Below are 114,508 nucleotides of genomic sequence, written 5' to 3'. Positions count from 1 at the left end.
GACCCCCTGGGTGCAGTCGCCGACCACGGCCCATGCTGCGCCTTGATCGCCCGCCAGGTTGAAGCGCTCCGACACCGTGCCCTCGCCGAGGCGGATGACGGACTTGACGCCGACGGCGAGGTTCTTCGCCGGTTCCTTCGCCCGGATGCCCGCGTACCGGGAGAGGAAGGAGTTCACCCCGTCCGCGGCCACCGTGACCCGAGCGCGGAGCTCGTCCTCGCCCGCGCGGATCCCGACGAAACGCCCGTTCTGCTGGAGGAGCTCATCGACCTTGACTGCGGACATGACGGTGACGCCGGCCTCCTCGCACCGCTCGGAGAGCCACGGGTCCAGCTTGGCGCGGAGCACTGTGACGGCGTTGACGGGATCCGCCAGCCGCGCGTCCCAGTAGTCGACGTTCACGAAGGAGCTCGGCGACAGGAAGGACAGGGCGTTGCGGGTGATGCGGCGCTCGACGGGGGCGTTCTGCGCGAATCCCGGGAAGATCTCCTCCATGACCCGGCAGTAGAAGACGCCGCCGGAGAGGTTCTTCGACCCGGGCTCGACGCCCCGCTCGACCAGCAGGACCTCCCGGCCCTGCTGGGCGAGCAGGTACGCGCATACGGACCCCGCGACACCGCAGCCCACGACGATGACGTCGAAGTCGTACTCGATCTCGTCCATCACCGGCTCACTTCGCCGCCGCGACGATCGCCGGCAGCACCTGATAGAGGTCGCCGACGATCCCGTAGTCGGCATCCCGGAAGATCGGGGCGTTGCCGTCGGAGTTGACGGCGACGACCACCGTCGACCCGTTCATGCCCATCGTGTGCTGAACCTGGCCGGAGATCCCGACGGCGACGTACAGGTCGGGGGACACCTTCTGTCCTGAGACCCCGACGTACCGGTCACGGGGCAGCCAGTTGACGCCCTCGGCCAGCGGACGCGAGCAGGCGAGCTCGGCTCCCAGCGCGCCGCACAGGTCGCGGGCCAGGGCGAGGTCCTCCTCGGATTTGAATCCGCGTCCCGCCGCCACGATCCGCTTGGCAGCGACGAGGTCGACCTCGCCGACGTCCTGGCGCTCCGTCGACGTCACCGCCGCGTCGTGGGCCTGCGCATCGGCCGTCTCGGCAGACGGCGCCTCTCCCCCGGCCGCGGGACCGCCGTCGACGACGGCCACCACCGGACCCGCGAACGAGACGGACTCGCGCGAGACGCCCCCGAAGACGGACACCTCCGCCGCGCCCTGTGACAGGGACACGACATCGGTGAGCACCGGAGCACCGAGTCTCGCCGCGAGGGCGCCCGCGAGGACGCGCTCCGCCGGGCGGTTCGCCGCCAGGACCACGTCGCCGGGGCCGGCCGTCACGACGGCCGCGACACCGGGCGCAGCCGCCTCCACGGGCACGCCGTCGGCGACGGGCACGTTGACGACGCGATCGACGCCGCCGACCGTGACATCACCGACCGTCACGGCGATGACCTGGCCGCCCAGGCTCCGCGCCAGCTCCACCACAGATGCGACCCGCTTGTCGGCCGCCACAATCCATGCAGTCATTGTCGTCTTCCTCTCCACTCACAGAACGCCATCGCCGCGCAGCGCCGACACCAGGTCGGCCGCAGCGCTCTCACCGGAGAACACCGTGTTCTTCCGGGCGCGGGCCGCCGGCTTGGACCGGCCCGTCACCTCGATGTCGGCCTCGGCCAGGTCGAGCGTGGAGGCGTCCACGACCTCGAACGGCTTCTTGCCGGCGGCGAGGATCTCCTTCATCGACGGGACCTTCGCCGCCACCGCGTCCGAGGACGCCGCGACGACGACCGGGCCCGCCACCTGGATCGTGCGAGTGCCCCCGGCGATCACCTGGGTGACGGCCCACCCGTCGCCCGACCGCGCGACGAAGGACGCCTCCTGGAAGCACGGCCACCCGAGGAAGCCGGCGACCAAGGCGGACATCATCCGGGCGCCCCCGTCGATCGAGGAATCGCCGGTGACGACCAGGTCCGCGCCCTCCACGGACCGCACGAGGCCAGCGAGCGCGGACGCGACCCTGGTGGAGGGCCATTCCCGCGTCGCGTCGTCGGCCACCGCGAGCCCACGGTCCAGGCCCTTCGACAACGCGGTCTTCTTCGCCATCGACGAGCCGACCTCGGCCGCGCCGACGGACGCCCCGACGAGCTCGACGCCCGCGGCGTCCGTGACCTGGCGTCCGAGTGCGATCGCGACCGAGTCGTAATCGCTCACCGATGACTTGGCGCGCGACCAGTCGACCGCGCCATCTGGGGCGACGGTGGCATCCTGCGGGTTCGCCGCATACTTGTACAAGACGACAACAGACATTGACTGCACTCTTTCACTGAGTCGATGGGCAGGGTCTGCCCGGGGGATGGTGGGTGAGGGACGTGCCCGCGCGCTGTTCGCGAGCGCGCTCGTCCTCCGTTTGGACGGCAGGACCGCCGCGCCGAGGCGAAGCGTGATCTCTTGGCGCCGATCCCGCGCAAGGGGGATCGCGCGACGCCGCGGGTGTTAGCATGATGTGGAGTGAGCTTCCTGTCGGACAACGTAGTTTCGGGGAAACGGTATCTACGGGTCTCTGGCGTGGAAGCGAGCGGAGCCGATCGCCTCTCGTCGCCATCCGCAAAGGAGCCCGAAGAATGCTGACAACCGTGTCCCCGATTGACAGTCCCCCGGTGGGGCGTCCGCGCAGCGAGGACGCTGATGCGAGAATCCTGCTCGCCGCCATCGAGCTGTATGGAGAAGCCGGATGGTCGGGGTACAACCTCACAAAGGTCACCCAGCTCGCCGGCGTCGGGAAGTCCTCGATGTACGCCCGCTGGAGCGACAAGAGCCGACTCCTCCAGGACGCGTTCCGCGTCCACGTGCCGGTGCCGGCACCCACCGGGACGAATGTCTGGGACATCCTCTCCGAGTGGGCGGCGGCCCGCGTCAAGATGTATCTGGGACCCCACTCGCAGGCGATCCGTCGCGTCTTCGTCGAGATGTCGACGGGCGAGCCCACGATCACCGCGCTCCAGGACTACCTCTACACGATGCCGATCGCCGTGCTCCGCTCCCGGATCTGGGAGTTCAAGACGAACGGCTACCTGCCGGTGACGACCTCCGTCACCCGGCTGATCGACGGGATCGAGGGTTCTGTGCTCATGCGCAGCTTCTCGATCCCCCCGGAGAATGTGCCATGCTTCCTCTCGGAGATCCCCGAGTACGTCGAGACGCTCGTCGCCGATCAGCTCCGCGCACCGCTGCGAGCGGGCGAGATCCGTCTGGCCCGCATCGCCTCCTGAGCCGGCCGTCCCGCAAGAGGACGGCCGGGGGCCGGAGAGGCGTCCCGGTCGGGCGAGATCGGCTGAGGTCATCGCTCACCGCCCCGTGAAATCCGGACGGCCGGTCTCGGACAGCGGCAGCCCCTTGGTCTCCGGCGCCCATGCGACGGACACGACCAGGCCGAGGGCCGAGATGGCGGCGCCGACGAGCATCGTGGAGCCGATCCCGTGGCTCGCCAGGTAGTCCGGCAGCACGTAGGTGGTGATGACCGTCCCGATGCGGGACACGGCCATCGCCAGGCCCATCGCCGTGGCGCGGACATCGGTGGGGAACAGCTCGTTCGGGTAGAGCCACTGCAAGTTCCCCGGCCCGCCCGAGGCAAGGGCGTAGATCGCGAAGCAGGCGATGACGACCCACAGGGTGGCGTCGGGGACGACCCCCAGGACGGCCAGCGCGGCCGTCATGATGACGAACGTCCAGATCACCAGCGGGCGCCGGCCCCACGACTCGGCGAGGAACATGGCGGGGATCGTGCCGAGCATGAAGAACGTTCCGATGACGAGTTCGCCGATCAGCGCCGCCTTGCCCTCGCCCAGACCGAAGGCGCCGATGATCCGCGGGCCGTAGGTGTAGATCGCGAACATCGGGATCGCCTGGCAGAGCCAGATGACGCCCACGAAGAGGATCCGGCGGAAGTACACCCACTGGAAGATCTTGGCGATCTTCGTCTTCTCGACCGTCTCATCGTCGAGGACCACGTCGGCGCCGTAGACGTGGCGGACGATCCGGTTGGCCTCCTCCGTGCGCCCCTTGGAGTACAGCCAGCGCGGGGACTCGGGAATCGACATCCGTCCGAGGAGGATGATCACGCAGGGGACGACGGAGCTCGCGAGCATCCACCGCCAGCCGTTCGGCGCGTCGAGCAGGAAGTACCCCACCAGATAGGCGACGTTGGCGCCGACGTACCAGACGGCGGCGATGAAGCCCATTGAGATCGCGCGGTACCGGCGCGGCGTGAACTCCGCGATCATCGAGGTCGCGATCGGATAGTCGGCGCCGATCGTCGCCCCGATGATGAGTCGGAGGACGAACAACTGCCAGGGCTCCTGGACGATCGAGCAGGCGATCGACAAGACGATGATCGTGATGAGATCGAGCACGAACATCTTCCGCCGCCCGATGTGGTCGGTGAGGAGACCGCCGAACGAGGCCCCGACGAACAGCCCGATGATCGACGCCACGCCGATGAGGCCGGTCCAGTGCTCGTCGATGCCGAGCTCCGGGGTCATCTTGACCAGCGCGACGCCGATGATGCCCAGCACGTACCCCTCGAGGAACGGGCCTCCCGAGGAGAAGATCGTGATTCTCCTGAGGAACGGCGACATCCTGACGTCGTCGAGTCTGACAGGTCCGCTCATGGCGGCCCTCCTTCCGTTGCAAGCGCGCGGAGTGCGCATCCCCGCCTCCGGACGACCGGGGGTGGGGTCGGCGCCGCCGGGATGGGGCGCCGACCGGTCCGGCCGTCGGCGGTCGAGACCTCCTGCGGGATCACCGGTACTCGATGACGCCCCAGTTGAGGTGCGGCTTGGCGCCGGTCTCCTCGTAGTCCCCATCGACGAGACGGAAGCGGAGCTCGCCCTCGTCGACCTTCCACATCTGGGTCTTCAACGTCTCTCCGGGATGGACCGGCGAGGTGATCCTCGTCTTGAACCGCGTGATCCGCTCCGGCTCGCCGGGAACGTATTGGCTGATCGCGTGGCGCATCACCATGCCGGCGTAGGAGATCGCGTGGAGGATCGGGCGCGGTTCGCCGTTCTGAGCGGCGTACTCCCAGTCGATGTGCTGCGGATGGAAGTCCCCGGACAGCCGGTAGATGAGCGCCTGGTTCTCCGGGATGCGCTCGATCACCTCGGCGTCGGGAACGCGGTCGGGCATGTCGACGATGTCCTTCGGGGGCTTCGGACCGCCCCAGCCGCCGTTGTAGATCAGGCAGTCCCACGACTCGTTGGTGAACAGCAGATTGCCGTCGGAGTCGAAGGTGTCGCCGATGTGCTGGGCGAGCAGGCCCTTGCCCTCGCCGCGGTCGTAGAGGCCCTCCAGCTTCACCTTCGTCTCGAGGTGGTCCGCCATCTTCGTGATCGGCTGGTGGAACCGGATGTCGAAGCCCCAGTGCAGAGAGCCGGCGTAGTTGTAGCCGTAGTCGATGGTCCGGGTCACCTCGGAGTCGACGATGAGCATCGCGCCGAACATCGGCAGCACCTTGAGCCGGGGATCGCGCTCGTCATGCTCGTTGAGGTACTCCAGTCCTTCCCTGCCGTCGATGCCCGCGCCGCAGCCCAGAGCGAAGAGCTCGAGGTCGCGGAACGTGTAGTCGCGGGTGAACGGCCCGAAGGTCTGTCCCACCATCTCGGTCTTGATCGTCATGATCGTTCCTTTCAGATCTCCGTCAATCCTTCAAGAGGTTCTTGATTACTTTTCCGTAGGTTCCCCGGGGCAAGTCGTCCCGCACCTCGATGACGCTGGGCACCTTGAAGTAGGCGAGGCGGGCCGCCGCGAACGCCCGTACCTGCGCCTGCGTCGCCGGCGCATCCCGGTCGAGGACCACGACGGCTTTGACCGCCTGGTCCCGGACGGGATCCGGGATGCCGACGACAGCCGCCTCGGCGACGCCGGGACACTCCATGAGGACGTTCTCCACCTGTGTGGCGGAGACGTTCTCGCCGGCGCGCTTGATGAGGTCCTGGTGTCGGTCGACGAAGTGGATCCAGCCCTCCGCGTCGGCGTATCCCAGATCCCCGCTGTGGTACCAGCCGTCGGGGTCCACAGCGGCGGCCGTCGCCTCGGGGTCCTTCCAGTAGCCGAGCATGAGCGACCGGCCCGGGACACCGTGGATGAGGATCTCACCGCACCCTCCGACCGGGGCGTCCCCCGACTCGTCGACGATCCGGACCTCGTAGCCGAGACCAGCCTTGCCGACCGACGGCCAGTGCCGGGGCTGCAGCGGGAGGTCCGTCAGGCACCCCACCAGGGTCTCCGTCGCCCCGTAGTTGTTAAGAAGAGTTACGGAGAATCGCTCCTCGAACGCTTCCTTCTCCCCGTCCGAGAGCGGCAAGAAGTAGTGGAGGTCGCGGACGCGGTGCCGACGCTCGTCCGGATCGACCGGCTGGCTCATCATCGTCCGCACCATCATCGCCATCGACTGGACGAGGGTGGCGCCGTGAGCGCGGATCTCGCGCCAGAACCGCGTGGCGGAGTACCGCCCCAGCATGACCAGCGTGGCCCCGGCCGTGAGGACCGGCATGAGGGCCGAGAGCTGGAAGTTCACGTGGGAGGTCACCATCGCCGTGGCCAGGCGGTCCTCCACCGTCATCCCCATCTCCCAGTTGCAGTACAGCCCGGAGAACACGAAGTTCGCGTGGGTGAGCATGACGCCCTTCGGGCGCGACTCCGTCCCCGAGGTGAACATGATCTCCACCAGGTCGTCCTCGTCGACGGGGTCGCACGGTCCGAGCACGGGGGACGCCACGGCCACCAACGAGGCCCAGTCGTCGCGCCGGCAGCCGCCGGACGACCGGACCGGCCGCCCGCCCCCGTCCGCGACGACGATGACGTCGCAGCTGATGGCCTCCATCCCCTCCTGCGCGAACAGCTCACTGTCGGACACGAGCAGGCGGACCCCGCATTGCTCCGTCATCTCCAGGCACTCACGGGCCGTGTACGAGGAGTTCAGCGGGACCGTGACCGCGCCGATCTTCGCGAGGGCGAAGAGACACTGGACGAACTCGCAGGAGGAATGCGTCTGGACGGCCACACGGTCGCCGTGGCCGATCCCGCGGGCGAGGAACACGTTCGCCGCCCGATTGATCGACTCGTCGAACTCACGGTAGGTGAAGCGCCGGACCGGCCCTTGGTCGGGGTCCTCGAAGACGAGGAACTCAGCGTCCGACCGCTCGCGCGCCTGCTGATCCCACAGGCTGCGCAGGGTGACTCCACTCGCGATGTCCATCATGCCGGCCCCGATCCCGGCGGCCAGGCCGCCTGAGTCGATGAGTCCGTCTCACTCCTCTCCAGCGAACTTCACGGACCCGGACGCGCGGAACCGGGCGATGTCCTCGGATGTGAACCCGACGCGCTCGAGGACGTCCTCGGAGTCCTCGCCGAGCGCGGGCATCGGACGCCAGAAGCCACCGGGGTTGTGGGCGAACTTCGGGAAGGAGTTGAGCCCCCTGATGGTCTTGCCCTCGGCGTTCTCCCACTCGATGTAGGTCTCGCGCTGTTTGAGGTGATCCTCCTCGGGGAGATCCGACAGCTCGTTGACCACCTGAGCGGCGATCCGATGGGCGACGAAGTCCGCCTCGACGTCTCTCTTGTTGCGCGTGGAGAGGTACTCGACGAGCTTCTCCTCGATCAGGTCGGCCTTCGGGCCGTCCATCCACAGGGCGGACGTCCCCTCCGGGTAGTCCTCGGTGCCCCAGAGGTCGCCGAGGCCGATGACGTCGAGCAGGTAGTGGTTCTGGTTGACGCCGTAGACGCACAGCCCGAGGAACCCGTCCCGGCACTTGTACTCGCCGATCGCGCACAGGTTCATCGCGCGGGCGCCGGGCCTCGGGTAGAGGATCCCCGCGTTGAGATAGTCCATCATGTAGTAGGTCCCCACCCTCAAGAGGGTCTCGTGCATCGCGAGGTCGATGCTCTCCCCTTGGCCCGTGAGCTGCACCCGGTGGAGCGCTGCGAGCGAGGCGGAGATGATCATCATCGAGTTGAGGTAGTCGCCCAGGTAAGGGTTGATGTTCATCGGCTGGTCGGGGGTGCCGTTCTGCGCGATGATGCCGGCGTAGGCCGCCACGCTGAGGTCATAGGCCGCGGCGTTGACCATCTTCGGGTCGCCCCACTGGCCGAACCCGGAGACGTGGACGATGACGAGTCCCGGGTTGTGCTTCCACAGCTCCTCGTCGGTGACGCCCTTGCGGGCGAACGTGCCGCCCTTGGAGGCCTCGATGAAGATGTCCGCGCTCTCGACGAGGCGGTAGAGGATCTCCTTGCCCTCCTCGGAGAACGTCGCCATGGACAGGGAGCGCATGTTGCGGCGCTCCATCTCCTTCGTCCACGCAGTGTCGCGCATCGAGTCGCCAGTGCCGTTGTTCTCCAGCCAGGTGACGTCGGCGCCCCACTCGGCCATGATCGCGCAGGCCGAGGGCGCGGCGATCTCGACGGCCGAGTAGACGATGCGCACGTCATCCAGCACCCCGAAGTGGGGCTTGTTCTTCTCGATCGACATCGATCTTCCTTCTTCCTCTCAGCGGTAGTCCCGCAGCGCGCCGCGACCGGCCGCCAGGATCATCATTTCGTCGGTCCCCCCGGACACGCGGTCCACTCGCAGGTCGCGATAGAAGCGCTGGACACGGTGCTCGCCGGTGATTCCCACCCCGGCGAGGACCTGGAGGGCGTTGTCGACGACCAGGTGCGCGGCGTGCGAGCAGTAGTACTTCGCCATCGAGCAGTCTCCGCGGCCGGTCGTGCCGTGGTCCATCTTCCAGGCGATCTCGTAGAGCATGTTGCGCATGTTGGTGAGCGCCACCTTCATGTCGGCGAACTTCAGCTGGATCAGCTGGTGACGTGCGATCGCCTGACCGCCCTGGACGCGTTGGTTCGCGTACCTGGCGGCGTCCTCGAAGGCGCAGTAGGCCGTGCCGTAGTTCGTGAGCGCGACGAGGAACCGCTCGTCGTCGAAGTCCTTGACCCCGCGCTTGAAGGCGTTGCCCTCGGTGCCCCAGAGGTCCTTCTCCTGCAGCTCGACGTCGTCGAAGTAGACCTCCGCGCAGGAGTCCATGCGCAGGCCCAGTTTGTGGAGGGGCTCCTTGGCGATGCCCGGAAGACTAGTGTCTACAAACCATTCGGAGTATACGCTCATATCATCCGCGTTCCGGGCCATGACCACCAGGTAGGGGACCTTCATGGCGGATGTCTGGAACGTCTTGTGCCCATTGAGGTAGACCTTGCCGTCCCGGCGGGTGTACGTCGTGCGCATGTCGTCCCAGGAGGATCCGGCCGAGGGCTCGGTCATCGAGTAGTTGAGGATCTGGTCGCCGGTGCCGACGTGGGCCAGGATCTTGTCTCGCTGCTCGTCCGTTCCCTCGCGGATGACGCTGTTGTACCCGGGCAGCTGGTAGAGGACGTACGTCGGGCCGCCGGCCCGTCCGAGCGCCTCGTAGGCGGCGGTCAGCGTGACCCAGTCGAGCCCGAGCCCGTCGTACTCCTCCGGCAGGAGGATCCGATCGAATCCGAGTTCGCAGATCGCAGCCACCCACTCCTGCGGGTACTCCGACTTCTCATCGCACTCGTGGAAGTACGACTCCCAGTCGCGCGACTCCATGAGCTCGGTGAATCCGTTGGCGATCAGCTGCTGGTCCTCGGAAAGCGAGAAATCCATGTGTACTCCTTCAGGTCAGTGATGAGAGGTGTGTCAGGGAAGCGGCACCTGGCCGGCCGTCGCCCGGGTCCCCGACGACGGCCGAGCCAGGGCGCGGTGGAATACCGAGGCGTGGTCGAGGACCTGCACCGTCGCGTCGAGCATCCGGGAGTGGTGGAGGAACCCGTGGATGACGCCCGGGACCTCCTCGTAGTGCGTGGGCGTCCCGTGGGCGCTCAGCATCGCGGCGAGCGTCCTCGAGTCGTCGCGGAGCGGATCCAGCGCCGCCGCGACGATGAAACACGGCGGGACGTCGCGCGTGAGGTCGGCGCCCAGGATGTTGAAGTAGGGGCTCTCGGTGTCGGAGTCCGAGCCCTTGTACATGTCCATGTAGTACGCGTAGTCGGCCTCGTCCAGGCCGTCCCACTCGCCGCCGAACAAGCGCATCGACTCCGAGTCGACCATCCCGTAGGCCCCGTAGAACAGCAGCATCGCACGGACGCCCGCGGCCTCCCCCAGCTCGTCGCGCAGCCAGAGGTAGGTGGCGAAGCCGAGGTTCGCGCCACCGGAGTCCCCTGCGAAGGAGATGTCGCCCGCGTCGACGCCCCACTGGGCGGCGTGGGCGCGCAACTCCTGCACGACGGCCACGCATTCGCGCACCGCCTGCGGGAACCGGGCCTCCGGCGAGAGGGTGTAGTCCACCGCGAGCACCGCGGCGCCCGTCTTCTCCGCCAGCGTCCGGCTGATCCGGTCGTGGGTGTCCAGGTTGCCCAGGACGTACCCGCCGCCGTGGATGAACACGATGACGGGCAGGACCGGATCGGCCGTGGGCCGGTGCATCCGCACCCGGACCGGTCCATAATCCGTCGTCACGTTGTCCTCGCGAGTGGAGTACGGGCGGGGGCCGCCCTCGTTCCAGAATGCGCGCTCCGTGTTGTAAGCCGCCCGCATCTCCTCGAATGTCTGGTCCGTGGAGTACGCATTGGCCGCAAGCGCGTTCTGCTGGGCGATGACGGCACCCATCTGGGCGCTCCACATCTGCGGGACGTTCAGCTTGTTCGGCACTGTCGTCACTCGGCCTTCGCGTCCGCCGCGGCGAGTTCCGCGGCCGCAGCCGCCTCGACCGCCTTCAGCTTCGCGGCGTTCCTGCGCACGTAGGCAAGCAGGATGATCGCGAAGACGGCGGAGATGACGGCGGCCCCGGCCAGGATCAGGAAGATCGGGCGATACGCGTCGTTGCCCTGGCTGTCGATCATCGATCCGAACCACGTGGAGGAGAAGGTGTCGGGCAGGAAGCCGATGACGGAGAGGATGCCGGTCGCCGTCCCGAAGATCGTGATCGGCACCCGTCCCTCCGTCAGCTGGGAGGAGACGATGCCGAAGACGCCGTTGGCGATGAAGCCCAGCGCGATGATGATGACGGCCGCGAGGATCGCCACCGAGGACTTGCTCGGGAGCAGCGTCATCCCGACCAGGGCGAGCGCCGCGACGACCGAGCCGATCCAGATGACCTGGGACGGCGAGCCCGTCTTGCGCGCGAGGAAGCCGAAGGCCGGTCCGGACAGCAGCGTGATGCCGTAGGTGCGGATGACGGACACGAGGGAGACGATGCCCAGCGAGGCGCCCAGGACGCCCGACAGGTACGGCGTCGTGTAGGTGACGCCCGTGTAGTAGAAGTAGACGAAGAACATGCAGGCGGCGGACAGCCAGACCACGGGGTTCTTCACGACCTGCCCGAGTTCCTTGAGGTTGAACCCGGCCTCGCCGGTGTCGATCTCGCCCTCGAAGCGCGGGATGAAGAGGAAGGAGAGGATGCCCAGGAGCAGGATCAGGCTGCCGAGGAAGATCAGGAGGGTGCGCACGCCGCCCTCCATGTTGTCGACGAAGGCGTTGACGATCCACATGTTGATGAGGCCGACGACCAGGCCGGCGGCGCCGTAGATGCCGTAGGAGACGCCGATGTTCTTCGAGTACTCGTCCTCGGTGGAGATCAGACGGACCAGCTTGAAGCGGATGCCCCACCAGATGAGAATCGTCGTGATGCCCATGCCGATGAACACGAACATCAGCGTGGTGATCGAGGGGAGCAGCGCGTAGACGTAGGTGAGGACGGCCGTGGTGGTGAAGCCCACCCAGCCGAGCGTCCGGACGCGCACCTTGTCTGCCACGATGCCCGACGGCAGGTAGCAGATCGTCGCCGTGATGGCGTAGGCCGACAGCAGCATGCCGAGGTCGGCGTTGGTGCAGTGGAGCGCCCCCATGAGCGGGTCGTAGAAGACGCCTTTGAGATACGCGGGCGCGTAGATGGTCGAACTTCCCATCGAGACGAGGATGAGGAGGAAGATTCGGCGGCCGCCGGTGAGATCGGTGGCCCGAACCTCCTTCCGGAGCTTCTCAAGCATGCGGAGTGCCTTTCGTGAAGGTGGTGCTGATGGTGAGCCTGCGAGAGGAAGGGGCAGAGAGACGACAAGAACTCTGCGGCCACGTCGGGACACGGCGTGCGGGCTGTTCGGGCGCAGTTCTCCCCCGGGAGACCTGGTGGTGGAGAGGCGGGCCGAGCGCCTGAAGGGGTGAAACCGATGGGGCCGATGCCCGACGGACCGGCGTCTGCCGAGACCCGGGCTTTTGGACGGAGGCCGTCCAAAAGGAAGTTCCTTGATTGCGCCGACCCGCCCAGATGGCGGTGAACGCTCCCCGTTGCGACATCCGACTGTGGATGGAGGCATCGAGGCGCGCCAGACGCGCGGCCACGGCGTCACGTTATCAGCGAGAGTCCCCCCGCAGAAGCGGATTTCGGGGGCCCGTCCTCGCGATCACGTCGTTCTGCGTGTCCATTGGGACACTCTCTGGGACGTCAGTCCCAGGCTGCTCCCGCGCCGCGTCCTGACACCTGACAGATCGGAAGACGGAGGCCGGCGGGCACGAAGCCCTCAGGACGCCGTGCCGGCCTCGGCCGGCGCCGAGTCGGCGATCACCCGGGCGAGCGTGGCCCGTGTGCGCTCGATCAGCTCAGGCATCGTCCCGGAGCTGTCGCGCGTGGCGAAGCCTGCGAAACGGACGACGCCCGCCAGGAGGTGGGTCACCATCATCGCCTCATCCTCGCGGCCCTCCGGGGGGACCTCCGGATGCTCGTGCTCGAGCCGGAGTCCGATGACCTCCCGGAGTTCGCTCTCGATCGCGCCCATCCGCTCCATCTGCTTCGCCATCAGCGAGGGCGAGAGCGCCGCGATGCGGATCCGGTCGTCGACCGTGGGCGCCCCGGCGCTAGCGTGCGGGAGCGAGACCAGGGACAGGGCGTCGAGCAGCAGGGGCCCGTCGGACAGGATGAACCGACGGGCGGCGCGTTCGTCCACGCGCGGCATCTCCCGGCCGAGGAGCGCATCGTCCTTCGTCGGGAAGTAGTTGAAGAACGTGCGCTGGCTGATGCCCGCCGCCTGGGCGATCATGTCCACGGTGACCTGGTCGTATCCGTGCTCCACCACGAGGTCCATCGCCGCTCTCTCGACCGCGGCCGCCGTGGCCCCACGCCCCTTCGCCTGCGTCATTGCCCGTTCCCTTCCTCGGCTTCTGCTGCGACTTCTCGAGATCGTAGGCGTCGCGACCATGTTGAATGCAGTCTCTGCATTCTCTTATGCACTAGCTATAGTGTATCGTGCAGTCACTGCAACTCGACGTCCTGCACGGGAGCCACATGTCCACCAGTTCCGCCCAGACGCCCCTTCTCCTGACGAAGCGGCGCATCTGGATCATCTTCTCCGCCCTCATCGCCGGCATGCTCCTCTCCAGCCTCGACCAGACCATTGTCTCAACCGCCATGCCGACGATCGTCGGGCAGCTGGGCGGTGTCGATCACCAGGTTTGGGTCACCACCGCCTATCTGCTGGCCACCACGATCGTCATGCCCATCTATGGGAAGCTCGGCGACGTCATCGGGCGCCGGCGGCTCTTCCTCGTCGCCATCGGGCTGTTCACCGCCGCCTCCGCCGGCTGCGCCATCGCCTGGGACTTCCAGAGCTTCGTCGTCTTCCGCGCCATCCAGGGCCTGGGCGGCGGCGGACTGATGATCCTGTCCCAGGCCATCATCGCCGATGTCGTCCCCGCCAACGAACGCGGGAAGTACATGGGCCCCATGGGCGCGGTCTTCGGCATCTCGGCCGTCGCGGGACCGCTCCTGGGCGGTTACTTCGTCGATCACCTGACCTGGCACTGGGCGTTCTACATCAACATCCCCGTGGGGATCGCTGCGCTCCTCATCGGCGTGTTCGCCCTGACCCTCCCCACGAAGAAGGCCGAGCGCAGGATCGATGTGCCGGGGATCCTCCTGCTGTCGGCCGCGACCACCTGCCTGATCCTCTTCACCGACCTCGGGGGCGACGGCGACCACGGATGGGCCTCGCCGGCCACCTGGGCGTGGGGAAGCGGCCTGGTCGCGGCCGTCGCCCTTTTCATTCTGGTGGAAGCGCGCGCCGAGGATCCCGTCATCCCGCTCTCCCTGTTCCGCAACCGGATCTTCGTCAACACGGCCGCCATCGGCCTCGCTCTGGGGATCGCGATGTTCGCCGCCATCGGCTTCATGCCGACCTTCCTGCAGATGGCCTCCGGCACGTCGGCCGCCGCATCCGGCCTGCTGATGATCCCCCTCATGGTCGGCATGATGGGCACGTCGATCGTCTCGGGCCTCCTCGTGTCCCGGACCGGGAGGTACCGGGTGTATCCGATCGCGGGCCTCGTCATCGCCATCGCCGCCATGCTGGCCATGACCACGTTGAGCGCCGACACACCGATCTGGCTGATCTGCTCCTACATGTTCGTCTTCGGAGTGGGCCTGGGCCTGGTCATGCAGATCATCGTGCTGGTCGCCCAGAATTCCGTGGGCGCCGATCAGGTCGGCACCGCGACAGCCACGAACAACTACTTCCGCGAGGTCGGCTCCTCCCTGGGCACCGCCGTCTTCGGCACGCTGTTCACGACCCGCCTCACCCAGCGCCTCACCGAGGTGTTCTCGCAGTCCGGGCTCAGCCCCGAGGAGGCGGCGGGCGCCACCTCGACGATCGACCCGCAGACCATGGACTCGCTGCCCCAGCTGGTGCGCGACGGGGTGGTGTCCGCCTACGCGGATGCGCTGGCCCCGGTCTTCTGGTACATCATCCCCTTCCTCTGCGCGGCGCTGGTGCTGGCCTTCTTCATCAAGCAGATCCCCCTCGACACCGAGTCGGGTCTCGTCGCCCGGGGGGAGGCCATCGGCGGAGAGGAGGCCGAACGGCTCGCCGCCGACGGCGCCCCGGCACGCTGGACGAACCGGTGACAGGCGCCCGGGGCGCCCTCGTCGCTTCCACCCGGCCCCTCGCGCGCCCAGAGATCGGCCCGTCCCGGACCGGCCGTCGCGGTCCTCGCGCCGCCTCAGGGCGCCGGCTCCGACAGGGCCCGTGAGATCCGCTCGATCCCGAACTCGAACGCCTTGTCGAGATCCCCTCCCAGATGGAAGGCGCCAGCCAGTTCCATGCTGACGAAACCCGTGGCCCAGGCCGTCACGAGCCGCGCGGCCTCCAGGGCATGCTCCTGACCGCTCAGGGCGTCCGCGAGGCCGAGGACCGGCAAGCTGGCGCGTTCGATCCCCTCCTGGGACGCCGCTCCCGAGAAGAAGAGCAGCCGGAAGCCCTCGGGGCGCTCATGGGCGAAGTTCCGGAATGCGAGGATCTGCGCGGGGAACCCGGAGACGTCCTCGAAGCGGGCGGCCAGATCGTCGGCGGTGGCGTCCGCGACGAGGCGCCGGAGCGCGGCCTTGTCCCGCACCCTTTTGTAGAGGGACGGCGCTCTGACGCCCACGCGATCGGCGACGGCCCGCATCGTGAGGCCGTCAGGCCCTCCGGCTTCCAGGAGGTCGCGGCCTGCGGCGACGATGGCGTCGAGCGATGTGTGGTCGGGCGTGGACATACCGCCTCCTATAGCTATTGACATTAGCCATCATGGCTACGTAGTGTAGCCATGTCTATCATGGCACATCGCTTCCACCGACAAGGAGCCCCTCATGGAACTCGGGCCGCACCTGCGTCGCATCGGCAACGACATCGTCGCCGCCTACATGATCGAGACCGCGGACGGCATCACGGTGGTGGACGCGGGTCTGCCGGGCCACTGGCGCGACCTCCGTCGCGAGCTCGACGCCATGGGACGATCGCCCGACGACATTCGCGGCCTCGTCCTGACCCATGGGGACAGCGATCACATCGGGTTCGCGGAGCGTCTCCGACGGGAGTACGGCACACCGGTCTTCGTCCATGCCGCAGACGCCGCGCGCGCGATGGGGGCGCCGACGCCGAAGTCTGAGGCCGGCGCCTGGCGACTCGGGGCCACGACCGGTTTCCTGACCTATGCCGCACGCAAAGGAGGACTGCGCACGACCCCCCTCACCGCCGTCCATGAGGTGGAGGACGGGGATGCCTTGCCCCTCCCGGGATCGCCGACCATCATCTCGTTGCCGGGCCACTCCCCCGGCAGCATCGCCGTCCTCGTTCCCGAGGCCGACGCCGTCTTCGTCGGCGACGCTCTCACCACGCGCAACGTCCTGACAGGCAGGACGGGTCCAGCCCCCGCGCCCTTCACGGACGACCCTGCCCAGGCCCTGGACTCCCTCCAGAGGATCGAGCACCTCCCGGTCGCATGGGTCCTGCCTGGTCACGGCGTCCTGTGGAAGGCGACACCCGCCTCCATCGTCGCCGACGTCCGGGCCGGCCTGTAGCCCGGACCGTTCCGCGCAGATCGTCGGCCCGCGCGGTCAGGCTCCCAGCATGATGCCGCCGTCGACGGCCAGCTGCTGTCCGGTGACGAAGCTGTCCGTCATGAGGAAGAGGTAGGCGGCGGCAAGCTCGTCCACCGTCGCCGTCCGCCCCAGCGGGATCACCTCGCCGAACCGCGCCTTGGTGGCCTCGCGTTCGGCGGCCGGCATATCAGCCCACAGCGGGGTGTCGGTCCACGTCGGGGCGACCGCATTGACGCGAACGCGAGGCGCGAGTTCGACGGCCAGACCTTCGACGAGCGCGTGGATGGCCAGGTTCCCCACGTAGCTGCCCGCCGCGTCCTGTGCGCGCCCTCCGGTCCCGGAGGTAAAGGTGAGCGAACCGCCGGTGCGGACACGCGGCGCCGCCAGCCTCGCGATCATGAGGTTGGCGAAGAACTTCGACTCGACCGTGCGACGGATCTCCGACAGCGGAGCGGAGAGGAACCCGCCTCCCATCGGCGAGCCGATCATGGAGACGAGATGGTCGAAGGCCGGGGTCTCGTCGAAGAACGCGTCCAGCGACGTGCCGTCGTGAGCGTCGACGCGGATCGTGGACACCGAGCCGCCCTCGCCCGACAGCCGGTTCTCCGCGGCCTCGAGCCGCCCCTCGTCTCGGCCCCCGATCACGATGGAGGCGCCGGCCTGCGCGGCCAGCTCGGCCACCCGCAACCCGATGCCCGAACTGCCGCCGATCACCACGACGACCTCGCCTCGCAACTCGCCCATCTGGATCCCTGTGCCTTTTCCGACGCCCAAGCCGACGTGCCGACGCGCCACAGGCCTCGACCATACCTGCCCCCGCATGCCCCGGCCAGCGATGTCCCGCACAGGGAGGGACCGTGGCGGACGCCGAAAGACAGCCGACAGCACAGAATGCGGCAACCGAGAAATCAAGCAGTCGCTCGCGCAGCCCCGCGACCTGCGTGAACCTCCCGACGCGTGGCACCCGCCCTCTCTGTCCGCGCGGCATTCTGTGCTGTCTCGGACCGGAGCCTCCTGAGGACAGTGAACCGCCGACGCCAAGACGCAACGAGGAATGACCGGCGCGGCTCAAACCGGACCATGGGAGCTCCTCGTGTCGAGGGTCTGGACCTCGCCTGCTTGGGAGCCAGCGTCGTGCGCTCGACAGCCTCTCCCCGAGGGCGAACACGCTGATCCAGCGCCTGAATCGTGGGGTCGACAGGGGCTGCCAGCGGCCCCTGGACCCTGGTTCGATGGACTATCAGGGCCCGTTGCGACGGCTGTCTAGACGATTCGAGTCCTCATTCCCACGCTCTCCGAGATCGACTCCCCGATGGCCGACTACGAGGCCGTCCGTCTGGCACGAGAAGGCATGTCGATGCGGGTGGTCGGACAGCAGATGGGAGTGGGGCGCAAGGCCGTGCGCGTTGCGCTGGTCCAGGCTGGAGCGATCGAACCCGCCCGCAGCATCTGATCCACAGAGGAAGAAGTCCCCCGAGCCAACCTCAAAGCACTGTCAAGTTTGACCGTAGTTTGTTATGACGGACCAAAGAGCGGAGATATTTGACAATGTCACGCATGATCACACGACCGGTTGCCGACATCATCGAGCAGCTAGAGCTCGATGGCGACACGATCGTGACGGTTGACCGACTCGCCTCGGTGATGGACGAGGTCGGTGCAACGGGCTCTCCCCGGATGCTCGCGTATGAGCTTCAGCGCGACGGTTGGCTGGGCACACTCCGTTCACGGGGTGCGTGGGAGTTCCTCCCCGGTTCTCGCGCTGGCTCCTATTCCTCCGGTGACCGTTTCCTGGAGTTCCGGGCACAACACGCGCTCCGAATGGGGTGGCCCGGCGTTCTCGCGATGGAATCGTCGGCCAGTCTGCTCGGGCTGGCACAGCGCATCCCCGACCGAGAGGTCATCGCCCTGCCCGATGACGCGGCGTTCCCGAAGGCGATGAATGGACAGTGGCGCTGCGTCCGCATTGAGATTCCCAACGAAGGCGTCACAGTGATCAACGACTTGCCAACCTGGGATCGAGAGGGTCTACTCGTCGGCATCGGCATCCGCCCGTCCGGATACAAGGACACCCCCGGACTGGGACAGTGGCTGTCGGATCCGCCCTTCGATGTCGACACCGACAAGGTCCTTCGCCTTCTGGCATCGGCAAGTGCCGCTGCCAGACAACGCACGGCCTATCTGCTCCAGGCCTCTGGCAACCGTGAGGCCGCCCACAAGATTATCGACGCAAATCCGCCTACCGAAACAGCTTGGATCGGGCCGCGCAGTCAGGGCGGACGATACGACTCCGTCACAAGGGTCAGCGACACCCGCCTCCACCCCTACCTCAGCGTCGGAGGCGGGTCATGAGCCGCATCACCGAGGGGCACTTGGTCCGGCACTACCAGGGCGCAAAGGGCGGGCGAGACGCCGCTCTGCTCGACATCGCCCAGGATCACGCACTGTTCCTCCTGCACCAGGCTGGCCTGTTCAACCAGGGCTTGGTCTTCACGGCACCGCACTTCGCAAGTTCCGTGCAGGAAACTCTGGCCGATTTTCCACCGACCTCGACTTCACCGCTCCCGGCAACGATCTACCGCTTGCCGCACTGGAAGCACTGGACGGCGCGGGGTTGGACGGATTCTCCTTCGCCGTCGAGAACCTCGGGGATGACGGGCGGCGTGGAGGCCTGAGGATCGAGACGCCCTTCGGAAGACCCGACCTCGGCGCGAAGATCGAGCTCGCCCGCCACCGACTCAGCCTCGCACCGGACGTCCTGGATCCCATCCGGCTTCCCATCCACAGCCGCTACGACTTCACCGTACCGCCCACTCCCGTGATCAGAACCGAGGAAGCGATCGCGGAGAAACTGGCCAGGTTCCGCAGGGTTTCGCTGGCTCGCGATCTCTATGATCTCCAGTGGTACGCGACCAATGGCATCATGAATGAGCCGCTCGTCAGACGCCTGTAGATGCTCAAGGTCTATCGCGACGTCGTCGCCGATGGTCGGGGCGCTCCTCCGGATGAACCCGACGACATCCTTGCAGCAAGGACCTCCAGCGATTTCCGACCTGAAGACATCGGCTACCTCACCAAGCCCGTCCGAATTGGCGAATGGATCGCGACCGTCCGCACACGCTACGCATTCCTTGCCGACCTCGACGCCGACGAATGCCGCTGGACACAGTGCAACGGCGGCGACCGCGACGAAGTCGAGACCACCCTGGCCACGATCGAACCGACGAAGAGGCATCCAGGATCAAGCGGCATCTGCCACACCGAATCTCAGATTGAGTACGAATTTCTAGGCGCGATAGGGATACACAGCCTACTTGGCTGCTTGTCCGTTCCATTCTTCTACTTAGGAGTCCTCACTATGACCTGAGTTTGGTCACTTCGTCGCGCTTCGGGATCGCGTAGGTCGCTGACCTGTGCCGATGGGTTCGCTGGATGCCGATTTGAGGCACTAATTGGTGCTCTACGGTGGGGGTGTGGCGTGGATTCGGCGGGTGCGGACGGCTTCGGGGGCGACGGCCGTGCAGATTGCCGAGTCCGTCAATGGTCGTCGGCGGATCGTGGCGCATGTCGGGTCGGCGCATACCGAGGCCGAGCTCGGGTTGCTCGTCTGGCGGGCGCGGCAGCTGCTGGAGGACCCCGGTCAGGGCGAGTTCGACCTGGGCCTGGAGCCTGTGGAGCCCAGGACGAGGCTGCTCGGCGCGCCGCGGGTGGCGGCGCTGTTCGATGAGCCGGGCTCTCCGGCACGTGAACGTGGGCCGGCCGCCCCGCCGCGGGTGGTGGGGACCTCCTCGCGGGTCCTGTATGACGCGCTGAGCGCGGTGTTCACGGACCTGGGGTTCGACGCCCTGGGTGATGCGGTGTTCCGGGATCTGGTGATCGCGCGGATCGTGGAGGCGACCTCGATCCTGGACACCGGCCGTGTGCTGAGCGATCTGGGCGCCCGGCCGGCGAGTGAGAAGACGATGCGCCGTACCCTGGCCCGGGCGGCAGCCGGTGAAGGTCCCGGCGCCTACCGGGACAAGGTCGCCGAGCTGTCCTTCGCCCACGCCGCGACCAGTGGTGAGGTCTCGCTGTGCCTCTACGACGTGACGACCTTGTACTTTGAGGCCGAGAAGGAGGACGACCTGCGCAAGGTCGGCTACTCCAAGGAACGCCGCGTGGACCCCCAGATCGTCGTCGGTCTGCTCGTCGACCGCCACGGGTTCCCCCTCGAGATCGGCTGCTACGAGGGCAACCAGGCCGAGACGGCCACGATCATCCCGATGATCAGACAGTTCCAGAGCCGCCACGACATTGAGGACATGGTCGTCGTGGCTGACGCCGGCATGCTCTCGGCGTCCAACCTGGCCGCGTTGGATGAGGCCAACCTGCACTTCATCGTCGGCTCCAGAGTGACCAAGGCGCCGCTGGACCTGGCCTCGCACTTTCGCTGGCACGGGGACGCATTCACCGACGGGCAGGTCATCGACACCATCACACCCCGCACCGGCCGGCGCAGCGAGAACGACGAAGCACTCCGTGCCGAGCCAGTCTGGGACCCCGGGCAGCATCCCGGGTCGTGGCGCGCGGTCTGGGCCTACTCCACCAAACGCGCGGCGCGCGACGGCAAGACGCTGACGTTGCAGGAAAACCGCGCCCGAGCGGTCATCGCCGGTCAGAAAGCCGCACGGACCCCGAGATTCGTCAAGACCACCGGTGAGGCGCGCAGCCTGGACGAGGCCGCCCTGGCCCGCGCCAGGCGCCTGGTCGGGCTCAAGGGCTACGTCACCAACATCCCCGCCCAACTGATGGCGGCCAGTGAGGTCATCGGGTCCTACCACGAGCTGTGGCACGTCGAGCAATCCTTCCGGATGTCCAAGACCGACCTAGCCGCCAGGCCCATGTTCGTGCGCACCCGCGACGCGATCGAGGCCCACCTAACCATCGTGTTCACAGCCCTGGCCGTCTCGCGCGAGGTCCAGCGACGCTGCGGCCTCGCAATCCGCAACGTCATCCGCCAGCTGCGGCCCCTGCGCTCAGCGACTATCACCGCCAACGGCGCCACCCAGATCATCCCACCCCACATCGACCCCGACCGACAAGCGATCATCGATGCCCTCACAACGGGGAAACCTCAGGCACTAAGCGAATGACCGAACTCAGGCCTGTAGATGCTCAAGGTCTATCGCGACGTCGTCGCCGATGGTCGGGGCGCTCCTCCGGATGAACCCGACGACATCCTTGCAGCAAGGACCTCCAGCGATTTCCGACCTGAAGACATCGGCTACCTCACCAAGCCCGTCCGAATTGGCGAATGGATCGCGACCGTCCGCACACGCTACGCATTCCTTGCCGACCTCGACGCCGACGAATGCCGCTGGACACAGTGCAACGGCGGCGACCGCGACGAAGTCGAGACCACCCTGGCCACGATCGAACCGACGAAGAGGCATCCAGGATCAAGCGGCATCTGCCACACCGAATCTCAGATTGAGTACGAATTTCTAGGCGCGATAGGGATACACAGCCTACTTGGCTGCTTGTCCGTTCCATTCTTCTACTTAGGAGTCCTCACTATGAGATACAGCAGCCTTGCCAGCAAATTCGATGATGTGCGAAATCAGTACAACATCATGGCAATAGTAGGAAATGGATTCGATATCCAAGTTTTGTCTGACCTCGGTTCCACCGTGGATACCCGCTATGAGTCGTTCTATTACCACCTCAAGTACCGGAAGTTCCGGTCGGACAACCGAATTCTTCAGAAGATGGAGCAGCTGCACCATTCGGGTGCCACCAACTGGAGTGACATCGAGGGCGCCATTGGCGTAATTCTCGATCACGACAATGTACCTGCAGTCGATGTGGCCAAAGACTTGAAGGAGGTCCAGCGTGAGTTCTCCAGCTTCCTCGACCAAGTGGCGACCCCAGATCTTCTTGCCAATCTAGGCGATCAATCCGTAGCAAATGACTGGACGATAACTAGCTTTACCAATTTCCTCGGAGATGTCATGGACCCCGGCGAGTACGGGAAGATGATGCTTCCAACTCGACTCGATATCGGGGATCTATTCAACTTCCAGTTTGTAAATTTCAATTACACAACGCTTCTCGATGATTACCTATATCTCGATCAGATTCAGTTCGACCCTCATCCATACCAGCAATCGGATCGCAATATCAACTTCCACCCCAACCCCCGCGGTCATTCCACAGGAAAAGAACGCCAAGGATTCCATATGGTCTCTTACCTCGTCTCTGACGTGGTGCACCCGCATGGGGTGCAGTACACTTCGAGGTCGTTGCTTTTCGGTATCGACTCGGCAGAGGGGCCAGCGCTCAAGCTCACCAAACCATACTGGGCGCAGAACGAGGTAAAGTATGGTGACCTTTTCGCCGACACTGATCTCTTCATCATTTTCGGGTGCTCACTAGGCGAAACTGATGGCTGGTGGTGGAGGGCGATCGCAAAGACCCTCGTCGAGCAGGACGACTCTGAGCTCATGATCTATTGGCGTCGATCGCAGGGCGAGAATGAACTGACCGACAAGGACGTCAGGCGCCGATTCGCCACCGTAGCTCGATCGCAGGCAGGACTCGAAGCCGTCTTGATCGACAAAGTGCGGGTTGTCATCTACGACGACACCGCCGAACGAGCTTGGCTCAACACAAGTCAGTCAACCGCACCGCGCTGGCTTAAGAGCTGATGCGCTTTTTTGAGAGAAGTCCGGCTCCGACGTTGAGACGTCGGAGCCGGAGGCCGGGTCCTGCTTGGTCCTATTCTTGAACCTTGCCCCGCGCTTGAAATCCCTTGTCGCACGGCGGAAGCGCGGTGTATATGGCGCCGATGTGCCCCCGATTCGGGACAATCGGGGGCAGGTTGTTCGCAAAGTTGGCACTCCTCAAACCTTTCTCACGCCCTCGGAGGTGACGAAGCTGGTCGAGGATTACCAAGGCGGGGCCGGCGTCGCGCGTCTTGCCGAGACGTATGGGATTCATCGTTCGACTGTCTCGGCTCATCTGACTCGACGCGGTGTGGTCAGGCGAGCGCCGGGACTGGGCACCGAGGAAACGGCTGAGGCTGTTCGGCTCCACGAGCAGGGGTTGTCGCTCCGTGCCATTGCGCGAGCACTTGGAGTCGACAGGAGGCATGTTACGCAGGCGGTGCACAACGGTTTTGCGGCCGGATCGTAACAGACTAAGAAGGTTTCAAGATGGAAAACTCGCCCCTTTAGAACGCGGATATTAGAAGGAACTGAAGGCTGTCTATCCTAGGCCGTCGAATAGCTCACAGCTATTCAGCTGCGTAGTTCAAGAATTCTTTCATCGGATGGCGTTGTTCTTCCCACCTCCATGGAGCGTTTGTTGGACGAGGCCGTCGTTGCGCACAAGTCAAGATCAACTCGTTCTTCGCTCTGGAAATAGCGACAAAAAACTCAGCGCGACAATCATCGATCTCAGCCCAGAAGAACTCACTCTCGACGCCAACGACAACGACTTTCTCGAACTCAAGCCCCTTGCTTTTATGAATTGTTAGAATCCGTACAGCCTCATCCTCTGATAGCCGCACCAATGCCGCAATTGGATCACCGTCCTTGTCGAGCTCTCGACAAAAGACATCAAAGGTCTGCTTGATCAATTGGTTCAAATGCTTACCATGTTGATACTCAGGCGACAACGCGCACATGACTGGCTTGGTAACCAGACGGAGGAACCCAACGATGACTTTCTTCCACTCGTTTGAATCCGACCGCGAAGCAGTGCCTTCGCGGAACGTCTCGCGCTCCGCTTCAAGGAAGCGACTGACTGCCCTCGCGTTCCTAAGTGCCATCTCCTCTGTCCGACTCATCCGAGTAACCAGGCGCATTAACCGCGCGTAGGCAGCCGGTCGGCGATCATCTGCTACGACACGGATCAGGTCGAGAATCACAATCACGGCTGGCTCGGCTGTCAAATCCTGACGTAACTGCTCATTACGTGACGCGATGCCTCGGGCATTCAGCTCGTCAATCAGTAGCTCGCAGACCAAGTGAGGTTGCTGACGAACCAAGATCGCGATTTCGCTCGCCGGAACACCTGTGTTGAGCCATGCTTCGATTTGATCCGTTATCCCTACCGCCTCATCCGCTGAGGTGGTGAAGGGCATCACAGTGACAGAGCCTTCTGTTCCAACGAGTTCGGCGACTGGTATCGCCGCTGTTGGATCCATTACTTGCACTATACGGTTCTGCATCCGGCGTAGCACCGGCTCGGAGCGGTAGTTCTGGTACAGCGGCAGCGGTTGGGCGGCGAAGTCAACAGAAAAGGTCTGCATGATGCCGTCCAACGCCCCGGCCCAGCTCATGATCCGCTGTTTAACGTCGCCGACGGCGGTGAGAACAACATTGCTATCGATGAAAACTTCCTTCAGTAGTGAATACTGATTGCTCGTGGTGTCTTGGAACTCGTCCAGGAAGACATGACTGTATGTCTGCCGGATCGCATTCCTCACAAAGGGACTCTTTTGCAGGATGTCGATCGCCAACGGCACCAAGTCGTCGAACGTGATTTGCCTGTGTGGAACCCGGTCTGACCGGTCGACCGTGTAATCCGGGTCGAGGGCATCGTTGCCGGTAAACAGGACCCGGTAATTGTCTATGATCTGCTTGGCGAATGCATGGAAGGTGAAGCTGTCGAATCGCGCAGCAAGTTGCTCGCCACAACGCTTGCGGACACGCTCACGAATGTTCCGCTCTGCGTCCACCTTGAACGAGATCGCAAGGATGCGCCGAGGGTAGCGGCAAGCACCCGTCGTGAGGAGGAAGTCCGCCCGTTCTGCCAGCAGTTCGGTCTTGCCGGCACCTGGACCAGCCGTCACCACGACATTCGCCATGGGCTCGCGGACCGCGCGCAAAGCGTTCGGCTCGAGAGTGATGTCTTCTGGCGGCCGCCAGTCCTCCGGCAGGATCATTCGGGAATCGATCCCAGCCGCTCTCGAATTGCGTCGACCATCCGTTCGAGCGGTTCCGGCAGACCCTCTAGTAGCTCCTCGTTCGTGAGTTCGGCCATGGCAGCGATGTGGCTAGCCGGTTTGCTACGCTGCTTGAACTGTTTCTGGTACTCGTCAAAGAGCTCCAGGTGAGCATCACCGAGCCGGTCGACGTTGGCACGCGCCTTGCCGAGGACAGCTTCCATGGTGGCGACACTCGGAGTGGCCGTTGTAACGTGATATGCGTCTGGGTAGGCTTTCAGCAACATGAGGTCCAGGTCAAGCGGGTACGAAAAGAAGACGCCATGCTTTTCCATTGTGTGCAGAGCCCCTGAGCCAGCCTTATAAAGGGGAAAGTCGGTGGCGGCATCCCAAGCCTTGATCTTGGCTACAGAATCTGGGGTGAAGGTGCCCGGTCGGAATTTATTCAGCTGCTTGGCGGCGTAACTAATTCTTCCCCAGCCACCTTGGTAGCGCCCGCAGTCAAGGTCAAGCAGCGTGACATGCGGTATCTCAAGGTGTTCGAGCAGCCGCCAGAAATGGTTGACATGACGGCCACCGAGCGGGACGACACAGATCGAAACGTCATCCTCAGCGATACCTGCCGCGGCAAGTACCCGGGGCAGGACGATCTGTTCGCTGTCGCCTTCGCCTAGAACTACCAGGCGCGAGAAGTAGAGTTCTGGGTGGGCAAGAACGGCCTCACGCACGTACTTGGCGGCCTCGTCAGTGTTGGCTGGCATCACGATCGTGTGGACGGTTGTCGTGCGATCGGGGGCGAGTCGCAGGAACCGGATGTTCTCGGGTTCGACCCGGTGAAGCAGCGCTGGAGCGTGTGTCGTGACCACGCCCTGTACGTCCTTCTTGTCACATGCCTCCCGAAGCTGACGGACGATCCGACCAAGGTACTGTGGAGCGAGACTGTTCTCAGGTTCCTCCAGCGCGATGACGATGTAAACCGGAGGCCGTAGTTTGTCGGGATCAAAGGAGGTCTCCGCGCCGCTGAGCACTTTACGAGAGATTCCTTGCCATGCCAGGACGAGCGATATATAGAGCAACGACTTCTGTCCGTCGCTGAGTCGCTCAAAGCTAACGACGTCGCCTGCCGGGCCCGGGGCGAATGTTACCGTCAGCTGACGCAGCACACCCTCGATCTCGCCCCGTCCGAAAGCGATGGCAGGATCTTTAAAGAAAACGCCCTTGTGCATGCCAGCCCACGCCTTCTGAATCTCGATGCCAATATGCTCTACAGCATCGTTGCTGGTCATCGAGGCCGAGATGTCGTCAGTCAAGCGCGCCAGTTCAGTTCGCTCACTGGTCCAGTCAGCCGCGCGAAGCATACGCCCCAGCAAAGAGGCCGTCGTGTACGCGATGTGATCAACAGGGTCACGGCGGGCCGGCAGATAGTGCACCTCGATGGCTGCTCGGTCGTGACGCGACATGTCCGATCGCTGTGCCGGTTCACCGTTAGCATTAACCTGAGTAATGTACTCGATTCTTTCGTCAACGAAGCCGTCAATGTCAAGAGTCGCTGTCAAACGAATCCGAACCAGTGGCGGATCGTCTGGAGTTTGCAAGGCCATATGTGCAAAGAACGGCGGAATCGAAGGATGCGGCTCATCTCCGTCTGCCACCTCATCAAACTCGATATCCACTTCGATCCAAAGCTCTTTATCAGTCAGGTCAGGGCTGATACCCGTGGGCACGTGGAAGTCATCGGGCTGTACTCGGCGGAGTGATGGCAAGGGACTGAACAGCCGAGCAAGTGCGACCAGAACGGCGGTCTTACCTGCACCGTTGGGTCCGAGGATAAACGTGAGTTGGCTGAGCTCAATCTCGGTTGGGACTGGTCCAAACGATTGGAAATTCTTGAGGCGAAGCGCCTTCATCTTCATAGCTAGTAGCACTCTCCTCGGTAGGGTAACCAGCGCATAGCTAATTCGGCCCCACTGGCATGTTCTGACAATAGTCGTGTCGATCGGCACGAACGAGGTGGGCACGCCGCTGACCGAGGCATCGACCTCTGTGCCCTTGAGATCGGTCAAGCTTGAGATAAGGGCTGACTGGCAGCGGACGGGGTCTCGCAGCCTTCGCGAGCTTGGCCGACACAACATGCGCTGGCCGGCAGCAATCCGAAGCACTGGGAAGGGCGACGCGCTGTGGCAGAGCGCCTGTTTGTCGGTGGTCCGAGGCATACTTGAGTGCGTGTAAGGTGATCGCCGTCGGTCGCAGTCCTACCTTTGAACAACGTTTCGTGGGCTCCTAGGCGGAGGTGCCCTCCTGCGGAAACGATGATCGGGGCGACGTGTCTGACGAGCAAGGGGAAGTGCCCGGTGCCACCCCGTACCTGCTGGCGCAGGTGCGCGAATCCTTTGGGCGAGTGGTCTACAGCCAGAAGACCCATGAGAAGCAAGCGGACATCTGTTTCGTGAAGTATCGGTGGCAACAGGGCGTGCTCATCGCTCTCACAGCGATCAGCTCAGGCACCTTTTTGGCTACGATAATCGGTCTATTAGGCGATCCTGCCTTGGCTAGCCTCGCGACATCGACCATCGCGCTCTTGGTGAGCTGGATGAGTCTGGGGGCGAAGGCCTTCCGGTTTGCGGAGGAGTCCGACGCCCATCGCGACATCGCTTCTCGGCTCTGGGCTATACGCGAGTCGTACATCTCGCTGATCGCTGATCTGATGTCCGGCGACGTCTCGAATACACAGGCACAAGGTCGACGCGACGAACTCCAAGAAGCCACCCGCAACGCGTATTCTGACGCCCCCCGGACGAGTTCAAGGGCGTTCGCGCGCGCTCAAGAAGGGCTCAAAAACAACGAAGAGATGACGTTCACACCTCACGAAATCGACCTGTTCCTCCCCGAAGCGCTCAGACTCGGCAACAAAGGAACCTGCTCATGAAGACATCCGATATTTTCGACGCATTGTTGACGGACTTGAAAGTCGGCGACACGGCGGTTTCGGTATCATCCCGCCGGGACCAGATCGTGAAGGCGCTGAACAAAGACTTTCGTTCTAAGGACGGATGCGCCGACTACAGGCTGATGGTGGGCTCCTACGGCCGCCACACAGCCATTAAGGGCGTGTCCGACCTAGACATGATCTTCGTTCTACCACCCGACATCCGCTCCAACTACGACAGCGACGCGGGACCTCGCAGGGTACTTGAGCGTGTCCGGGATGACCTGAAGGCGCGATATCCAAAAACCATGATCCGCGTCGACCAGTGCGTCGTACGGGTACAGTTCACCAGCAATGCTTTCAAGTTCGAAGTGCAGCCAGCCTTTGAGAACGAGGACGGCAGCTTCGAGTACCCGGACACGAAGGCACAAGGCTGGAGAGTCACGAAGCCCCGGGACGAGATTGCGGCCACCAAACAATGTAATGACCGCACATCCACGAACATGCGCAATCTGGCTCGCATGATACGTGCGTGGAAGAACGCTAATGGAGTGGTTATGGGGGGTCTGCTCATCGATACGCTAGTACATGGATTCTTCGCGCAGACTAACGACTATGACTCGGCGACAACAGACACATTTGACCTCATGGTACGCGACTTCTTCGAGTTTCTGAAAGAGGAACCCGATAAGGGCTACTACCTCGCCCTGGGGAGTAACCAGAGAGTAACGGTGAAGGCGCGGTTCCAGCCCAAGGCAAAGAAAGCGTATAACAAGTGCCTTGATGCTATCGAGGAAACAGGCAAGTCAGCGGCCAACGAGAAGTGGCGGGAAGTCTTCGGCACATCGGTGCCGCTCGCGACCCGCAAGGCTGCTCAGCTGTTCGGAGACTCTGAGCAGTTCATCGAGAACGAGTATCCCGTCGACATTGTCGAATCCGTCACCGTCGACTGTGAAGTCACGCAGAACGGATGGAGACCAACGAGTCTTCGGGAGATGCTGCGAACAGGCGCGCCATTGAAAGCCGACAAAACGCTGAAGTTCTACATTATCAACTGCACGGTCGGAGAGCCATACCAAGTGAAGTGGAAGGTACTGAACCGCGGCCCAGAGGCCGAGCGACGGAATATGATCCGTGGTCAAGTTGTCGAATCCACCAGTCGGAACACTCGAATGGAGCACTCGGACTTCAAGGGCAACCACGTTGTCGAGTGCTATGTCATCAAGGACGGAATCGTTGTTGCCCGCGACCGGATCGATGTTCCGATCAGCAACACGAGCATCAGGTCTGTGAATGCCTCTTAAACAATCCGTCATAACCGTCGCTCTCAGTGGCCCCGCCCGACATGCTCATTTCGCCACCTGGAGAGTTCCACGTATCAAACGCAAGTGTCTGAAAGTATTTGGCAGTCATGACTTCAGGGCTATAGAGCGGGTTGGCTCCGCCCCGGGAGGCGTCGCCGTGTTTCGACTGGCGGGGTCTGCTGTAGGGATTGGTGGCACCTGATGTGAGCGCACGTGGGTGCGTTCTGGAAGGATGATCATCATGCCTAAGGCCTATCCCAAGGAATTCCGCGAGGACGTGATCCGGGTGGCTCGCACCAGTGAGGCCCCGTTGCGTCAGGTTGCCAAGGACTTCGGTATAGCCGAGTCTTGTCTGCGACGGTGGGTGCACAAGGCGGAGTTAGCCGAGGACCCCCAAGCGCCAGCAGTTTCGGAGTCTGGTGAGCTGCGAGCGTTGAAGCGCCGCAACCAGGTTCTCGAGCAGGAAAACGAGATCCTGCGGCGGGCGGCTGCGTTCTTTGCTCGGGAGATCTCCCCAAAATGAAGTACCCACTCGTCAAGGAGCTGGCTGTAGACGGGATCCCCGTCACGGCGACGTGTAGGGTCTTGAAGCTCCACCGCCAGCACTATTACCGCTGGCTCACACACCCCATCACCGTTTCGGAGGTTCGAGACGCCTACCGGGCCAACGCTCTCTTTGACGCGCACTGCGACGATCCAGAGTTCGGGTACCGGCTCTTGGCCGATGAAGCTCGAGAAGCTGGCCAGGTGATGTCGGATCGCACGGCGTGGAAGATCGCCTCTCAGAACTCCTGGTGGAGCGTGTTCGGCAAGCGGCGGGGGAAGAACGCCAAGCCAGGGCCCGCGGTCCATGACGACCTGTGCACGGTCACAGACGAGCATGGGCGCACTCGCCACCAGTTCCAAGCGGAAGGCCCCAACCAGTTATGGCTCACCGACATCACAGAGCATAGGACCGCTTGGATTCCAGCAGTCGTTGCAACACCAGCGGCGAGGAGCGGAGATGCCGGCGAGGAAGTACACGGAGCAGCAGAGGTTGGCGTTCTTGGGGTTGATCGATCGGGGCGGATCGGTGCGGGCAGCTGCGCTGGCCGTCGGCGTGAGTCCGGATCGCGGCTACCGATGGATGAAGCAAGCGGGGCTGTCGACGCCGCGGAGCACGCAGCGCAAGCACGCCCCGGAGGACAAGGCGGAGTTCTTCAGACGGCTCGCTGTGAGCGGCAACGTCTCGGCGGTCGCACGCGAACTCGGCTTCAACCGGGTCACCTGCTACGCCTGGGCGCATAAGGCGGGGATCTTCACGGGCGCTTACGCGGACGCGAAACGGCAGGAGTTCCTTAAGCTTCGACGTGAGGGCGTATCACGCCGCGAGGCCGCTCAACGGCTGGGCGTCGAATCCCACCAGGCGCTGGACTGGGACAAGGGCATCCGTGTGTTCTCGAAAGGCCGGATCTACCCTGACGGCAGAGTGGTGCTCTACCGGCCTGAGGAGGTCCTGGCGAACGTGAAGAATCCGAGAACTGCATGGGTCCAAGGCGAACGCGTCCCCGTTGCCCGTGTCGAGCAGGTCATCGATGCCCGCTACCTCAGCCTCCTCGAGCGAGAACGGCTGAAGGACCTGATGATGATGGGCCTGTCAAGATCGCGGCGATGATGGGGCGGGCGCCTTCGACGATTAGCCGTGAAGTGAGACGCAACACCGTCAGCAGGATCGGCTATCTGCCTCACACGGCGCATCGTGTCTCCGTGAAGCGGCGTGAACGCCCGAGGGCAGCAAAGCTCGCGGTCGATGGCCCTCTGCGGGATTACGTCGCCGCCAAGCTCAAGAAGCGATGGTCGCCGGAGCAGATCTGCCATCGGCTTCAGCGAGACTTTCCCCATGACCCGGGGATGCGCGTGAGCTGCGAGACGATCTACCAGGCCATCTATGTCCACGCGCATGGAGAGCTGAGACGCGAGTTGGCAGGCTCGCTGCGTCGCGGTCGTTCGCGCCGCAAACCCCACCGTGACCCGCAGATGCGCACGAGCAGGTTTATCGACGAGATGACACCGATCTCCCAGCGCCCCGCCGACGTCGAAGGTCGCACGGTCCCAGGGCACTGGGAAGGCGACCTGATCGTTGGCGCCGGCAGTGGTTCAGCCGTCGCGACACTCGTTGAAAGGACCACGCGCTACGTGGTCCTAGGTCATCTTCCGATCGAGCGTACTGCCGATGCTGTTCGCGACAGCCTCGTCTCCGCTTTGCAGGGGATGCCGCCCGCGCTGAAGAAGACCCTCACCTGGGATCAGGGCGCGGAGATGAGTGAGCACCGGGCCTTCTCCCTCGCCACGGACATGGCGGTCTACTTCTGCGATCGGGCTTCACCTTGGCAGCGCGGCACGAACGAGAACACCAACGGGCTGCTCCGGCAGTATCTTCCCAAAGGCACAAACCTCCGCACCCACGACGCCGGGGCCCTCGCCGCGATCGCCGACGAACTGAACGACCGGCCGCGCAAGGCGCTGAACTGGGACACTCCGATGGAGCGGATGAGTGCTTTACTGGGCTCGGGATAGTTCACACCGTTGCAACGACTGCTGGAATCCAAGCCGCTGAGGGCAAGATCTACATGTGCTGCGTCAAAGATGTGTTCTCCAACCGGATCGTTGGGTACTCCATCGGCTCGCGGATGAAAGCTCGCCTGGCAGTTACCGCCCTCAACAACGCCGTCGCCATGCGTGGTGACGTCGCTGGGTGCGTCGTCCACAGCGACAGGGGTAGTCAATTCCGCTCCAAGAAATACCAGCGAGCTCTCGCTGGTCATGACCTGGTGGGATCCATGGGGCGAGTGGCCTCGTGCGGGGACAATGCAGCCATGGAAAGTTTCTTCAGTCTGGTGCAGAAGAACGTCCTCAACCGCACTTCCTGGGCCACCAGGACCCAGCTGCGCATCGCGATCGTGTCCTGGATCGAAGGCACCTACCACCGCCGACGCAGACAATCACGCCTGGGACGCTTGACCCCCATCGAATACGAAGCCATCATGACCCAACCGGCGACACAAGCCGCCTAACCCACCCTGACACCAATCCCTACAGCAGACCCCCGGCGCACCCGATCAACTGGAACCTCCTGTCCTCGACCGACCTGGAAGCCGAACTGCTAGAGCTGAACCGATGGGTGGACTGGCTGCGCCACACCTATGGCCTTCCGGCCAGCGTGATCCCGCCGATGTGGCATCGGCATCCCGAGCTGATCTGGGAACTCTCCGCCCTCCACCTCAGCTGGCTGGCGGCCTACGATGCCGAGCAGAACGCCGCCGCCCCATTGGGATGGCACCGCGACTTCGCCGACACACGCCAGCGCCTCCGCGAATGGGTCGCGACCTCCGGCACCCGCCTGGACCGCGACCGCCCCACCCGGCAAACCAGCTGGCCCGGCGAGGAGGCCGCTGCACCCGTCGACGAGAAGGCGATCGGCGACCGGGACGAGGACTTCGTGCGCTTCGTCATCGACGAAGTCAACAAACGCAAGCGCGCTGAGGACAACTTCTACGCTGGCGTCAACCCCGAGACTGGCGAGGTCGGCTGATGGTCCGGAACTACCACCGCAAGACGAGCTGGCGTCCACGCGACGAACGACAACTTTCCGCGAGAGCGGAGCACCGCGACAGCCCTGACCTGGGGAAACTCAGTGAACTGCTGATCCGCCTCACGCTTCAGGAGACAGGACAACGGCGCATCGAGCGGTCGTCTTCGCCCAGAGCGATGACATCCGGTGGCGGGACAGAGTAAAATAGGAACATCCGCCGTAGAGGTGGATGTTGTGGTCCTTGACCTCGCCACCATGGCGGGGCATCTTCACTTGGCCTTCACGGTCATGTCCTTGCGGCTTTCGGGCTTTTCTCACGATCAGCATTCGCAGTTGACGACTCTGCGGTGGTTCGGACCACTAGCTGCGGAGAAAAGCCATGACCACACTCGTTGACGACCGTCTCAAGGTCGCTAGTCTCGTTTCCCCTTCCATACCCACGGGCGGGGCGACCGCCGTGATCTACCTGCGGGTGTCCACCAAGGAGCAGGCGGAGAAGGGTGGCGGCGAGGAAGGGTACTCGATACCCGCCCAGCGCGACGCGAACATGAACAAGGCCGAACAGCTCGGCGCGACGGTGGTCGAAGAGTTCGTTGACGCGGGCGAGTCCGCGCGCAAGGCCGACCGGCCCGCGCTGATGCGGATGATCAAGTACGTGGCCGAGCACCAGGTCAACTACTGCATCGTCCACAAGGTCGACCGGCTCGCCCGTAACCGAGCCGACGACGTGACCATCCACCTGGCCCTGCGCGACGCCGGGGTCATGCTCGTATCAGCGAGCGAGAACATCGACGAGACGCCCTCGGGGATGCTGCTGCACGGCATCATGTCCTCCATCGCCGAGTTCTATTCGCGTAATCTCGCCACAGAAACCATCAAAGGCCTGACGCAGAAGGCGTCGCAAGGCGGCACGATCGGCGCGGCCCCGGTCGGATACGAAAACGTCGGGATTCGCAACGAGCACGGACGCGAAGAGCGCACCGTCCGCATCGACGCGGAGCGCGGCGAGCTGGTGTCGTGGGCGTTCCAGGTGTTCGCCTCCGGCCTGTGGACAGTCGCCGAGTTGCAACGCGAACTCGAACGGCGCGGGCTGACGACGCGTCCCACCCCCAGGCGTCCAGCAAGGCCGTTGGGCAAGAGCAGTCTGCGCCGGATGCTGCGCAATACGTATTACAAGGGCGACATCACCTACAAAGAGGTCACATACCGGGGGAGCCATGAACCCCTCGTGCCCCGTGAAGTCTGGTACCAGGTCCAGGCCGTCCTCGACTCCCACGTGTCCGCCGCCGACAAGACCCAGGTCCACGATCACTACCTGAAAGGCACGGTGTACTGCGGGCAGTGTGGCTCGCGGCTAATCATCTGCCATGCGCGCAACCATCAGGGCAGGGTCTACCCGTACTTCGTGTGCTCGGGCAGGCACTCCGGCAGCACCGACTGCACCCGGCAGGCGATGTTGATCGAGGACGTGGAGCATCTCATCGAGGACTACTACCAGTCGATTCAGGTGTCAGCTCAGGTGCGCGAAGATGTGGCCGGGATGCTGCACGCCGAGTTCGACCGACTCATGGCCTCCGAAACCAAGGAGCTCGAACAGCTCACCAAGCAGCGAGACAAGTTGGAGGCCGAGCGCTTCAAGCTCTTGCAGGCCCACTACGCCGACGCGGTGCCGCTCGACATACTCAAACGCGAGCAGTCCAGGATCGGCGCCGCCCTGGAGACCATCGACAACCACATCGCCGCCCACGACAACGAGTACCTGGAAGCCCGAGAGAACCTGGAAGACTCGCTCGGCCTGCTGGCGAACATTTCGGCCATCTACCAGCGGTGCGACGACCTGAACAGGAGACTGTGCAACCAGGCGTTCTTCACCAGAATCTACATCGACGAGGAGGGGGAGCGGCGGGTGCGCGTGGACTTCCAGCGTCCCTTCGACGCGCTGTGCGATCCCGAGGTGCAGGGCAACGCCCTGAACTGGGCAGCCGAAGCGAAGAAGCAAGGTCAGGTCCAAACCGGACCAAGGATGGTTCCTTTGGTCGAAGGTTTGAACTTGAGTCAAGTGGGGTGGCTGACGGGATTCGAACCCGCGACATCCTGGACCACAACCAGGTGCTCTACCAGCTGAACTACAGCCACCATCGCCGCCAGGCGTAGGCCCGCGACGGGTCACGATGCTACCAGCTCAGCCCTTCGGCGGCGAAATCGCGTCCGCGGCCGCAGGGGTGGCGTACGACACGCCCCGCACCCCACGCCCCGCGCGCGACTCCGCGGCGAAGGGGCCGAGCCGGCCTCAACCCCACCCGAGGTCGTCGAGCTCCGCGTCCTCAATGCCGAAGAAATGGCCGATCTCATGGATCACGGTGACGCGGACCTCCTCGGCGACTTCCTCGTCCGTGTCGCACATCCTCAAAGTCGGATTGCGGTAGACGAAGACGCGGTCCGGCAGCACGCCCGCGTAGTCGTCCCTCTCGGTCAGCGGCACGCCATCGTAGAGGCCCAGCAGACCCGGCTGGTCCGCGGGCGGATCGTCCTCGACCAGGACCACCAGGTTCTCCACCTGGTCCCAGAACTCGTCGGGGATCTCCTCGAGGGCCTGACCGACCAGATCCTCGAAGTCCTCCCGGCTCATCTCCACGGACACGCCCCGCCTCCTCCCCCGCCGCTCCGGCGGCACCTCCCGCCGATGGCGCCCATCCGGGCGCGCTCACCAGAACGCGCGCACCGTGATCGCGTCGGCGAAATTACCCAGCGCCTCGGGCGTGGCCTCCAGATACAGGTCCGCGTCCACCATCGACACCTCCATCACGAGGAACGACCCCCGGCCGTCCGGCACGAGGTCGACGCGGTTGAACAGGAACTGCTCGTCGCGTCCCAGCAGGGAGCGCACGTAGTCGTGGAGGACGGCCCGGATCTCCTCGCCCCAGCGCCACTGCTCCTCGGTGGCGTGCTCGGCGGTCACCACCGCCTCGTGCATCCTCGGATCGGTGACGCGGGCGGGGTGCAGCACGGCGCGCTTCTCCACGGCATGGGACACCAGGCCGTTGAAGAACACCAGCGAGAGCTCGCCGTGGACGTCGATCTGCTCGAGGTAGCGCTGGACCATCACGGCCCGGCCCTGCGAGAGCAGGTTCATCGCCTGCAGGATCGCGGCCTGGCGCTGCCCGGTGTCGTTGGCCGTGTACCGCCCGATGTCGCGCACGCCCGAGGAAACGGCCGGCTTGACCACGAAATCCCCCATGGCGGGGAAGCGCGAGTGGACCTGCTGCTTGGACAGGTGCTGGTCGGGCTCCAGCCAGGTGGTGGGGATCACCGACAGGCCCCGCTTGGCCAGGTCGATCATGTAGTGCTTGTCCGAGTTCCACCGCAGGATGTCGGCGTGGTTGAGCAAGCGGGGAACCGACTCCGCCCACGACAGGAAACGCTCGCGGTCGTAGGCGTAGTCGGACACCGAGCGCACGACGCACACCCCGGCCTCCGACCAGTCGACGCCCGGATCGCTCCACACGGCGATGTGCGGATCCGCCCCCCGGTCGGACAGCGCGTCCAGCAGCCCCGCCTCATCCGAGTACAGGTTCGGCATCTCTGCCGATGTGACCAGTGTGATCCTCGGTTTCGTCATGGACGACAGGGTACCCTCCAGGGCCTCGGCGCCGCCCTCGCCCGGTCAGCGCAGCCCCAGGGGGCGGGCCAGCGCGCCCTCGAGCAGCTCGTCGACCAGTTCCGGGTAGGAGACTCCGGCCTGCGCCCACATCTGGGGGAACATCGAGAACGGTGTGAAGCCCGGCATCGTGTTGACCTCATTGACGGTGACCGCTCCGGTGTCCGGGTCGTAGAAGAAGTCGACGCGGGCGAGGCCCTCGCACAGCAGCGCGTCGAAGGCCCGCGCGGCGAGGCCCTGGATGCGCCGGGCGTCCTCCTCCGGGACCTCGGCGGGACACACGAGGCCCACGGCCTCGGTGTCGATGTACTTCGCGTCGTAGTCGTAGAAGCCGCCCTCGGGCACCACGATCTCCCCGAGGGGGGCCGTGCGCGGGGCCTCCGAGGCCCCCCGCCCCGCCAGGACCCCGCACTCGACCTCGCGTCCGGACAGGAGCGCCTCGACCATGACCCTGGGGTCGTGGTTGGAGGCCTCCTTGACCGCCGTCGCCAGCTGGCCGGGGGCGTCGACGCGGGAGATCCCGATCGAGGATCCGGCGCGGCACGGCTTGACGAACACGGGGTATCCCAGCGCGGCGACCCGCTCCAGGCACTGCTCGCGCTCCGACTCCCACTGGTGCGCGGTGATGAGCTCCCACCGTCCGACCTCGATGCCGGCGGACGCCAACACGGTCTTGGTGAGGTGCTTGTCCATCGAGATCGCCGAGGACGTCACGCCGCATCCCACGTAGCGCACGTCCGCCATCTCGAACAGACCCTGGATGGTGCCGTCCTCGCCGTAGGGGCCGTGCAGCAGGGGGAGGACCACGTCGACGGCTCCCAGATCGGTGACGCCAGTCGCCGTCCCGTCCTCGCCGACGGCCGTCTCGAGGAGGCGGGCCCCGCCCTCGGTCAGTGTGACCCGCGAGGACCCGGGGTGCACGGACTGGCCGCGCCCGTCCCTCAGCTCGAACAGCGACGGGTCGTCGGGCACCCGGACCCACTCGCCGTCGCGCGTGATCCCGATGGGCAGCACCTCCCATTTCTCGCGGTCGATCGCGCGGAGCACGCCGGCGGCGGTGGCGCAGGAGATCTCATGCTCGCCGGAGCGTCCCCCGAAGACGATGAGGACGCGCGGGCGGGCCCCGTGCCCGGAGGGCTGGAAGGAGCGCTCTGTCATGGCGTCCACCCTAGTGCGCCGCCGGCGGGCGGCCGCCCAAGGGGCGGTGCCGACACGCGGCGTTCCGCGCCTCACAGCAGCTCGATGCGCCAGCCGTCCATCTTCTGGGGGCGGGCGAGGAGCATCTCGCCCATCTCCTGGATGGTGGCCCCCTCATGCACGACGCGCACGACGGCCTCGGTGATCGGCATGTCGACCTCGTGGGCGCGCGCCAGGTCGAGGACCGGCTTGGCCGACCGCACCCCCTCGACCACGCCAGGGGACAGGGCGAGCGCCTCCTCCAGCGACGCGCCACGGCCCATCCGCAGGCCCAACGAGTAATTCCTCGACAACTTCGATGAGCAGGTGGCGACCAGATCGCCCACGCCCGCGAGGCCGGAGAAGGTCCCCGGATCCGCCCCCAGCGTCGTGCCCAGCCGCGTGATCTCGGCCAGGCCCCGGGTGATGAGCGTCGCCCGCGTGTTCATGCCCAGCCCCATGCCCTCCGCGGCGCCGATGGCCACGGCGATGACGTTCTTCGTCGCCCCCGCGATCTCGCAGCCGAGGACGTCCTGGGACACATACGGGCGGAAATAGGGGTTGTGGCAGGCCAGCGCGATGCTGGTGGCGACCTCCGTGTCCTGACAGGCGATCACCGTGGCCGTCGGGTTCTCCGCGGCGATCTCGCGGGAGAGGTTGGGCCCCGACAGGACGGCGATGCGCCCGGCGGGCAACTCCGACGCTTCGCGCGCCACCTCGTGGACGGTCGTGAGGGATCCGGGCTCCAGCCCCTTCGCCAGCGTGAGCAGGACGGCGTCGTCCTCGATCAGGGGCGCCGCTCGACCGACGGTCTCGCGCACCGCCGCCACCGGCACGACCACGGCGACCATCTGCGCCCCGTCCAACGCCACGCCGAGGTCCCCAGTGGCGCTGATCGACCCGGGGAGGTCGATGCCCGGCAGGTACGTGGAGTTCTCATGCGAGTTGATGAAGTCGACGACCCCCGCGCTGCGTCCCCACATCGACACCGTCAGACCCGCGTCGGCGAGCACCTTCGCGAAGGTCGTGCCCCACGCACCGGTTCCCAGCACAGCGGCGTGTGTGATCTCCATGCCCCGACTCTACGACGGGTGCGCGCCGGACGCGGCCCCTCTAGACTGCGAGGACACCCATCACGTGCGCCGCGCGGCCGTTGCGCGACGCGCGGCCCGCCCACTGCCACATGCGGAGGCCCCGATGCCGTATCGACGCACGTCCCACCACCGGACCGGCCGCCTCGCCGCGGCGCTCGCCCTCCTGATCGCGGCCCCGCTCGCCGCCTGCACTCCCTCCGACCAGGAGTCCTCGCCCCAATCCGCCTCGCAGGCGCCCTCCGCCTCCGTGTCGCAGTCCGGCGGATCCTCTCAGGCCTCCGCCTCGTCCACGGCGGCGTCGCCCTCGCCGACGCAGGACGAGTCGGACGCGACCACCCCGATCCTGGGCGCCGACGCGTGGACGACGGCCCCCTCGGACAAGGACGCCGCCCCGACGTCGGAGGGCCTGGTCTTCCATGATCTGAGGGCGGGCGATCACGAGGGCTTCTACCGCGTCGTCGTCGAGTTCTCGGGATCGGGGGATCCCGGCTGGTTCATGTCCTGGGCCGAGCAGCCGGTCGAGCAGGGGCGCGGGCTGCCCCTGGACGTCGAGGGGGTCGCCTTCCTCAACCTCGCGATCACCGGCACCTCGATGCCCCTGGACGACGAGCAGACCTCGCAGTACTACTCCGGCCCGTCGAATGTCGCGGTCGGCACGCTCGACGTCATCGAGGACGGCACCTTCGAGGACCAGACCCACATCGTCATCGGCATGGACGACGTCCGGGAGTTCCAGGTCGGCACGCTCACCGACCCCGTCCGCGTCGTCATCGACGTCAAGAAGTAGCGCGCCCCCCGCGGTCCCGGTCCTTCTTCGCGGGCTTCGCCCCGCGCGAGGTCCTCGGATCGAAGGGCGTCTCGGGCGCGGTGCCGCCGCGGAGCGCCTCGACCCCGGCGGTGATGGCGCGGAAGATCCGCCCCGTCGCCTCCTCGACGGCCCCATGGTCCTGCGATCCGCGATCGGAGTAGAGATCGGACAGATCGACGGCGGGCAGGATGCGGACCCGCGAGGGCTGGTGAGACCTGAGGGAGACCCTCAGCGAATAACGCGGCATGACATCCTGCATGCCCCACTGCGCGACCGGAATGATCGGCGCGTGGGTGTCCAGCGCCAGCCTCGCGGCCCCGGTCTTCGCACGCATCGGCCAGTAGCCGGGCTCCGCCGTGAGCGTGCCCTCCGGGTACAGCCCGACGCACTGGCCATCGGCCAGCAGCTGCGTGGCGACCTCCAGGGACGCGCCGGGATGGGACCCGCGGTCGACGGGAACCAGGCCGATCGACGCGAACCACGCGCCCACGACAGGGATGTCAAGCATCTCCTTCTTCGCCATCATCCGCACCTGGTACCCGTGGGACACCATCGCGTACCAGATCCCCACCGGGTCGAGGTTCGAAATGTGATTGGGCGCGAGGACGAAACCGCCCTCTGCGGGCAGGTTCTCCTCTCCTTCGACCTGGACGTCGACGAAGTGGGCGAAGATCGGGCCCAGGTAGCGGTACGTCCGATGAGAGGCGGGGGTGACGGCGTGGCTCACGGGGCCAGAGTCTAGCCTGCCCCGCCGGCCCGCCGGCCCGCCGGCTATCGGCGAGGACCCCGCGCGGCAGCGCGGCGGCTCAGACGAGGACGCGGACGACGCCCGGCGCCACGGACACGCGCAGCGGGAGGCGCCCGACGAGATCGCCGTCCGCCATGGCGGGCAGGCCCTCGGGCGCGAGGACCTCCACCTCCCGCACGGAGGAGAGGTGGACCAGCGGGTGGTCGGCGTTGCGCTGGGCCACCACCTGGATGACCGCCGGCAGCACCGTGTGCAGCGGGACCTGGTCGACCCGGAACAGCTCCAGAACGCCGTCGAACGGGTCGGAGGAGGGCACCACATGGACGCCGCCGCCGATGAAGCCCGAGTTCGACACCGAGAACACCCACCCCGGCAGGTCCAGCTCCGCCCCGTCGACCCGCGCCCGGAAGCCGGCGCCATGGAAGTGCGCCGGCGTGGTCAGCGCGCCCCAGGCGTAGGCCATCGGCCCGGACCGCAGCCAGGAGTCGTTCGCCAGCTTGTTCGCCCACGCGTCCAGCCCCAGGGACACGACGCCCAGGGCCAGTCTGCGCGCCCCCTGGGCATCCCCGACCCAGATCCCGTCGAGGGAACGCACGCGCTCCCCCAGGTCCCGCGGGTCGGACCCCGCCCACGGCCGTTCCGCCAAGCCCAGCGGCGCCAGGGAGACCGCCCGGGCCACGGGATCGGGCCCCGCCCCGATCGACCGGCACAGATCGTTGCCCCGCCCGCCGGGCAGGGGAACCAGGACCGCCTGGGAGCCCACCAGGCCCTGGGCGACGGCGGCGATGAAGCCGTCGCCGCCCAGGGCAGCGACGCAGCGGGATCTGACCGCGGCCTCGGCTGCGACGGCACCGGGATCGTCGTCGCTGGTGGTCACCCTGACCTCCACGCGCCAACCGCCCTCTTGGAGGCGGCGCACGACGCTGGGCCCGACGCGCACGGCCCGGCCGCGCGCCGACATCGATGACACGAGCACCGTCATCGGCCGGCGGCCGACGCGGGACCCGCCCGCTCCGGGGCTCACGCGGCGTCGACGTACTCGACGCGGGCGTCGAGCTGGTGGAGCTTCGTGAGGAAGTGCTCGTAGCCGCGTGAGATCACGTCGACGCCCGAGACCCGCGACGTGCCCTCCGCCGCGAGGGCCGCGATGAGGTGGGAGAAGCCCCCGCGCAGGTCAGGGACGGCGATGTCCGCGCCGTGCAGCGGCGTCGGCCCGGAGATGACGGCCGAATGGTAGAAGTTGCGCTGCCCGAACCGGCAGGGCGTCGACCCCAGGCACTCCTTGTACACCTGGATCGTGGCGCCCATCTGGCGCAGCGCGCCGGTGAACCCGAAGCGGTTCTCGTAGACCGTCTCATGGACGATGGACAGGCCCTCCGCCTGCGTGAGCGCCACGACCATCGGCTGCTGCCAGTCCGTCATGAACCCGGGATGGACCCCCGTCTCCAGGGCGATCGAGCGCAGAGGCCCGCCCGGATGGTAGAAGCGGATGCCCTCCTCGTCGATGTCGAAGGCGCCGCCCACCTTCCGGAAGGTGTTGAGGAAGGTGATCATGTCGGGCTGATGCGCCCCGCGCACGTAGATGTCGCCGTGGGTGGCCAGCGCCGCCGCCCCCCACGAGGCCGCCTCGATGCGGTCGGGCAGCGCCGTGTGGCGGAACCCGGTGAGGTGGGAGACGCCCTCGATGCGGATCGTGCGATCCGTGTCGACCGAGATGATCGCCCCCATCTTCTGCAGCACGTTGATGAGGTCCATGATCTCGGGCTCCGTGGCCGCGCCGTGCAGCGTCGTGATGCCCTCGGCGCGCACCGCCGTGAGCAGCGTCTGCTCCGTGGCGCCCACGGACGGGAACGGCAGGGTGACGACCGTGCCCTTGAGTCCGCCGGCCGGGCTGGAGATGTGGATGCCATCGGGACGCTTGTCCACGACGGCGCCGAACTTGCGCAGCGTGTCCAGGTGGAAGTCGATGGGCCGCCCCCCGATGTTGCATCCTCCCAGTTCGGGGATGAAGGCCTCCCCCAGCTGGTGGAGGAGCGGTCCACAGAACAGGATCGGGATGCGCGAGGAGCCGCCCAGGGCGTCGATGTCGGCGCGCCGGGCGGCCTTGACGTTCCTCGGATCCAGGGTCATGACCCCGCGGTCCTGGTCGAAGTCGACCTGGACGCCGTGCAGGCCGAGCAGGTCGGAGACCACGTCCACGTCGCGGATCAGGGGCACATTGCGCAGCTGCGAGGGGCCGTCGGCGAGGAGCGACGCCACCATCGCCTTGGGCACGAAGTTCTTCGCGCCGCGGACGGTGATCTCCCCGATCAGAGGGTGACCACCCTCGATGTGCATGATCGACTCCATGGGCCAGCCGCTCCTGAGGTGTGGGGTGAACGTGGCACACACTCTAGTTCACGCCTGTGGGCGTCGTCCTCGTCAACGTCGTCACGGGGCCGGGGCGCCCGGGGGCCCGGGGAACGGGCGGGGTCCCGGGGCCTCACGAAAGGCGGGGCATGCCCAACGCCACAGGGCGGGCGGACTCGATCCGCTCCTTCGGGAGCGTGCGGGCGGGCAGGGTCGTGGGCTTGAAGGAGGGACGGCGCGCCTCGAAGTCGGTGATGGCCTGCTCGTCGCGCAGCGTGAGCCCGATGTCGTCCAGACCCTCCATGAGGCGCCAGCGGGTGTAGTCGTCGATCTGGAAGCGGCACATCACGGGGCCCGCCTGGACCGTGCGGTTCTCCAGGGACACGGTCACCTCGGTGCCCGGCTCCGTCTCGAGGACCTTCCACAGGGACTCGCAGTCCTCCTCCGTGATGACGCCGGTGACGAGGCCCTGCTTCCCGGCGTTGCCGCGGAAGATGTCGGCGAACTTCGGAGCCAGGACCACGCGGAAGCCGTAGTCCTTGAGAGCCCACACGGCGTGCTCGCGCGAGGAACCGGTCCCGAAGTCGGGGCCGGCGACCAGCACCGAACCGGAGGCGTAGGACTTCTGGTTGAGGACGAAGTCCGGATCGGTGCGCCACGCGGCGAAGAGCGCGTCCTCGAAGCCGGTCCGGGTCACGCGCTTGAGGTAGACGGCCGGGATGATCTGGTCGGTGTCGACGTTCGACCGGTGCATCGGGACCCCGATGCCGGTGTGGGTGGTGAACTTCTCCATGTCTGTCAGTTCCTCTTCCTCGCTGGTTCCCGGGCCGGGCTCACAGATCCGCCGGACTGGACAGCGTGCCGCGCACGGCGGTCGCGGCGGCGACCAGGGGCGACACGAGGTGGGTGCGGCCCCCCTTGCCCTGTCGGCCCTCAAAGTTGCGGTTGGAGGTCGAGGCCGCCCGCTCCCCCGGTGCGAGCTGGTCGGGGTTCATGCCCAGGCACATCGAGCACCCGGCGTTGCGCCATTCGGCGCCGAAGTCCGTGAAGACGCGGTCCAGGCCCTCGTCCTCGGCCTGGAGGCGCACCCGGGCGGAGCCGGGGACCACGAGCATCCGCACCCCCTCGGCCTTGGTGCGGCCGCGCAGCACCTTGGCGGCCGCGCGCAGGTCCTCGATGCGGCCGTTCGTGCAGGACCCCAGGAAGACGGTGTCGACCCGGATGTCCCTCATCGGGGTGCCCGGCTCCAGCCCCATGTACTCCAGGGCGCGCTCCGCGGATGCGCGCTTCGTGGCGTCGGTGAAGTCCGCGGGATCCGGGACGGCGGCCGACAGAGGGACCCCCTGGCCCGGGTTGGTGCCCCATGTCACGTAGGGCTCGAGCTCGGGGGCGTCGATGACGACCTCCGCGTCGAAGACGGCGTCCTCCTCGGAGCGCAACGTCCTCCAGTACGCGACGGCGCGGTCCCACTCCTCGCCCTCGGGCGCGTGCGGACGGCCCTTGACGTAGTCGAAGGTCGTCTGGTCAGGTGCCACCATGCCGGCGCGCGCGCCCGCCTCGATCGACATGTTGCAGATCGTCATCCGGCCCTCCATCGAGAGCTCCCGGATGGCTTGCCCCCGGTACTCGAGGACGTACCCCTGGCCGCCGCCGGTGCCGATGCGGGCGATGACGGCCAGGATGATGTCCTTCGCCGACGCGCCGGGTGGGAGGGAGCCGTTGACGGTGACGGCCATCGTCTTGAACGGCTGGAGCGGGAGGGTCTGGGTGGCCAGGACGTGTTCGACCTCCGAGGTCCCGATGCCGAACGCCAGGGCACCGAAGGCGCCGTGGGTCGAGGTGTGGGAGTCCCCGCACACGATCGTCATGCCCGGCTGGGTGAGCCCGAGCTGCGGGCCGACGACGTGGACGATGCCCTGGTCGGCGTCGCCGAGGGAGTGCAGGCGGATGCCGAACTCCTGCGCGTTCGAGCGCAGGGTCTGGATCTGGCTGCGGGAGGTCTCGTCCGCGATCGGCAGGTCGATGTCGACCGTGGGGGTGTTGTGGTCCTCTGTGGCGATCGTGAGGTCGGGGCGTCGGACGCGGCGCCCGGCGAGGCGGAGCCCCTCGAAGGCCTGCGGGCTGGTCACCTCGTGCACGAGGTGGAGATCGATGTAGAGCAGGTCGGGGGCACCGTCTCGTCCCTTCGTCACGATGTGGTCCGCCCAGACCTTCTCTGCCAATGTGCCGCTCATGGCCGTGTCCTCCCCCGCGGCGCGAATCCGCGTCGCTACATCATGCGTGCCTGACATCGTCGCCAGTTCCGTGATGCGGAGATTTGGCATCTCAGTGCGTGAGATGGCAGGATCAGGTCATGGAGGACGCGACATCCAGCGGAGTGGGAGTCCTGGACAAGGCGGCGTTGGTCCTCGGTGCCCTTGAGGCGGGTCCCGCCACCCTTGCCCAGCTGGTTGCGGCGACGGGCCTGGCCCGTCCGACCGCTCATCGTCTGGCGGTGGCCCTCGAGTACCACCGCATGGTGGCTCGCGATATGCAGGGCCGGTTCGTCCTGGGCCCCCGGCTCCAGGAACTGGCCTCGGCGGCGGGCGAGGACCGTCTGCTGACGGCCTCGATGCCGGTGCTGGTCGCCCTGCGCGACCATACGAAGGAGTCGGCTCAGCTCTACCGCCGCCAGGGGGATTATCGCGTGTGCGTGGCCGCCGCCGAACGGCAGATGGGGCTGCGCGACTCGATTCCTGTGGGCGTCACCCTGTCGATGAAAGCCGGGTCGGCCGCCCAGGTGCTGCTCGCGTGGGAGGAGCCCGACCGCATGCACCGCGGCCTGTACAACGCCTCCTTCAACGCCACGATGCTGGCCCAGGTCCGCCACCGCGGATGGGCGCAGTCCGTGGGCGAGCGCGAACCCGGGGTCGCCTCGGTGTCGGCCCCCGTGCGCGGCCCGTCGGGGCGGGTGCTCGCCGCGATCTCGATCTCCGGCCCCATCGAGCGCATGGGACGCCAGCCCGGCCGCCAGCACGGGCCGTCCGTCGTCGCCGCCGCGAACCGTCTCTCCGACTACCTGCGGTCCGTGGAGGACATGGACGAGGGCGACTGAGGCGCCCAGCGGGTCAGCGGGCGGGCGCGGCCCGGCACGCCGTTAGGCTGTGGGGCATGCGCCGCACGCTCCTCGTCACCAACGATTTCCCGCCCGTGGTCGGGGGCATCCAGTCTTATCTGGACGACTACACGCGCCGACTGCCGCCCGGCGATCTTGTGGTCCTGGCCTCCACGCCGCCGGAAGGCGCGCAGGCGGCTCGCGCCCATGATGCGGGCCTCCCCTTCCCCGTCCACCGCATGCCCACGCCGGTCCTGCTCCCGACGCCCGATGTGCGCGCGCGGATGGCGGGCCTGATCCGCGCCGAGCGCATCGAGACCGTCTGGTTCGGGGCCGCGGCGCCCCTGGGGCTGCTCGGCGGCGCGGCGCGGCGCGCGGGCGCGACCCGCGTCATCGCCACCACCCACGGCCACGAGGTCGGCTGGTCGATGCTTCCCGGCGCGCGCCAGGCCCTGCGGCGCATCTTCGCCGACGCCGATGTCGTCACTTACATCTCGCAGTACACCCTGGGCCGGCTCCGACCGTTCATGCCGGAGGGCACGCGGATCGTCCATCTACCCTCCGGCATCGACGCGGACCGCTTCCGCCCGGATCCCGGGGCCCGCGCCGCGCTCCGGGGGCGCTACGGCCTGGGCGAGGCTCCGGTCGTCGTCTGCGTCTCCCGCCTGGTGCGCCGCAAGGGCCAGGACACGCTGATCCGCGTGTGGCCCCGCGTCGTCGCGCAGATCCCCGGCGCGCGCCTCGTCATCGTCGGATGGGGGCCGTACGCCAGGGCTCTGGCCCGGATGAGGCGCGACTCCCCGGTGCGCGACCGCATCATCCTCACCGGCAAGGTCCCCTTCGAGGAGCTGCCCGCCCACGTCGCGACGGGCGACGTCTTCGCGATGCCGTGCCGGACGCGCGGCGGAGGCCTGGACGTCGAGGGGCTGGGCATCGTCTTCCTCGAGGCCTCGGCCGCCGGCGTCCCGGTGGTCGCCGGGGACTCCGGCGGCGCCCCGGAGACCGTCCGGGAGGGCGTCACCGGTGTCGTCGTCCCGGGACGGGACGACGACACCCTCGTCGACGCCCTCACCGGTCTGCTGGAGGATCCGCCCGAGCGGGCCCGGTTGGGAGCAGCCGGCCGGGAGTGGATGCTGGCCGAGTGGACGTGGCCGCATCTGGTCGACCGTCTGGCGGGAGCCATCGACCAGAGGTGAGCAGCTGGCCGGCGACGAGGACGGCCCTGCGTCCCAGCGCGCTGCGACCACGGTCCCACGCGGGTGCCAGGAGCGGGCGTACCCTCGATCGAGGACGGCCTGTCTGTCCGGACAGCCCGTGTCCGCGCAGATGGGAGCGAATTTCATGACAGTTGGTCAGCATGTCGTCGGAGGCCGGGAGGGCGCCTCCCCCGATCTCCGCCCCGACGTCCACGGCATCCGGCCGATCGGATCCGTGCGCCCGGTGGAGTGGGTCTACGACCGCGCTCCGATGACGGTCTACTGGGAGATGACCCTCGCCTGCGCGCTGACGTGCCGGCACTGCCGGGCGCAGGCGTGGAACCGGCCCGCCCCTGGACAGCTCACAACGGAGCAGGGGGTGGCATTGCTCGACGACATCGCCAGCTTCGGGGACCCGCTCCCCCATCTCATCATGACGGGCGGGGACCCGATGCGGCGCCCCGATCTGCTCGAGCTCATGGAGGAGGCCCGCACGCGGCGCATCGGGGTGTCGCTCTCCCCCGCGGTCACCCCCGAGCTGACCCGCGAGCGGCTCGCCGAGGTCCAGCGGGCCGGCACGCGCGCGATCTCGCTGAGCCTGGACGGCTCTACCCCGCAGTCGCACGACGGCCTGCGCCGTGTCCCCGGCACCTTCGACCTCACGATGCGGGCTCTGGACGACGCGGCGGCGCTGGGGCTGCCCGTCCAGGTCAACACGCTGGTGACGTCCTCGACCGCCCCCGATCTCCCCGCGCTCCACCGCCTGCTAGTGGAGCGGGCCGTGGCGCGCTGGACCCTGTTCTTCCTCATCCGCACCGGGCGGGGCACCATGCTCCAGGAGGTCGCCCCGGAGCAGTCGGAGCAGATCCTGCGGTGGCTGGACGGCGTGCGCGACGAGTCCCCCTTCCAGGTGAGCACCACCGAGGCGCTGCATTTCCGACGGATCACCTCCCAGTCGATGGAGGCCCGGGGCATGACCCGCGCGCAGATCGGGGCATCGCGCCTCGCCCGGTCCTATGGCGTGCGCGACGGCAACGGGATCATCTTCATCTCCCACGTCGGGGACGTCACGCCGTCGGGTTTCCTCCCGGTGACGATCGGCAATGTCACGCGCGACTCGCTGGTGCGCCTGTACCGGGAGGACCCTCTGATGCGCGCCCTGCGATCTCCCGATTCCTTCGGCGGGGACTGCGGGGTGTGCGAATACAACCGCTGGTGCGGCGGGTCGAGGTCGCGCGCCTACGCCGCCACGGGCGACCCGCTGGCGGCGGACCCGCTGTGCGTCTACCGGCCGGGGAGATCGCGGAGCGAGGCCGCCTGAGGGCCCGCACGGCCCCCGGCCGTCTGCGCCGAAGAGAACATCGGAAATGGAGGGGGGCGGACCCTTCGGTCCGCCCCCCTCCGGGCTGGTACCCCCGACCGGATTTGAACCGGTGTTTGCGCCGTGAGAGGGCGACGTCCTGGGCCGCTAGACGACGGGGGCGATCTGACCCGCTGAAGCGGGTGTTTGTCCTGCCGAACGGATCGGCAGCGGTACCCCCGACCGGATTTGAACCGGTGTTTGCGCCGTGAGAGGGCGACGTCCTGGGCCGCTAGACGACGGGGGCTTGAAGGACACCGGTCAGATCACCGACCGGCCTTCGCTGGGGTACCAGGACTCGAACCTAGACTAAGTGAACCAGAATCACTCGTGCTGCCAATTACACCATACCCCACGGTGTCTCGCCTCCGGCACGGCCGTCGGCGACAGGACTAGAGATTACCCGAACCGCCTTCGGAGGACAAAATCGCGAGGCGTGAACATCCCCACTCATCAGGCCAGAAAGCGCAGCCGGCCAGCCAAAGGTCGGGGCTGGGCCGTCGCCGGCGCCCCAGCCCCGACCGGCGACGTCAACCGAGCCGCTCCCGCAGGGCGCGCAGACGGGCGAGCGAGGACTCCCGGCCCAGGATCTCCATTGACTCGAAGAGCGGCGGCGACACCTGCCGTCCCGTCACGGCCACCCGAAGGGGTCCGAACGCCAGGCGCGGCTTGATGCCGAGCCCCTCGACGATCGCGGCGCGCAGCGCGGACTCCAGGCCGTCGGCCGTGAAGGGGTTCTCGGACTCGACGACGGGGATCGCGGCGTCCAGCACCTCCGGCGCATTGTCCTTGAGCTTCGCGACGGCCCTGTCATCGACCTCCAGGTCGGCGTCGGCGGCGAAGAGGAACCCGAGCATCCCGGGCGCCTCCCCCAGCAGCTGGATGCGGGTCTGGATGAGCGGCGCCGCGGCGGCGAGGATGTCCCGCTCGCGGGCCGTCAGCTCCGCGGGGCTCCCCGCCCCCAGCAGGCCCGCGCGGTGCAGGAAAGGCACGATCCGAGCGCGGAAGTCCTCCGCGTCGAGCATCCGGATGTGCTCGGCGTTGATGGCGGTGCACTTCGTCCCGTCGAAGCGAGCGGGATTCGGGTTGACGTCGGCGATGTCGAAGGCGCGCACCATCTCGTCCAGGGAGAAGACGTCGCGGTCGGGGGCGATCGACCAGCCGAGCAGCGCCAGGTAGTTGATGAGCCCCTCGGGGATCATCCCGTGCTCGCGGTGCAGGAGCAGGTTGGACTCGGGGTCGCGTTTGGACAGCTTCTTGTTGCCCTCGCCCATGACGTAGGGGAGGTGGCCGAAGCGGGGCATGAACTCCGCGACTCCCAGCTCCTCCAGCGCGCGGTAGAGGACGATCTGGCGCGGCGTGGAGGACAACAGGTCCTCTCCGCGCAGGACGTGCGTGATCCTCATCAGCGCGTCGTCGACGGGGTTCACCAGCGTGTAGAGCGGGTCCCCGTTGGCGCGCACGATGACGTAGTCGGGCACCGAGCCCGCGCGGAAGGTGATCTCACCGCGCACAAGGTCCTCGAAGGAGACGTCCTCATCCGGCATCCGCATGCGCAGCACCGGCCGGCGCCCCTCGGCCCGGTAGGCGGCGATCTGCTCGGACGTGAGGTCGCGGTCGAAGCCGTCGTAGCCCAGCTTCGGATCCTCGCCCCGGGCGACGTGGCGCGCCTCGACCTCCTCGGGCGTGGAGTAGGCCTCGTAGGCGTAGCCGCCCTCCAGGAGCCTGGCCGCGACGTCGCGGTAGATGTCCGTGCGCTGCGACTGGAGGTAGGGGCCGTACGGGCCGCCCTTGTTCACGCCCTCGTCCCAGTCCAGGCCCAGCCAGTCCAGGGACTCCAGAATCTGGTTGAAGGACTCCTCGGAATCGCGCGCGGCGTCGGTGTCCTCGATGCGGAAGACGAAGGTCCCGCCCGTGTGACGTGCGTACGCCCAGTTGAACAGGCAGGTGCGGACCATCCCGACATGGGGGGTGCCCGTGGGCGAGGGGCAGAAGCGGACGCGGATGTCCGAGCCCGTTGCGGTGGTGACAGTCATAGTGAGGCCAGTCTAGCGCCGGGCGATGCCCGTTCCCGGGCCGCCGGCCCGCCCCGGGACCCGGAGGGCGGCCGGGACCGCGAGGCCCGTGCACCTGCGCAAGTGCGCGAATTCCGCAGAGCTGATGAGCCGTCTCACCGCCCGATGTTAGCGTCGCCTCGACGGTCGGCATCGACGCCGGCCTCATGGACATCGGCCTCTCTCCACGGCGGTGAGGGGCGAAGAGGGGTGAGGGCATTGGCCGGACCGTTTCTCCTGGGAATCGACATGGGCACCGGCGGAGCCCGGGCAGGCGTCTTCGACACTGCCGGGCACGTCATGGGAACCGCCGCGACGCAGCTGAGGACCGACTTCCCCAAGCCCGGACGAGCCGAGCAGGACCCGGAGGAATGGTGGTCCTGCATCGTGCGTTCGGTGCGCGGCGCCGTCGAGAGGTCGGGGGTCGCCCCAGGCGACATCGCCGGCATCTCAGTCGATGCGACGGCCGCCACGGTGGTGGCCATGGACTCGCGCGGCAGGCATCTTCGACCGGCGCTGCTGTGGATGGACGTGCGGTCGTCCTCGGAGGCGGACAGGATCGCAGCGACGGGCGACTCCGCTCTCAAGTATTCGGGCATGGGACCCGTCTCCGCGGAGTGGGGCGTTCCCAAGGCGCTGTGGTTGAAGCATCGCGAGCCCGAGATCTGGGACGCCGCCGCGATCGTCTGCGACTGCACCGACTGGATGATCCATCGGTTGACCGGCGAATGGGCCATGTCCATCAACCATGCGGCCTGCAAGTACTTCTACGACGGGGACGCCGGGGGCTGGCCGGTGAGCCTGTACGAGAAGGCCGGGATCGAGGACCTGCTCGACAAGGTGCCCTCCCGGATGGCGCCGATGGGTGAGGTGGTCGGCGGGCTGGCTCCCCTGGTGGCCGACGAACTCGGCCTGGAGGCGGGGACCCCGGTGGCGGAGGGAGGCGTTGACGCCTACGCCGGCGCCATCGGACTGGGCGTCGTCGAGCCGGGCAAGATGGCTCTCATCACCGGTTCCAGCCATGTCATGATCGGGCAGTCACCGACCCCGCTGTACGGGCGGGGCATCTGGGGCTCCTACACGGACGCGATCGTGCCCGGCGAGTACACGGTCGAGGGCGGGCAGATCTCCACAGGTTCGGTTGTGGCCTGGTTCAAGAACAATCTCGCGCCCATCGCCCAGCGCCTGGCGGCGGATCGCGGCTGCGACCCGTACAGGATCCTCGACGAGGAGGCAGCCGAGATCCCGATCGGGTCGGAGGGCCTGGTGTGCCTGGACCACTTCCAGGGCAACCGGACGCCGTACTCGGACTCGCGTTCCCGGGGCCTGTTCTGGGGCCTGTCCCTGTCCCACACCGAGGGACACATGTTCCGCGCGATCCTGGAGGGGATCTGCTTCGGCACCGAGAGCATCTTCCAGAACATGCGCGCGCACGGGTTCCCTCCGCGGGAGGTCGTCGTCTCGGGCGGGCCGGCCAAGTCGCGCCTGTGGATGCAGATGCACGCCGATGTCTCCGATCTGCCGATGGTCTTCACCGACGTCACCGAGGGACCGCTGCTGGGGTCGGCGATGCTCGCCGGAGTCGGGGCGGGTCTCTTCCCAGACCTTCCCGCCGCCGCGGCTGCCATGGTCCACACCGTCGACGTGATCCAACCGGATCACGAGGCCCACCAGGCCTACCAGTACAACTACCAGGCCTACCTCGACACCTACCCCGTGATGCAGGGGCTGATGGACAAGATGACCCGGCATCTCAACAGGTCATGAGCGACACCGAGCATGAAGGAGCAATGAACATGACAGAGACGATGACCGCGGCTGTGATGCACTCGGTCGGGGACATCCGGATCGAGCAGGTTCCGAGGCCCGTTGCGGGCCCGGGCGAGGCGCTCCTGAAAGTGGCCGCCTGCGGGGTATGCGGATCTGATCTGGCGCGGATGTTCCTCAAGGGGCCGCACAGGCTGCCCCTGATCTGCGGTCACGAGTTCTCGGCCTGGGTCGAGTCGGTCGGCGAGGGGGTGACGTCGGTGGCGCCGGGGGATCTCGTCACGGTGCCTCCGATGATCCCCTGTTTCCGCTGCCCTCCCTGTGTCGAGGGCCAGTACAGCCTCTGCGAGGACTACGACTACTACGGGTCGCGCCGCGACGGCGCCTACGCCCAGTACGTCACCGGACCGGCGGACCTGCTGCTCAAGGTCCCGGAGGGACTGGACCCCCGCGCCGCCGCGATGGTGGATCCATGCGCCATCGCGTTGCATGCGATCTGGCGCACCACGCTGCGCCCGGGCCATCGGGTCGCCGTGATGGGGGGAGGAGGGCCGATCGGGCTGTTCGCGGTCCAGTGGGCCCGGATCATGGGCGCCGACGAGGTCGTCGCCGTGGACGTGTCCGCCCAGAAGAAGGAGCTCGCCCTCGAGGCCGGCGCCGATTCGGCGGTCAGCACCGGTCCCGAACTGGAGGCGATCGTCGGCAGGGGGTTCGACTGCGTGGTGGAGACCTCGGGCGTTCCCGCCGTCGAGGACATCGCCGTCGGGATCACGGCTCGACACGGGTCCGCCGTGTTCATCGGCATCCCGAACGCGCCCGTGACTCTCTCGCGAGGCACCTGGGATCGGATGATGCGCCTCGAGATCGATGTCCGCGGGTCATGGAACTCATTCTCGGCGCCGTTCCCGGGCGCCGAGTGGACGACCAGCCTGCACCACATGGCCGTCGGGGACCTCAAGTGGCAGTTCATGATCACCCATGAGGAGCCTGTCGAGAAGGTTCCCGAGTTGATCGGGCAGATGTGCGAACGCGCCGTCTTCTCCTCGAAGGTGCTGTTCCTCCCCAACGGAGAGCTGTGAGCGAGCCCACCGATGACCACCTGCTGCTGAGAGTGGCCCAGCTCCATTACGAGCAGGGACTCAACCAGCAGCAGGTGGCATCCCGGCTGTCCCTGTCGCGTTGGCAAGTGGGGCGCATGCTCGATCGCGCTCGGACACGCGGGATCGTCCGGATCGAGATCGTCCACCCCGAGGCGCGCTCTCACAAGTTGGAGGAACGGCTGGTCGCCATGTTCGGGATCCGGGACGCCGTCGTCGTCCCGGGCGCGGACACGGAACGAGGCACCTGGCGTCTGGTCGCGCAGGCGGCCGGCGAGTACCTCGCGGACCGCGGGAGCGAACTCCACACCGTGGCCGTGTCCTGGGGTCGGACGATGGGCGAGATCGCCCACCAGATTCCTGTCGACTGGGCGAATCGCCCGACCGTCGTCCAGGCGAACGGCGGGCTCAGCCGGCCGGGTCCGGGCGCGGTCGCCGGAGTGGTCGGGACCATGGCGAGCCGCGCCCGCGGGGTGCCGGTGTTCCTGCCGGCTCCGGCGATCGTGAAGTCCCGCGCCCTCGCGAGCGCCCTGCGCGCCGAGCCGGTCCTCAAGGAGGTGCTCAAACTCGCCCAGTCGGCGGATGCGCTGGTGTTCTCGCTGGGGCCGGCCGCCCGCGACTCCGTGCTGGTGTCATCCGGGCTGCTGACAGCCGACGCCATCGACGACATGGTCGCCCGCGGCTGCGTCGGCGACGTGCTCGGAAGGTTCCTGGACTCCGCAGGCGAGTCGGTGGACGACTCCCTGGACGCCAGGACCATCGGATTGGGCCTCGATGACATCCGCTCGTCCGCGCTCGCAGTCGCCATCGCGGCCGGGCCCCGGAAGTCCGGAGTCGCACGCGCGGTGGCCAGCCACGGGCTGTGCGATGTCCTGGTGACCGACCGGCAGACGGCCGCCTCGCTCGTCGATGCCTGAGACGCCTCCTGCCGTCGGCGCGCCTGGCCGTCCGAACCGGCACCGGGGCCCCGAATCATTGAAGACACGGAATCGAACCGAAAGGTGTTGACATGTCATTGACCAACCAGCCGACCAGGTCGGACGTCGCGGCGATCATCGACCACACGCTTCTCAAGCCAGAGACCACACCCGACGCGGTGACGGCGTTGGTGGCCGACGCCGTCGAGATGGGCGTCTGCTCGGTCTGCGTCTCTCCCAACCAGTTGCCCGTGCCGCACCCGTCCTCGTTGAGGATCGCCGCGGTCTGCGGGTTCCCGTCCGGCGCCCACCGTTCCGCAGTCAAGGCTCTGGAGGCGTCGCGTGCCTGTCAGGCCGGGGCCGACGAGATCGACATGGTCATCGATCTCGCCTTTCCCCAGACCGGGCGCTACGAGCTGACGGAGTCTGAGATCGCCGAGGTCCGTCACGCGGTGCCTGACGCCACGCTCAAGGTCATCATCGAGTCGGCCGTCCTCGACGACGACCAGATCGTCGAGGTCTGCCACGCCGCCGAACGGGCAGGGGCCGACTTCGTCAAGACGTCGACCGGTTTCCACCCCGCAGGCGGCGCCAGCGTCCATGCGGTCCGGCTGATGCGCGACGTCGTCGGGGACCGTCTCGGAGTCAAGGCGTCCGGCGGCATCCGCGACTCCGAGGCCGCGCTGGCGATGATCGCCGCGGGGGCCACCCGCCTGGGGGTGTCGTCGACGAGGGCGATCCTCGCGGGGCTGCCGGGATGAGGCCGATCCCCGCGCCGCGTGGATGTGCCGCCGCGAGCGAGCCCTGACTGTCTCACGCATCGCCCGACCTCAATATTCACATGTTTAGTGTTGTTTCTACCATCATAGATGTTATCCTGCTCGGGAGCCTGGGCGCCGGATGACCGCGACCCCGGCACCGGCGGCTCCCTCGGAGAACCGCCTTCCTTGCGCCGATGGAAGAAGGAACACGACAATGACCGACCATCTCAGGGACCTCACCGACGCGGGCGTGTCGGTCTGGCTCGACGACCTCTCGCGGGAGCGGCTGGCCAGCGGGAGCCTCGCGGCGATGATCCGGGACGACCACGTCCGCGGCGTCACCACGAACCCGACGATCTTCGCCGCCGCGATCGCACGGGGCGACGCCTACCTCGGACAGCTGCGGCAGATCGCGGCCATGCCGACCGCCGAGGCGATCCAGCAGCTGTGCGCCCAAGACGTGCGAGAGGCCTGCGACCTGTTCGCCGAGCTCCACCGGGCCACCGGCGGCGAGGACGGATGGGTCTCCATCGAGGTCGAGCCCGCCCTCGCGCATGACGCGGCCGCCACGCTCGCTCAGGCCCGTCAGCTGCGCGCCCTGGTCGCGCGCGACAACGTCCTCATCAAGATCCCGGCGACGACCGAGAGCCTGCGGGCCGTTGAGAACGCCATCGCGGAGGGCATCAGCGTCAACGTCACACTGATCTTCTCCGTCGCCCGCTACGACCAGGTGATGGAGGCCTACGCCCGCGGCCTCGCCCGCGCACGGGACGCAGGCCTCGACCTGTCGCGGATCCACTCCGTCGCCTCGGTGTTCATCTCCCGCCTGGACGCCGAGGTCGACCAGCGTCTGCGGGCGCTGGGGCGCCCAGACCTGTGCGGACAGGCCGCGATCGCCAACGCCCGGGTGGCCGTCGGCCACTTCGCGGCCTTCTTCTCCCGAGAGCCCTTCGCCGGGCTCGCCTCCCGGGGCGCGCACACCCAGCGCCCGCTGTGGGCCTCGACGGGCACCAAGGATCCCGCGTATCCGGACACGCTCTATGTCTCGGAGCTCGTCCATCCGGGCACGGTCAACACGATGCCCGAGAAGACGCTGCGCGCGTTCGCCGACCACGGGCGCCTGGGCGCGCCGCTGGCGGGCCGGGCGGACGACGGGCGCGCGGCACTCGCGGCTCTGCGGGAGGCCGGCGTCGACCTCGACGACGCCTTCGGGGTCCTGGAATCCCAAGGCGTCCAGAAGTTCGTCGACTCGTGGAAGCGGCTCGCCGCCGACGTCGAGGAGGCGCGCCGCTCGCTGCCCTCCTGAACGGGCGTCCCGCCGGTTGTTGTTTTCCACATCTGACATGTTAGAATCATCAGGCAAAGTGAGGCGGCAGGGAAGCCGCCCTCGTCTTCGGTATCGGGAGGACCCATGGGACTGCGCATCGTTGTCGCCGCAGACGCCGCCGGCGTCGACTACAAGGAGGCCATCAAGGCCGATCTGGAGGCCGACCCTCGCGTCGACTCCGTCATCGACGTGGGCATCGCCCCCGGAGAGGCGACGCCCTACCCGCACCAGGGAGTCGCCGGCGCGCGCGCCATCGCCGAAGGCCGGGCCGACCGCGGGATCTTCGTGTGCGGAACGGGGATGGGGATGGCCATCTCCGCGAACAAGGTGCCCGGCATCCGCGCCTGCACAGCCCATGACAGCTTCTCCGTCGAACGCCTGATCATGTCCAACAACGCCCAGGTGCTGTGCCTCGGTGAACGCGTCATCGGCCAGGAACTGGCCCGCCGCCTCGCCCGGGAGTTCCTCGGCTACACCTTCGACCCCGGTTCGCACTCCCAGGCCAATGTCGAGCTCATCGAGAAGTACGAGTCGGAGCTCGGCGCCGACGGGGCCTCCGTCCCGGCCTCCTGCTGACCGGTCCCGCGTCCGGTCGGACCGCACGGCCTCCCGACCGGATGCGGCCCGCCTCTCCCACGATCCACCGGGAGGGCGGCGCGCGTCGCGCCGCCCCCTCCGGCCATTGCAGGCCCGACGACATCGGGCACCCTCTTCACAGAAGGAACAACGATGTTCACATCCTCTGCCGGAGTCTTCCTCTTCGGTCTCCTCGCCGCCCTCGGGGGCGGATCGGTCGGAGCAGCGATCGGCGCGAACTACGCCTTCGTGCTCACCGGCTTCTCCGTGCTCACCTCATGGGGCGTCTTCGCGGCCACGGGGAACACCTTCGGCTTCGACTACCTGGCCTTCGGCCCCTTCATGGGACCCCACATCGCCTTCGCTGGAGGCGTCGCGGCGGCGATCTACGCCCGATATCGGGGGCGGCTAGCCGACGGCAAGGACGTCAACACCCCGCTCGCGGGCCTCGGACACCCGGACATCATGCTGGTCGGAGCGCTCTTCGGCGCCTTCGGCTACGTCTGCCAGATCGGCGTCAGCCACATCCCGTGGTTCGGCACCCACACCGACTCCGTCGCCCTCACCGTGCTCCTCTCAGCGATCCTGGCGCGCCTCGTCTTCGGCGGCATCCCCGGCGCCGGCCTGTTCAAGGGCTCACTGCACAACGCCGAGCTGTTCCCCCCGGAGGCGACGACCTTCCCCGCGAAGATCAAACCCGGGCCCAACGGCCGGTGGCTGGAGTGGCAGGAGCGGCCCAGCCAGCTCTTCACGATCGGCTCGACCTTCGGCGTGCTCGCCGGCGGCGCGTCCCTGTTCCTCGCGGCCAACGTCGGCGCCCGCCTCACCGACCTGGGCTTCGCCAACGACCTCGCGGCCCGAAACGCGAACACCTTCGTCTTCGGCATCTCCGCGATCGTCGTCCTCTTCCTCATCACCAACCGCAACATGCCCGTCCAGCACCACGTCACCAACATCGCCGGCCTGGCCGCCGTCCAGTTCTTCCCCATCCTCATGGGCTCGACCTTCGCCGACTTCACCTGGACGGCGACGAGCACCTGGGACTCCCACGAGTGGCTCATGGCGTTCCTCGCGCTGCTTGTCGCCGCGGTGTTCGGCATCTTCGCCGCCGGACTGGGCGAGTTCTGCGCGCGTCTGTGGTACGACCGTGGCACGAGCCACATCGACCCGCCGGCAGCCTCGATCTGGCTGTCCAACACCGTCGTCGTCTCACTGGCCGCGCTCGTGTCCTGACGCGCCCCCGATGACGCGCCGCACCGCCCTCGTCAAAGGAGAATCCTGATGGACAACTCGCATCCCGCCTCGCCCAGCGCATTCGGGAGGGCCTACGTCTTCGACATGGACGGGACGATCTACCTGGGCGACCGCCTCCTCCCGGGAGTCCGGCGCACCATCGGGGAGCTGCGCCGCCGCGGGATCCCCGTGCGCTTCCTCTCGAACAACCCCACCAAGGACCCTCAGCAGTACGTGGAGAAGCTCGAGACGCTCGGCCTGCCCACCGGCATCGACGACATCTGCAACACCGTCGTGACGACCACCCGGTGGCTGAAGGAGCATCACACCGACGCCACCGTCTTCGCGATCGCAGAGGAGCCTCTCAGGCGGGCCCTGAGCGAGGCCGGCATCCGCCAGAGCGAGGACCCGGAAGAGATCGACATCGTCATCGCCTCCTACGACCGCACCTTCGACTACCGCAAGCTCCAGATCGCCTTCGACGCCATCTGGTTCCACAAACGGGCCTTCCTCATCCAGACCAACCCGGACCGCTTCTGCCCCTTCCCGGGCGGGCGCGGCGAGCCGGACTGCGCGGCCATCACCGCCGCGATCGAGGCCTGCACGAACACCACCTGCCGGGTCAACCTGGGCAAGCCGTCGCCGATCATGATCCAGGAGTCTCTCCGGGGCGCCGACGTGGCCCTGGAGGACTGCGTCATGGTCGGAGACCGCCTCCAGACCGACATCCAGATGGCTCTCGACACCGGGATGAGATCGGCCTGCGTCCTCACGGGCGAGGCGACCGCGGAGGACGTGGCCGCACTGGACGACACGCACCGCCCGACCTGGACCATCGACCGGCTCGACCGCCTCATCCCCTCCTCCGTCTGGGAGGAGCTGGGGTGGGCGGAGACCGACGACTGAACGACCACCACCCCACGGACTCAAGGAAGAGACACACGACCATGACGACCAACGGAACCTACGTCCTCGGCATCGACTACGGCACGGAGTCGTGCCGCGTCGCGATCTGCGACCTCGAGGGACGCCCCCTCACCTTCGCCGCGACCGCCTACCCCACCGCCCACCCGCATCCGGGCTGGGCCGAGCAGAACCCCGAGGACTGGTGGAACGCGTTGCAGGCCTCCACGCACAAGGCGCTGGCGAACTCCGGAGTCTCGCCCGCCTCGATCATCGGCATCTCCTACGACGCCACGACCCTGTCGATGGTGGCCATGGACGATCGCGGGGCCGAGCTGCGCCCCGCCATCATGTGGATGGACGTGCGCGCCACCGACCAGGCGGCCCGCTCGAACGGATCCGACTCCGTGGCGCGCCTGTACAACGGAGGCGGCACCGCCCCCGCCATCGCCGAGTGGTATCCCTTCAAAGCCGCCTGGCTGAAGGAGAACGAGCCCGAGACCTACGCGAGGGCGGCCCACCTCGTCGACGCCCCGGACTGGGTGACCTACAAGCTCACGGGCGAGTGGACCACCAACATCAACTCCGCGGCCCTGCGCATGTACTACAACCGCGACAAGGGAGGCTGGCCCGTCGACTTCTACGAGACGATCGGGTGCGGCGACGTCTTCCCGAAGATCCCCGAGCGCGTCGTCGACCTGGGGCGGCCCGTCGGCACGCTCGCGACGATCCCCGCCCAGCTCCTCGGGCTGCGCCCGGGCATCCCCGTCGCCCAGGGTCCCGGCGACGCCTGGGCCGGCCAGATCGGGCTGGGCGTCCTCGACCCCGGGTCGATGGCCCTGATCACCGGCTCCTCCCACGTCCTCACCGGGCAGTCCGCCACCGAGATCCACGGGCCCGGCTTCTTCGGCGCCTACACCGACGGGGTCGTCCCCGGCCAATACACCGTCGAGTGCGGCCAGACCTCCACCGGTTCCGTCCTCAAGTGGTTCCGAGACAACTTCGCGGCGGACTTGGTCCAGGCCGCGGAGAAGGTCGGGCTCAACCCGTACACGATCCTTGACGAGCGCGCCCGGGCCATCCGCCCCGGCAGTGACGGCCTCATCGTCACCGAGTACTTCCAAGGCAACCGGACTCCGTACTCCGACTCCCGGGCGCGGGGCATCATCTCGGGCCTGTCGCTCATGCACACGCCCGCCCACATGTACAAGGCGATCCTCGAGGCCGTCTGCTACGGCACCGCCCTCAACATCCGCTCCGTGGAGGCGGCCGGGATGGACGTCCAGCGCCTGGTGGCCTGCGGGGGCGCCACGAAGAGCCGCGACTGGATCCAGATGCACGCCGACATCACCGGCGTGCCCGTCACCCTCACCGAGGTCGGGGACGCCGTGGTCCTGGGCACCTGCATGCTCGCCGCGGTCGGCGCCGGCGCCTACGCCAGCCTCACCGAGGCCGCGGGCCGCATGGTCCACGACATCGAGGTCATTGAGCCCGATCCCGAGCGCCACGAGGAGTACGCCTTCTACGTCGACCGTTACGCCGAGCAGTTCCAGACGCTCCAGCCGATGCTCCACACGGTCGTCGACCACGAGAACCAGCAATGATTGGAGATCCCACACATGTCTGACCTCATCCGGCAGGCCCTGGCGGACGCGGACGACACCGCGGTCGTCGTCATGGGCCACGATGTCCTGGGCGAGACCGGCCGCGTCTTCACCGAACTCTTCGGCGGCTCCCGAGCCATCGTGGTCGCCGACGAGAACACCTGGGCGGTGGCGGGAGACGCGGTGACTGCCTCGCTGAGGGCCGCCGGAGTGCCCCTGGAGGACCCCTATGTCTTCCCCGGGCGCCCGACGCTCTACGCCAGCTACGACAACGCGGAGAAGCTGCGCGACCATCTGCGCGGGGTCGACGCCATCGCCTGTTCGATCGGGTCGGGTTCTCTCAACGACCTCACGAAGCGCGCGAGCGACGAGCTGGGGCGCCGATACATGAACGTGTGCACGGCGGCCTCGATGGACGGATACGCGGCCTTCGGCGCCTCCCTGACGGAGAACGGCTTCAAGCACACCATGAGCTGCCGGGCTCCCCAGGCGCTCATCGCCGACCTGCCGACCATGGCGGGGGCCCCCCGGCGGTGCACCGCGTCGGGGCTGGGCGACCTCATCGAGAAGATCCCCGCCGGTGCCGACTGGATCCTCGCCGACGAACTCGGCGTCGAGCCGATCGACCAGGAGGTCTGGGACCTCGTGCAGGGGCCGCTCCCCCGTGCGATCAGCGATCCCGTCGGCCTGGCTGAAGGGCGTCCCGAGGCCTTCGAGGGTCTCGCGGAGGGCCTCATCATGTCGGGGCTGTCCATGCAGAAGTACCGGATCAGCTCCCGCCCGGCCTCCGGGGCCGGGCACCAGTTCTCCCACGTCTGGGAGATGGAGCACCTGGGGATGGACCAGGATCCGCCTCTCACCCACGGTCTGAAGGTCGGCCTGGGCACCATCGCGGTCCTCGCCCTGTGGGAGCGCGTCCTCGACCTCGATCTCTCCGCTCTCGACATCGACGCGCGCGCCGCGGCCTGGCCGGACGCCGAGGCGATGGAGGCCCGGGTCCGCGCCAGCTTCACCGGGACGATGGTCGAACCGGCGGTGAAGGAGACCATGGCGAAGCACCTCACCGCCGGCCAGCTGCGTGAACGCCTCGCCCTCATCCAGGAGAGGTGGCCCTCCATCCGCGAGCGCTGCCGCGCTCAGGTCCAGCCCGCCGCGACGATCGAGAAGATCCTGGCCGACGTCGGCGCGGTCACGCATCCCCAGCAGATCGGTCTGACCCGGCGGCGCTTTCACGACACCTACCTTCGGTGCCGCATGATCCGCAGCCGCTACACCCTGGTGGACTTCCTCGAGGAGCTCGGCGTCCTGGAGTCCGAGACCGACAGCCTCTTCGCCCCGGACGGTTTCTGGGGCCGGCGCCCCTGGACGAAGTGAGTCCACTCCCACCCCACCCTGCCCTGGAGGCACATATGACAGAACTGACCTGGACCGACGACGACGCGCGCGCCGTCGACATCGCCCGGGTGCTGGCCGCCGACGCGGTGCAGAGGACCGGGAACGGGCACCCGGGCACACCGATCTCCCTGGCGCCCCTCGCCCACCTCCTCTACCACAAAGTCCTCCGGATGGATCCCCGGGACCCCCACTGGCTGGGCCGCGACCGATTCGTCCTCTCCGCGGGACATGCCTCGATGCTCCAGTACGCCCAGCTCTACAGCGCCGGCCTCGGACTGGAGCTGGAGGACCTCGAATCCCTGCGCACCGAGGGATCGCTGACGCCGGGGCACCCCGAGTACGGGCACACCCGGTTCGTGGAGACGACGACCGGGCCGCTCGGCGCCGGGCTGTCCACGGCGGTCGGCATGGCGATGGCCGCTCGGCGCGAGCACGGGCTCTACGACCCCGGCACGCCCCTGGGGGAGTCCGTCTTCGACCACGACGTCTACGTCATCGCCGGCGACGGATGCCTGCAGGAGGGCGTGCAGGCGGAGGCCGCTTCCCTGGCGGGGACCCAGGAACTCGGAAACCTCGTGGTCCTCTACGACGACAACCGCATCACCATCGAGGGCGACACCCGCATCGCCTTCACCGAGGACGTCGAGGCCCGGTACCGCGCCTACGGCTGGCACGTCCAGCACGTCGACTGGACGCAGGGGGGAACCGGCTACCGCGAGGACGTCCGCGCCCTCCACCGGGCGATCGAGGCCGCCCGGGCCGTCGCCGACCGCCCCAGCCTCATCCGGCTGACGACCGTCATCGGATGGCCCCTGCCGACGAAACAGGGATCGGAGTCGGTGCACGGCTCCGCCATCGGCGAGGACGAGATCGCCGCCCTGAAGAAGGTCCTGGGAATGCCTCCGGAGCCCTTCGGCTTCGACGCCTCCGTCATCGAACGGACCCGCGCCGCCCTCGCCGGCCGCGCCGCGCAGGAGCGCGCCGAGTGGGACAGCCGTTTCGGGCGGTGGCGCTCGGCCGCCCCCGAGCGGGCGGCCCTGCTCGACCGCGTCCGTGCGGGCCGGCTCCCCGACGCGCTCGCCCTGCCGGCGTTCCCGGAGGGGAGGATGAGCACGCGGAAGGCCTCGGGCAAGGTCCTCGACGCGCTCGGGCCCCAGCTGCCCGAGCTGTGGGGCGGATCCGCGGACCTGGCGGGTTCGAACAACACCACGATGTCGGGAGAGGACTCGTTCCTGCCCTCGGACCGCGCCGGAGCGCACTGGCCGGGGAGCCTGTTCGGCCGGGTCCTCCATTTCGGCGTTCGCGAGCACGCGATGGGAGGGGCCCTCAACGGGATCACCCTGTCAGGACTCACCCGCGCCTACGGAGGCACCTTCTTCGTCTTCTCCGACTACATGCGCCCAGCTGTGCGCCTGGCCGCGCTCATGGGCATCGGGTCCGTCTTCGTGTGGACCCATGACTCCATCGGCGTCGGCGAGGACGGACCGACCCACCAGCCGGTCGAGCACCTGGCGAGCTACCGGGCGATCCCGGGCCTCGACATCGTGCGCCCCGCGGACGCCAACGAGACGGCGGTCGTCTGGAGGGAGGTCCTCTCCCACCGCGACCGTCCCGCTGGCCTGGTCCTGTCACGCCAGGACCTGCGCACAGTGGACCGCGGAGATCCGGCCTTCGCCTCCGCGGAGGGGGCGGCGCGGGGCGCCTACGTGCTGCGCGAGGCCTCGTCGTCCCCCGAGCTCATCCTCATCGCCACCGGGTCCGAGGTGGAGGCGGCCCTGGAGGCCCAGGACCTGCTGGAGTCCCAGGGCGTCGCCACGCGCGTCGTGTCCATGCCCTGCCAGGAGTGGTTCGACGCCCAGGACGCCGGCTATCGGGACTCCGTCCTGCCGGAGGAGGTGCCGGCCCGGGTCAGCATCGAGGCGGGTCTGGCCCTGGGCTGGAGCCGCTACGTCGGACCGCGCGGAGCCTCGGTCAGCCTCGAGCATTTCGGCGAGTCCGCCCCCGGCGGGCGCCTCATGGAGAAATTCGGCTTCACCGGCGGGCACGTCGCCCAGGTGGCCAGGGACGTCCTCGCGAGCATGTGAGGACCAAGGGGAGGAAACACACCGGGGGCGCGGCCGCTGACCACGGTCAGGCCCCCGGTGTCGTCTCCTCGTCGAGGTGCGGCGCGACCTCGACCATCACTCCCTGCGCGCGCAAGCCCTCGACCGCCTCCTCCGTCGTCCCGGAATCGACGACGACGGCGTCGAACTCGTCGAGGGTGGCGAACTGGAAGAGGGCCCGGCGTGAGAACTTCGAATGGTCGAGGAGCATGATCCGCCGCTCGGCGGAGTCGAGCATCGCGCGCTTGACCGCGACGTTGTCCTGGTAGGGATGGAAACATGCCAACCCGGAGATCCCCGAGGCCGACACCACGGAGACGTCGGCGTGCATCGAACGGACGAAGTCCGTCACCGAGGGGCCCATCAGCGAGCGCGCCCACGGCTCATAGGTCCCTCCCGCCAGGACCAGCTTGATCGAGTTGCGCTCGACGACCTCGTTGGCCACGAGCAGGGAGTTCGTCACGATGGTGAGCGGCATCGTCTGCGGAAGGGCTCTGAGCAGCCAGATGCCCGACGTCGAGTCGTCGAGCATCAGCGATCCCCCGGAGGGGACCATCTGTGCGGCGACGGCCGCGACATCGCGTTTGAGCGCCGCCTGCTGCTCCAGGCGGAACTCGGCGTCGGCCTCCTGCATCGCGGAGGCGACGGCGACCACCTTGCCTCGATGGCGCTGGAGGACGCCGCGGTCCTCCAGCTGGGCGAGATCGCGGTAGACGGTCATCACGGACACGCCCGTCAGCGCCGCGAGCTTCTCGACGCTGATCGTGCCGTGCTTGATCACCGCCTCGGCGATCGCCAGCTGACGTTCCTTGGGGCCGTCCGCCTGGGCGTCCCCCGTGTTCCTCGCCATCCGCGCGCCTCCTCTCACATCGGGTGTCCGCGAGTGGTCGCGCCCTCAGGCGCCGAGGGCCGCGCCCATCCGATCGATCTGAGCCACCCGGCGGGCGTGGCGTCCGCCGAGGAAGTCGGTGGCGAGCCACACGTCGACGATCTCTTCTGCGACGCCCGGCCCGACGACGCGCGCCCCGATGGCCAGGGCGTTCGCATCGTTGTGCTCGCGGGACAGTCGCGCGGAGAACGCCTCGGAGACGATGGCGCAGCGGATGCCCGCCACCTTGTTCGCCGACATGCCGATCCCCTGGCCGGTGCCGCACACCAAGACCGCCCGATCGGCCTCGCCGGAGGCGACCTTGCGTGCCGCCGCCTCCCCGAAGACGGGATAGTCGCAGGACTGCGTGGAATGGGTTCCCACGTCGATGACCTCGTGGCCCTGGTCGCGCAGCCGCCGCGCCAGGCGCTCCTTCAGTTCGAAGCCCGCGTGATCGCTTCCCATCGCGATTCTCATCGATCCTCCATCCGTGTCGGACCTCCATTGTCCCTGCCCGCAGGCGCCGAGGCGACGCGCCATGCCGCCGGACGGCGGATGGCCTCGGCCCCGCCCCGCGCTAATGTGGCTCCGACGCGACGCGACACCCAGGAGGCCTCCCCATGACGATCCGCACCTTCACCGATGAGGAGCTCCGCCGCGTGGGCGGCCTGAAGTGGAGCGGGATCACCACGGGGGACGGCTCCCCCACGATCGGCGCGTGGGTGGCGGAGATGGACTTCGCCACCGCGCCTCCTGTGGCCGAGGCGATGAAACGGGCCATCGACGACGGCCTGCTCGGCTACCAACCGACCTGGCTGGCCGGGCGGGTCGCCGACGCGCTCTCCGCCTTCGAGCGCCGCCGCTTCGGATGGGACGTGGACCCCGCGCACATCCGGCTGGCGGAGTCCGTCCTGCCCGCCCTGCGCGCCACGCTCGCGCACCTGGTGCGCCCCGGAGCCCCCGTGGTCGTCCCCACCCCGGCCTACATGCCGTTCCTCACGATCCCCGAGGAGCTGGGCCACGAGGTCATCCAGGTGCCCTCCCTGCACGGGGACGGAGCCTGCGGGCGCGGCTGGGCGCTGGACCTGGAGGGCATCCGGGCGGGCCTGGAGGCCGGGGCCGGCCTGGTCATGCTGTGCAACCCGTGGAACCCCACGGGGCGCGTCCTCACCGAGCAGGAGCTGCGGGGCCTCCAGGGCGTCGTCGCCGGCTTCGACGCGCTGGTGTTCTCCGATGAGATCCACAGCCCGCTGGTCCTCGGAGAATGCGGCCGCTTCCTCTCCTACGCCCGGCTCGGCCCCGAGTTCGCCGCCCACACCGTCACGGCCACCGCCGCCTCCAAGGGGTGGAACATCGCCGGGCTGCCCTGCGCGCAGGTGGTCCTGCCGGACGAGGACCTCAGGCGGCGATGGGACGCCTTCGGCCCGTCGGTGGCCCACGGCGCCTCCACCATCGGGGCGCTGGGCGCCGTGGCCGCCTACCTGCATGGGGACGACTGGCAGGCCGAGGTCCGCGAGGTCGTCGAGGAGAACGTCGACCTCGCCCTGGAGGCCGCGGCGGGCACCGGCATCGACCTCGTCCGCCCTCAGGGCACCTACCTCACCTGGTGGGGCTTCGAGGGGCTGGGCCTGCCCTCCTCCCCCGCCACCGTCCTGCGGGAGCGCAGCCGCATCGCGACGAACGACGGCGCGGCCCTCGGTCGCGGCTACGAGCAGTGGGCCCGCATCAACCTGGCGTGCTCCCCCGCCGCCGCCCGGGAGATCGTCGAGGGCGTCCTGGGCGTCCTCGCCTGATCGGCCGAGGACGCCCAGGCGCGCGTCATGCCGCCATGCCGAGGGCGTAGACGGCGACCGTCGCCAGGGAGGACCCCACGATCGGCGCGATGATCGGGATCCAGGAGTAGGACCAGTCGGCCGGCGTCTTCCCCGGGATGGGCAGGATCGTGTACGCGATGCGCGGGGACAGGTCCCTCGCCGGGTTCAGCGCGTAGCCCGTCGCCCCGCCGAGGCCCATGCCGATCGTCACGATGACCAATGCCACGGCCAGCGGCCCGATCTGCGTCGGCGTCCCGCCCGAGACCAGCACCCACGCGACGAGGATGCCGGTCGCCACGACCTCGGTGACGAAGTTCCACCCGTAGCTGCGCACGGCCGGGCCGGTGGCAAAGGTCCCGAGCTTGACCCCGGGCTCGGTGGGCTGGTCGTACTGGCGCTTGAGCGCGAGCCACGCCAGGACCGCGCCCACGAACGCCCCGAGGAACTGGGCCGCGAGGTAGATCCCGACATTGCCGGCGCTCACCGGGATGCCCCCCTGCCCGGCCGGCAGACCGTTGAGCGTGACGGATCCGTCGAACCCGTGGGCGATCACCTTGGCCACGGTCACCGAGGGATTGAGGTGGGCCCCTGTCTTCCACGCCCCGTAGCAGCCGGCGAAGACCGCGAAACCCCAGCCGAGGGTCACCACGACCCACCCGGAGTTCGAGGCCTTGGACCGGGGGAGGAAGACCGCCGCCGTGACGGCGGTCCCGATCGTCATCATGATCACGGTCCCCAGGAACTCGGAACTGAACATGTCCCATGGCGTGGGGACCGCCGGGACATCCGTCGCCGTCGCCACGGTGAGCAATGCGTCCAACATCATCGTTGCCTTCTTCTCGTGTGGGGAATGCCGTGGCCCGGACGGCCGGCGGCTCGCGCTCGAGCCGACCGGACCACGGCCCCGTCCCGGGACGGTCCCGGGCGGGTCGTCGTCCTTCAGGCGTGCACGATGCCCGACAGCCGCGCCATCGTGGCCTCCATGTCCGGCACCTGCCAGACGTTGCGCCCGAAGATCAGGCCGCGGGCGCCCGCGGCGATGGCGTCGCGCGCGGCGCGGGCCACCTGCTCGTCGGAGGCCGCAGCCCCGCCGAGCGTGAGCACCGGGACGTCCCCGGCCTCCTCGATGAGGACACGCTCCGCCTCGACGTCGCCGACGAACTCGGTCTTGATCGCGTCGGCGCCCAGTTCCGCCGCGATGCGGCACATCTGCCGGAGCCCCTCGGGGTCCTTCTGGTCGGCGTTGCGCCGGCCCCACAGGGTCGCCTCCACGATGACCGGCAGCCCCAGCGCGTGGGCGCGCTGGACGTAGGAGGCGACCGCCGCGACGTTGTCCGCGAACATCCCGCCGTCCTCCGGCCAGCCGATGAGGTAGAGGCAGACGGCCCCCGCCCCGAGCGCGAGCGCCTCGCGCGGCTCGATGAGGGTCCGGTAGCGCTCTCCCAGCTCGGTCTGCATCCGAGGGTCCAGGGTGGTCCAGTCCGCCCGGAGGATCGCCACGGGAGCCTTCCGGTGGGCGAAGAGGTCCTGGGTCTGGGCGAGCATCCCGCCCGTGACCAGGACGGCCTCGGGGCCGCCGGCGAGGATCCGGCGCATGAGGGCCACCGGGTCGCCGAGGCCTGCGGGGATGGGGAGCGCCTGCCCGTGGTCGAACGCGACGACGAACGCCCGCCCCGACGACTCGTCGAAGATCTGCCCAAGACGCATGGAGATACCGCTCATAGTTTGTTTGCTGCCTTCCTGTTCGTCCGTTGAGGGCCGCAGCACGGTGTCTGCGGCGGTGTGGCGCAGGTCCGTCAGGCCCTGCGGTTGAGCAGTTCCCCGCCGGCGAGGAAGCGCGTGAGCTCCTCGACTCCGATCTCGACGGAGGTCTCCATGGTGTCGGCCGAGGTCCCCGCCAGATGCGAGGTCAGCGTGATGTTGTCCAGGGACAGATAGGGGTGGTCCGGCGCCAGGGGTTCCCGCTCGTAGACGTCGATGGCGGCGCCGCCGATGGCGTGCGCGCGCAGCGCCCCCGCGAGGGCAGCCTCGTCGACGAGGTCGGCGCGAGCCGTGTTGACGAGGTACGCCGTCGGTTTCATCAGCTTCAGGGTCTCCGCGTTGATCATGTGATGCGTCGACTCCGAGATGCGCATGTGCAGGGTGACGAAGTCGGACTGGGCCAGCAGGTCCTCCAGCGTGTCCGCCCTGGCCGCGCCCGCCTCCTCGATCCTGTCGGCGGAGACGTAGGGGTCGAAGACCAGGATTCTGCTCTCGAACCCGCGGAGCCGCTGGGCGACCCGGCTGCCGATGTTCCCGAAGCCGACGATCCCGACGGTGCACTTGCGCATGTCGTGGATGTGCGCCTGATTGACGTACTCCTTGCACCACGCTCCCTCCTTGAGGAGGTGGAAGCTCCGCGCGATGTTCTTGTTCTCCGCGATCATCATGCCGACCGTGAAGTCGGCGACGGCGTTGGCGGAACGCCATGGGGCGTTCACCAGGGGGATGCCGCGCTCGCGAAGCGCGTCGACATCGGCGTTCTCGTACCCGCCTCGGAGGACGGCGACGAGGCGGAGGTTCGCGGCCCGCTCGATGACCGCCTTGTTGACCGAGGCGACGTGGACGACGATCACGTCCTTGTCCGAGCAATTGTCCAGAAGAGCCTGGCACGAGGGCGCCGCGTCGACCCCTTCATGCTCGATGAGCCCCATCCGGTCGGTGATCTCGGCCATCGACGTCATGTCGGCGTCCTCGACGATGGTGACCTCGGCACCCAGCTGCTCGAGGCCCTTCATCTTCTGCATCATCGACACGGTGACGCCGCCATCGGCGACGCACAGGATCTTCATGGTCATCTTCCTTCTTCTCTCTCTTGCGGATGATGGGAGTCTGTCCGGCCGCGGCCGGACCGGCGCTCCCCGGGCCCCAGGTCCCAGACGCGCCGCGAACTGGTGTTGACCGCGCTGTAGCCCGCGTCGAAGAGCTGGCGGGCGATCTCCTCCCCCGACACGAAGCCCCCGGCGATCACCGGACGGCCGCCCGCGGCCTGCAGCACGGAGCCGGCGACGGTCAGGGCCATCGGCCCGGGCACGATCTCGAACCCGGTCCAGCGCGATGTCGGCATCGTCGACAACGACGTCTCCAGGGCGCGGCTGTCGAGCAGGAACACCCTCCAGAACACGTCGAGTCCCGCCTCCAGGGCGTGGTTGCCGGTGACGACGGACGAGGTGAACACGCCGTCCACGCCGAAGGCCTGCCGGAGCAGCCGGATCCCCCTCTGGTCGGACTTCAGGCCCTCCACCAGGTCGGGGCGGACGAGCACCGGCTTGCCCATCGCGTGGCACTCCTGCGTGAGGGAGGCGATATTGCCGATGTGGACATTGGTCAGGAGGATGCACGGCGCGGACGAGTGGAGGGCGTCCTGCAGATGGGCGAGGTTGTACAGGGAGGCCACGACCGTGCGCGAGCCCGCGGGGATGACGGTCATCGGCACAGCCTGTCCAGGCACCGCAGCCACGCGTCGAACTTGGCGCCGTAGGCTTTCGTCGCCTCCGGCGAATGGGTGATGGTCCGCCCCGAGGGGACCATCGCCTCGGCCGCCTCCACAACGGAGGGGTACGCCCCCAGGGCCGCCGCGGCGGCGACCACGGCGCCGAGGATGCCCGACTCCGCCACGGGGACGGTCTCCAGGTCGAGGCCCAGGACGTCGACCAGGAGCTGTGACCATTCGGGGGACTTCGTCACCCCGCCGGTGAGCCTGGCCCGGCCGGCCAGCGCGCCGTAGCCCCGGAGCCGTTCGATGTGCTCCTTGTGCGAGAAGGCGACGCCCTCGTAGAGGGAGCGCAGGAGCTGAGTGATGCCGTCCGCGTTGGAGACGTTCGTCCACCCTCCCAGGCCCCCCGGATGGAGGTTCGACCCGAAGACCATCGGGAGGTAGGACACCTGGCGGGAGTCGGCGCCCGGGGCGAAGACCACGGCGTCGCACAGGTGGAACAGCTCCTTGTTGCTCAACGACTCCATGCCCGGCAGGGGTTTGAGGACGTTGGAGACGAACCACTCGAGGTTCGCCGCCGAGGTCGGCGATGCCTCCATGACAAGGTAGCGGCCCGGCATGGGAGCCAGCGAGGTCATGAAGAGCCGTTCGTCGACCACCGGATCCGGGGTGAAGTACTCGTTGATGGACCATGTCCCCGTCACCACCGAGAGCTGGTGGTCCCTCACCGCGCCCGCCCCGATGGCAGAGGCCGAGATGTCGGAGACGCCGCCCAGCACCGGGGTTCCCGCCCGGAGTCCCACCTGCTGGGCGACGTCCGCCCGGATCCGGCCCGCCACGTCGCCGGAGCCGACGAGCGGAGGCAACTTGTCCGACCAGGCTCCCAGGCCCATCCGTCCGAGACCCGTGGCATCCAGCGTCCTCGTGCGCATGTCGAGGAAGTTCGTGCAGGAGGCGTCCGTGATCTCGAAGGCCGGCACTCCCGTGAGCCGGAAACGGATGTAGTCCTTGACCATGAAGATGTGGCGGGCGCGCTCGACGCTGTCCGGCTCGTGCTCCGACAGCCAGGCGAGCAGCGCCAGGGGGGCTCCGGGGAACAGGGATTGCATCGTCGAGTCGAGGAAGGTCTCCGCGTAGGAGCCGTCGGACGTCCATCGGTCGACGATGTCCTGGGCCCTGGAGTCGTTCGAGATGATGCCGTTGCGCACGGGCGCCCCATCGGGGCCGACCAGGTAGAGGCCGTTGCCGTGACCGGTCACCGTCACGGCGGCGACATCGGCGGGATCGATGCCGCTGTCCTCCACGACGGCGCGGATCGCGCCGACGTTGGCCGTCCACAGGTCCTCCATGTCGCGTTCGCTCCAGCCGGCCTCCGTGAGCACCGGGGGGACGGACTCAGTGGCCAGGGCGATGAGTTCGCCGCCGACCGAGTACAGCGCGGCCTTCGACACGGTCCCGCCGTTGTCGATGCCCAGAATGTATTGCGTCATTGCAACCCTTTCGCACACAAAAAAGCCCGCCCCCCTGGCGCTTCTCAACGCCAAGGGAACGAGCTGACAGTGACACAGGCTCTGCGTCTTTTGTTTTGGTGGCGCCAGGATACACAGACGCCGGGGGCGCGTCAAAGGGTGCCGCGTCAGGCCGCGGCGAGCACCGCCTCGATCCCCCGGCGGACCGTCTCCCCCGCCCGTGCCGCCGCCTCGACCACGGCGGACGGATCCGTGGAGGCCTCGGCGAAGGACAGGTCGGACACGACGCTCATGCCCGCCACCCGCACGCCGAGCGCGCGCAGGGTGAGGGCCTCCATCACGGTCGACATCCCCACGCAGTCCGCGCCGGTCGACGCCAGCCACCGGGTCTCCGCGCGCGTCTGGTACTCGGGTCCGCGCAGGATCGCGTAGACGCCTCTGCGCTGGCACACGCCCGCCACCACGTCCGTGAGCGCCGGGTCCCAGGTGTCCCGGGGATCCAGGAAGACCGTCCCGTCGAAGGGCGAATGGCCGGAGAAGTTCAGGTGGTCCTCGATCGCCATGACATCGCCGAGCGCCCAGTCGCGCAGGCATCCGTTCGCGTTGCACAGCACGGCCCGCGACGCCCCCGACGCCGCGGCCGCCCGCACGAAGGAGGTGACCCGGGAGGCGGAGGCGCCCTCGTACAGGTGCGTGCGTCCCAGCGCCACGAGGACGTCGCGGCCCGCGCGCCGGTAGGAGCGGACCTCGTCGACGTGCCCGTCCGCCTGGGGCTCCAGGACGCCCGGGATCGCGGACAGAGGGAACCGCGCGCGAGGCTCGCCCCAGGACTCGAGCGCCCCCGCGAGGCCGGAGCCCAGCACGACCACCGTGTCGTGGCGCTCCACCCCCGACAGGCGGGCGATCGCGCGGGCGTCCTCATGGGACTCCGCGCGCAGGAGGGCCTGCGGGAATTCCTCCGGGGTCATCTCTGCGCCCCCTCCGCGAAGGTCCGGGCACCCGCGGACTCCTGGGCCCGCACCCGCGAGCGGGAGGTCAGCAGGTAGCCTGCGAACCCGACGAGCATGGCCAGCAGAATCCCGATGTTGGAGTACGCCCAGTCCCCCTCGCGCCCTCCGATGGGACCGAGCAGATACCCCTGCCAGCTGAGCCACGAGGCGGAGGAGTTGACGACGAGCCCCCACCCGACGAAGGCCCCGATCAGCAGCGAGGCGACCGCGCCCCAGTTGACGGACCCGTAGACGCCGCCGGCGTGGAACAGGTCGGGCTCGTTGTAGTCCTTCCTGCGCAGCAGGATGTCCGCCAGCATGACGCCGCCCCATGCGGCGATGACGACGCCGAGCGTGGTGAGGAAACCCGTGAACGGCGTGATGAACGAGTCGGCGAAGAACACCACCCAGATGGTGCCGATCAGCATGATCGTGCCGTCGATCGCGGTGGCGACCGGGCGGATGACCGGGAGGCCGGCCGACAGCAGCGACAGTCCGGAGCTGTAGATGTCCATGACGATGCCGCCGATGAGGCCCAGGATCGCGACGATCGCGAAGGGGATGAGGAACCAGGTCGGCAGGATCGTCGTGAGCGCGCCGATGGGATCGAGGTCGATGGCCTCGCCCAGGTCGGGGTCAGATCCCACGAGCAGGAGGCCGAAGAGCACCAGGATGACGGTGGGCAGGGCCGATCCGAAGGTCGTCCATCCCACGACGCCCCGGGTCGAGGCCGAGCGCGGCAGGTAGCGCGAGTAGTCTGCGGCGGCGTTGATCCACCCGAAGCCGAACCCCGCGAGCAGCATGCACAGCGCGCCGATGACGGCGGTGGCCGGGCCCGCGGGAATCGCGGAGACGGCCGCCCAGTCGATCCTCGGCAGGGTCAGGCCCAGGTAGATCACGGTGAGCGCGGCCGTCAGCCACGTGATCCACGTCTGCACCTTCATGATCGTGTCGAAGCCGAGGATGCCGGAGCCCGCGGCGATCGCGACGACCAGGATCAGGCTGACGATCTGGGCGATCAGGTGGTTCTCGAATCCGAGCGCCCCCATGACGGTGGCGGTGGCCTGGACGGCCATGATGCACAGGAAGGTCTCCCAGCCGACCGTGAGGATCCAGGAGATGACGGCCGACAGGCGGTTGCCGTTGTGCCCGAAGGCCGCGCGGGAGAGCACCAGCGTGGGCGCCGATCCCCGTTTGCCCGCGATGGCGATGAGGCCGCAGGCGAGGAAGGAGAGGACGACGCCGATGACGCTGGCGGCGACGGCCTGCCAGAAGGAGATGCCGAAGCCCAGCACCCACGCGCCCCAGGACAGCCCCAGGACGGAGATGTTCGCGGCGAACCACGGCATGAACAGGTCGGAGGGCTTGCCCTTCCGGTCGGATTCGGGGATGACGTCCAGGCCCGCCATCTCGACGGCCAGCCCTGCGGAGTCTGCGGAGTCGGGGACGGATGTGTGCTCGCTCATGGGTGCTCCTGTCGCCGGATGGGTCCCCTTGAGCGTAGTCGCGCGCCAGCCCCGTTGACGAGGGCGTTCCCTGCCCTTTTGGGCGGATCGCGGTCAGAGCGGCGAGGCGGCCGGCGGCGGGTTCAGCCCGCGACGACGGGGTTGGACAGGGTGCCGATCCCCGACACCGAGATGTCGACGCGGTCCCCGGCCACGATCGGCCCGACGCCCGCGGGCGTGCCGGTGATGATGACGTCGCCGGGCAGCAGGGTGAAGACGCGTGAGATGTAGGAGACGAGCTCCCGCACGGGGGTGATCATGTGGGCCGTCGTGTCCGACTGGCGGAGCTCGCCGTTGACGGAGGAGGTCACGCGCAGGTCCGTGACGTCCAGGTCCGGGCCGACCTCGATCCACGGGCCCAGTGGGCACGAGGTGTCGAAGCCCTTGGCCCGCGTCCACTGCCCGTCGGCGCGCTGGGCGTCGCGCGCGGAGACGTCGTTGGCGCAGGTGTAGCCCAGGATGACGTCGCCGACCCGGTCAACGGGCACGTCTTTGGCGAGGGTCTTGATGACGACGGCGAGTTCGGCCTCGTGGTGGACCTCCTGGGACCACGGGGGCAGGACGATCGGGTCGTCGGGGCCGATGACGGAGGTGTTGGGCTTGAGGAAGAGGATCGGGTGGTCCGGAGCCTCCCCGCCCATCTCCCGGGCGTGGTCGGCGTAGTTCTTGCCGACGCCGACGACCTTCGACCGGGGGATCACCGGGGAGAGCAGCCGCACGTCCTCGAGCTCGAAGATCTGGCCCGAGGGCTCGACCGGCGCGAACAACGGGTCGTTCCTCAGGGCCACGATGTTCTCGGAGGACTCATCCAGGGCGCCGTAGCGCGGGTTGTCGCCGTCGGAGAAGCGCACGATTCGCATGGACACAGGCTACGTCAGGACCCTGTGGCCGCGCCGAACCGTGGAGTTCCCACCGAGCCGAGGCCCTGTTCCGCTTCATCTCGGTACAAACCCCGCGGTTCGATGAGAAATCCACGGCCCAGCGCCAATCTGGGCGACGCGCAGGGCCGCCCTCGTCCGGTACTCAGCCGCGCTGGCCCCACCGATTCCGGCCCTGGCACACCGCGTCAAGACTCGACTGTCCCTATTATTTATCCGATCGATCGCCGGTAGGTGGCGAGCTGCTGTTTCATCCCTGAAAGACGCTGTGCGTGCGCGTCTCCCCGTCGGAGGGCAACAGCCATCGCCAGGATGTCGATGACGACCAGTCCTGCGATGCGACTCACGGTGGGCGTGAAGAAATCGGTGTCCTCGAAGGTACGCACGATCAGATGAACGTCGCAGTGTTGCAGGAGAGGCGTGTCTTCCCCGAGATCCCGATGACCGTCGAACCGTTCGACCGCGCCGTGCGAGCGATCTCGATCATCGATCGAACGCGGCCTGTGTTGGAGATGACGATCGTGACCGTCTCCGGAGTCGCCATCGCAGCCGCCATTAGCTGTTGGTGGGCGTCAGGCGCCGCGGTAGCGGGAAGGCCGAACAACGGCGCACGCTGCTCGCCGTCCATCGCGACCAATGCCGAGGCCCCGACTCCCGCGAAGTTGATCCGATCCGCCTGAAGGATGGCACCGACGGCCTTGTCCAGTTCGGTCTCGTCGAGAGACCGTCGTGCACGGTCGAGGCTGCTGATCGTATGGTCGAAGATCTTGTGCGAGAGCTGGCCAACGTCGTCGGTGGCGGAGATACTCGCGAACGTCGCCGGAAAGCCAAGAGCCAGACTCTGTGCCAATGCGAGCTTGAAAGACTGGAACCCGTCATAGCCCATGCTCAGGCAGAACCGCATGACGGTCGGCTCGCTCACCCCGGCAGTATCCGCTACAGCGGCCATCGTCGCGTCCATGGCGAACGTGGGGTTCTCTAGGACGACGTCGGCGACCTTTCTCTCCGCTCTGCTCAACTCTGTCGATTTTGCCGCCAGACGCTCCAGCAGAGGAGCATCACCGAGGTCTCGCAGATCCGTCACGACCGCCTCCTGTCTCTCCACCCGCACCCAACCCTCTCAGGGTACCCGGAGCCCGCGCCACGCAACCCGGCTCCAAGAAGGACGGCAGCCCCGAGATAGGTAGTATCACTACTTCCGATGAATCTAAGACGTCAGAAATCTCAAGATTCGACGAGAGATCTGCGGGTTCTGATGGCGTATTTGACTAGATCTACTCATCTTGATACAGTTCTGCTACATGCTCAGGGATGAGAAGGAGACCAGGACATGGGAGTCGGACCGACGGCGGATGAGTTCGCACAGCTGATCGACCACACGAATCTGCATGCAGCTGCGACCAGGGCCGAGATCGAAAGACTGTGCGCCGAGGCGAGGGAACACCACTTCAGGATGGTGGCGATCAACCAAGTGCAGACCAGCCTGTGCCGGAAGCTGCTCGAAGGATCGGACGTGCACGTCGGTGCCGCCATCAGCTTCCCTCTCGGCCAGACATCGATCCAGTCAAAGGTCTTTGACACCGAAGATGCGATCCGCAACGGCGCTGACGAGATCGACTATGTCATCAACATCACCGAGTTGAAAGCAGGAAACCTAGCCTATCTCCGCAAGGAGATGGACAGCATCGTCCAGGTCTGCCGCGACCGCGACGTCCTGAGCAAAGTCATCTTCGAGAATTGCTACCTGACGCCGGACGAGATCCGGACGATGTCCGAGATCGCTGTTCAGGTCAGGCCGGATTTCATCAAGACCTCAACGGGATTCGGCACCGGCGGGGCCACGATCGAAGACGTCAGGCTGATGAAGTCCGTGGTTGGAGAGACCGTCAAGGTCAAGGCGGCCGGCGGAATCCGCACGCTGGACCAGGCGCTCTCCTTCATCGACGCCGGAGTCCAGCGGATCGGTACGTCCTCGGGAGTCGGCCTTGTCAATGCCTACTCCGCGCGCATTTCCGAGGACTCGAAGGCTCCCCGCTGAACAGGCATTGGAAACGAACTGGGAGGAGAAGACCATGGAAGCGCTTCGCCTGATCGAGGTCAACAAGCTGGTGTTCGAACAGGACGCCTCCATCCCTCGTCTCGGCGCCGACGAAGTCCTCGTCAAGGTGATGGCAGCAGGCGTGTGCGGGTCCGACTACGGACGTGTGTTCTCCTTGGGAGCGCACACGCTGCCCATCATCCTCGGCCATGAGTTCTCTGGCCTCGTCGAGGCCGTCGGACCTGAAGTCAGAGAGGACCTGGCCGGCCGACGGATCGTCGTCACCCCGCTGATCCCATGCCGCACCTGCGAGTGGTGCAGACGGGGCGAATACTCGCTGTGCGATGCCTACGGTTTCATCGGGTCACGGAGAGACGGCGCCTTCGAGCAGTACGTCGCCGTCCCCGCTTCGGCGCTCCAGGTAATCCCCGACACGATGACCTATGCCGAAGCCGCAGTCGTGGAGCCGACGGCGTGCATGCTCCATGCCATGTATCGCGGTCCGTCAATCATGGGACGGACAGTCTGCATCTCGGGCGCCGGGCCGATCGGACTTCTCGGTGTGCAGTATGCGAAGGCTTCCGGAGCCTCAGAGGTCGTCTGTGTCGACATTATCGAGAAGAAGCTCGAACTCGCCCGACGCCTCGGTGCGGACAAAACGGTGAACCTGTCTGAAAGTGATCTCGTTCCGGCAGGCCTATCAGCGACCGATGGAAGAGGATTCGACTTCACATTCGAGACGACCGGCAACCCGAACGTGCAGAACGGGGTGATTCAGACGTCCGCAAAACTTGGCTCAGTGGTGTATTTCGGGTTCTCCGGAAATGGTCTCACTCTGAATGACGAGTCCCTGGATCGCATCCTCCGAGCAGAGGTCACGCTGACGGGAGCATGGAACTCCTATTCCACAGGTTTCCCAGGGCGGGAGTGGCAGACCGCCATCGATATGATCGCCGACCATCGCATTGATGTCTCGGCAGTCGTGTCACACATCCTTCCACTGGAAGAGGCGCCCTCGTTCTTCGAGAAGGTCCGAACCCATCAAATCGAGCATGGAAAGGTCTTGTTCGCCCCCTGGGGCATCGAGGGCGCGCAGCTATAGGGACAAAGACAGGGACCGGCTGGGACGAGTCCTCTTCGGCCAGCTTCGGGGCAGAGCGGCTCTGGGGCGATGCTCCGCAAAAACGTCGGGCGTCTCATAGAGAGGCTACCGACAGAGGTGACGTGAGGCAACCATTATTCAAAGGAGAGTATTCATGGACCATTCCTATTTCATCGGCGTAGACGTGGGAACACAAGGAGTGCGTGTCGGAATATCCGACGAGAACGGCTCCATGCGAACCGTCCACGAGAGTCTGTACAAGACCTCCTATCCGAGATTCGGGTGGGCTGAACAACATCCGGACGATTGGTGGAACGGCTTCATCGCCGCGCTGAGCAAATGCTTGGCCGACGTCTCAGACGATGTCCGTACCGCAATCCGGACACTGGGAGTCTGCGGGACGTCCTCAACCGTTCTGGCCATTGACTCTCAGGGGAATCCGCTTGGCGACGCCTTGCTCTGGATGGACTCGCGAGCGACAGAGGAAGCCGCCGCCATCAACGCAACCAGGGACGAGGTGCTCAAATACTGCGGCGGCGAAGTCTCCGTCGAGTGGATGATTCCCAAGACCCTATGGATTAAGCATCATGAGCCAGACCTCTACGCAAAGGCCTACAAGATCCTCGAGCAGGTCGACTTCTTTAACTACCGTTTGACGGGCGTGTGCTGCAGTTCCATCAACATCGTCACATGCAAGTGGAACTACGTCGCGGACCGCGGCGGTTGGGACTCGGGGTTCTTCAAGCGAATTGGCCTCGAGGACTACCAGGAAAAGATCCCGATCGACGTCCGCAAGGTCGGCCAACTCGTCGGGAGGATCGATCCCGTCCTCGCGCAACGGTTCGGACTCAGCCCCGAGCTTCAGGTGATCCAGGGCGCCACTGATGCTTGCGAGGCGACGTTCGGCAACGGCGTCGTCGAACCCGGGTCCCTCGCCACAATTATGGGCACAAGTTTCGTCCATCAGGCAGTCACAGCAGATCCAATCTTCCAGAAAGGCATCTGGGGGCCCTTCAACAAAGCACTTACCGACGACTACTGGATGCTCGAGGGCGGCCAGATCTCCGCCGGGTCTATTGTCGGATGGCTTCGCGACGAGTTCGACATCACCGAGCCGTTCAGCGAGTTCAACAGAAAAGCCGCCGAGATACCCGTCGGCTCCGATGGGCTCGTGGTCCTCGACTTCTTCGCGGGCAACCGAACTCCGTACAAAAATCCGAAACTGAAGGGCGTGATTTACGGGCTGAGGCTCAACCACACGAAATACCACGTCTACCGCGCTGTGATGGAATCGGTCGCCTTCGGCACGAGGAACATCATTGAGAACTTTGCCGGACAGGGCTATCAGATCGACCGGATCGTTGGCAGCGGCGGTGCGACCAAGAACGAAGTCTGGCTGCAGATCATGGCCGACGTCACCGGAAAGACCATCACGGTCAATACGTGCACAGATGCCGGAGTCCTCGGACACGGAGTGGTCGGCGCCGTCGCCTCCGGTGTCTATCCGGATCTTCGAACGGCCGTGGACCACATGATCCACCCAGCCCGGACCTACACACCGGATCCTCATAACGTCGCCACTTATGATGCGCTCTTCAAGAAGTACCTCTCGCTCTATGAGTCTCTGAAAGACCTCATGAACAGCGAGGAGAACTGAGATGTCAGTCTATATCGCGGAGTTCATGGGTACTCTCATTCTGGTGCTTCTCGGCGACGGGGTCTGCGCCAACAACGTGCTCGCTCACAGCAAGTTTCGTAACAGCGGCGGACTGTTCGTGCTCATCGGATGGTGCTTGGCCGTCGGGGTTCCCGCAGGTATGTTCGCCCATGTCAGCGGCGCCCATTTCAACCCTGTGTTCACTTTCGGTCTGGCGGTCGCCGGATTGTTCCCCTGGGATCACGTGATCGGATACATGATTGCGCAAATGCTCGGCGGTTTCGTCGGTGCCGTGCTCGTCTGGTTGTTCTACTATCCTCATTTCCAAAACAGTCCGAATGTGCCCCCACAGGACAAACTCGGAATTTTCTGCACCACGCCGGGGATCAGAAGCATCCCGTTCAATCTATTTTCGGAGGTCATCGCGACGATGTTCCTTCTGTTCGGGATGCTCGGGATCGCGACAGCTCAGCCCGTGTCAGGCGTGGGAACGCTCTTCGTGGCGGCCATCATTCTCGTGATCGGCACCGGTCTGGGTGGCACCACCGGATTCGCGATGAACCCCGCGCGAGACCTGTCACCAAGACTCGTCCACGCGATCGTCCCGATTCAGGGGAAGGGTTCCTCCGACTGGTCATACTCCTGGGTTCCCGTGATCGGACCCCTCATCGGCGGAGTCCTGGGCGCTCTCCTCTACGTCGCGGTGTACTGAACGCAGGCATCGCCGTTTCCAGATCGTGCCCGTTCCGTCCCTGCGACGGCGGGCACGATCCTATTTCGTCCAAAAGCCCATGGGCCCGACGGTGCCGACAAGGCTCCGCCGGGTCGCCCCTGTCATACTGTCCTCACCCCACCGTCCAGCGGCCCGCCGTACGGTGGCCCCATGAGCACCCGACCACTCCGCTTCCGCACGCCGCCGACGGACAAGTGGCAGTGGCACCCCTTCCCCGTCCCCTGCCAGATCGTGTACGTGACGACCTGACTTAGGTCACGACCGGCTCGCCTCGTTGCCTCAGGGCTCACTCTCAGCGAGCCCTTGCCGGGCGCCGTCGCGCACCTCGCGGAGTTCTCCACTCACGCCGAGTGCAATCTGGTGAGCCGCGCGCCGGAGTGAGGCCAGCCGATCGCCGGCAGGCGGACCGACGCGCAGGGCCGCCCTCGTCCGAGATGGGACAATCTCCCCATGACGGCGATGCTCAACGACCTGCTGGACGACCTCGAGGACCGGGGGCGGCTCGGCGACGACGATGCCCTCTACGAGGCCTTCGCCGGGTGGGCCGAGTCCAGCGGGCGCCCCCTCTACCCCCACCAGGAGGAGGCCTTGCTGGAGATCCTCGCCGGCAACCACGTCATCGCGGCCACGCCGACGGGTTCCGGGAAGTCGATGATCGCCCTGGCCGCGCATTTCGTCTCCCTGGCCCGCGGCGGGCGCTCCTACTACACGGCGCCGCTCAAGGCGCTGGTCTCGGAGAAGTTCTTCGACCTCGTCGCCCTTTTCGGGGCGGACAACGTCGGGATGGTGACCGGAGACGTCTCGCTGAATGCGGCCGCCCCCGTCATCTGCTGCACGGCGGAGATCCTCGCCAACCAGGCGCTGCGGGAGGGAGCCGGCCTGGACACGGACATGGTCATCATGGACGAATTCCACTTCTACGGCGATCCCCAGCGCGGGTGGGCGTGGCAGGTGCCGCTCCTGGAGCTCACGAGACCGCAGTTCATCGCCATGTCGGCCACCCTGGGCGACACCTCGCGCTTCCAGGCGCAGTGGAAGCAGCGCACGGGGCGCGACGTCGCGCTGGTCGACGACGCCGAGCGCCCGGTCCCCCTGGAGTTCGACTACGTCGTCGACGATGTCCACGACACCGTCGAGCGCCTGCTCGCGGAGGGGCGGTGGCCCGTCTACATCGTCCACTTCGCCCAGCGCGACGCGGTGGAGACCGCGCAGTCCTTCGACCGGCGCCGCCTCATCGACGACGACCAGAAGGCGCGCATCGCCCGGGCGCTCGCGACGGTGCGCTTCGGCCGCGGATTCGGCCAGACCCTGCGCCACCTCCTCGCCCAGGGCATCGGCGTCCACCACGCGGGGATGCTGCCGCGCTACCGGCGCCTTGTCGAGCGCCTCACCCAGCAGGGGCTGCTCGCCATCGTGTGCGGGACGGACACGCTGGGGGTCGGCATCAACGTGCCCATCCGAACGGTCCTCCTGACGTCTCTCGTGAAGTTCGACGGGGAGCGCATGCGCCACCTCTCGGCACGGGAGTTCCACCAGATCGCCGGACGCGCCGGGCGCGCGGGCTTCGACCAGGTCGGCTTCGTCCGGGTGCTCGCCCCGGGCCACGAGGTCGAGAACGCCCGCGCCCGGGCGCGTCTGAGCGCCGCGGAGGAGAACGCGCGCGACGAGCGCGAGGCACGACGGGTGGCGAAGAAGGCGAAAAAGCGCGGCGCCGCCACGAGGAGCCCGGAGAAGGGGCAGATCACGTGGACGCGCTCGACCTTCGAGCGCCTGCGCGATGCCCAGCCGGAGCAGCTCTCCTCCCAATTCGCGATGACCCATTCGATGGTGCTCAACGTGCTGGCCGGGACCGCCGCCGACGCCCACCGGGACCCGGCGGAGCACCTTCTGGCGTTGGCCACCGGCAACGACGACCCGGTGCGCGAGTCGAACCCGCACCTGCGCCGCCTGGCCGAGATCTACCAGTCGATGCGCCAGGCCGGCGTGGTCGACCATGTCTCCTCCGAGCAGGCCGCCTCCGACGGCCGCCCCCGTCTGCGCCTCGTGGCCGACCTGCCCGACGACTTCGCGCTCAACCAGCCGCTCTCCCCCTTCGCGCTGGCGGCCCTGGAGCTCCTGGATCCCGACTCGCCCGCCTATGCCCTGGACGTCGTGTCGGTGGTCGAGTCGGTCCTGGAGGATCCGCGCCCCCTGCTCTACGCCCAGCAGCGGACGCGGCGCGACCAGGCGATGGCCGCCATGAAGGCGGAGGGGCTGGAGTACGACGAGCGCATCGCCCGCCTCGACGAGGTGACCTGGCCGAAGCCTCTGGAGGACCTGCTCGAGGACGCTTTCCGGACCTACGTCCAGTCGAACCCCTGGGTCGGCGATCTGGAGATCTCCCCGAAGTCGGTCGTGCGGGAGATGATCGAGAACGCCCAGACCTTCACGGAGCTCATCGGCCGCTACGACGTGGGCCGCTCCGAGGGCGTGGTCCTGCGCTACCTCACCGACGCCTACCGTTCGCTGCGCCAGGTCGTCCCCGAGTCCGCGGTGACGCCCGAGCTCAGGGCCATCATCGACTGGCTGGGCGCTCTGATCCGCTCCGTCGACTCCTCCCTCCTCGACGAGTGGGAGGCACTCGCCTCCGGGCGCGCGCCCGCGATCAGCGAGGGCGACTCCGGCGGCGCGTCCGGGGCCGAACTGGCCTTCGGCGCCGACGAGGACGGGACGGTCGCCTTCAGCGCGAACCGGCATGCGTTCCGCACGGCGATCCGCACCGCGCTATTCCGTCGGGTCGAGCTCATGAGCCGCGACGATGTGGAGGGCCTGGCGCGGGCCGACGGGCCCGCGGGCTGGCCGGCCGGGAGGTGGGACCGGGAGCTGGCGCGCTACTGGGCCGAGCACGACTGGATCGGCATCGATCAGCGGGCCAGGTCCTCGGCGCTCGTCTCCGTGATCGAGCGACCCACGCCGGCGGACTTCCTGGATGCCGGGGCGACGGAGGCGGTGGCGGAGGGGGCGGAGACCATGCCGGGGCGCCTGTGGCTCGCCGCCCAGACCCTGGTGGATCCCGAGGGAGACATGGACTGGCGTCTGACGGTGCTCGTGGACGTCGCCGAGTCCGACCGCTCCGGTGCCGTCGTGCTGCGCCCACTCGCCTTCGGCCCCCGCTGAGGGGAGCGGGCGCCGCCCTCGTCGCCCGCGGGAGAAAACCATTCGTGCGATAGGTCACAAACCGCGTCGGACCCGCAGCACAGAGGTGGCTCAATTCGGTCAGGCTCGCCTCACCTAATTGGGTCTCGTCGCACGTCACGGGACCTGGTATCCGCACCCGAACCCGAGGAGCACCATGCGAGCGCTCTCCACGCGCCTGATCACCACTCTCATCGCGGCGGCCGCCGTGATGACCGCCTGTTCCACCGGCGCCGGCTCGGCCCAGCCCGATGCCGCCGAGTCCGGGACCCCCGCCGCCGCGTCCGGCGATCTGGGGACGTGGCCCCGCGCGATCGCCGACGAGCAGGGCGAGGTCACGATCGACGCGAAGCCGGAGAGGATCGTCTCGACCTCCCTCTCCGTCACGGGCACGCTGCTGGCCATCGGCGCGCCAGTGGCGTCGGCCGCCACCTCGGTCTCCGACATCACCGACGACAAGGGGTTCTTCTCCCAGTGGGCCGACGTGGCCGATGAGAAGGGCGTCGAGGTCCTCTACCCCGATCTCGAATTCGACATGGAGGCCCTCATCGCCGCCGATCCCGACCTCGTCGTCGTCTCCACCTCGGGCGCCGACTCGGTCCTCGACCACTACGACGAGATCGCCGCCGAGTTCCCGACCATCGTCGTCGACTACTCGAAGCAGACCTGGCAGGACCTGGCCACCCAGCTCGGAGAGGCCACCGGCCTGGAGGGCGAAGCCCAGGCCTCCATCGCCGACTTCGACGACTACGCCGCCACCGCCGCTCAGAGGATCACGGCCCCTGAGGGCGGCGTGAGCATCGTCTCCTACAACGGGCCCGGCTCCGACCAGGGCGTCGCGAAGCTGACCGGTCCCCACGCCCAGCTCATGGAGTCCCTGGGCCTCGACGTCGTCGAGGGGCCCGAGGACCTCGACACCAGCGAGCAGTCACGGTCGGACTTCATCTTCGTCACCCTGGAGAACCTGTCGAAGGCCGTCGGCGGCGAGACCGTCTTCCTGCTGACCGGCACCGAGGAGACGGTCTCCGCCTTCGCCTCCGACTCGGTCCTGGCCAACCTCCCGGCCGTCCAGAAGGACCAGGTCTACCCGCTGGGACCGACCTCGTTCCGCATCGACTACTACTCCGGCAAGCAACTCGTCGACGCCGTCGTGGACGCCCTGGGCGCCTGAGACAGGTGATGTCGACCGCAGCGACCGCCCGCCGGGGCGGCAGCGAGCCCACCGGGTCCGCCGCCACCCCGGCGGGTTCCGCTGCGCACGGAACCTCTGGGGTATCCGATCGCCCCGGAGCCGGGGGCGCCGGGCGCTCCCCTGGCTCCGGCCGCCTCCGGCACTCCCATCGCGGCCCGCTGCTGCTGGCCCTGGCGCTGGCCCTCATCCCGCTGATGGCGTTGTCCGTGGCGGTGGGGTCCCGCCCCGTCGACCTCGCCACCGTCGTCGACGCCCTGCGCGCCTTCGATCCTGGGGACAACGACCATCTGGTCGTGCGCGAGCTGCGGGTGCCGCGCACGATCCTGGCGGTCCTCACGGGAGGCTGCCTGGGAGTCGCCGGCGCGCTCATGCAGTCCCTGACACGCAACACGTTGGCCGAGCCCGGGACCCTGGGGGTCAATGCCGGAGCGGCCCTGGGAGTCGTCGTCGGCCTGGCGCTCACCGGCTCCGCCTCGATCACGGTCTACGTGTGGTTCGCGTTCGCCGGCGCCGGACTGGCCTCGGTCCTCGTCCACCGGCTGGGCCGGGCGGGCGAGGCCGGCGTCAACCCCGTTCGGCTCGTGCTCGCGGGGGCCGGGCTGTCGATGACGTTGGGCGCCCTCACCGACATCCTCATCCTCTCAAGCCCCCAGCAGATCCTCGACAGCTTCCGCAACTGGGCGACCGGATCACTCCAGGGACGCGGCTGGGAGTCGCTGCCCGTCGTCGCGGTGTGCCTGGCCGTCGGCCTGGCCCTGGCATTGTCCCTGTCGGGTCCCCTGAATTCCGTGTCGCTGGGCACCGACCTGGCACGCGCCCTGGGGGTCGACGTCCGACGCACCTGGGGATGGACGAACCTGGCGATCATGGTCCTGGCTGGAGGCGCGACGGCCGCCATCGGCCCGGTCTCCTTCGTGGGGCTGGCCGCTCCCCACGCGGCGCGCAGCATCGTCGGCCCCGACCACCGCTGGGTCGTCCCCTACTCCTGCGTCCTCGCGTCCATGGCCGTCTTGATCGCGGACCTCCTGGGGCGCCTCGTCCTGCATCCGGGAGAGATCGGGGCGGGCATCATGACCGCTCTCATCGGCGCCCCCTTCTTCATCGCGCTGGTGCGCCGGGGGCGGGTGAGCGAGCTGTGACGGCGTTGCGCGTGGGCGTGGGCCCGCTCCGCCTGCGTGTGGAGCGGCGCACACTGGCGGTCGGCGCCGTCCTGGTCGGGGTGCTCGCCGCGGCGGCCCTCGCCTCGCTGATGTCGGGCACCGTGTCCCTGTCCCCCGGGCAGGTCCTCGGCGCCCTGGGCGGACACGCCGACTCGGAGAGGGCCGCGCGGGTCATGTGGCAGATCCGCGTCCCCCGGGTCGTCACGGCGCTCGCCGTCGGCATGGCCCTGGGAGCCGCGGGCTGCGTCTTCCAGTCCGTGTCCCGCAACGCCCTCGGCTCCCCCGACGTCATCGGGTTCACCTCGGGCGCCGCCACCGGCGCCGTCGTCCAGATCGTCCTCATCGGGGCGGGCCCGGGAGCCACGACGGCCGCCGCGGTCGCCGCCGGGCTGCTCACCGCCCTGGTGGTCTACGCGCTCGCCCGTAAGGACGGGGTGAGCGGCGGCTACCGGCTGGTCCTCGTCGGCATCGGGGTGAGTGCCTTCGCCGGGGCGCTCAACACGCTCGTCCTGGCCCGCGGGGACATCGATCTCACGACTCGCGCCAGGGTGTGGCTCTCCGGATCCCTCAACGCCCGGACCTGGGACGACGCGTGGCCGCCATTGGCCGCCGTCGTCGTCCTCGTCCCCGCGCTCGCCGCGCTGGCCCGCCACCTGGACATCCTCGAGATGGGCGACGACCAGGCCGGCCAGCTCGGCGTCCATGCCGAGCCCACCCGCCTGCTCGCCATGCTCATCGGCGTCGTGCTGACGGCCGCGGCCGTCGCGGGCGCCGGTCCCATCGCCTTCGTCGCGCTCGCCGCCCCGCAGATCGCTGTGCGCCTCACCCGCGCCTCCCGCGTCCAGGTCATCGTCTCGGCGCTCATGGGAGCGGGCCTGCTTCTGCTCGCCGATCTCGTGTCCGTGCACCTGCCGGTGCGGGCTGCCCTGCCGGTCGGCCTCACCACGGGGGCGCTGGGCGGCGTGTACCTGTTGTGGGTCCTCTCCCGATCGAGGTCGGTATGACCAGGACTTCCCCGGAGGAATCATGAGCACTTCCCTCGACGAGGACGCCTCCCCGCTGCGCGGGGAGGGCCTCACCCTCTCCTACGGCGAGGGGCGCACCGTCTCCGATCACCTGGACATCGCGGTGCCCGACCACTCGTTCACGGCGGTCATCGGCCCGAACGCCTGCGGGAAGTCGACGCTGCTGCGCGCGCTCGCCCGGCTGCTCGCCCCCGAGCGCGGCGCCGTCGTCCTGGACGGGCGCGATATCCGGGACATCCCCTCCAGGACCGTTGCCCGCCGGCTCGGGCTGCTGCCCCAGACCTCCCACAGCCCGGCCGGCATCTCCGTGCGAGACCTCGTCGCCCGGGGCCGTTTCCCCCACCAGTCGCTGCTGCGGCAGTGGTCTCCCTCGGATGACGCGGCCGTCCAACGGGCCATGGCCGCCACGGGTGTCGCCGACCTGGCCGATCGCCTGGTCGACGAGCTCTCCGGAGGACAGCGGCAGCGCGTGTGGCTGTCACTGGTATTGGCCCAGGAGACCCCTCTGCTGCTGCTCGACGAGCCGACGACCTTCCTCGACATCACCCACCAGCTCGAGATCCTGGATCTGTGCCGCTCGCTGCATGCCACGGGCCGATACACGCTGGTGGCGGTGCTCCACGACCTCAATCTGGCGTTCCGCTACGCGACGCACCTCATCGTGATGAAGGACGGACGCGTCGTGGCGTCGGGCGCTCCCGAGGACGTGGTGGATGCCGACCTGATCCGCGAGGTCTACGGCGTCGACTGCCTGTGCCTGCCGGACCCCGTCAACGGCCGGCCGATGATCGTGCCCCTGGACACCACCGCCCCCATCCCGACCGCGCCGCCCTCCGAGAGGGCCTCCGCATGACGCCCTCGCCGGCCGCCGGCGGTCTGCCCACCGTTCTCGAGGTCGCCGACGTCATCGATCTCACGGCGTCGATGCGACGCATCCGCTTCGCCGGGGCCGGCGTCTCCGCGCATCTCCGCGCGCCCCGCATCCCCAACATCAAGCTGCTGGAGGCCGCGCTCGGCCTCGCGCTGCCGGACCCTCTCGAGGAGGACGTCATCTGGGTCTCCGCGGAGTGCCGGGTGGCGCGCGCGGTCCGCCGTCATGTCCGGATGCTCGGCGTTCCCCGAGGGAACCAGCTCATCATCGGCTACTGGCGCCGCGGCATCACCGAGACCGCCTATGGGGCGCCGTCGCGCAACGACCGCGTGCCCGGCGAGTCGCTCGTCGTCCTGCCCGAGAGCGGGAAGCTGCGGGCCGACTCGCTCGGGAGACTCTTCGCCGGGGATGCGGAATCTCACCTCGCCGAATCCGACGACTAAGGCTAGCCTGACCTCAGTGCCCCCGCGCCCCGTGCGCACCGTCCCGGAGGATTCCGCATGACAGCCCAGCCTGGCCCCGCCCGCGATCTCGTCGACGAGTACACCCCGCGGGCGTGGTGCGACCGTCTGGGATCGATCCATGTGGAACGCGCCCGCCAAGTCCCTCCTCACGACGCGGCGGTCCCCCGGGTGCCCACGCCTCTGGGCGTCCTCGGCGTCCTCGACGCCATCGGCGGTGAGGACGCCCCCAGGTCGGGCGTCCTCACGAACCCGCTGATCAGCACGGACCCCGACGCAGCGGCAGCCGGGGGTGCCACGCGGGGCGGGGAACCGCCGATGCGGCTGTACACCTGGATCGTGGACGCGCCCGGGGCCTCCGCCGTGCTGCTGTGGGGCAACGGGCTCTTCGACCACACGGACGTCGGCGCCTCCGAGCTCGAACGCGTTCCCGCGGGAAACCGCTGCGCGGGCCGGTGGACGATCACCCTCCGCCTGCCCGCAGACTGGCGCGGCTCCTACCGGATCGCCATCCACGAGGGGCCGGGCGAGGCCCCGTGGCGTTCGGCCCGAGGCCGTCACGCCATCCGCCGGGCGGCGATCGACGGGGCGCGCGTGGATCCCCTGGGCTCCCAGAGCATCCGCGGGTCGGGCGGCCAGGCGTGGTCGGTGGCCGCCGGACCCGCCGCTCCGGCGGAGTCCTGGCGGCTCGGAGGCCGAGCCGATCAGACTGGCGGCTCCAGCCATCCTCACGGCCTCGTCGACGAGTTGGCCTTCCCCGCGGATGGCCCGCGTCCAGCCGAGCGCGCGTGGGTCTACCGTCCGGCCGCGGCGGCCGCCGGGAACCCGGAGCGCACGCCGGTCCTGGTGCTCTTCGACGGGCAGGTCTGGAAGGACGGGCTCGACCTGCCGGCCGCGATGGACGCCGTCATCGCCCGCGGGCTGGTGGCGCCCCTGCACGTGGTCATGGTCGACTCCCATGACGAGGACACGCGCTGGGCGCACCTGGGAGTGCCGGGCGGCCAGGTCGATGCGGTGCTCGACCGCATCCTCCCGCAGGTGCGCGCGGCCTATCCGGTGAGTCCCCGCGGCTGCGACACGGCTGTGGCCGGGCAGAGCCTCGGCGGCCTGGCGGCCCTGTGGACCGTCGCGCTGGCGGAGGGGCGTGTCGACCACGCGATCGCCCAGTCGCCGTCACTGTGGCGCTTCCCGGTGGCCGCTCCCCTCCTGCGCGAGCCGCGGTGGCGCTCCATCCGCCTGCAGGCCGGCACCCTTGAGGGCGAGATGCTGCAGGACGCTCTCGACCTCGAGCAGCGCCTGAGCTTCGACCCGCTGGCGGGATGCCGTTCCATCAGCGTCCAGCCCGTCCACGGAGGACACGACTGGGCGTGGTGGCGGGTCGGACTCGTCGAGGCGCTGCGCGAGCTCTTCCCCGCGGGGCCCGCCCCTGGGGAGAGCTGAGAGATCCGTCGCCTCTCCGCCCGCCTCGATCCGGCTCCCGAGGGCTGGAGGCGGCCGATGGCGGGCGCGGGGCGTCCTCACGCCCGATTCGGGTGGGGACGGGGCCGGGCGCCTCAGCGCAGGACGATCTCCCACGAGGCCGCCCGAGGCCACAGGGCGTACCGGGGAAGGACGTCCGGGCCGCATGTGCGCGACCCGAGCCCGTGCTGGGCGATGTCGAGGACGAGGCAGAGACGCCGTCCGGGATCGGGAAGCTCATGGGCGTGGTCGGCGCGGGAAAGCTCCTGAGGGCTGTGCCGCAGGAGCTGGAAGCCAGGGCGCCCGTCCACGCCCTCAACGGTCGCCAGGTCCAGCCCTCCGAGGCGAAGCTCGCGGAGACCGGGCCGGAACCCCGTCTCCTGGGGGCGGGCATAGGCGACGGCGAGCGCATCGATGTCCGAGGAGAAACGCCCCACCCACGTCGCGTCGCACGAGTCGGGATAGGACTCGGACGGGCCGGTCCCCCACCAGGACACCGTCTCGGTCCCGGCCCCCTCGGGCAGATCGAAACGGATCCCGAGCCGGGGCCACGTGCATGTCCATCTTCCGAACGGCCTGACGGACACGCGGAGGTGGAGCCCGTCGGAGGCGCCCCGCCATCGGAAGGTGGAGTCGACACCGTGGGATTGGCCCGCGGGCATCGAGCGGACGCGTTGGACCAGGCCGCCGGACGCCGGCTGCCGGGAGACCACGCGGTGCATGAGGCGGTCAAGGCCCGCCTCGCGCCACAGCTGGGCGCTCGATGCCGCGTCCTCGTCCCCTCGCCCGTCGCTGAGAGCGGGATCCGTCAGCTCGTACGAGCCCTGGCCCGTCGCCCGGTCGTTCTCGGTGGGGGCCCGCCACAGCTCGGCCGTGGGACCGACGACCCTGACACCGCGCCATGAGAGAAGGGAGCCGGTGTCGGAGAAGACCGCGCGCGCGAGGACCCCGGCAGCATCCTCCCCGGTCTCGCCCCCGCCCTCGTCTCCTCCGAGGAGACCCGGGGATCCGGTGAACGCGCTCGGTGGGCGCCGCTCGGCAAGCGCCGCCTGCGCGCGGGCGACCACGTGGCCTGCCGGGGCCCAGAGGACCGCGTCGGCCAGACGGGCCTCGACGAGAAGGTGCCATTCCGCTGTCGGCCGGTCTCCGCTCATGGCATCGAGAGCCTCGGCGCACGCCGGATCCGACGTCAGGTCGATCTCCGTCGTCTGCCCCGGGGCGAGGTCCCCCGCAGGCCCCCGGCCAGCCAGGTCGATGTCCCCGGAGGCGGCCTCAAGGCCGTCGCGCTGCAACGCCCAATGGGCGAGGAGGTCCCCGATCCCGCCGTCATGTCGGCGGTTGGCCACGGTCAGGCGCGCGCCGTCCAGGGTGAGACGCACGGGTGCCCACACGGCGGCGAGCTCGGCCAGGGCCGGCGAGGGGGTTCCGTCGGAGAGCACGAGGCCGTCCATGATGAACGAGCCGTCATGAAGGACCTCACCGAAGTCACCGCCGAAACCGAAGTACTCGTGCCCCTGGTCGTCGCGCGTGCGCAGGCCGTGATCGCGCCACTCCCAGATGAACCCTCCGCAGTGCCGCTCGAAGCGGTCCGTGAGTTCCTCGTAGTCCGCGAGGGAGCCGGGCCCGTTGCCCATGGCGTGGCCGTACTCGCACAGGATGAACGGCTTGGCCCTCTGGCGGGCGCCTTCGGCCGGCCCCGCCTCGTGGAGCGGCATGGTCGGCGTGTCCGCGCAGATCGACGTGATCTCCTCGAGCGTCGGGTACATCCGGGAGTAGACGTCGGTGTAGGCGCCGCCGCGGTCGCCCTCGTAGTGGACGGGCCGTGTGGGGTCGTTGCGATGGACCCAGTCGGCCATCTCAGCGAGATTGCGCCCCGTGCCCGACTCGTTGCCCAGCGACCACATGATGATGCTGGGATGGTTGACGTCGCGGCGGACGGTGCGCGCGATTCGGTCGAGGAGGGCGTCGCGCCAGGCCGGGTCGTCGCCCGGGTTTCCCGACCAGTCGTTCTCGGAGAAGCCGTGCGTCTCGAGGTCACACTCGAGGACGACCCAGAATCCGAGCTCGTCGGCAAGCTCCAGGGTCCGCGGATGCGGTGGCTGGTGGCAGGTCCTGATCGCGTTGATGTTGTGGCGCTTCATCAGGCAGAGATCCTTCATCACGAAGTCCTCGTCGAAGACGCGCCCGAGGTCCGGATTCGTCTCGTGCCGGTTGACGCCCCGCAGGGTCAGGGGGCGGCCGTTGGCGACCAGCCGGCCGGCGACGATCTCGATGCGCCGGAACCCCACCCGCAGACGCGCCTGCTCGCCGGGCGAGGACACGGTGACGTCGTAGAGCCGCGGGGACTCCGCCGACCACGGGTCCACGGGGCCGACGTCCAGGGGACGCGCTTCGGCAGGGGTCTCCCATGTGGCGTGGGTCCCCAGCTCGGGGATCTCGACCGTGACCGGGAAGGCTCCGCTCACGGCGAGATCGAGTCTGCCGCCGCCCGTGGAGCGGTCGTAGTCCGCATACGCCCGGACGTCCTCGAGGCCGTTCCGCGGACGCGAGACCAGCGAGACGTCGCGGAAGATGCCGGGCAGCCACCACTGGTCCTGATCCTCGAGGTAGCTCGCCGGGGACCACTGGCTCACTCTCACGGCGAGGACGTTGGCGCCGGGGCGCAGGACGGCGGTGACGTCGAACTCCGTGGGCAGGCGGCTCCCGGTGAACCAGCCGACAGGCCGCCCGTTGAGCCAGACGCGCGCATGGGACTCGACCCCGTCGAACCGCAGGACCGCGCGCCCTCCGCGGGCGAATCCGTCCGGCACCTCGAAGGTGACCCGGTGGTCGCCTGTGGGGTTCTCGTCGGGGACGTGCGGGGGGTCCAGCGGGAAGGGATAGGCGATGTTCGTGTAGATCGGCGAGCCGTGCCCCTGGAGCACCCAGTGGCCCGGAACGAGGAGGCGCTCCCACGAGCCGTCGTCGAACGAGGGCTCGGCGAACGGGGGGATCCCCTCCCCGTCCTCGTCCCCGGGGCTGTGCTCGTGGAGCCGGAACGCCCACGAGCCGCCGAGGGCGAGGACCGGGGCGTCCGTGCGGAGGAAGGCGCGCGGGGGAAGCCGCGTGCTCGAACCCGGCGAGGTCGACTCGAGTGATGGGTCCATGGGACTGTGAACCTCCGATGCAGGCGGGGCTGGGGGATCCGGCGATGCCACCAACGCTACTTGAGCGCGCCCTGAGCGATGTTCCCGATGAATTGGCGCGCCCCGAGGAGGAAGACCGCGAGCAGCGGGATCACCGCGAGCAGCGCCCCGGCCATGACCATCGAGTAGTCCTGGCCGAACGCCGTGTTGAGCTGGGCGAGGGCGACCTGCAACGTGATGTGGTGGGGATCGGTGAGAACGGTCAACGGCCACATGTAGTCGTTCCAGGATCCGATGAACGTGTAGATGCCGAGGAAGCCGAGTCCCGGCCGGATCATCGGAAGGCACACCATGACGTACTGGCGGAAGAACCCCGCCCCGTCCAGAGCCGCGGCGTCGATGAGCTCGTCGGGAACGGCGCCCGAGATGTACTGGCGCAGCCAGAAGATCCCGAAGGCGTTGGCGGCGGCCGGGACGATGAGCGCCTGGAGGTGCCCGACCCATCCGAGGTTCGTCATGGTGATGAACTGGGGGATGATCGCCAGTTGCATCGGCAGCATGAATGTGACGAGCGTGATCCCGAAGAGGAGATTCCTCAGGGGGAACTGGAACTTCGCGAAGGCGAAGGCCGCCAGGGAGTCGAGGAACAGGACCAGGGCCGTCACCGAGCAGGCGACGATCAGCGTGTTGAGCAGCGATCCGCCGAAGTCGATGCGGGTGAAGACCTTGGCGACGTTCTCGAGGAGATGCGAACCGGGGACGAAGGTCGGCGGGGACTTGTAGATGTCGCTCGTCGTGTTCGAGGCCATCACCACGAGCCAGTAGAGCGGGAACAGGGACACCACCGCGCCGGCTGTGAGGAGGACGTAGAGGGACCGGCGGCCGCGCGGCGCCTTCCGCCGACGCTGCGGCATCCGTTGGGCCGGGGCGGCGGAGGTCTCGCGGGGGGAGCTGTCGACAGTCATGCGCGTGCCTTCGCTTGGGGTTTCTCCGATGAGAGGCGCCAGCTGATGATCGTGAAGATCACGACGACGAGGAAGACCCCCCATGCTATGGCCGCTCCGTATCCGAAGCGGTTATAGCCGAAGGCCTGCTGGTAGAAGTACAGGACCATCGTCAGCCCGCCCTGCCCGGCGCCCCCGGAGTTCGGGTTCGTCGTCGAGGCGGAGGAGGTGAGCACCTGAGCCTCGGTGAAGCTCTGGAGACCCGTGATCGTGGACGTCACGAGGACGAAGAGGATCGTGGGGCGCAGGAGCGGGAGCGTGATCGAGAAGAAGCTCCGCACCGGTCCCGCGCCATCCAGGGTCGCCGCCTCGTAGACCTCCGGTTCAATCGCCTGCATCCCCGCGAGGAAGATGATCGCGTTGTACCCCGTCCACTGGTAGGTGATCAGCAGGGAGACCGTCACCTGGATCCCGAACGGGGTCGTCAGCCAGGGGATGGCGGATCCGCCGAGGAACTGGATGAGCTGGTTGGCCAGGCCGAAGTTCTTCCCGAAGATCGAGCCGAAGAGGATGGCCATCGCGACGACGGAGGTGATGTTCGGGATGAAGTACGCGACGCGGAACACCGTGGAGAACCGGACGGCGGAGTTGAGCATCGCGGCCACGACGAGCGCGAGGATGAGCATCGGCACCGTCGACAGGACGAACATCACCAGGGTGTTGCGGATCGAGAGGTAGAAGGTCGGGTCCGTGAAGAGCCGTTGGTAGTTCTCCAACCCGATCCACTCCGGGTCGCCCAGCCCGTTCCACTTCTGGAAGGAGAGCACCAGGGAGTAGACGGTCGGGTAGAGGCCGAAGGCGGCGAAGAGGATGAAGAACGGCGCGACCGCGACGTACATCGGCCATGAGCGGCGCAGGGTCCGGTTGCGGGACCGGGGGCGCGCCTGCGCTCCCGGTCCCGCAACCCGCGTGGCGGCGGACATCGTCACTCCGCGCTCGTCAGGGCCTGCTTGGCGGCCGTCACGGCGTCGTTCCACGCCTGCTCGGGATCCTTGCCCTGGGACTCGACATTGGCCAGTTCCGTGAAGTACGGCGCCGAGACCTCGGAATCGTAGGGGCTCGTGTACTTCGTCGGCATGTTCTCGATGGCGGTCTTGAAGACCTCCGCGGTGACCTGCCCGCCGAAGAAGTCGTCGCCGTCGGTCAGCGCCTGCTCATCGAGCGCGCCCGAGACCGAGGGGAAGTTGCCGACCTCGGAGTACGTGGTGGCCTGGTTCTCGGCGGAGAGCACCTCGCGGATGAAGGCGATCGCCGTGTCTGTGTCGGTGGTGGAGGCGGGGATCGTCAGGAACGAGCCGCCGATGTTCGCCGGTCCTCCCGGCATGGAGGTCACGTTCCACAGCCCGGAGGTGTCCGGTGCCCCGTTCTTGAGATCGCCCTGGTACCAGGCGGCCCCCAGCAGCGTCGGGAGGGTCCCGGCGTTGACGGCGGACGCCCAGTCGGCCGAGCTGTCGGTCAGACCGGCGTCGAGGCCCATCTCATACGCCTTGACGGAGGTGTCCCACGCCGAGCGGATCGCGTCGGAGTCCCCGGTGAAGTTGCCGTCCTCGTCGACGTAGCCCGAGTCGGACTGCGCCACGGCCATCGAGAAGATCTGGGCGAGCGAGACGGTGAGGTGGGCGCCGGTCGCCTCGTTGAGCTTCTGGCCGAAGGCGAGGTAGTCATCCCAGGTGGACGTCTCCTTGGCGACCTCCTCGGGATCCGTCGGGAGACCCGCCTTCTCGAGCACGTCGGTGCGGTAGTACAGGGCGCTGGGACCGATGTCCATCGGCAGGCCGATGAGCCTCCCGTCGGCGGTGGTCGCCTCCGCGAGCTTCCACTCGGGGAACTGGGAGAGGATGTCGTCGATGCCCAGGGTGTTGAGGTCGGTGAAGAGCGAGTCCTCGGACAGGAAATAGGGCATGTCCTCGCCCTTGACCCCGGTCACCGAGGGAATGCCCGACTTCGCGGAGAAGGTCGTGACGAGCTTCTGCTTGAAGTTGTCCCCGATCGTCGAGATCTGGATGTCGTTGTCGGCGAAGTCCGTCTCGACCTGCTTCTGGACGGTGTCTCCGATGGCGTTGGGCCACAGCCAGACGGTCAGGGCGTCTGAGCCGTCCCCTGAGGCGGCGGAGCCGGATCCCCCGGCGCAGGCGCTCAGGCTGAGGGCGACCGCGGTGGCGGCGGCGATGGACGCGGCGCGCATGCGCCTCGGTGTGGTGATCATGGACGTGTCTCCTGGTGGTTGTGGTGTTCTCGGTGGGAATTCTCGGTTGTCGGTACGAAGGGGAGCCTTCCGACCTGCGCGAGCGGATCGCGCAGGAAGCTGAATCGGCCGCGGTCCGTCTCCGGATGGGCGTCGAGCCACGGCAGCAGATCGCTCGTCCCGGGGGCCGTCGAGGCGCCGCCGGGACGGGAGACGGTGATCGCGGCGACGAGGCCCGCGAAGTCGAGTCGCTCTCGCAGCGGCCACTGGGTCAGCGACGCGACCATGAACGCGGCTCCGAAGACGTCGCCCGCGCCCGTCGCGTCACGGGCCCGGACGGGGACGGGGGCCATCGCCGCCTCCTCGCCGGTGGCGGAGTCGACGGCCACCGCCCCTCGCGCCCCGAGCGTGACGACGACGAGGGGGACGCGCTCGGCGAGGGCCCGCGCCGCCTGGAGGGGAGCGTCCGTCTTGGTGTAGGACATGGCCTCGACCTCGTTGGGGAGGAAGGCGTGGCAGGCGTCGAGCGCGTCCAGATCGGCGGGGTCCCATCTCTCGGAGCCGTCCCAGCCGATGTCGGCGAAGATGCGCGTTCCCCGGGCGGAGGCGGCACGCGCCCACGGAAGGCTCAGGACCTTGAGGTCGAGGGCGGCGACCTCGGCGTCCGGGGCGTCCAGGACGATCTCCTCGACCGGGACCGGTGCGGGGGTCCCGCCCGTGACGAGCGCACGATCGGCGTCGTAGCCGAGAGAGGCGGTCACCGGAAGCGCCCACCCCGGCAGCGTCCGGATCCCTGAGATGTCGACGGCCTCGTCGGACAGGCGCGCCCTGCACAGGGAGGACAGGGCGTCGTCGCCTGCCGCGGCGCACATCGCTGTGCGCGCTCCGAGCCTGGCCGCGGCGATCGCGGCGTTCGCGACGCCTCCCGGGCCCCAGCCGAAATCGGCCGTCCAGATCTCCTCCCCGGGTTGGGGCGGACGGGGCATCTGGGCGTAGACGAGGTCGAGGAACAGCTGACCGACCGTCAGGACCTGTGCCGTCCGACCGGTCTCGCCTCCGGATGTGGTCATCGCTGGCTCCATCGTCGTCGTTCTCCTGTGAGTCACGTCGTCTTCTGCAACCCGATGCAGGTTATAGCACCAGTCGCTCAGAATGTTCAACAGTCCGTCATTCAGTCGATCCATCTTGATTGATTTTGATTGATATGCTGGCGTGTATGCGAGACAAACGCGACCACGCGATCCTCGCCCTCCTCCAGGCGGAGCAGGCGGCGAGTGTCTGCGAACTGGCAGAAGCCACCGGGGCGAGCCCCGCCACGATCCGGCGCGATCTCCAGCGGCTCGACCGCGCCGGGCTGCTCCGGCGCACCTACGGGGGTGCGACCCTTCTGGAGGGCGCCGAGGGCGACGCCCCGTTCCTCACCGTCGAGGCGCGCAACCGCGAGGAGAAGACCCGCATCGCCGAGGCCGCCGCCGAGACGATCCGCGACGGGCACACGATCGTCCTCGACATCGGGACGACGACGCTCCAGCTCGCGCGCTTGCTGCGCGGGCGGCGCCTGACCGTCATCACGTCGAACCTCGCCGCCGTCGACGTGCTCCAGGACGACGAGAAGGTGCACGTCGTCGTCCTCGCCGGGGACTACGATCCGACCTACCGTTCCGTCTCCGGGCATCTCACCACCGAGACGCTGCGCCTGCTGCGCGCGGACCACGCCTTCCTCGGGGTCTCCGGCGTCTCGGCGGACGGAGACCTGCGGGACACGACGATCGCGCAGATCCCGATCAAGCAGGCGATGGCCGCGGCCTGCGACGCCGTGACGGTGATGGCCGATTCCAGTAAATTCCCCGGAACCGGAACCGGACGCGTGATCCTTCCGGACGTCCCGACACGGGTGATCACGAACACCGCACCGCCTCCCGGTGTGTCTGCCGCATTCGCACGCAAGAAGATGGAGGTCATGGTCGTATGAAGCTTGCGATGATCGGAGGCGGAGGATTCCGCACGCCTCTCGTCTACTCGGCGCTCCTGCGCGACCACGCCCCCGGCAGGGTCACCGATGTGGCGCTGGTCGACGTCGACGCGTCCCGTCTCACGACGATGGCCCGCATCCTCGAGGAGCAGGCCCGCGGCGTCGCGGACGCTCCGCATGTCAGCGTCCACACCGACCTGGCCGAGGGGCTGGCGGGAGCGGACTTCGTCTTCTCGGCGATCCGCGTCGGGGGGCTCGACGGACGAGCCCGGGACGAGCGGATCGGCCAGTCCCACGGCGTCATCGGCCAGGAGACCGTCGGCTTCGGGGGGATCTCGTTCGCCCTGCGGACCCTGCCTGTCGTCATGGAGCTCGCGCGGACGGTGGCGCGGGTCGCGCCGGACGCCTGGGTCATCAACTTCACGAACCCCGCCGGGATCGTCACGGAGGCGATGTCCGGCGTCCTCGGCGACCGGGTCATCGGTATCTGCGACTCGCCCATCGGGCTGGCGCGCAGGGCGCTCGGGGCCCTGGGCCTGGGTGGGCGCCGGGACGCGGAACTGCGCTACGCCGGTCTCAACCACCTGGGCTGGGTGACCGGGCTGCGTGTGGACGGACGCGACGTCCTGCCGGATCTGCTGGCCCGTCCCGACCTCATCGAGTCCTTCGAGGAGGGGCGGCTCTTCGGGGCCGAGTGGATCCAGACGCTCGGCGCGCTGCCCAACGAGTACCTCCACTACTTCGACTATCGGCGCGACGTCCTCCAGGCGGACCAGTACGAGCCGTCGACCCGCGGCCGGTACCTGGCGCATCAGCAGGGAGCGTTCTGGGACCGGGCCGGGACGTCGGAGTCTCCGCTCGCGGCCTGGCGCCTGTGCCGTCACGAGCGCGAGGTCACCTACATGGCGACCAATAGGGAGAGCGCGGGCATGGGGGAACGCGACGAGGCCGACATCCTCTCCGGAGGCTACGAGGACGTCGCCCTCGCGCTCATGCGGGGCATCGCCCACGACGAGAGGGCCCGTCTCGTCCTCAACGTGCGCAACCGGGGGACCCTGCGCGAGCTCGACGACGACGCCGTCGTGGAGGTCCCCTGCCTCGTCGACTCCGCCGGGGCGCATCCCATCGCCGGCGCCGAGCTTCCCGATCACGGCCGGGGACTCGTCGTGGCCGTCAAGTACGTCGAGCGGCAGGCCATCGAGGCCGGGGTCCACGGGTCGCGCGCCGCCGCGTTGCGCGCCCTCGCCCGTCATCCGCTCATCGACTCCGTGAACGTCGCCCGAGCGCTGCTCGAGGACGCGACGTCGAGCTTCCACGACGAGCTCTCGCACCTGCACTGATCCTGCCCCGCCCACCGACCTGATCATCCAGATCCCTCGACATTGAGACACCGGAGAACCGACATGCACCAGAACCAGAAACTCGTCGAGGCCCGCATCGAGCGGGTGCTCACCCAGCGGATCGTCCCCGCCGTCTACTCCGCGCGGGTTCCGGTGGAGCTGAGGGCCTGGGAGGCTCCGGGAGAGCCGGTCCCGGTCTCCGAGGGGCTCGCCGCGACGTACCGCCCTTTCTCTGTCGGGGAGCAGTGGGGGAAGGCGTGGTCGACGTGGTGGTTCGAGATCGTCGGCCAGGTCCCCCGGCCGTGGAGGGGTCGCACCGTCGAGCTCCTCATCGATCCCGGATTCCAGGGGGACTGGCCCGGGAACCAGGCGGAGGGGATGGTCTACACGCCGGAGGGGCGACCGGTGAAGGGCATCCATCCGCGCAACATGTACGTGCGCATCGGTGAGGACGTCGCCGGCGGGGAGGGTGTCCGTTTCTTCCTCGAGGCCGCGGCGAACCCTGATATCCTGGCCGACGACTTCGTCCCGACGGCCCTGGGAGACCGGAAGACCGCGCCGAAGACCCCGATCTACACGTTCCGCACCGCCGACCTCGCGGTGTTCGAGCCGGAGGTCTGGGGGCTCCGCTTCGACGTCGAGGTCCTCTTCCAACTCCTCAGGGAGCTGCCCGAGGAGGAACCCCGGAGGCAGGAGATCCTGCGCGCCCTCGAACGCAGTCTCGACGTCCTCGCGCTCGACGACATCGTGGGAACGGCGGCGGCCGCGCGGGCGGAGCTCGTCGATGTCCTGTCCAGGCCCGCCTCCGCCTCCGCCCACCGCCTGAGCGCGATCGGCCAGGCCCACATCGACTCCGCGTGGCTGTGGCCCCTGCGGGAGACGCGGCGAAAGGTCGGGCGGACCTTCTCGAACGTGCTCGCCCTGGCGCACGACTATCCGGAGTTCCGCTTCGCCGCCTCATCCGCGCAGCAGTACCTCTGGATCAAGGAGAATCATCCCGCGGTGTGGTCCGGGATCAAGAAGGCGATCGCCGCCGGCCAGTGGATCGTGGTCGGCGGCCAGTGGGTCGAGCCGGACGGGAACCTGCCCGGCGGTGAGGCGATGGTCCGCCAGATCACGCAGGCCATGCGGTTCTTCGAGCGTGAGCTCGGTGCGAGCCCGGACGGGATCTGGTTGCCGGACTCCTTCGGGTACACGGCCGCGTTCCCGCAGATCGCGGTGCTCGCGGGCATGAAGTGGTTCCTCACGCAGAAGCTGTCCTGGAACCAGACAAACACTTTCCCGCACCACACGTTCTGGTGGGAGGGCATCGACGGGACGCGCATCTTCACGCACTTCCCGCCCATCGACACCTATTCGTCGACGCTTGAGGGGGAGGAGCTGCACCACGCGGTCCGCCAGTTCCGCGAGAAGGGCCGGGCCACGACCTCCCTGGTGCCCTTCGGATACGGCGACGGGGGCGGCGGCCCCACCCGCGAGATGATGGAGCGCCAGCGGAGGGTCCGGTCCCTGGAGGGATCTCCGCGCGTCGAGATCGAGGCGCCCGACGACTTCTTCGCCCGGGCCCGGGCCGAGTACCCGGACGCCCCGGTGTGGGTGGGAGAGCTCTACCTGGAACTGCACCGGGGGACCTTCACCTCCCACGCGCGCGAGAAGCGCGGCAACCGGCGCTCCGAGAGCCTCCTCCGGGAGGCGGAGTTCGTCTGGACCGCCGCCGCCCTGGCCGGGGCGGAGTACCCCTACGAAGAGCTCGACGCGCTGTGGCAGACGACCCTCCTCCAGCAGTTCCACGACATCCTGCCGGGCTCGTCGATCTCCTGGGTCCACCAGGACAACGAGGAGATGTACGCCCGCAGCCATCGCGAGCTGGAGTCCCTCATCCACCGGGGCCTTGAGGCCGCGGGGGCATCCGGGGCCGTGGTCAACGTCGCGGACCGTGACCGGCGCGCGCTCGCCGTCGACGCGCAGGGCCACGCCCGAGCCCTCGTCGAGGCCCCGGCCTCCGGATGGGCTCCGTGGACGCCCGTCGAACCCGACCACCCCGTCTCCGTCGCGCGGGACGACGAGGGCGGGATCGTCCTCGCCAACGGCCTGGTGCGGGTCCAGATCGATCGGCGCGGCCTCCTGACGTCGATCTTCGACGAGGTCGCCGGCCGTGAGCTCATTCCGGCCGGAAAGGTCGCGAACCTGCTCCAGCTGCATGAGGACCTGCCCAACGCCTGGGACGCCTGGGACATCGACGCCCACTACCGCCATTCCGTCCGCGACATCGTCGAGGTCGAGGCGCTGACCGTCGAGGACGAGGGGCCGCTGCGCGCCGGGGTGCGGGTCCGCCGATCCTTCTCACGGTCCTCCGTCGAGCAGACGATCCTCCTGCAGGCCGACGACCCCGCCGTCCGCTTCGAAGTCGATCTCGACTGGGCCGAGCAGGAGAAGCTCCTCAAGGTCGCCCTGCCCTTCGAGATCCACGCGCAGTACCACTCTGCCGAGGTCCAGTTCGGGCATGTGCGCCGGACGACCACCACGAACACCTCGTGGGAAGACGCGAAGTTCGAGGTGATGGCGCACCGCTGGGTGCACGTCGCGGAGCCGGGGTACGGAATCGGCGTCACGAACACGGGGACCTACGGCCACGATGTGACGCGGGCGGTGGGCGACTCGGGCGAGACGCAGACCGAGGTGCGCCTCTCCCTGGTCAGGGCCGCGCGGGTCCCCGATCCGATCCAGGATCAGGGGCATCATCACTTCGGCTACGCGGTCTGCCCCGGCGCCACGATCGACGAGGTCGTCACCCAGGGCTACGAGGCGAATCTCCCGATCAGGCTCCCCGAGGCTCCGGACCCCGATGTCGCGACACGCAGCCTGGTCCGGGTGGACAACGCCGGGATCCGCGTCGAGGCGGTCAAGCTGGCCGACGACCGCTCAGGCGACGTCGTGGTCCGGCTGTACGAGGCGGCCGGCGCGCGCAACCGGGCGACGGTCGCGTTCGGATTCCCGGTCGGCCATGTCGACGAGGTCGATCTCCGGGAGCGCCCCCTCGCTGCGGAGATGCCGCACGCGCGGGGGCTCCGAGTCTCGGGGCAGAGGGCCGACGTGGAGTTGCGTCCCTTCGAGATCCTCACGCTGAGGATCGCGACACGGTCCGCCGTCGGCATCGAGGGGCCCCGCCCCGTCCACCACTCCTCCCCAGGAATGCGCGGCGCGGGGCCCTTCGAGACCGGCGGGCTGTTGGGGACGCGAACGACAGCTCTCTAGTCCGTCTCGGCCCACCCGCATTCCCGCCAGAGCGCGGCGGGGAGCAGGCGGTCGACCCGGTCGAGGACATATGTCGGGCGGTCGGAGGGATCCAGGGCGGCGACGTCCTCGCGCGTTGACTCCCCGGTGAGAGGCATGGCGGACGCCATGTGCGCGCGCGCGGCCATCCGGATGTCGGTGGACAGGCGGTCTCCCACCACCAGGCATCGACGGGGGTCGAGACGAAGGTCGCCGATCGCCTCCTCCAGCATCACGGGGTTCGGCTTTCCCACCACCATCTGGCACTTCGCTCCCGTGCAGGCCTCGATCGCGGCGACGACCGCGGCGCAGTCCGGTTCACCCCGACCTCCGGGGAACGGGCAGAATGGATCTGGATTCGTCGCGACGAGGATCGCTCTCCTGTGAAACCACAGGGCATCGAATGCGATCTGCAGTTTCCTGTAGTCAAACGAGCGGTCGTAGGAGGCGACGACCACGTCGATGGCAGCCGGGTCATCGCTCATGGGGATCCCCGCCTCCCGGAAGGAGTCGATGAGTGGTTGCTCGGCGATCGGGAACACCGTGGCGCCGGGATGGTGCGTTCGCAGCCACCTCGTCATCGTGACAACCGTGTTGGCGATCTCGGAGATGGGGGTCGCGATGCCCAACGCCCTGAGTTTCTCTGCGTACTGTGAAGGATCCCTTGTCGGATTGTTGGAGAGGAATCGCACCGGGATACCGCGTTCGCGCAGCTCGAGCACCAACCGTCGTGCTCCGGGAAGGAGCTGGTCGCCCAGGTAGATCGTTCCGTCCATGTCGAAGACATAGGCATCGTAGAGATGATCGGGCCAAGGGGACGGTGCGGAGCCTCGCCCTTCGGGCGTGGTGGCGGGACCGCCGTCTGCGGACCGCCTCATCGCCGCCGACCCGCCTCGACCATCTGATCGGCGATGTCCGTGATGATGCCTGTGCATCCCCAGTTCACCAGCTTGTTTGCCTCCTGGACAGAGTTGACCGTCCACACGTTGACCCCAAATCCAGCGCGGCGGATCTCCTCGACGACGCACCGGTTGGAGACGACCGCGGTGCTGGGGTGCAGTGCCGTCGCTCCGCACAGCTCCATGACGGAGCGCCAGTCCTCCCCGATCGTGCCCTTGTCGACCAGCCAGGCGAGTTCGTAGGCATCCGTTCTCCGGTGGACCTCGGCCAAGAGGAGCGGTGAGAACGAGGAGATGAGGACCCGGGTTCCCGGTCTGAGGCGGCGGAGCTCCTCGAGTACGGTCTCAACCAGCCGGATCGAACGGTCGCGGCCCTGCGTGTTGCCCTTGAGCTCGAGATTCAGATTGAGATCGTGGGGACCCAGGAATGACACCAGCTCTCGGAGAGTGGGCACCCGCTCTCCCACGAAGTCCCCGGAGAACCACGAGCCGGCGTCGATCGTGTCCAGGTCCGACGTGGTGAGATCGTAGATCGATCCCGACCGGTTCGTCGTCCGGTCGGTCCGGGAATCGTGCATGATCACTGCCGTCCCGTCGGCCAAGATGTCGGTGTCGGTCTCGATCCATGTCACACCCGACCTGCTGGCTGCCGCGAAGGCAGCCAGGGTGTTCTCCGGCGCGGCGTGGTTGAGCCCTCGATGGGCGTATATGACTGTGTCCCGCATGATGGTGGATCCTCTCGAAATGGCTCGCCGACCGCGGTGGCACGACGACCGGGCCGTGCCACCGCCCGAAGTCCACCAGGATCAGCCCTGCGAGGATTTCACGTTGGTGTCGTAGGACGATTGGATCTCCGCTTGCATGCTGTTCAACGTCTCTGCGACGTCCGCCTTGTCAACGAGGATGTCCATGAGTCCGGAGTCGAGTGCCGTCGCCCCTCCCGGGACCAGAACGCGGGCATAGCTCTGACTGCGAGTGCGGTCCAAGGAGTCGATGACCGGCTGGAAGAGCGGGTTGTCAGCGGTCAGCGTCGTGGTGTCGGCGTCCGAACGCACAGGGACGTACCCGGTCAGCTCGGAGAACGCCACCGTGTTCTCCGCGTTTGTCAGATAGGAGGCAAACATCGCCGCGGCAAGCTGCTTGTCCGGGCTGCTGTTGGCGTTGATCGCCAGTCCTGCTCCGCCCGAGGGAACGATGTCCTCATCGCCGGAGCTGCCCGTCGGGAGCACGCCGACGCCGACATCGAACTGCGCCGCATCGCGGATCGCCCCGATACCGCCCGAAGAGTTGATCATCTGCGAGACCGATCCGGCCCCGAAGACGGTCGACGGGTCTCCGCTGAGCACTTGCGCCCATCCGTCTGTGATGGAGTCCTGGGCGAATTGCAGGGCGGAGGCCGTCGCCTCGCTCGTCATCGGGGAGAAATCCCAGCCATCGCTCCAGTCCGCCCCATTCGCCCACAGGAGACTCGTCATGCTCCATGAGGCGTACGAGGTGTCCGATGCCCAGGTGAAGGGAATGGCACCGGTGTCGGCGGCGGCGAGCTTCTCGGAGTACTCCTTGACCTCATCCCACGTCGCCGGAGCGGTGTCGCCCAGTCCGGCCTTCTCGAAGTTGTCCTTGTTGTACATGTAGACCAACAGAGATCGCGCGTAGGGCACCGCATAATGGGCGTCCTGGTAGAGATAGTCGTCATACAGCGACGGGTAGTAGCTGGCGGCATCCAGGTCGGCGGAGGAGAAGATGTCGTCCACGGCTGTGATCGACCCGTTGAGGTAGGCCGAGAACCATGTGCCGTCGGAGACGACGACCAGGTCGCCCGCATCGCCCCCGACCTGGGCGGTCTGGAACTTCTGGGCCACCTCGTCGTAGTTCGACCCTGCGCTGACGATGTCGACCGTGATACCCGTATCTTCTGCGAACTTCTGTGCGACCTGCGTCTCGAAGTCGACGGAGTTCCCGGGATGATTGCCCCAGAAAGAGATCTCCGTGGCTGGCTCGACCGAGGAGTAGTCGGTCTGTGCCGCCGCACCGGACTCCCCGCCCGAAGCCGTCGTCGAAGGACCGCAGGCGGCGAGGCCCATAGTGGCGGACGTCGCCGCGAGAATCGCGACCGCCCGCGTGTTTGTCACACGTGACACGTGCTTCTTCCTTTCATCGGTGCGGACCACGACGTCGCGGTCCGCTGGTTGATGCTTCATTCCTTGACGGCGCCCTGGGTCAGACCCGCCACGATGTAGCGCTGGAGCGCCGCGAACACGATCAGCACCGGCACGATGATCAAGGTCGCCCCCGCCATCAGGGTTCCGTAGAGTCCTGTGCTCGACTCAGCGGATTTCAGCAAGTTGAGCCCGACCGGCAGCGTCATGTGAGCCGGGGTGTCAGCGATGATCAGAGGCCACAGGAATCCGTTCCACTCGCCGACCAGCGTGATGAGGCCCACGGTGGCGATCGTCGGGACGCACACGGGGACCACGATCTGCCACAGCTTGCGCCAATGGCCGGCGCCGTCGAGTTCCGCAGCCTCCAACAGGCTCCTCGGCAGCGTGAGGAACTGCTGGCGGAGCAGGAACGTGCCGAAAGCGGTGCCCAGCCCCGGGAGGATGATCCCCCACAGGGTGTTCCGTCCCCCCAGGCTTGCGATCGTGATGTAGTTCGGGATCATTGCTGCTTCCGAAGGGAACATCAGCGCGGCCAGGATGAACATGAAGATCGCGTTGCGGAAGGGGACGTCGATGAAGACAACCGCATAGGCCGTCGTGATCGCGAGGAAGACCTTGACCGCGGTCCCGACGACGGTGGTCACGGTGCTGTTGGCCAGCAACCGTCCCAGAGGCAGCGCCGTCGCGACATCGTCGTAGTTCTGCAGAGTGGCTCGGTCCGGAAGGAGCGAGGGCGTCGAAGTGACGATCTCCGGACTGGGCTTGAATGAGGAGGAGAGCATCCACAGCAGGGGGAAGGCGATCAACGCCAGTGCGATCAGCATCGGAATGTAGCCGGCGAACAGGGAGCTCATGAAGTCCCGCCGGGTGCCGAGGCGCCGTCCTCTTCTCGGGTTCGAACCGCCACGCGTGCGGAATCGAGTGTGCTCGCTCATGCGTAGTGCACCTTCCGATCCACGAATCTGAACTGGATGGCGGTGATCAGGGCCAGCGTCACGAAGAGCACTACCGCGATGGCCGAGGCGTATCCGGCACGCTGGTAGACGCCGAATGACTGCCGGTAGATCTCGAACACGAAGGTGTTCACCCCTTCGCCTGTGGGTTTGAGGATCTTGAGGACATCGAAGGCCTGCATCGATGACAAGGTCATCGAGACGAGGAGGAAGAAGACTGTCGGGCTGAGGAGGGGAAAGACCACGCTGAAGAACGTGCGCGCCTTTCCCGCTCCATCGACCGCGGCCGCCTCCACCAGTTCCTGCGGGATCGACTGGAGCCCCGAGATGAAGATGACCGTGCAATAGCCGAGGTTCTTCCAGATGTAGACGACGATCGCCACGAACAACGTGAGATCGTCGTGGAGAAACCATTGGGGTGAGCTCGAGCCGAAACGCTCGAAGACGTATCTCAAGATCCCCAATTGGGGGTCGAACATGAATGACCAGATCAGTCCGATCCCGACGCCCGAGAGTACGTAGGGCGAGAAGAGAGCGGTGCGCGTGAAGGTGGTCCCCGGCAGCTTTCGGTTGAGGACGAGCGCCATGAGCAGGCCGAGAACCATCGAGCCGATCACCGTGCACAAGGCGAAGACGATCGTCACTCTCCACACCGATGCCCCGTCCGACGAGGTGAAGAACTCCCGATAGTTCGCGAGCCCGACGTTCCGGGCGCTCGAAGCCCCCAGGCGCCAGTCGAGAGTCGAGTACCGGACGTTCATGATCAGCGGGTAGTAGACAAACGCCAGAATCAGCGCGGCATTGGGTCCCGCGAAGGCGATGAAGTAGAACCAGTTCCTCGAGCGTCTGATCCTGCGGTTCCTCGAGCGCCCGGTCGGCACCGGTTCCGTGCCCGACGGCGCCCTTCCGCGGGACGGCCGTTTCTTGGCGCGCGCTCCTCCCTGGTCGTTGCTCAGGGCCGCCGTCGGCCGCGGTCTCATCACGTTCACTTCGCTCCTTTGCTCCGGGGATGGCGACGCTTCGCTCCATCGGTCCTCGTCCACGACTGGAACCACCCGGTCCACAGACCACAGCTGCGTGCGTTTCATCGTGACGATGATGAGTCTACTCAAGTAGATACCATCTTGTCCATCGCCATCCCCTCCGGTGCCCGGGCCGATCCGATCACCGCTCGCGGAAGGGACTCCGCGGCAGTCAGCACTCCTCCGGGCGGTCGTGGCCTCCGGTCTCCACCGCCAGCACATAGTGCAGATCCGCGATCTCCGAGAGAAGGCTCGACAGGGCGGCCGCCTCGAATTGCATCTGGATGCGCACCACTCTTCTTCCATGGTCGGAGACGACCTCGGACGAGAGCAGCTGGACCCTGGCGTCCCCAGCGCTGGCTAGCGCCATCACCTCGCGCAGCGCTCCCTTCCGGTCGAGGTAGGTGATCGTGGCCACCACGCGATGTCCGTTGGTCGGGAGCCGGGACAGGAGCGGGCTCCCGATCCCCACGAGGACGAGGTACAGCGCCGTGGCTGCCAGGGCGACCAATGCCTCACCCGATCCGCAGGCGGTTCCCACTGCGGCCGACAGCCAGATGGCACCGGCTGTCGTCAGACCGCGCACCGCGTCACGATCGACGAAGATCACACCCGCCCCGAGGAACCCGATGCCTGAGACGACTTGTGCCGCGACTCTGGTCGTATCGACAGCAGAAGACCCGGAGGAAGCGACTCCGACAACCGTGAAGAGAGCTGCCCCCATGCCGACCAAGGCATGGGTCCGGACACCGGCGTCCTTCTGATGGTACTGCCGCTCCAGACCGATCGCCCCGCACAGGAAGAGCGCCAAACCCAGCCTCGCGACGAACGCCAGCATCGACTCCAGAGGGACCTGGTTCACGACTCCCATAGCGACTCAGCCTCTCTCACCTCGACCGACCCCGGCCCTCGGCCGCTGGGCCGAGGGCCGCACTCGGGACTCAGACTGCCGCCTCCTCGACCTCGAGGAGGAGCACCTGATCAGGATCCATGAGCGGCACCTGCAGGCCCGAGTCGGACAGCTGGCGTCCCATGGCCTCGATACCGGCCTCGTCCCCGCGGGCCCACGCCGGCAGGTTCAGTCCACCTGGCCCTCCACCCACGAGGTTCGGTCTGACCCGATATCGAGAGTCGGGCGTGAGGCCCGGCAGAGGGAACATCCCCAACGCGGACATCGACGGACGATCCCTCGTGGTGAGCTGGTAGAGAGCGCGAGACCTATCCCGCGCGACGACGCCGTGGAGCCACACCGACCCGTCCCCGATGTCCCTGCGAACGACATCCCCTCCCAGGAGCAGGGATCGGTTCGCCTTGTAGAAACCCACCCACTCCCCCAGGACCCTCAGCTCCTCGTCGGAGAGACCCAGAAGGTTCCACTCGAATCCCAGGTGCCCCCAGATCGCCGTTCCCGCCCTGAACGACAGATCGGAGACCCGGCCCGTCGTATGAGATCTCGGAGACGCGATGTGAGAACCCATGTACTCCGGAGCGACCAGTTGGCCCGTCCAACGGGCGATCGCCTGCCGTTCATGCGGATCGATGCAGTCAGAGATCCAGAACCTCTGGACGTGCTCGATCATTCCGAGGTCGATCCGTCCACCGCCTGAGGCGCAGGATTCGATCTCCAGGCCGGGATGCTCCGACCGCAAGACGTCCATCATCCGATAGACCGCGAGCGTCTGTTCGCGGACCGCTGGCCGACCCGCGTGGGTCGGATCCCCGGATGCGACGAGATCGCGATTGTGATCCCATTTGAGGGCGGCGATGTCGTACTCGTCCAGGAGATCGCAGAGCTTCCGGTGGATGTGCTCCCACGCTTGCGGATCCGACAGGTTGAGGACCTGTTGATGCCGCCACTCGAGTGGATAGTCGGGCCCTGCCCTGAGAATCCACTCCGGATGGGCGCGTGCGAGATCGGAGTCCGGATTCACCATCTCAGGTTCGATCCAGAGACCGAACTCCATGCCAAGGGCACGCACGTGGTCGACCAATGGATGCAGGCCCTCAGGCCACACGTCCGGATCGACCTCCCAGTCCCCCAGCCCCGCGCGGTCATTGCGGCGATGGCGAAACCACCCGTCGTCCAGGACGAAGCGCTCGGCGCCCACTGCCGCCGCGCGATCGGCCAGACGAATGAGGACATCGACGTCTTGGTCGAAGTAGACGGCCTCCCACACGTTCAGCGTCACCGGGCGAGCAGGGCCGGGATGCGCCGGAAGAGCCCTCTCCCATCGGTGCAGACGCCGAGCAGCGTCGTCCAGACCGTCGCCCTGCTCCAAGTACAGCCACGGAGTGACATAGGAGTCGCCGCTCGCCAGACAGACTTCACCGGGCAGGAGCAGCTCTCCGCCGCCGAGCACCTGATTGCCGTCCGGACACCGCTCGACCCAGGAGCGATGGTTCCCCGAATGGGCGACATGGAGTCCCCACACCCGTCCCCGCTCGAAGGAGAATCCGCGCTCCCCGCAGAACATCATGTCCGGGGCGTCGAATCCTGTCCGTCCGTGCCGACCCTCGCGGAGATGGCAGCCCATCGTCATGCGGGCCCGTTGGGGTTCCCGTTCCCGTCCCCAGGTCCCGGAGAAGTCCAGGATCTCATCGGCCGACAGCGGGACGGGGAAGACCAGCGAAAGCTCGTCGAGGAAGTACTCCCCGACCCCGGTGTTCGTCGCTTCCGCGCGGGCCCTGACCAGGCCCTGCTCCAGCAGCTCGATCCATATCTCCACTCGCAGACCGGCGTTGTCATCGCCCATCGCGCAGTGAACGGTTCCCGGGCCTCCTGTGACGATCCGACGATGGTCAAGCCGGCCCCCTGCAGAACTGTCCACGGTCGACACGGCTTCCGGCCCGTCGGACAGCCCGACAACCTCACTGTCGAGCACTCTCAGACAGGGAGCCCAGTCCGCCCCCGAAGCGCGATGCCCAGACAGACCCGGACGCCCCATCCAACCTGACGAAGCCAGCGGAACGACACCCGGAGCCGACGTCCCGACAGGAGCGCTCGGGTCACGGGGTTCGATCCGCGACGCCGCGAGCGCCTCCAGCGCCGACGGGTCGAGCCGTCCCAGGTCCGCTCCCCAGTGCACGACTCGCGCCTCGCCTCCCCTGGCGACTTCCAGTGCCAACGAGAGACCGGCAGTCCGCAGGTAGACCACGTCAATGGGCCCCGAGATCGTTCTCACGTAGATTCCCTTCAACCATTCATCGCAGTGCCGTCACATCACCGAGCTCGTGCACCGTCCATCGCCCGTCCTCTTCCTCCACTAGTCTACTCCAGTAGACTCCGGCAGACTCCCCTCCGCCCGGACCAGGGACTCCAGGCTCCCGATTCCACCCGTCAACGCGTCCGCAGCTAGAGTCAGGGAGAGAGCTCGATGAGCCTGGCACCGTCGATCGAGCCCCGCAGGGGTATCGGCTCGCATCGCTGTCGACGGCTCACGAACGCACGGCAAAGGAGATTGCGTGCCGCAGCCGACGACCAAATCGGACCATCACGTCACGCGGATCGACGTCGCCCGCCTCGCGGGCGTCTCCACCGCGGTTGTCAGCTACGTCGTCAACGACGGGCCTCGCAAAGTCGCGCCGAGAACCAGAGAGCGGGTCCTCCGAGCGATTCGCGAACTCGACTACCACCCGAACCCCTCGGCGAGGGCGCTCAAGACGGGCAGCACCGGACTGATCGGAGTGGTGGTACCCGAGATACTGAACAGTTATTTCGCCGAGTTCGTCGACGCTGTCGACTCCGCGGCGAACTCCAGAGGAGCCTCCATCCTTCTCGGTATCACCCATGAGAATGCCTCTCTGGAGGCGGGGATCATCCCGTCGCTGATCAGCCGGGGCGTGGACGGTATCGCATTCAACTGCCGCCTCGAGGACCAGCGCCTCTACCATTCGGGAGACGCCCGCATCCCCCGCGTGCTCCTCGACCGTGCGACTCCCGTGTCCGACCTTCCGATCGTCGGATCAGATCTCGGGGCAGGAGCCCGGATGGCCACCGAGCATCTCGCCGATCATGGGCACCGTCTCATCGGTTTCGTCGGCGGTCCGTTCCCCAGCCCCCAGTCAGACTTCAGACTCGAGGCCTGGAAGACCTCGCTGTCCTCGCGAGGGCTGCCTGTGCCACGCCCGGCGATCACGTCGTGGGATCGTGACGGCGGATACCGGGGGGCGCGCGACCTCCTCGCTCGCCCGAACCCGCCGACAGCCATCTTCGCGGCATCCGACCTCATCGGCGTCGGGGTACTGCGGGCTGTCCACGAGGCCGGTCTGCGCATTCCCGAGGACGTCGCTGTCGCCAGCCTCGACGGGACAGCCGAGTCCGCCTACTCGTGGCCCGCCCTGACGACAGCCCGCCAGCCCTTCGAGAAGATGGCCGGGACCGCGATCGATCTCCTCCTCTCGCCCGCCGCAACGCCGCAACGGATTCTCTTCCCTATGGACCTTGTCGTCCGGAGCTCCTGCGGATGCTCCGAGGCGCCCGGTGCCCCGGCCATCTGACCTGGGTCCCGTCGCCACAGCCGTCCGGGTTGCGCACGCGCCCTCGTACGCGTCGGAACCCGGGCGGTCAGCCGAGCGCGCGCAGATCGGCGATGTCGGCGCCCGTCACCTCGGCGAGGTCGACGGGCGAGACCTCGACGGACATCCCCCTCTTCCCGCCTGACACCAGGATCGTCTCGTGGTCCAGGGCGGACTCGTCGATGAAGGTGCGGTGCCGGGTGGTCTGACCCAGCGGAGAGATGCCGCCGACCACGTATCCGGTGCGCCGCTGGGCCACCGCCGGGTCCGCCATCTCGGCCGATTTGCCCCCCACGGCCCGGGCGATCGCCTTCATCGAGAGGTGGTGGTCGACGGGGACGACGGCCACGACGTACTCGTCCCCGTCGCAGCGCACCAGGAGCGTCTTGAAGATCCGTCCCGGATCGCCTCCGATCCGCTCGGCCGACTCCTCTCCGAAGGACCGCGACCGCGGATCGTGGCGGTACTCGACGATGGTGTAGGACACGCCCGCCGCTTCGAGCGCCTCGACGGCGCGGGTGGGGCCGGACGCCCCGTGGTGTTTGGACATGTCTCCCTCAGAACAGACGGGCGCCCGGCGAGGCGACGACCTGCTTGCCGAATGGGAAGCAGGTGACCGGGATGAGCTTGATGTTGGCGATCGCCACCGGGATGCCCACGATGGTGACCGCCTGAGCGGCGGCCGTGAGGATATGCCCGGCAGCGAGCCACACGCCGGCCACGACGAACCACACGATGTTCATCAGAGCCGACCCAGCGCCCGCTCCCGGCTTGTCCGCGACGATCCGGCCGAAGGGCCAGACCACATACCCGGCGATCCTGAAACAGGCGACGCCCGCGGGAATGGTGACGATGAACACGCAGGCCAGAGCGCCAAAGAGGAGATAGGCAAGGAAGAGCTCCCAGCCGGCCAGCACGAACCAGATGATGTTGAGCAGCGTGCGCATCACGGTCCTCCTGACGAGTCGTGCGCCGGATCGCGCTTGCGCCCGGCGCCACCGGGAGGCGACCGGCGCAAGCGACGCCATTGTCCCACGCCGTTGGTCGTCGCTCCAGTGAACTGTAGTGACAACCATTCCGAGATGGCGACCGGCGAGATGCGGATCCGCCCCGCATCCGCGTACGATCGCCGGGTGACCGTTGCTGAGGGGATCGACCGTGTCCGGGAGCGCATCGACGCCGCCCGCTCCCGTTACGGGCACGCGGACGACGTCACGCTTGAGCTCGCCGCCAAGACCCGCACGCCAGAGACCTGCCGCGAGGCAGCGCGCGCCCTTGCCGAGCGCGGGCTGCCGGTGGTCCTCGGACACAACCGCGTCCAGGAGGCCCTGTCCACCGCGCCCGCGATCCGAGAGGTGCCCGCCGCCAGCATCCATCTCATCGGCCCGCTCCAGAAGAACAAGATCAATCACGCCCTGAACTGCGTGGACCTCGTCGAGACGGTCGCCAGTCGGGAGCTGGTCGAGGAACTGGACATCCGCGCGAGCCGCAACTGCATGAAACTGCAGGTCTTTCTCCAGGTCAACACCTCCGGGGAGGCCTCCAAGCACGGATGCTCACCGGAGGACGTGCCATCGTTGGTCGAGGCCGTCGAACTCAGCCCCAGTCTCCGCCTGGAGGGCTTCATGACGGTGGGCCTGCGCTCCGATGACGAGGCCGCCGTACGCCGCTCCTATATGCGCCTTCGCGAGCTGCGCGACGACGCGGCCGAGCGCCTGGCCGTCGCCGAGTCCGACCTCCAGCTGTCCATGGGCATGTCCCAGGACCTGGAGTGGGCGATCGCCGAGGGCGCCACCGTCGTCCGCGTCGGCA

Annotated in this window: 98 protein-coding genes, 4 tRNA genes and 3 pseudogenes (2 of these 105 running past the window's edge); 49 read left to right on the top strand and 56 right to left on the bottom strand. The window is 67.7% G+C overall.

Annotation, left to right across the window (positions count from 1 at the left end; genetic code table 11):
• The 3 genes in view from ACFQWG_RS02525 to ACFQWG_RS02515 are tightly spaced (at most 18 nt apart) and all read right to left on the bottom strand, a layout consistent with a single transcriptional unit that may run on beyond the window.
• A protein-coding gene (locus tag ACFQWG_RS02525) for an FAD-dependent oxidoreductase (RefSeq protein ID WP_380971802.1) crosses the window boundary here: on the bottom strand, positions 1–663 show its 5' portion. 636 nt of this gene lie to the left of the window's left edge; 663 of the gene's 1,299 nt are visible here — the first part of the coding sequence; its start codon is at positions 661–663; its stop codon lies beyond the left edge, outside the window.
• 7 nt (positions 664–670) lie between these two features.
• The gene (locus ACFQWG_RS02520) at positions 671–1,537 is read right to left on the bottom strand and encodes an electron transfer flavoprotein subunit alpha/FixB family protein (protein ID WP_380971800.1); all 867 of its coding nucleotides are present in this window, start codon (positions 1,535–1,537) and stop codon (positions 671–673) included.
• A gap of 18 nt (positions 1,538–1,555) precedes the next feature.
• Positions 1,556–2,317 carry an electron transfer flavoprotein subunit beta/FixA family protein gene (locus ACFQWG_RS02515; RefSeq protein ID WP_380971798.1) on the bottom strand — a complete coding sequence of 254 codons (762 nt, stop codon included), beginning with the start codon at positions 2,315–2,317 and terminating at the stop codon, positions 1,556–1,558.
• A gap of 314 nt (positions 2,318–2,631) precedes the next feature.
• Here ACFQWG_RS02515 and ACFQWG_RS02510 point away from each other — a divergent pair, with 314 nt between their 5' ends.
• Positions 2,632–3,279, top strand: coding sequence for a TetR/AcrR family transcriptional regulator (locus tag ACFQWG_RS02510; protein WP_380971796.1), 648 nt, complete (start codon positions 2,632–2,634; stop codon positions 3,277–3,279).
• 75 nt (positions 3,280–3,354) lie between these two features.
• Here the strand turns inward: ACFQWG_RS02510 and ACFQWG_RS02505 are convergent, their stop codons facing one another.
• From ACFQWG_RS02505 to ACFQWG_RS02470, 8 genes are all read right to left on the bottom strand, one after another.
• Positions 3,355–4,677 (bottom strand): MFS transporter, encoded by a 1,323-nt coding sequence (locus ACFQWG_RS02505; protein ID WP_291500271.1) that lies wholly within the window; start codon positions 4,675–4,677, stop codon positions 3,355–3,357.
• 130 nt (positions 4,678–4,807) lie between these two features.
• Positions 4,808–5,683, bottom strand: a complete 876-nt coding sequence (locus ACFQWG_RS02500; protein ID WP_380971794.1) for a MaoC/PaaZ C-terminal domain-containing protein — start codon at positions 5,681–5,683, stop codon at positions 4,808–4,810.
• A gap of 22 nt (positions 5,684–5,705) precedes the next feature.
• Positions 5,706–7,268 carry an AMP-binding protein gene (locus tag ACFQWG_RS02495; protein ID WP_380971792.1) on the bottom strand — a complete coding sequence of 521 codons (1,563 nt, stop codon included), beginning with the start codon at positions 7,266–7,268 and terminating at the stop codon, positions 5,706–5,708.
• 48 nt (positions 7,269–7,316) lie between these two features.
• Positions 7,317–8,537 carry an L-carnitine CoA-transferase gene (gene caiB, locus ACFQWG_RS02490; RefSeq protein WP_380971791.1) on the bottom strand — a complete coding sequence of 407 codons (1,221 nt, stop codon included), beginning with the start codon at positions 8,535–8,537 and terminating at the stop codon, positions 7,317–7,319.
• Positions 8,538–8,555: 18 nt separating this feature from the next.
• Positions 8,556–9,689 carry a crotonobetainyl-CoA dehydrogenase gene (gene caiA, locus ACFQWG_RS02485; protein WP_380971789.1) on the bottom strand — a complete coding sequence of 378 codons (1,134 nt, stop codon included), beginning with the start codon at positions 9,687–9,689 and terminating at the stop codon, positions 8,556–8,558.
• A gap of 33 nt (positions 9,690–9,722) precedes the next feature.
• Positions 9,723–10,733 carry an acetyl esterase gene (gene aes, locus ACFQWG_RS02480; protein ID WP_380971787.1) on the bottom strand — a complete coding sequence of 337 codons (1,011 nt, stop codon included), beginning with the start codon at positions 10,731–10,733 and terminating at the stop codon, positions 9,723–9,725.
• 5 nt (positions 10,734–10,738) lie between these two features.
• Entirely contained in the window at positions 10,739–12,070 is a 1,332-nt protein-coding gene (locus ACFQWG_RS02475; protein ID WP_380971785.1) for an MFS transporter, read from the bottom strand.
• Positions 12,071–12,598: 528 nt separating this feature from the next.
• A complete protein-coding gene (locus ACFQWG_RS02470; RefSeq protein ID WP_380971783.1) occupies positions 12,599–13,213 on the bottom strand; it encodes a TetR/AcrR family transcriptional regulator in 615 nt (204 codons plus the stop codon).
• A 146-nt stretch (positions 13,214–13,359) separates the two neighbouring features.
• Between ACFQWG_RS02470 and ACFQWG_RS02465 the strand changes: the two genes are divergently transcribed.
• Positions 13,360–14,973 carry an MDR family MFS transporter gene (locus ACFQWG_RS02465; RefSeq protein WP_380971781.1) on the top strand — a complete coding sequence of 538 codons (1,614 nt, stop codon included), beginning with the start codon at positions 13,360–13,362 and terminating at the stop codon, positions 14,971–14,973.
• A gap of 95 nt (positions 14,974–15,068) precedes the next feature.
• Here ACFQWG_RS02465 and ACFQWG_RS02460 read toward each other — a convergent pair whose 3' ends face one another.
• Positions 15,069–15,602, bottom strand: a complete 534-nt coding sequence (locus ACFQWG_RS02460) for a TetR/AcrR family transcriptional regulator (protein WP_380971779.1) — start codon at positions 15,600–15,602, stop codon at positions 15,069–15,071.
• Positions 15,603–15,696: 94 nt separating this feature from the next.
• On the opposite strand from ACFQWG_RS02460, the gene ACFQWG_RS02455 reads away from it, so the two are divergent.
• Entirely contained in the window at positions 15,697–16,407 is a 711-nt protein-coding gene (locus ACFQWG_RS02455) for an MBL fold metallo-hydrolase (RefSeq protein WP_380971777.1), read from the top strand.
• A gap of 36 nt (positions 16,408–16,443) precedes the next feature.
• Here ACFQWG_RS02455 and ACFQWG_RS02450 read toward each other — a convergent pair whose 3' ends face one another.
• Positions 16,444–17,172: an SDR family oxidoreductase gene (locus tag ACFQWG_RS02450; RefSeq protein ID WP_380971775.1), complete on the bottom strand. Its 729-nt coding sequence runs from the start codon at positions 17,170–17,172 to the stop codon at positions 16,444–16,446.
• Between the two features lie 568 nt (positions 17,173–17,740).
• Between ACFQWG_RS02450 and ACFQWG_RS02445 the strand changes: the two genes are divergently transcribed.
• The 7 genes from ACFQWG_RS02445 to ACFQWG_RS02415 all read left to right on the top strand — a co-directional run bounded on the left by ACFQWG_RS02445 (position 17,741) and on the right by ACFQWG_RS02415 (position 23,601).
• On the top strand, positions 17,741–17,881 hold the full coding sequence (locus tag ACFQWG_RS02445; protein ID WP_380971773.1) for a hypothetical protein: 141 nt from the start codon (positions 17,741–17,743) through the stop codon (positions 17,879–17,881).
• 104 nt (positions 17,882–17,985) lie between these two features.
• Entirely contained in the window at positions 17,986–18,780 is a 795-nt protein-coding gene (locus ACFQWG_RS02440) for a hypothetical protein (RefSeq protein ID WP_380971772.1), read from the top strand.
• On the top strand, positions 18,662–19,381 hold the full coding sequence (locus tag ACFQWG_RS02435; RefSeq protein ID WP_380976178.1) for a nucleotidyl transferase AbiEii/AbiGii toxin family protein: 720 nt from the start codon (positions 18,662–18,664) through the stop codon (positions 19,379–19,381). The genes ACFQWG_RS02440 and ACFQWG_RS02435 overlap by 119 nt, the downstream gene beginning before the upstream one ends.
• Entirely contained in the window at positions 19,382–19,795 is a 414-nt protein-coding gene (locus tag ACFQWG_RS02430) for a hypothetical protein (RefSeq protein WP_380971770.1), read from the top strand. It abuts the gene before it with no gap.
• 106 nt (positions 19,796–19,901) lie between these two features.
• The gene (locus ACFQWG_RS02425) at positions 19,902–21,560 is read left to right on the top strand and encodes an IS1634 family transposase (RefSeq protein WP_380971438.1); all 1,659 of its coding nucleotides are present in this window, start codon (positions 19,902–19,904) and stop codon (positions 21,558–21,560) included.
• Positions 21,561–21,578: 18 nt separating this feature from the next.
• Positions 21,579–23,114: an AbiH family protein gene (locus ACFQWG_RS02420; RefSeq protein WP_380971768.1), complete on the top strand. Its 1,536-nt coding sequence runs from the start codon at positions 21,579–21,581 to the stop codon at positions 23,112–23,114.
• A gap of 142 nt (positions 23,115–23,256) precedes the next feature.
• The gene (locus ACFQWG_RS02415; RefSeq protein ID WP_380976176.1) at positions 23,257–23,601 is read left to right on the top strand and encodes a helix-turn-helix domain-containing protein; all 345 of its coding nucleotides are present in this window, start codon (positions 23,257–23,259) and stop codon (positions 23,599–23,601) included.
• 100 nt (positions 23,602–23,701) lie between these two features.
• On the opposite strand, the gene ACFQWG_RS02410 is transcribed toward ACFQWG_RS02415, so the two are convergent.
• Together ACFQWG_RS02410 and ACFQWG_RS02405 are read right to left on the bottom strand one after the other, a co-directional pair.
• Positions 23,702–25,357 carry a UvrD-helicase domain-containing protein gene (locus ACFQWG_RS02410; RefSeq protein ID WP_380971766.1) on the bottom strand — a complete coding sequence of 552 codons (1,656 nt, stop codon included), beginning with the start codon at positions 25,355–25,357 and terminating at the stop codon, positions 23,702–23,704.
• Positions 25,354–27,420: an ATP-dependent nuclease gene (locus tag ACFQWG_RS02405; RefSeq protein ID WP_380971764.1), complete on the bottom strand. Its 2,067-nt coding sequence runs from the start codon at positions 27,418–27,420 to the stop codon at positions 25,354–25,356. The genes ACFQWG_RS02410 and ACFQWG_RS02405 overlap by 4 nt, the downstream gene beginning before the upstream one ends.
• A 260-nt stretch (positions 27,421–27,680) precedes the next feature.
• Here ACFQWG_RS02405 and ACFQWG_RS02400 point away from each other — a divergent pair, with 260 nt between their 5' ends.
• The 7 genes and pseudogenes from ACFQWG_RS02400 to ACFQWG_RS02370 all read left to right on the top strand — a co-directional run.
• Positions 27,681–28,283 (top strand): SLATT domain-containing protein, encoded by a 603-nt coding sequence (locus tag ACFQWG_RS02400; protein WP_380971762.1) that lies wholly within the window; start codon positions 27,681–27,683, stop codon positions 28,281–28,283.
• Positions 28,280–29,587, top strand: a complete 1,308-nt coding sequence (locus tag ACFQWG_RS02395; RefSeq protein WP_380971760.1) for a nucleotide-binding domain-containing protein — start codon at positions 28,280–28,282, stop codon at positions 29,585–29,587. Before ACFQWG_RS02400 ends, ACFQWG_RS02395 begins: the two co-directional genes overlap by 4 nt.
• A gap of 232 nt (positions 29,588–29,819) precedes the next feature.
• Positions 29,820–30,110: a transposase gene (locus ACFQWG_RS02390; protein WP_380971758.1), complete on the top strand. Its 291-nt coding sequence runs from the start codon at positions 29,820–29,822 to the stop codon at positions 30,108–30,110.
• A gap of 861 nt (positions 30,111–30,971) precedes the next feature.
• Positions 30,972–32,143, top strand: a pseudogene (locus ACFQWG_RS02385) (IS30 family transposase).
• A 38-nt stretch (positions 32,144–32,181) separates the two neighbouring features.
• Positions 32,182–32,640 (top strand): annotated as a pseudogene (locus ACFQWG_RS02380) (transposase); the annotation flags it as partial.
• 158 nt (positions 32,641–32,798) lie between these two features.
• Positions 32,799–33,158 (top strand): hypothetical protein, encoded by a 360-nt coding sequence (locus ACFQWG_RS02375; protein WP_380971756.1) that lies wholly within the window; start codon positions 32,799–32,801, stop codon positions 33,156–33,158.
• Between the two features lie 379 nt (positions 33,159–33,537).
• Positions 33,538–34,593: pseudogene (locus ACFQWG_RS02370) on the top strand (recombinase family protein); the annotation flags it as partial.
• A gap of 75 nt (positions 34,594–34,668) precedes the next feature.
• Here the strand turns inward: ACFQWG_RS02370 and ACFQWG_RS02365 are convergent.
• The 6 genes from ACFQWG_RS02365 to ACFQWG_RS02340 form a co-directional block, all read right to left on the bottom strand.
• Entirely contained in the window at positions 34,669–35,169 is a 501-nt protein-coding gene (locus ACFQWG_RS02365) for a hypothetical protein (RefSeq protein WP_380971754.1), read from the bottom strand.
• Between the two features lie 49 nt (positions 35,170–35,218).
• Positions 35,219–35,294: transfer RNA gene (locus ACFQWG_RS02360), tRNA-His, on the bottom strand.
• Between the two features lie 154 nt (positions 35,295–35,448).
• Positions 35,449–35,799 (bottom strand): metallopeptidase family protein, encoded by a 351-nt coding sequence (locus ACFQWG_RS02355; RefSeq protein WP_291499918.1) that lies wholly within the window; start codon positions 35,797–35,799, stop codon positions 35,449–35,451.
• Between the two features lie 63 nt (positions 35,800–35,862).
• A complete protein-coding gene (locus ACFQWG_RS02350) occupies positions 35,863–36,777 on the bottom strand; it encodes an ATP-grasp domain-containing protein (protein ID WP_380971752.1) in 915 nt (304 codons plus the stop codon).
• 45 nt (positions 36,778–36,822) lie between these two features.
• Positions 36,823–37,974, bottom strand: a complete 1,152-nt coding sequence (locus ACFQWG_RS02345; RefSeq protein ID WP_380971750.1) for a D-alanine--D-alanine ligase family protein — start codon at positions 37,972–37,974, stop codon at positions 36,823–36,825.
• Positions 37,975–38,045: 71 nt separating this feature from the next.
• A complete protein-coding gene (locus tag ACFQWG_RS02340; RefSeq protein ID WP_380971748.1) occupies positions 38,046–39,065 on the bottom strand; it encodes an NAD(P)H-dependent glycerol-3-phosphate dehydrogenase in 1,020 nt (339 codons plus the stop codon).
• A gap of 124 nt (positions 39,066–39,189) precedes the next feature.
• Here ACFQWG_RS02340 and ACFQWG_RS02335 point away from each other — a divergent pair, with 124 nt between their 5' ends.
• Positions 39,190–39,873 carry an AMIN-like domain-containing (lipo)protein gene (locus tag ACFQWG_RS02335; RefSeq protein ID WP_380971746.1) on the top strand — a complete coding sequence of 228 codons (684 nt, stop codon included), beginning with the start codon at positions 39,190–39,192 and terminating at the stop codon, positions 39,871–39,873.
• Here the strand turns inward: ACFQWG_RS02335 and ACFQWG_RS02330 are convergent.
• The 5 genes from ACFQWG_RS02330 to leuC all read right to left on the bottom strand — a co-directional run bounded on the left by ACFQWG_RS02330 (position 39,863) and on the right by leuC (position 45,225).
• Positions 39,863–40,621 (bottom strand): lysophospholipid acyltransferase family protein, encoded by a 759-nt coding sequence (locus tag ACFQWG_RS02330; protein WP_380971744.1) that lies wholly within the window; start codon positions 40,619–40,621, stop codon positions 39,863–39,865. The two genes, ACFQWG_RS02335 and ACFQWG_RS02330, sit on opposite strands and share 11 nt — an antisense overlap.
• Before the next feature lie 79 nt (positions 40,622–40,700).
• Positions 40,701–41,624 carry a diacylglycerol/lipid kinase family protein gene (locus tag ACFQWG_RS02325; RefSeq protein WP_380976174.1) on the bottom strand — a complete coding sequence of 308 codons (924 nt, stop codon included), beginning with the start codon at positions 41,622–41,624 and terminating at the stop codon, positions 40,701–40,703.
• A 38-nt stretch (positions 41,625–41,662) separates the two neighbouring features.
• Complete coding sequence (gene murA, locus ACFQWG_RS02320; protein ID WP_291495421.1) at positions 41,663–42,991, bottom strand: UDP-N-acetylglucosamine 1-carboxyvinyltransferase; 1,329 nt, start codon at positions 42,989–42,991, stop codon at positions 41,663–41,665.
• Positions 42,992–43,124: 133 nt separating this feature from the next.
• Positions 43,125–43,784: a 3-isopropylmalate dehydratase small subunit gene (leuD, locus tag ACFQWG_RS02315; protein WP_380971742.1), complete on the bottom strand. Its 660-nt coding sequence runs from the start codon at positions 43,782–43,784 to the stop codon at positions 43,125–43,127.
• A 40-nt stretch (positions 43,785–43,824) separates the two neighbouring features.
• Positions 43,825–45,225 carry a 3-isopropylmalate dehydratase large subunit gene (gene leuC, locus ACFQWG_RS02310; protein ID WP_380971740.1) on the bottom strand — a complete coding sequence of 467 codons (1,401 nt, stop codon included), beginning with the start codon at positions 45,223–45,225 and terminating at the stop codon, positions 43,825–43,827.
• A gap of 119 nt (positions 45,226–45,344) precedes the next feature.
• Here leuC and ACFQWG_RS02305 point away from each other — a divergent pair, with 119 nt between their 5' ends.
• The 3 genes from ACFQWG_RS02305 to ACFQWG_RS02295 all read left to right on the top strand — a co-directional run bounded on the left by ACFQWG_RS02305 (position 45,345) and on the right by ACFQWG_RS02295 (position 48,602).
• On the top strand, positions 45,345–46,085 hold the full coding sequence (locus ACFQWG_RS02305; protein WP_291495415.1) for an IclR family transcriptional regulator: 741 nt from the start codon (positions 45,345–45,347) through the stop codon (positions 46,083–46,085).
• A gap of 56 nt (positions 46,086–46,141) precedes the next feature.
• On the top strand, positions 46,142–47,281 hold the full coding sequence (locus ACFQWG_RS02300; protein ID WP_380971738.1) for a glycosyltransferase family 4 protein: 1,140 nt from the start codon (positions 46,142–46,144) through the stop codon (positions 47,279–47,281).
• Between the two features lie 145 nt (positions 47,282–47,426).
• A complete protein-coding gene (locus ACFQWG_RS02295) occupies positions 47,427–48,602 on the top strand; it encodes a TIGR04053 family radical SAM/SPASM domain-containing protein (protein WP_380971736.1) in 1,176 nt (391 codons plus the stop codon).
• An 86-nt stretch (positions 48,603–48,688) separates the two neighbouring features.
• Here ACFQWG_RS02295 and ACFQWG_RS02290 read toward each other — a convergent pair.
• From ACFQWG_RS02290 to gltX, 4 genes are all read right to left on the bottom strand, one after another.
• Positions 48,689–48,764 (bottom strand) — tRNA-Glu (locus ACFQWG_RS02290).
• Between the two features lie 51 nt (positions 48,765–48,815).
• A tRNA-Glu gene (locus tag ACFQWG_RS02285) sits at positions 48,816–48,888 on the bottom strand.
• Positions 48,889–48,924: 36 nt separating this feature from the next.
• A tRNA-Gln gene (locus ACFQWG_RS02280) sits at positions 48,925–48,996 on the bottom strand.
• A gap of 175 nt (positions 48,997–49,171) precedes the next feature.
• The gene (gene gltX / locus ACFQWG_RS02275) at positions 49,172–50,677 is read right to left on the bottom strand and encodes a glutamate--tRNA ligase (RefSeq protein ID WP_380971734.1); all 1,506 of its coding nucleotides are present in this window, start codon (positions 50,675–50,677) and stop codon (positions 49,172–49,174) included.
• Between gltX and ACFQWG_RS02270 the strand changes: the two genes are divergently transcribed.
• The 11 genes from ACFQWG_RS02270 (at position 50,606) to tkt (ending at position 64,359) form a co-directional block, all read left to right on the top strand.
• The gene (locus tag ACFQWG_RS02270; RefSeq protein WP_380971732.1) at positions 50,606–52,462 is read left to right on the top strand and encodes an FGGY-family carbohydrate kinase; all 1,857 of its coding nucleotides are present in this window, start codon (positions 50,606–50,608) and stop codon (positions 52,460–52,462) included. The two genes, gltX and ACFQWG_RS02270, sit on opposite strands and share 72 nt — an antisense overlap.
• 29 nt (positions 52,463–52,491) lie before the next feature.
• Positions 52,492–53,541, top strand: coding sequence for a galactitol-1-phosphate 5-dehydrogenase (locus ACFQWG_RS02265; RefSeq protein ID WP_380971730.1), 1,050 nt, complete (start codon positions 52,492–52,494; stop codon positions 53,539–53,541).
• Complete coding sequence (locus ACFQWG_RS02260; RefSeq protein WP_380971728.1) at positions 53,538–54,476, top strand: sugar-binding transcriptional regulator; 939 nt, start codon at positions 53,538–53,540, stop codon at positions 54,474–54,476. The genes ACFQWG_RS02265 and ACFQWG_RS02260 overlap by 4 nt, the downstream gene beginning before the upstream one ends.
• Positions 54,477–54,568: 92 nt before the next feature.
• Positions 54,569–55,237, top strand: a complete 669-nt coding sequence (deoC, locus tag ACFQWG_RS02255) for a deoxyribose-phosphate aldolase (protein ID WP_380971726.1) — start codon at positions 54,569–54,571, stop codon at positions 55,235–55,237.
• Between the two features lie 214 nt (positions 55,238–55,451).
• A complete protein-coding gene (gene tal, locus ACFQWG_RS02250; protein ID WP_380971724.1) occupies positions 55,452–56,543 on the top strand; it encodes a transaldolase in 1,092 nt (363 codons plus the stop codon).
• A 105-nt stretch (positions 56,544–56,648) separates the two neighbouring features.
• Positions 56,649–57,140: a ribose-5-phosphate isomerase gene (locus ACFQWG_RS02245; protein WP_380971722.1), complete on the top strand. Its 492-nt coding sequence runs from the start codon at positions 56,649–56,651 to the stop codon at positions 57,138–57,140.
• 153 nt (positions 57,141–57,293) lie between these two features.
• Positions 57,294–58,373 carry a hypothetical protein gene (locus ACFQWG_RS02240; protein ID WP_380971720.1) on the top strand — a complete coding sequence of 360 codons (1,080 nt, stop codon included), beginning with the start codon at positions 57,294–57,296 and terminating at the stop codon, positions 58,371–58,373.
• A gap of 48 nt (positions 58,374–58,421) precedes the next feature.
• Positions 58,422–59,279 (top strand): HAD-IIA family hydrolase, encoded by an 858-nt coding sequence (locus ACFQWG_RS02235; protein WP_380971718.1) that lies wholly within the window; start codon positions 58,422–58,424, stop codon positions 59,277–59,279.
• 41 nt (positions 59,280–59,320) lie between these two features.
• Positions 59,321–60,880, top strand: coding sequence for an FGGY-family carbohydrate kinase (locus ACFQWG_RS02230; RefSeq protein WP_380971716.1), 1,560 nt, complete (start codon positions 59,321–59,323; stop codon positions 60,878–60,880).
• Positions 60,881–60,895: 15 nt separating this feature from the next.
• Complete coding sequence (locus ACFQWG_RS02225; RefSeq protein ID WP_380971714.1) at positions 60,896–62,254, top strand: sn-glycerol-1-phosphate dehydrogenase; 1,359 nt, start codon at positions 60,896–60,898, stop codon at positions 62,252–62,254.
• A gap of 35 nt (positions 62,255–62,289) precedes the next feature.
• Complete coding sequence (tkt, locus tag ACFQWG_RS02220) at positions 62,290–64,359, top strand: transketolase (RefSeq protein ID WP_380971712.1); 2,070 nt, start codon at positions 62,290–62,292, stop codon at positions 64,357–64,359.
• A gap of 46 nt (positions 64,360–64,405) precedes the next feature.
• On the opposite strand, the gene ACFQWG_RS02215 is transcribed toward tkt, so the two are convergent.
• Positions 64,406–65,227 (bottom strand): DeoR/GlpR family DNA-binding transcription regulator, encoded by an 822-nt coding sequence (locus tag ACFQWG_RS02215; protein ID WP_380971710.1) that lies wholly within the window; start codon positions 65,225–65,227, stop codon positions 64,406–64,408.
• A gap of 45 nt (positions 65,228–65,272) precedes the next feature.
• Positions 65,273–65,722, bottom strand: coding sequence for a ribose 5-phosphate isomerase B (gene rpiB, locus ACFQWG_RS02210; protein ID WP_380971708.1), 450 nt, complete (start codon positions 65,720–65,722; stop codon positions 65,273–65,275).
• Positions 65,723–65,865: 143 nt separating this feature from the next.
• Between rpiB and ACFQWG_RS02205 the strand changes: the two genes are divergently transcribed.
• Positions 65,866–67,038 (top strand): MalY/PatB family protein, encoded by a 1,173-nt coding sequence (locus tag ACFQWG_RS02205; RefSeq protein ID WP_380971706.1) that lies wholly within the window; start codon positions 65,866–65,868, stop codon positions 67,036–67,038.
• A gap of 25 nt (positions 67,039–67,063) precedes the next feature.
• Here the strand turns inward: ACFQWG_RS02205 and ACFQWG_RS02200 are convergent, their stop codons facing one another.
• The 10 genes from ACFQWG_RS02200 to ACFQWG_RS02155 all read right to left on the bottom strand — a co-directional run bounded on the left by ACFQWG_RS02200 (position 67,064) and on the right by ACFQWG_RS02155 (position 76,459).
• Complete coding sequence (locus ACFQWG_RS02200) at positions 67,064–67,882, bottom strand: MIP/aquaporin family protein (protein ID WP_380976172.1); 819 nt, start codon at positions 67,880–67,882, stop codon at positions 67,064–67,066.
• Positions 67,883–67,998: 116 nt separating this feature from the next.
• Complete coding sequence (locus ACFQWG_RS02195; RefSeq protein ID WP_291500819.1) at positions 67,999–68,781, bottom strand: class I fructose-bisphosphate aldolase; 783 nt, start codon at positions 68,779–68,781, stop codon at positions 67,999–68,001.
• 74 nt (positions 68,782–68,855) lie between these two features.
• Positions 68,856–69,890, bottom strand: coding sequence for a 2-hydroxyacid dehydrogenase (locus tag ACFQWG_RS02190; protein WP_380971704.1), 1,035 nt, complete (start codon positions 69,888–69,890; stop codon positions 68,856–68,858).
• A 2-nt stretch (positions 69,891–69,892) separates the two neighbouring features.
• Positions 69,893–70,528, bottom strand: coding sequence for a glycerol-3-phosphate responsive antiterminator (locus ACFQWG_RS02185; protein WP_380971702.1), 636 nt, complete (start codon positions 70,526–70,528; stop codon positions 69,893–69,895).
• Entirely contained in the window at positions 70,525–72,024 is a 1,500-nt protein-coding gene (locus tag ACFQWG_RS02180; RefSeq protein ID WP_380971700.1) for an FGGY-family carbohydrate kinase, read from the bottom strand. Before ACFQWG_RS02180 ends, ACFQWG_RS02185 begins: the two co-directional genes overlap by 4 nt.
• 146 nt (positions 72,025–72,170) lie before the next feature.
• Positions 72,171–72,971 (bottom strand): purine-nucleoside phosphorylase, encoded by an 801-nt coding sequence (locus tag ACFQWG_RS02175; protein ID WP_380971698.1) that lies wholly within the window; start codon positions 72,969–72,971, stop codon positions 72,171–72,173.
• Positions 72,968–74,458: a purine-cytosine permease family protein gene (locus tag ACFQWG_RS02170; protein ID WP_380971696.1), complete on the bottom strand. Its 1,491-nt coding sequence runs from the start codon at positions 74,456–74,458 to the stop codon at positions 72,968–72,970. Before ACFQWG_RS02170 ends, ACFQWG_RS02175 begins: the two co-directional genes overlap by 4 nt.
• A 122-nt stretch (positions 74,459–74,580) precedes the next feature.
• Entirely contained in the window at positions 74,581–75,357 is a 777-nt protein-coding gene (locus ACFQWG_RS02165) for a fumarylacetoacetate hydrolase family protein (RefSeq protein WP_380971694.1), read from the bottom strand.
• Between the two features lie 230 nt (positions 75,358–75,587).
• Positions 75,588–75,761, bottom strand: a complete 174-nt coding sequence (locus ACFQWG_RS02160; protein ID WP_380971692.1) for a hypothetical protein — start codon at positions 75,759–75,761, stop codon at positions 75,588–75,590.
• A 2-nt stretch (positions 75,762–75,763) separates the two neighbouring features.
• Entirely contained in the window at positions 75,764–76,459 is a 696-nt protein-coding gene (locus ACFQWG_RS02155; protein ID WP_380971690.1) for an SIS domain-containing protein, read from the bottom strand.
• A gap of 246 nt (positions 76,460–76,705) precedes the next feature.
• Here ACFQWG_RS02155 and deoC (ACFQWG_RS02150) point away from each other — a divergent pair, with 246 nt between their 5' ends.
• The 11 genes from deoC (ACFQWG_RS02150) to ACFQWG_RS02100 all read left to right on the top strand — a co-directional run bounded on the left by deoC (ACFQWG_RS02150) (position 76,706) and on the right by ACFQWG_RS02100 (position 90,228).
• A complete protein-coding gene (gene deoC, locus ACFQWG_RS02150) occupies positions 76,706–77,413 on the top strand; it encodes a deoxyribose-phosphate aldolase (RefSeq protein WP_380971688.1) in 708 nt (235 codons plus the stop codon).
• 34 nt (positions 77,414–77,447) lie between these two features.
• Complete coding sequence (locus ACFQWG_RS02145; RefSeq protein WP_380971686.1) at positions 77,448–78,515, top strand: galactitol-1-phosphate 5-dehydrogenase; 1,068 nt, start codon at positions 77,448–77,450, stop codon at positions 78,513–78,515.
• Positions 78,516–78,669: 154 nt separating this feature from the next.
• The gene (locus ACFQWG_RS02140; protein WP_380971684.1) at positions 78,670–80,172 is read left to right on the top strand and encodes an FGGY-family carbohydrate kinase; all 1,503 of its coding nucleotides are present in this window, start codon (positions 78,670–78,672) and stop codon (positions 80,170–80,172) included.
• 1 nt (position 80,173) lies between these two features.
• Positions 80,174–80,884: an MIP/aquaporin family protein gene (locus tag ACFQWG_RS02135; protein WP_380971682.1), complete on the top strand. Its 711-nt coding sequence runs from the start codon at positions 80,174–80,176 to the stop codon at positions 80,882–80,884.
• Positions 80,885–81,355: 471 nt separating this feature from the next.
• Positions 81,356–84,061, top strand: coding sequence for a DEAD/DEAH box helicase (locus ACFQWG_RS02130; protein WP_380971680.1), 2,706 nt, complete (start codon positions 81,356–81,358; stop codon positions 84,059–84,061).
• 175 nt (positions 84,062–84,236) lie between these two features.
• Positions 84,237–85,250 carry a Fe2+-enterobactin ABC transporter substrate-binding protein gene (fepB, locus tag ACFQWG_RS02125; RefSeq protein ID WP_380971678.1) on the top strand — a complete coding sequence of 338 codons (1,014 nt, stop codon included), beginning with the start codon at positions 84,237–84,239 and terminating at the stop codon, positions 85,248–85,250.
• Positions 85,251–85,258: 8 nt separating this feature from the next.
• On the top strand, positions 85,259–86,410 hold the full coding sequence (locus ACFQWG_RS02120; protein WP_380971676.1) for a FecCD family ABC transporter permease: 1,152 nt from the start codon (positions 85,259–85,261) through the stop codon (positions 86,408–86,410).
• On the top strand, positions 86,407–87,435 hold the full coding sequence (locus ACFQWG_RS02115; protein ID WP_380971674.1) for a FecCD family ABC transporter permease: 1,029 nt from the start codon (positions 86,407–86,409) through the stop codon (positions 87,433–87,435). The genes ACFQWG_RS02120 and ACFQWG_RS02115 overlap by 4 nt, the downstream gene beginning before the upstream one ends.
• Positions 87,436–87,457: 22 nt before the next feature.
• On the top strand, positions 87,458–88,309 hold the full coding sequence (locus ACFQWG_RS02110) for an ABC transporter ATP-binding protein (protein ID WP_380971672.1): 852 nt from the start codon (positions 87,458–87,460) through the stop codon (positions 88,307–88,309).
• Entirely contained in the window at positions 88,306–88,770 is a 465-nt protein-coding gene (locus ACFQWG_RS02105; protein WP_380971670.1) for an SIP domain-containing protein, read from the top strand. Before ACFQWG_RS02110 ends, ACFQWG_RS02105 begins: the two co-directional genes overlap by 4 nt.
• Positions 88,771–88,827: 57 nt before the next feature.
• A complete protein-coding gene (locus tag ACFQWG_RS02100) occupies positions 88,828–90,228 on the top strand; it encodes an alpha/beta hydrolase-fold protein (RefSeq protein ID WP_380971668.1) in 1,401 nt (466 codons plus the stop codon).
• A gap of 113 nt (positions 90,229–90,341) precedes the next feature.
• Here ACFQWG_RS02100 and ACFQWG_RS02095 read toward each other — a convergent pair whose 3' ends face one another.
• The 5 genes from ACFQWG_RS02095 to ACFQWG_RS02075 are packed head-to-tail and all read right to left on the bottom strand — an operon-like array spanning position 90,342 to position 97,630.
• Positions 90,342–93,392 carry a glycoside hydrolase family 2 TIM barrel-domain containing protein gene (locus tag ACFQWG_RS02095; RefSeq protein ID WP_380971666.1) on the bottom strand — a complete coding sequence of 1,017 codons (3,051 nt, stop codon included), beginning with the start codon at positions 93,390–93,392 and terminating at the stop codon, positions 90,342–90,344.
• A 56-nt stretch (positions 93,393–93,448) separates the two neighbouring features.
• A complete protein-coding gene (locus ACFQWG_RS02090; RefSeq protein ID WP_380971663.1) occupies positions 93,449–94,336 on the bottom strand; it encodes a carbohydrate ABC transporter permease in 888 nt (295 codons plus the stop codon).
• Complete coding sequence (locus ACFQWG_RS02085) at positions 94,333–95,298, bottom strand: carbohydrate ABC transporter permease (RefSeq protein WP_380971661.1); 966 nt, start codon at positions 95,296–95,298, stop codon at positions 94,333–94,335. The genes ACFQWG_RS02090 and ACFQWG_RS02085 overlap by 4 nt, the downstream gene beginning before the upstream one ends.
• A 2-nt stretch (positions 95,299–95,300) precedes the next feature.
• Complete coding sequence (locus ACFQWG_RS02080; protein WP_380971659.1) at positions 95,301–96,581, bottom strand: ABC transporter substrate-binding protein; 1,281 nt, start codon at positions 96,579–96,581, stop codon at positions 95,301–95,303.
• Complete coding sequence (locus ACFQWG_RS02075; protein ID WP_380971657.1) at positions 96,578–97,630, bottom strand: carbohydrate kinase family protein; 1,053 nt, start codon at positions 97,628–97,630, stop codon at positions 96,578–96,580. Before ACFQWG_RS02075 ends, ACFQWG_RS02080 begins: the two co-directional genes overlap by 4 nt.
• 146 nt (positions 97,631–97,776) lie before the next feature.
• On the opposite strand from ACFQWG_RS02075, the gene ACFQWG_RS02070 reads away from it, so the two are divergent.
• The 3 genes from ACFQWG_RS02070 (at position 97,777) to ACFQWG_RS02060 (ending at position 103,127) form a co-directional block, all read left to right on the top strand.
• Positions 97,777–98,532 carry a DeoR/GlpR family DNA-binding transcription regulator gene (locus tag ACFQWG_RS02070; protein WP_291495340.1) on the top strand — a complete coding sequence of 252 codons (756 nt, stop codon included), beginning with the start codon at positions 97,777–97,779 and terminating at the stop codon, positions 98,530–98,532.
• Positions 98,529–99,872, top strand: coding sequence for a 6-phospho-beta-glucosidase (locus ACFQWG_RS02065; protein WP_380971655.1), 1,344 nt, complete (start codon positions 98,529–98,531; stop codon positions 99,870–99,872). Before ACFQWG_RS02070 ends, ACFQWG_RS02065 begins: the two co-directional genes overlap by 4 nt.
• Positions 99,873–99,935: 63 nt before the next feature.
• The gene (locus ACFQWG_RS02060) at positions 99,936–103,127 is read left to right on the top strand and encodes an alpha-mannosidase (protein WP_380971653.1); all 3,192 of its coding nucleotides are present in this window, start codon (positions 99,936–99,938) and stop codon (positions 103,125–103,127) included.
• Here the strand turns inward: ACFQWG_RS02060 and ACFQWG_RS02055 are convergent.
• From ACFQWG_RS02055 to ACFQWG_RS02025, 7 genes are all read right to left on the bottom strand, one after another.
• A complete protein-coding gene (locus ACFQWG_RS02055) occupies positions 103,124–104,023 on the bottom strand; it encodes an HAD-IIA family hydrolase (protein ID WP_380971651.1) in 900 nt (299 codons plus the stop codon). The two genes, ACFQWG_RS02060 and ACFQWG_RS02055, sit on opposite strands and share 4 nt — an antisense overlap.
• Complete coding sequence (locus ACFQWG_RS02050) at positions 104,020–104,769, bottom strand: glycerophosphodiester phosphodiesterase family protein (protein ID WP_380971649.1); 750 nt, start codon at positions 104,767–104,769, stop codon at positions 104,020–104,022. Before ACFQWG_RS02050 ends, ACFQWG_RS02055 begins: the two co-directional genes overlap by 4 nt.
• Positions 104,770–104,850: 81 nt before the next feature.
• Positions 104,851–106,185, bottom strand: a complete 1,335-nt coding sequence (locus tag ACFQWG_RS02045; protein ID WP_380971647.1) for an ABC transporter substrate-binding protein — start codon at positions 106,183–106,185, stop codon at positions 104,851–104,853.
• A 56-nt stretch (positions 106,186–106,241) separates the two neighbouring features.
• Complete coding sequence (locus ACFQWG_RS02040; RefSeq protein ID WP_380971645.1) at positions 106,242–107,141, bottom strand: carbohydrate ABC transporter permease; 900 nt, start codon at positions 107,139–107,141, stop codon at positions 106,242–106,244.
• Positions 107,138–108,139 carry a carbohydrate ABC transporter permease gene (locus tag ACFQWG_RS02035; RefSeq protein ID WP_380976169.1) on the bottom strand — a complete coding sequence of 334 codons (1,002 nt, stop codon included), beginning with the start codon at positions 108,137–108,139 and terminating at the stop codon, positions 107,138–107,140. The genes ACFQWG_RS02040 and ACFQWG_RS02035 overlap by 4 nt, the downstream gene beginning before the upstream one ends.
• Before the next feature lie 214 nt (positions 108,140–108,353).
• Positions 108,354–109,043, bottom strand: coding sequence for an MgtC/SapB family protein (locus tag ACFQWG_RS02030; protein WP_380971643.1), 690 nt, complete (start codon positions 109,041–109,043; stop codon positions 108,354–108,356).
• A gap of 79 nt (positions 109,044–109,122) precedes the next feature.
• Entirely contained in the window at positions 109,123–111,267 is a 2,145-nt protein-coding gene (locus ACFQWG_RS02025) for an alpha-galactosidase (protein WP_380976167.1), read from the bottom strand.
• Positions 111,268–111,643: 376 nt separating this feature from the next.
• Here ACFQWG_RS02025 and ACFQWG_RS02020 point away from each other — a divergent pair, with 376 nt between their 5' ends.
• A complete protein-coding gene (locus tag ACFQWG_RS02020) occupies positions 111,644–112,678 on the top strand; it encodes a LacI family DNA-binding transcriptional regulator (RefSeq protein WP_380971641.1) in 1,035 nt (344 codons plus the stop codon).
• A gap of 67 nt (positions 112,679–112,745) precedes the next feature.
• Here the strand turns inward: ACFQWG_RS02020 and ybaK are convergent, their stop codons facing one another.
• The gene (gene ybaK, locus ACFQWG_RS02015; RefSeq protein WP_291495334.1) at positions 112,746–113,246 is read right to left on the bottom strand and encodes a Cys-tRNA(Pro) deacylase; all 501 of its coding nucleotides are present in this window, start codon (positions 113,244–113,246) and stop codon (positions 112,746–112,748) included.
• A 7-nt stretch (positions 113,247–113,253) separates the two neighbouring features.
• On the bottom strand, positions 113,254–113,643 hold the full coding sequence (locus ACFQWG_RS02010; protein ID WP_380971639.1) for a YccF domain-containing protein: 390 nt from the start codon (positions 113,641–113,643) through the stop codon (positions 113,254–113,256).
• A gap of 186 nt (positions 113,644–113,829) precedes the next feature.
• Between ACFQWG_RS02010 and ACFQWG_RS02005 the strand changes: the two genes are divergently transcribed.
• Positions 113,830–114,508, top strand: partial view of a YggS family pyridoxal phosphate-dependent enzyme gene (locus ACFQWG_RS02005; RefSeq protein ID WP_380971637.1) — the 5' portion only. 35 nt of this gene lie beyond the right edge of the window; only the first 679 of its 714 coding nucleotides appear in the window; it begins with the start codon at positions 113,830–113,832; the stop codon falls past the right edge of the window.

It is taken from the genome of Schaalia naturae (genome assembly GCF_042665795.1).
Taxonomy (GTDB): Bacteria; Actinomycetota; Actinomycetes; order Actinomycetales; family Actinomycetaceae; genus Pauljensenia; species Pauljensenia naturae.
This window is presented reverse-complemented; position numbering and strand designations above follow the sequence as displayed.

What these genes read in the sequence shown, in the direction of transcription:
- ACFQWG_RS02080 (WP_380971659.1), bottom strand. Translation starts at nt 96,581, where the DNA reads ATGATCACCACACCGAGGCGCATGCGCGCCGCGTCCATCGCCGCCGCC.
- ACFQWG_RS02090 (WP_380971663.1), bottom strand. Translation starts at nt 94,336, where the DNA reads ATGACTGTCGACAGCTCCCCCCGCGAGACCTCCGCCGCCCCGGCCCAA.
- ACFQWG_RS02295 (WP_380971736.1), top strand. Translation starts at nt 47,427, where the DNA reads ATGACAGTTGGTCAGCATGTCGTCGGAGGCCGGGAGGGCGCCTCCCCC.
- ACFQWG_RS02175 (WP_380971698.1), bottom strand. Translation starts at nt 72,971, where the DNA reads ATGACCCCGGAGGAATTCCCGCAGGCCCTCCTGCGCGCGGAGTCCCAT.
- ACFQWG_RS02190 (WP_380971704.1), bottom strand. Translation starts at nt 69,890, where the DNA reads ATGAAGATCCTGTGCGTCGCCGATGGCGGCGTCACCGTGTCGATGATG.
- ACFQWG_RS02180 (WP_380971700.1), bottom strand. Translation starts at nt 72,024, where the DNA reads ATGACGCAATACATTCTGGGCATCGACAACGGCGGGACCGTGTCGAAG.
- ACFQWG_RS02410 (WP_380971766.1), bottom strand. Translation starts at nt 25,357, where the DNA reads ATGATCCTGCCGGAGGACTGGCGGCCGCCAGAAGACATCACTCTCGAG.
- ACFQWG_RS02140 (WP_380971684.1), top strand. Translation starts at nt 78,670, where the DNA reads ATGGACCATTCCTATTTCATCGGCGTAGACGTGGGAACACAAGGAGTG.
- ACFQWG_RS02335 (WP_380971746.1), top strand. Translation starts at nt 39,190, where the DNA reads ATGCCGTATCGACGCACGTCCCACCACCGGACCGGCCGCCTCGCCGCG.
- ACFQWG_RS02040 (WP_380971645.1), bottom strand. Translation starts at nt 107,141, where the DNA reads ATGAGCGAGCACACTCGATTCCGCACGCGTGGCGGTTCGAACCCGAGA.
- ACFQWG_RS02505 (WP_291500271.1), bottom strand. Translation starts at nt 4,677, where the DNA reads ATGAGCGGACCTGTCAGACTCGACGACGTCAGGATGTCGCCGTTCCTC.
- ACFQWG_RS02145 (WP_380971686.1), top strand. Translation starts at nt 77,448, where the DNA reads ATGGAAGCGCTTCGCCTGATCGAGGTCAACAAGCTGGTGTTCGAACAG.
- ACFQWG_RS02105 (WP_380971670.1), top strand. Translation starts at nt 88,306, where the DNA reads ATGACGCCCTCGCCGGCCGCCGGCGGTCTGCCCACCGTTCTCGAGGTC.
- ACFQWG_RS02165 (WP_380971694.1), bottom strand. Translation starts at nt 75,357, where the DNA reads ATGCGAATCGTGCGCTTCTCCGACGGCGACAACCCGCGCTACGGCGCC.
- ACFQWG_RS02070 (WP_291495340.1), top strand. Translation starts at nt 97,777, where the DNA reads ATGCGAGACAAACGCGACCACGCGATCCTCGCCCTCCTCCAGGCGGAG.
- ACFQWG_RS02230 (WP_380971716.1), top strand. Translation starts at nt 59,321, where the DNA reads ATGACGACCAACGGAACCTACGTCCTCGGCATCGACTACGGCACGGAG.
- ACFQWG_RS02325 (WP_380976174.1), bottom strand. Translation starts at nt 41,624, where the DNA reads ATGACGGTGCTCGTGTCATCGATGTCGGCGCGCGGCCGGGCCGTGCGC.
- ACFQWG_RS02120 (WP_380971676.1), top strand. Translation starts at nt 85,259, where the DNA reads ATGTCGACCGCAGCGACCGCCCGCCGGGGCGGCAGCGAGCCCACCGGG.
- ACFQWG_RS02035 (WP_380976169.1), bottom strand. Translation starts at nt 108,139, where the DNA reads ATGAGACCGCGGCCGACGGCGGCCCTGAGCAACGACCAGGGAGGAGCG.
- ACFQWG_RS02520 (WP_380971800.1), bottom strand. Translation starts at nt 1,537, where the DNA reads ATGACTGCATGGATTGTGGCGGCCGACAAGCGGGTCGCATCTGTGGTG.
- ACFQWG_RS02100 (WP_380971668.1), top strand. Translation starts at nt 88,828, where the DNA reads ATGACAGCCCAGCCTGGCCCCGCCCGCGATCTCGTCGACGAGTACACC.
- ACFQWG_RS02305 (WP_291495415.1), top strand. Translation starts at nt 45,345, where the DNA reads ATGGAGGACGCGACATCCAGCGGAGTGGGAGTCCTGGACAAGGCGGCG.
- rpiB (WP_380971708.1), bottom strand. Translation starts at nt 65,722, where the DNA reads ATGAGAATCGCGATGGGAAGCGATCACGCGGGCTTCGAACTGAAGGAG.
- caiB (WP_380971791.1), bottom strand. Translation starts at nt 8,537, where the DNA reads ATGTCGATCGAGAAGAACAAGCCCCACTTCGGGGTGCTGGATGACGTG.
- caiA (WP_380971789.1), bottom strand. Translation starts at nt 9,689, where the DNA reads ATGGATTTCTCGCTTTCCGAGGACCAGCAGCTGATCGCCAACGGATTC.
- ACFQWG_RS02475 (WP_380971785.1), bottom strand. Translation starts at nt 12,070, where the DNA reads ATGCTTGAGAAGCTCCGGAAGGAGGTTCGGGCCACCGATCTCACCGGC.
- ACFQWG_RS02465 (WP_380971781.1), top strand. Translation starts at nt 13,360, where the DNA reads ATGTCCACCAGTTCCGCCCAGACGCCCCTTCTCCTGACGAAGCGGCGC.
- ACFQWG_RS02345 (WP_380971750.1), bottom strand. Translation starts at nt 37,974, where the DNA reads ATGACAGAGCGCTCCTTCCAGCCCTCCGGGCACGGGGCCCGCCCGCGC.
- ACFQWG_RS02215 (WP_380971710.1), bottom strand. Translation starts at nt 65,227, where the DNA reads ATGGCGAGGAACACGGGGGACGCCCAGGCGGACGGCCCCAAGGAACGT.
- ACFQWG_RS02395 (WP_380971760.1), top strand. Translation starts at nt 28,280, where the DNA reads ATGAAGACATCCGATATTTTCGACGCATTGTTGACGGACTTGAAAGTC.
- ACFQWG_RS02185 (WP_380971702.1), bottom strand. Translation starts at nt 70,528, where the DNA reads ATGACCGTCATCCCCGCGGGCTCGCGCACGGTCGTGGCCTCCCTGTAC.
- ACFQWG_RS02495 (WP_380971792.1), bottom strand. Translation starts at nt 7,268, where the DNA reads ATGATGGACATCGCGAGTGGAGTCACCCTGCGCAGCCTGTGGGATCAG.
- ACFQWG_RS02195 (WP_291500819.1), bottom strand. Translation starts at nt 68,781, where the DNA reads ATGAGCGGTATCTCCATGCGTCTTGGGCAGATCTTCGACGAGTCGTCG.
- ACFQWG_RS02170 (WP_380971696.1), bottom strand. Translation starts at nt 74,458, where the DNA reads ATGAGCGAGCACACATCCGTCCCCGACTCCGCAGACTCCGCAGGGCTG.
- ACFQWG_RS02450 (WP_380971775.1), bottom strand. Translation starts at nt 17,172, where the DNA reads ATGGGCGAGTTGCGAGGCGAGGTCGTCGTGGTGATCGGCGGCAGTTCG.
- fepB (WP_380971678.1), top strand. Translation starts at nt 84,237, where the DNA reads ATGCGAGCGCTCTCCACGCGCCTGATCACCACTCTCATCGCGGCGGCC.
- ACFQWG_RS02440 (WP_380971772.1), top strand. Translation starts at nt 17,986, where the DNA reads ATGATCACACGACCGGTTGCCGACATCATCGAGCAGCTAGAGCTCGAT.
- ACFQWG_RS02270 (WP_380971732.1), top strand. Translation starts at nt 50,606, where the DNA reads ATGGGGGGTGCCCGTGGGCGAGGGGCAGAAGCGGACGCGGATGTCCGA.
- ACFQWG_RS02110 (WP_380971672.1), top strand. Translation starts at nt 87,458, where the DNA reads ATGAGCACTTCCCTCGACGAGGACGCCTCCCCGCTGCGCGGGGAGGGC.
- deoC (WP_380971726.1), top strand. Translation starts at nt 54,569, where the DNA reads ATGTCATTGACCAACCAGCCGACCAGGTCGGACGTCGCGGCGATCATC.
- ACFQWG_RS02205 (WP_380971706.1), top strand. Translation starts at nt 65,866, where the DNA reads ATGACGATCCGCACCTTCACCGATGAGGAGCTCCGCCGCGTGGGCGGC.
- ACFQWG_RS02235 (WP_380971718.1), top strand. Translation starts at nt 58,422, where the DNA reads ATGGACAACTCGCATCCCGCCTCGCCCAGCGCATTCGGGAGGGCCTAC.
- ACFQWG_RS02050 (WP_380971649.1), bottom strand. Translation starts at nt 104,769, where the DNA reads ATGCGGGACACAGTCATATACGCCCATCGAGGGCTCAACCACGCCGCG.
- murA (WP_291495421.1), bottom strand. Translation starts at nt 42,991, where the DNA reads ATGGAGTCGATCATGCACATCGAGGGTGGTCACCCTCTGATCGGGGAG.
- ACFQWG_RS02515 (WP_380971798.1), bottom strand. Translation starts at nt 2,317, where the DNA reads ATGTCTGTTGTCGTCTTGTACAAGTATGCGGCGAACCCGCAGGATGCC.
- ACFQWG_RS02085 (WP_380971661.1), bottom strand. Translation starts at nt 95,298, where the DNA reads ATGTCCGCCGCCACGCGGGTTGCGGGACCGGGAGCGCAGGCGCGCCCC.
- deoC (WP_380971688.1), top strand. Translation starts at nt 76,706, where the DNA reads ATGGGAGTCGGACCGACGGCGGATGAGTTCGCACAGCTGATCGACCAC.
- tal (WP_380971724.1), top strand. Translation starts at nt 55,452, where the DNA reads ATGACCGACCATCTCAGGGACCTCACCGACGCGGGCGTGTCGGTCTGG.
- ACFQWG_RS02225 (WP_380971714.1), top strand. Translation starts at nt 60,896, where the DNA reads ATGTCTGACCTCATCCGGCAGGCCCTGGCGGACGCGGACGACACCGCG.
- ACFQWG_RS02445 (WP_380971773.1), top strand. Translation starts at nt 17,741, where the DNA reads ATGGCCGACTACGAGGCCGTCCGTCTGGCACGAGAAGGCATGTCGATG.
- ACFQWG_RS02455 (WP_380971777.1), top strand. Translation starts at nt 15,697, where the DNA reads ATGGAACTCGGGCCGCACCTGCGTCGCATCGGCAACGACATCGTCGCC.
- tkt (WP_380971712.1), top strand. Translation starts at nt 62,290, where the DNA reads ATGACAGAACTGACCTGGACCGACGACGACGCGCGCGCCGTCGACATC.
- ACFQWG_RS02135 (WP_380971682.1), top strand. Translation starts at nt 80,174, where the DNA reads ATGTCAGTCTATATCGCGGAGTTCATGGGTACTCTCATTCTGGTGCTT.
- gltX (WP_380971734.1), bottom strand. Translation starts at nt 50,677, where the DNA reads ATGACTGTCACCACCGCAACGGGCTCGGACATCCGCGTCCGCTTCTGC.
- ACFQWG_RS02390 (WP_380971758.1), top strand. Translation starts at nt 29,820, where the DNA reads ATGATCATCATGCCTAAGGCCTATCCCAAGGAATTCCGCGAGGACGTG.
- ACFQWG_RS02300 (WP_380971738.1), top strand. Translation starts at nt 46,142, where the DNA reads ATGCGCCGCACGCTCCTCGTCACCAACGATTTCCCGCCCGTGGTCGGG.
- ACFQWG_RS02095 (WP_380971666.1), bottom strand. Translation starts at nt 93,392, where the DNA reads ATGGACCCATCACTCGAGTCGACCTCGCCGGGTTCGAGCACGCGGCTT.
- ACFQWG_RS02470 (WP_380971783.1), bottom strand. Translation starts at nt 13,213, where the DNA reads ATGACGCAGGCGAAGGGGCGTGGGGCCACGGCGGCCGCGGTCGAGAGA.
- ACFQWG_RS02240 (WP_380971720.1), top strand. Translation starts at nt 57,294, where the DNA reads ATGTTCACATCCTCTGCCGGAGTCTTCCTCTTCGGTCTCCTCGCCGCC.
- ACFQWG_RS02265 (WP_380971730.1), top strand. Translation starts at nt 52,492, where the DNA reads ATGACAGAGACGATGACCGCGGCTGTGATGCACTCGGTCGGGGACATC.
- ACFQWG_RS02075 (WP_380971657.1), bottom strand. Translation starts at nt 97,630, where the DNA reads ATGACCACATCCGGAGGCGAGACCGGTCGGACGGCACAGGTCCTGACG.
- ACFQWG_RS02060 (WP_380971653.1), top strand. Translation starts at nt 99,936, where the DNA reads ATGCACCAGAACCAGAAACTCGTCGAGGCCCGCATCGAGCGGGTGCTC.
- ACFQWG_RS02245 (WP_380971722.1), top strand. Translation starts at nt 56,649, where the DNA reads ATGGGACTGCGCATCGTTGTCGCCGCAGACGCCGCCGGCGTCGACTAC.
- ACFQWG_RS02130 (WP_380971680.1), top strand. Translation starts at nt 81,356, where the DNA reads ATGACGGCGATGCTCAACGACCTGCTGGACGACCTCGAGGACCGGGGG.
- ACFQWG_RS02340 (WP_380971748.1), bottom strand. Translation starts at nt 39,065, where the DNA reads ATGGAGATCACACACGCCGCTGTGCTGGGAACCGGTGCGTGGGGCACG.
- ACFQWG_RS02055 (WP_380971651.1), bottom strand. Translation starts at nt 104,023, where the DNA reads ATGAGGCGGTCCGCAGACGGCGGTCCCGCCACCACGCCCGAAGGGCGA.
- ACFQWG_RS02420 (WP_380971768.1), top strand. Translation starts at nt 21,579, where the DNA reads ATGCTCAAGGTCTATCGCGACGTCGTCGCCGATGGTCGGGGCGCTCCT.
- ACFQWG_RS02065 (WP_380971655.1), top strand. Translation starts at nt 98,529, where the DNA reads ATGAAGCTTGCGATGATCGGAGGCGGAGGATTCCGCACGCCTCTCGTC.
- ACFQWG_RS02350 (WP_380971752.1), bottom strand. Translation starts at nt 36,777, where the DNA reads ATGACGAAACCGAGGATCACACTGGTCACATCGGCAGAGATGCCGAAC.
- ACFQWG_RS02200 (WP_380976172.1), bottom strand. Translation starts at nt 67,882, where the DNA reads ATGTTGGACGCATTGCTCACCGTGGCGACGGCGACGGATGTCCCGGCG.
- ACFQWG_RS02510 (WP_380971796.1), top strand. Translation starts at nt 2,632, where the DNA reads ATGCTGACAACCGTGTCCCCGATTGACAGTCCCCCGGTGGGGCGTCCG.
- ACFQWG_RS02010 (WP_380971639.1), bottom strand. Translation starts at nt 113,643, where the DNA reads ATGCGCACGCTGCTCAACATCATCTGGTTCGTGCTGGCCGGCTGGGAG.
- ybaK (WP_291495334.1), bottom strand. Translation starts at nt 113,246, where the DNA reads ATGTCCAAACACCACGGGGCGTCCGGCCCCACCCGCGCCGTCGAGGCG.
- leuC (WP_380971740.1), bottom strand. Translation starts at nt 45,225, where the DNA reads ATGAGCGGCACATTGGCAGAGAAGGTCTGGGCGGACCACATCGTGACG.
- ACFQWG_RS02375 (WP_380971756.1), top strand. Translation starts at nt 32,799, where the DNA reads ATGTGGCATCGGCATCCCGAGCTGATCTGGGAACTCTCCGCCCTCCAC.
- ACFQWG_RS02460 (WP_380971779.1), bottom strand. Translation starts at nt 15,602, where the DNA reads ATGTCCACGCCCGACCACACATCGCTCGACGCCATCGTCGCCGCAGGC.
- ACFQWG_RS02500 (WP_380971794.1), bottom strand. Translation starts at nt 5,683, where the DNA reads ATGACGATCAAGACCGAGATGGTGGGACAGACCTTCGGGCCGTTCACC.
- leuD (WP_380971742.1), bottom strand. Translation starts at nt 43,784, where the DNA reads ATGGAGAAGTTCACCACCCACACCGGCATCGGGGTCCCGATGCACCGG.
- ACFQWG_RS02430 (WP_380971770.1), top strand. Translation starts at nt 19,382, where the DNA reads ATGCTCAAGGTCTATCGCGACGTCGTCGCCGATGGTCGGGGCGCTCCT.